96 protein-coding genes and 2 pseudogenes (1 of these 98 running past the window's edge) are annotated in these 114,542 nt (G+C 65.8%); 67 read left to right on the top strand and 31 right to left on the bottom strand.

Going from position 1 to position 114,542, the window contains the following annotated elements; translation table 11 throughout:
* The 8 genes in view from trbE to ACODRX_RS04215 are tightly spaced (at most 12 nt apart) and all read left to right on the top strand, a layout consistent with a single transcriptional unit that may run on beyond the window.
* Window positions 1–976, top strand: partial view of a conjugal transfer protein TrbE gene (gene trbE, locus ACODRX_RS04250; protein WP_033955072.1) — the 3' end only. 1,496 nt of this gene lie to the left of the window's left edge; only the last 976 of its 2,472 coding nucleotides appear in the window; the start codon falls outside the window, past its left edge; it ends in the stop codon at window positions 974–976.
* Window positions 973–1,698 carry a P-type conjugative transfer protein TrbJ gene (gene trbJ / locus ACODRX_RS04245; RefSeq protein ID WP_123787508.1) on the top strand — a complete coding sequence of 242 codons (726 nt, stop codon included), beginning with the start codon at window positions 973–975 and terminating at the stop codon, window positions 1,696–1,698. The genes trbE and trbJ overlap by 4 nt, the downstream gene beginning before the upstream one ends.
* Window positions 1,699–1,710: 12 nt before the next feature.
* Window positions 1,711–2,043 (top strand): hypothetical protein, encoded by a 333-nt coding sequence (locus ACODRX_RS04240; protein WP_123787509.1) that lies wholly within the window; start codon window positions 1,711–1,713, stop codon window positions 2,041–2,043.
* Window positions 2,040–3,425, top strand: a complete 1,386-nt coding sequence (gene trbL, locus ACODRX_RS04235; protein WP_123787510.1) for a P-type conjugative transfer protein TrbL — start codon at window positions 2,040–2,042, stop codon at window positions 3,423–3,425. The genes ACODRX_RS04240 and trbL overlap by 4 nt, the downstream gene beginning before the upstream one ends.
* A gap of 12 nt (window positions 3,426–3,437) precedes the next feature.
* On the top strand, window positions 3,438–4,142 hold the full coding sequence (gene trbF / locus ACODRX_RS04230) for a conjugal transfer protein TrbF (protein WP_123787511.1): 705 nt from the start codon (window positions 3,438–3,440) through the stop codon (window positions 4,140–4,142).
* On the top strand, window positions 4,139–5,131 hold the full coding sequence (gene trbG / locus ACODRX_RS04225) for a P-type conjugative transfer protein TrbG (RefSeq protein ID WP_123787512.1): 993 nt from the start codon (window positions 4,139–4,141) through the stop codon (window positions 5,129–5,131). The genes trbF and trbG overlap by 4 nt, the downstream gene beginning before the upstream one ends.
* Before the next feature lie 2 nt (window positions 5,132–5,133).
* Window positions 5,134–6,420 carry a TraB/TrbI/VirB10 family type IV secretion system protein gene (locus ACODRX_RS04220; protein ID WP_123787513.1) on the top strand — a complete coding sequence of 429 codons (1,287 nt, stop codon included), beginning with the start codon at window positions 5,134–5,136 and terminating at the stop codon, window positions 6,418–6,420.
* Complete coding sequence (locus ACODRX_RS04215) at window positions 6,417–6,659, top strand: DUF2274 domain-containing protein (protein WP_123787514.1); 243 nt, start codon at window positions 6,417–6,419, stop codon at window positions 6,657–6,659. Before ACODRX_RS04220 ends, ACODRX_RS04215 begins: the two co-directional genes overlap by 4 nt.
* A 366-nt stretch (window positions 6,660–7,025) precedes the next feature.
* On the opposite strand, the gene ACODRX_RS04210 is transcribed toward ACODRX_RS04215, so the two are convergent.
* The 4 genes from ACODRX_RS04210 to ACODRX_RS04195 form a co-directional block, all read right to left on the bottom strand.
* The gene (locus ACODRX_RS04210) at window positions 7,026–8,123 is read right to left on the bottom strand and encodes a S1 family peptidase (protein ID WP_252978784.1); all 1,098 of its coding nucleotides are present in this window, start codon (window positions 8,121–8,123) and stop codon (window positions 7,026–7,028) included.
* Between the two features lie 14 nt (window positions 8,124–8,137).
* Complete coding sequence (gene cspE / locus ACODRX_RS04205) at window positions 8,138–8,350, bottom strand: transcription antiterminator/RNA stability regulator CspE (RefSeq protein ID WP_123787515.1); 213 nt, start codon at window positions 8,348–8,350, stop codon at window positions 8,138–8,140.
* A gap of 196 nt (window positions 8,351–8,546) precedes the next feature.
* Window positions 8,547–9,896 carry a Na+/H+ antiporter NhaA gene (gene nhaA / locus ACODRX_RS04200; protein ID WP_123787516.1) on the bottom strand — a complete coding sequence of 450 codons (1,350 nt, stop codon included), beginning with the start codon at window positions 9,894–9,896 and terminating at the stop codon, window positions 8,547–8,549.
* Window positions 9,897–9,930: 34 nt separating this feature from the next.
* Window positions 9,931–18,501, bottom strand: coding sequence for a glycoside hydrolase family 94 protein (locus ACODRX_RS04195; RefSeq protein WP_343499475.1), 8,571 nt, complete (start codon window positions 18,499–18,501; stop codon window positions 9,931–9,933).
* A 1,686-nt stretch (window positions 18,502–20,187) separates the two neighbouring features.
* Between ACODRX_RS04195 and ACODRX_RS04190 the strand changes: the two genes are divergently transcribed.
* Together ACODRX_RS04190 and ACODRX_RS04185 are read left to right on the top strand one after the other, a co-directional pair.
* Window positions 20,188–20,442, top strand: a complete 255-nt coding sequence (locus ACODRX_RS04190; RefSeq protein WP_488869786.1) for a FitA-like ribbon-helix-helix domain-containing protein — start codon at window positions 20,188–20,190, stop codon at window positions 20,440–20,442.
* Window positions 20,443–20,862, top strand: coding sequence for a type II toxin-antitoxin system VapC family toxin (locus ACODRX_RS04185; RefSeq protein WP_488869785.1), 420 nt, complete (start codon window positions 20,443–20,445; stop codon window positions 20,860–20,862).
* Between the two features lie 233 nt (window positions 20,863–21,095).
* On the opposite strand, the gene ACODRX_RS04180 is transcribed toward ACODRX_RS04185, so the two are convergent.
* Window positions 21,096–21,488, bottom strand: a complete 393-nt coding sequence (locus tag ACODRX_RS04180) for a YybH family protein (protein WP_488869784.1) — start codon at window positions 21,486–21,488, stop codon at window positions 21,096–21,098.
* Between the two features lie 115 nt (window positions 21,489–21,603).
* Here ACODRX_RS04180 and ACODRX_RS04175 point away from each other — a divergent pair, with 115 nt between their 5' ends.
* On the top strand, window positions 21,604–21,921 hold the full coding sequence (locus ACODRX_RS04175) for a winged helix-turn-helix transcriptional regulator (protein WP_488869783.1): 318 nt from the start codon (window positions 21,604–21,606) through the stop codon (window positions 21,919–21,921).
* 40 nt (window positions 21,922–21,961) lie between these two features.
* Here ACODRX_RS04175 and ACODRX_RS04170 read toward each other — a convergent pair whose 3' ends face one another.
* Window positions 21,962–23,140, bottom strand: a complete 1,179-nt coding sequence (locus ACODRX_RS04170; RefSeq protein WP_488869782.1) for an MFS transporter — start codon at window positions 23,138–23,140, stop codon at window positions 21,962–21,964.
* Between the two features lie 102 nt (window positions 23,141–23,242).
* Entirely contained in the window at window positions 23,243–24,034 is a 792-nt protein-coding gene (locus ACODRX_RS04165; protein ID WP_488869781.1) for a helix-turn-helix transcriptional regulator, read from the bottom strand.
* A 289-nt stretch (window positions 24,035–24,323) separates the two neighbouring features.
* On the opposite strand from ACODRX_RS04165, the gene ACODRX_RS04160 reads away from it, so the two are divergent.
* The 24 genes and pseudogenes from ACODRX_RS04160 to ACODRX_RS04045 all read left to right on the top strand — a co-directional run bounded on the left by ACODRX_RS04160 (window position 24,324) and on the right by ACODRX_RS04045 (window position 51,563).
* Window positions 24,324–24,755, top strand: coding sequence for a MarR family winged helix-turn-helix transcriptional regulator (locus ACODRX_RS04160; RefSeq protein ID WP_488869780.1), 432 nt, complete (start codon window positions 24,324–24,326; stop codon window positions 24,753–24,755).
* Between the two features lie 52 nt (window positions 24,756–24,807).
* Complete coding sequence (locus ACODRX_RS04155; protein WP_488869779.1) at window positions 24,808–26,565, top strand: cytochrome c biogenesis protein DipZ; 1,758 nt, start codon at window positions 24,808–24,810, stop codon at window positions 26,563–26,565.
* 427 nt (window positions 26,566–26,992) lie between these two features.
* Window positions 26,993–27,787 carry an IclR family transcriptional regulator gene (locus tag ACODRX_RS04150; protein WP_488869778.1) on the top strand — a complete coding sequence of 265 codons (795 nt, stop codon included), beginning with the start codon at window positions 26,993–26,995 and terminating at the stop codon, window positions 27,785–27,787.
* A gap of 152 nt (window positions 27,788–27,939) precedes the next feature.
* Window positions 27,940–29,064, top strand: a complete 1,125-nt coding sequence (locus tag ACODRX_RS04145; protein WP_488869777.1) for an ABC transporter substrate-binding protein — start codon at window positions 27,940–27,942, stop codon at window positions 29,062–29,064.
* Window positions 29,065–29,070: 6 nt separating this feature from the next.
* A pseudogene (locus tag ACODRX_RS04140) lies at window positions 29,071–30,051 on the top strand (branched-chain amino acid ABC transporter permease); the annotation flags it as partial.
* A 114-nt stretch (window positions 30,052–30,165) separates the two neighbouring features.
* Window positions 30,166–31,911: a branched-chain amino acid ABC transporter ATP-binding protein/permease gene (locus ACODRX_RS04135; protein WP_488869838.1), complete on the top strand. Its 1,746-nt coding sequence runs from the start codon at window positions 30,166–30,168 to the stop codon at window positions 31,909–31,911.
* Window positions 31,908–32,630 (top strand): ABC transporter ATP-binding protein, encoded by a 723-nt coding sequence (locus tag ACODRX_RS04130; RefSeq protein ID WP_488869776.1) that lies wholly within the window; start codon window positions 31,908–31,910, stop codon window positions 32,628–32,630. The genes ACODRX_RS04135 and ACODRX_RS04130 overlap by 4 nt, the downstream gene beginning before the upstream one ends.
* Window positions 32,631–33,695 (top strand): aromatic ring-hydroxylating dioxygenase subunit alpha, encoded by a 1,065-nt coding sequence (locus ACODRX_RS04125; RefSeq protein WP_488869775.1) that lies wholly within the window; start codon window positions 32,631–32,633, stop codon window positions 33,693–33,695. It begins immediately after the preceding gene.
* Window positions 33,696–33,712: 17 nt separating this feature from the next.
* Window positions 33,713–34,801: an aromatic ring-hydroxylating dioxygenase subunit alpha gene (locus tag ACODRX_RS04120; RefSeq protein WP_488869774.1), complete on the top strand. Its 1,089-nt coding sequence runs from the start codon at window positions 33,713–33,715 to the stop codon at window positions 34,799–34,801.
* A complete protein-coding gene (locus ACODRX_RS04115; protein ID WP_488869773.1) occupies window positions 34,794–35,774 on the top strand; it encodes a PDR/VanB family oxidoreductase in 981 nt (326 codons plus the stop codon). The genes ACODRX_RS04120 and ACODRX_RS04115 overlap by 8 nt, the downstream gene beginning before the upstream one ends.
* Window positions 35,775–35,892: 118 nt before the next feature.
* On the top strand, window positions 35,893–36,468 hold the full coding sequence (gene gfa, locus ACODRX_RS04110) for an S-(hydroxymethyl)glutathione synthase (RefSeq protein WP_488869772.1): 576 nt from the start codon (window positions 35,893–35,895) through the stop codon (window positions 36,466–36,468).
* A 559-nt stretch (window positions 36,469–37,027) separates the two neighbouring features.
* A complete protein-coding gene (locus tag ACODRX_RS04105) occupies window positions 37,028–39,268 on the top strand; it encodes a TonB-dependent receptor (RefSeq protein WP_488869771.1) in 2,241 nt (746 codons plus the stop codon).
* 140 nt (window positions 39,269–39,408) lie between these two features.
* Complete coding sequence (locus ACODRX_RS04100) at window positions 39,409–39,885, top strand: sigma-70 family RNA polymerase sigma factor (RefSeq protein ID WP_488869770.1); 477 nt, start codon at window positions 39,409–39,411, stop codon at window positions 39,883–39,885.
* Window positions 39,885–40,907, top strand: coding sequence for a FecR domain-containing protein (locus ACODRX_RS04095; RefSeq protein WP_488869769.1), 1,023 nt, complete (start codon window positions 39,885–39,887; stop codon window positions 40,905–40,907). The genes ACODRX_RS04100 and ACODRX_RS04095 overlap by 1 nt, the downstream gene beginning before the upstream one ends.
* A 245-nt stretch (window positions 40,908–41,152) precedes the next feature.
* Entirely contained in the window at window positions 41,153–43,555 is a 2,403-nt protein-coding gene (locus ACODRX_RS04090) for a TonB-dependent siderophore receptor (protein ID WP_488869768.1), read from the top strand.
* 11 nt (window positions 43,556–43,566) lie between these two features.
* Window positions 43,567–43,842: a hypothetical protein gene (locus ACODRX_RS04085; RefSeq protein WP_488869767.1), complete on the top strand. Its 276-nt coding sequence runs from the start codon at window positions 43,567–43,569 to the stop codon at window positions 43,840–43,842.
* A 169-nt stretch (window positions 43,843–44,011) separates the two neighbouring features.
* Window positions 44,012–44,299: a hypothetical protein gene (locus ACODRX_RS04080; protein ID WP_488869766.1), complete on the top strand. Its 288-nt coding sequence runs from the start codon at window positions 44,012–44,014 to the stop codon at window positions 44,297–44,299.
* A 12-nt stretch (window positions 44,300–44,311) separates the two neighbouring features.
* Window positions 44,312–45,907 (top strand): PepSY-associated TM helix domain-containing protein, encoded by a 1,596-nt coding sequence (locus tag ACODRX_RS04075; protein ID WP_488869765.1) that lies wholly within the window; start codon window positions 44,312–44,314, stop codon window positions 45,905–45,907.
* A gap of 131 nt (window positions 45,908–46,038) precedes the next feature.
* Window positions 46,039–46,812 carry an SDR family oxidoreductase gene (locus ACODRX_RS04070; RefSeq protein WP_488869764.1) on the top strand — a complete coding sequence of 258 codons (774 nt, stop codon included), beginning with the start codon at window positions 46,039–46,041 and terminating at the stop codon, window positions 46,810–46,812.
* 31 nt (window positions 46,813–46,843) lie between these two features.
* Complete coding sequence (locus ACODRX_RS04065; protein WP_488869763.1) at window positions 46,844–47,599, top strand: type 1 glutamine amidotransferase domain-containing protein; 756 nt, start codon at window positions 46,844–46,846, stop codon at window positions 47,597–47,599.
* A 43-nt stretch (window positions 47,600–47,642) separates the two neighbouring features.
* Window positions 47,643–49,019: an aldehyde dehydrogenase family protein gene (locus ACODRX_RS04060; protein WP_488869762.1), complete on the top strand. Its 1,377-nt coding sequence runs from the start codon at window positions 47,643–47,645 to the stop codon at window positions 49,017–49,019.
* A 43-nt stretch (window positions 49,020–49,062) separates the two neighbouring features.
* Window positions 49,063–49,329 (top strand): hypothetical protein, encoded by a 267-nt coding sequence (locus tag ACODRX_RS04055; protein ID WP_488869761.1) that lies wholly within the window; start codon window positions 49,063–49,065, stop codon window positions 49,327–49,329.
* A gap of 8 nt (window positions 49,330–49,337) precedes the next feature.
* Window positions 49,338–50,531, top strand: coding sequence for a low temperature requirement protein A (locus ACODRX_RS04050; RefSeq protein WP_488869760.1), 1,194 nt, complete (start codon window positions 49,338–49,340; stop codon window positions 50,529–50,531).
* Between the two features lie 123 nt (window positions 50,532–50,654).
* Window positions 50,655–51,563, top strand: coding sequence for a LysR family transcriptional regulator (locus tag ACODRX_RS04045; protein ID WP_488869759.1), 909 nt, complete (start codon window positions 50,655–50,657; stop codon window positions 51,561–51,563).
* A gap of 6 nt (window positions 51,564–51,569) precedes the next feature.
* On the opposite strand, the gene ACODRX_RS04040 is transcribed toward ACODRX_RS04045, so the two are convergent.
* Window positions 51,570–52,535 (bottom strand): helix-turn-helix transcriptional regulator, encoded by a 966-nt coding sequence (locus ACODRX_RS04040; RefSeq protein ID WP_488869758.1) that lies wholly within the window; start codon window positions 52,533–52,535, stop codon window positions 51,570–51,572.
* A 162-nt stretch (window positions 52,536–52,697) separates the two neighbouring features.
* Between ACODRX_RS04040 and ACODRX_RS04035 the strand changes: the two genes are divergently transcribed.
* Genes ACODRX_RS04035 through ACODRX_RS04020 form a run of 4 tightly spaced genes read left to right on the top strand, consistent with a single transcriptional unit; the run spans window position 52,698 to window position 57,481 of the window.
* Window positions 52,698–54,704, top strand: a complete 2,007-nt coding sequence (locus ACODRX_RS04035) for a TonB-dependent receptor (RefSeq protein WP_488869757.1) — start codon at window positions 52,698–52,700, stop codon at window positions 54,702–54,704.
* A gap of 21 nt (window positions 54,705–54,725) precedes the next feature.
* A complete protein-coding gene (locus tag ACODRX_RS04030) occupies window positions 54,726–55,760 on the top strand; it encodes a class I SAM-dependent methyltransferase (protein WP_488869756.1) in 1,035 nt (344 codons plus the stop codon).
* Window positions 55,757–57,052: an MFS transporter gene (locus tag ACODRX_RS04025; protein WP_488869755.1), complete on the top strand. Its 1,296-nt coding sequence runs from the start codon at window positions 55,757–55,759 to the stop codon at window positions 57,050–57,052. Before ACODRX_RS04030 ends, ACODRX_RS04025 begins: the two co-directional genes overlap by 4 nt.
* Before the next feature lie 12 nt (window positions 57,053–57,064).
* Window positions 57,065–57,481 carry a Fur family transcriptional regulator gene (locus ACODRX_RS04020; RefSeq protein WP_488869754.1) on the top strand — a complete coding sequence of 139 codons (417 nt, stop codon included), beginning with the start codon at window positions 57,065–57,067 and terminating at the stop codon, window positions 57,479–57,481.
* Between the two features lie 5 nt (window positions 57,482–57,486).
* Here ACODRX_RS04020 and ACODRX_RS04015 read toward each other — a convergent pair whose 3' ends face one another.
* Complete coding sequence (locus ACODRX_RS04015; RefSeq protein ID WP_488869753.1) at window positions 57,487–59,754, bottom strand: TonB-dependent hemoglobin/transferrin/lactoferrin family receptor; 2,268 nt, start codon at window positions 59,752–59,754, stop codon at window positions 57,487–57,489.
* Between the two features lie 138 nt (window positions 59,755–59,892).
* Between ACODRX_RS04015 and ACODRX_RS04010 the strand changes: the two genes are divergently transcribed.
* The 5 genes from ACODRX_RS04010 to ACODRX_RS03990 all read left to right on the top strand — a co-directional run bounded on the left by ACODRX_RS04010 (window position 59,893) and on the right by ACODRX_RS03990 (window position 66,923).
* Window positions 59,893–64,605 (top strand): cobaltochelatase subunit CobN, encoded by a 4,713-nt coding sequence (locus ACODRX_RS04010; RefSeq protein WP_488869752.1) that lies wholly within the window; start codon window positions 59,893–59,895, stop codon window positions 64,603–64,605.
* A complete protein-coding gene (locus ACODRX_RS04005) occupies window positions 64,602–65,267 on the top strand; it encodes a hypothetical protein (protein WP_488869751.1) in 666 nt (221 codons plus the stop codon). Before ACODRX_RS04010 ends, ACODRX_RS04005 begins: the two co-directional genes overlap by 4 nt.
* Window positions 65,268–65,286: 19 nt before the next feature.
* Window positions 65,287–65,880 (top strand): MotA/TolQ/ExbB proton channel family protein, encoded by a 594-nt coding sequence (locus tag ACODRX_RS04000; RefSeq protein ID WP_488869750.1) that lies wholly within the window; start codon window positions 65,287–65,289, stop codon window positions 65,878–65,880.
* A complete protein-coding gene (locus ACODRX_RS03995; protein WP_488869749.1) occupies window positions 65,877–66,236 on the top strand; it encodes a DUF2149 domain-containing protein in 360 nt (119 codons plus the stop codon). The genes ACODRX_RS04000 and ACODRX_RS03995 overlap by 4 nt, the downstream gene beginning before the upstream one ends.
* A 279-nt stretch (window positions 66,237–66,515) precedes the next feature.
* On the top strand, window positions 66,516–66,923 hold the full coding sequence (locus tag ACODRX_RS03990; protein WP_488869748.1) for a transcriptional repressor: 408 nt from the start codon (window positions 66,516–66,518) through the stop codon (window positions 66,921–66,923).
* Here ACODRX_RS03990 and ACODRX_RS03985 read toward each other — a convergent pair.
* Window positions 66,892–67,827 (bottom strand): helix-turn-helix transcriptional regulator, encoded by a 936-nt coding sequence (locus ACODRX_RS03985; protein ID WP_488869747.1) that lies wholly within the window; start codon window positions 67,825–67,827, stop codon window positions 66,892–66,894. The genes ACODRX_RS03990 and ACODRX_RS03985 overlap by 32 nt on opposite strands.
* A gap of 99 nt (window positions 67,828–67,926) precedes the next feature.
* On the opposite strand from ACODRX_RS03985, the gene ACODRX_RS03980 reads away from it, so the two are divergent.
* From ACODRX_RS03980 to ACODRX_RS03965, 4 genes are read left to right on the top strand one after another with little or no spacing between them, the layout of a single operon-like run.
* Window positions 67,927–69,975 (top strand): TonB-dependent receptor, encoded by a 2,049-nt coding sequence (locus ACODRX_RS03980; RefSeq protein ID WP_488869746.1) that lies wholly within the window; start codon window positions 67,927–67,929, stop codon window positions 69,973–69,975.
* A complete protein-coding gene (locus ACODRX_RS03975) occupies window positions 69,975–71,189 on the top strand; it encodes an MFS transporter (protein ID WP_488869745.1) in 1,215 nt (404 codons plus the stop codon). The genes ACODRX_RS03980 and ACODRX_RS03975 overlap by 1 nt, the downstream gene beginning before the upstream one ends.
* Before the next feature lie 19 nt (window positions 71,190–71,208).
* The gene (locus ACODRX_RS03970; protein ID WP_488869744.1) at window positions 71,209–72,990 is read left to right on the top strand and encodes an ABC transporter ATP-binding protein; all 1,782 of its coding nucleotides are present in this window, start codon (window positions 71,209–71,211) and stop codon (window positions 72,988–72,990) included.
* On the top strand, window positions 72,987–74,756 hold the full coding sequence (locus tag ACODRX_RS03965; RefSeq protein ID WP_488869743.1) for an ABC transporter ATP-binding protein: 1,770 nt from the start codon (window positions 72,987–72,989) through the stop codon (window positions 74,754–74,756). Before ACODRX_RS03970 ends, ACODRX_RS03965 begins: the two co-directional genes overlap by 4 nt.
* A 3-nt stretch (window positions 74,757–74,759) precedes the next feature.
* Here the strand turns inward: ACODRX_RS03965 and bfr are convergent, their stop codons facing one another.
* Complete coding sequence (bfr, locus tag ACODRX_RS03960) at window positions 74,760–75,224, bottom strand: bacterioferritin (RefSeq protein WP_488869742.1); 465 nt, start codon at window positions 75,222–75,224, stop codon at window positions 74,760–74,762.
* Window positions 75,225–75,485: 261 nt separating this feature from the next.
* On the opposite strand from bfr, the gene ACODRX_RS03955 reads away from it, so the two are divergent.
* From ACODRX_RS03955 to ACODRX_RS03935, 5 genes are all read left to right on the top strand, one after another.
* Window positions 75,486–75,989 (top strand): sigma-70 family RNA polymerase sigma factor, encoded by a 504-nt coding sequence (locus ACODRX_RS03955; RefSeq protein WP_488869741.1) that lies wholly within the window; start codon window positions 75,486–75,488, stop codon window positions 75,987–75,989.
* Window positions 75,986–76,954 carry a FecR domain-containing protein gene (locus ACODRX_RS03950; RefSeq protein ID WP_488869740.1) on the top strand — a complete coding sequence of 323 codons (969 nt, stop codon included), beginning with the start codon at window positions 75,986–75,988 and terminating at the stop codon, window positions 76,952–76,954. Before ACODRX_RS03955 ends, ACODRX_RS03950 begins: the two co-directional genes overlap by 4 nt.
* Before the next feature lie 130 nt (window positions 76,955–77,084).
* Window positions 77,085–79,505, top strand: a complete 2,421-nt coding sequence (locus ACODRX_RS03945) for a TonB-dependent siderophore receptor (protein ID WP_488869739.1) — start codon at window positions 77,085–77,087, stop codon at window positions 79,503–79,505.
* A 17-nt stretch (window positions 79,506–79,522) separates the two neighbouring features.
* Window positions 79,523–80,665 (top strand): PepSY-associated TM helix domain-containing protein, encoded by a 1,143-nt coding sequence (locus ACODRX_RS03940; RefSeq protein WP_488869738.1) that lies wholly within the window; start codon window positions 79,523–79,525, stop codon window positions 80,663–80,665.
* Window positions 80,655–80,891: a hypothetical protein gene (locus ACODRX_RS03935; RefSeq protein WP_488869737.1), complete on the top strand. Its 237-nt coding sequence runs from the start codon at window positions 80,655–80,657 to the stop codon at window positions 80,889–80,891. The genes ACODRX_RS03940 and ACODRX_RS03935 overlap by 11 nt, the downstream gene beginning before the upstream one ends.
* A 282-nt stretch (window positions 80,892–81,173) precedes the next feature.
* Here the strand turns inward: ACODRX_RS03935 and ACODRX_RS03930 are convergent, their stop codons facing one another.
* Window positions 81,174–82,427 (bottom strand): arsenic transporter, encoded by a 1,254-nt coding sequence (locus ACODRX_RS03930; protein ID WP_488869736.1) that lies wholly within the window; start codon window positions 82,425–82,427, stop codon window positions 81,174–81,176.
* A 721-nt stretch (window positions 82,428–83,148) separates the two neighbouring features.
* Between ACODRX_RS03930 and ACODRX_RS03925 the strand changes: the two genes are divergently transcribed.
* Entirely contained in the window at window positions 83,149–84,039 is an 891-nt protein-coding gene (locus ACODRX_RS03925; RefSeq protein ID WP_488869735.1) for a helix-turn-helix domain-containing protein, read from the top strand.
* An 86-nt stretch (window positions 84,040–84,125) separates the two neighbouring features.
* Here the strand turns inward: ACODRX_RS03925 and ACODRX_RS03920 are convergent, their stop codons facing one another.
* The 10 genes from ACODRX_RS03920 to ACODRX_RS03875 form a co-directional block, all read right to left on the bottom strand.
* Window positions 84,126–85,775, bottom strand: a complete 1,650-nt coding sequence (locus tag ACODRX_RS03920; RefSeq protein ID WP_488869734.1) for a filamentous hemagglutinin N-terminal domain-containing protein — start codon at window positions 85,773–85,775, stop codon at window positions 84,126–84,128.
* Between the two features lie 76 nt (window positions 85,776–85,851).
* The gene (locus ACODRX_RS03915) at window positions 85,852–87,540 is read right to left on the bottom strand and encodes a ShlB/FhaC/HecB family hemolysin secretion/activation protein (RefSeq protein ID WP_488869733.1); all 1,689 of its coding nucleotides are present in this window, start codon (window positions 87,538–87,540) and stop codon (window positions 85,852–85,854) included.
* Between the two features lie 14 nt (window positions 87,541–87,554).
* On the bottom strand, window positions 87,555–88,223 hold the full coding sequence (locus ACODRX_RS03910; protein ID WP_488869732.1) for a hypothetical protein: 669 nt from the start codon (window positions 88,221–88,223) through the stop codon (window positions 87,555–87,557).
* Entirely contained in the window at window positions 88,220–88,768 is a 549-nt protein-coding gene (locus ACODRX_RS03905; protein WP_488869731.1) for a CS1 type fimbrial major subunit, read from the bottom strand. The genes ACODRX_RS03910 and ACODRX_RS03905 overlap by 4 nt, the downstream gene beginning before the upstream one ends.
* A 29-nt stretch (window positions 88,769–88,797) precedes the next feature.
* Window positions 88,798–89,271 (bottom strand): hypothetical protein, encoded by a 474-nt coding sequence (locus ACODRX_RS03900; protein ID WP_488869730.1) that lies wholly within the window; start codon window positions 89,269–89,271, stop codon window positions 88,798–88,800.
* Between the two features lie 39 nt (window positions 89,272–89,310).
* Window positions 89,311–90,345, bottom strand: a complete 1,035-nt coding sequence (locus ACODRX_RS03895) for a hypothetical protein (protein WP_488869729.1) — start codon at window positions 90,343–90,345, stop codon at window positions 89,311–89,313.
* A gap of 43 nt (window positions 90,346–90,388) precedes the next feature.
* Window positions 90,389–91,435, bottom strand: coding sequence for a hypothetical protein (locus ACODRX_RS03890; protein ID WP_488869728.1), 1,047 nt, complete (start codon window positions 91,433–91,435; stop codon window positions 90,389–90,391).
* Window positions 91,436–91,486: 51 nt separating this feature from the next.
* On the bottom strand, window positions 91,487–92,167 hold the full coding sequence (locus tag ACODRX_RS03885; RefSeq protein ID WP_488869727.1) for a pilus assembly protein: 681 nt from the start codon (window positions 92,165–92,167) through the stop codon (window positions 91,487–91,489).
* Between the two features lie 51 nt (window positions 92,168–92,218).
* A complete protein-coding gene (locus ACODRX_RS03880) occupies window positions 92,219–94,354 on the bottom strand; it encodes a TcfC E-set like domain-containing protein (protein WP_488869726.1) in 2,136 nt (711 codons plus the stop codon).
* A 229-nt stretch (window positions 94,355–94,583) separates the two neighbouring features.
* Complete coding sequence (locus ACODRX_RS03875) at window positions 94,584–95,150, bottom strand: CS1 type fimbrial major subunit (RefSeq protein ID WP_488869725.1); 567 nt, start codon at window positions 95,148–95,150, stop codon at window positions 94,584–94,586.
* 527 nt (window positions 95,151–95,677) lie between these two features.
* On the opposite strand from ACODRX_RS03875, the gene ACODRX_RS03870 reads away from it, so the two are divergent.
* From ACODRX_RS03870 to ACODRX_RS03860, 3 genes are all read left to right on the top strand, one after another.
* Window positions 95,678–96,349, top strand: coding sequence for a hypothetical protein (locus ACODRX_RS03870; protein WP_488869724.1), 672 nt, complete (start codon window positions 95,678–95,680; stop codon window positions 96,347–96,349).
* Window positions 96,342–97,043 (top strand): RES family NAD+ phosphorylase, encoded by a 702-nt coding sequence (locus ACODRX_RS03865; protein WP_488869723.1) that lies wholly within the window; start codon window positions 96,342–96,344, stop codon window positions 97,041–97,043. Before ACODRX_RS03870 ends, ACODRX_RS03865 begins: the two co-directional genes overlap by 8 nt.
* Window positions 97,044–97,219: 176 nt before the next feature.
* Complete coding sequence (locus tag ACODRX_RS03860; protein ID WP_488869722.1) at window positions 97,220–97,549, top strand: hypothetical protein; 330 nt, start codon at window positions 97,220–97,222, stop codon at window positions 97,547–97,549.
* A 90-nt stretch (window positions 97,550–97,639) separates the two neighbouring features.
* On the opposite strand, the gene ACODRX_RS03855 is transcribed toward ACODRX_RS03860, so the two are convergent.
* The 6 genes from ACODRX_RS03855 to ACODRX_RS03830 are packed head-to-tail and all read right to left on the bottom strand — an operon-like array spanning window position 97,640 to window position 102,222.
* Window positions 97,640–98,812 (bottom strand): DUF1501 domain-containing protein, encoded by a 1,173-nt coding sequence (locus ACODRX_RS03855; RefSeq protein ID WP_488869721.1) that lies wholly within the window; start codon window positions 98,810–98,812, stop codon window positions 97,640–97,642.
* A gap of 5 nt (window positions 98,813–98,817) precedes the next feature.
* On the bottom strand, window positions 98,818–100,197 hold the full coding sequence (locus ACODRX_RS03850) for a DUF1800 domain-containing protein (RefSeq protein ID WP_488869720.1): 1,380 nt from the start codon (window positions 100,195–100,197) through the stop codon (window positions 98,818–98,820).
* Window positions 100,198–100,229: 32 nt separating this feature from the next.
* A complete protein-coding gene (locus tag ACODRX_RS03845; RefSeq protein ID WP_488869719.1) occupies window positions 100,230–100,811 on the bottom strand; it encodes a periplasmic heavy metal sensor in 582 nt (193 codons plus the stop codon).
* On the bottom strand, window positions 100,808–101,314 hold the full coding sequence (locus ACODRX_RS03840) for a hypothetical protein (RefSeq protein WP_488869718.1): 507 nt from the start codon (window positions 101,312–101,314) through the stop codon (window positions 100,808–100,810). The genes ACODRX_RS03845 and ACODRX_RS03840 overlap by 4 nt, the downstream gene beginning before the upstream one ends.
* Window positions 101,311–101,910, bottom strand: coding sequence for an RNA polymerase sigma factor (locus ACODRX_RS03835; RefSeq protein ID WP_488869717.1), 600 nt, complete (start codon window positions 101,908–101,910; stop codon window positions 101,311–101,313). Before ACODRX_RS03835 ends, ACODRX_RS03840 begins: the two co-directional genes overlap by 4 nt.
* Window positions 101,911–101,955: 45 nt before the next feature.
* Window positions 101,956–102,222: a hypothetical protein gene (locus ACODRX_RS03830; protein WP_488869716.1), complete on the bottom strand. Its 267-nt coding sequence runs from the start codon at window positions 102,220–102,222 to the stop codon at window positions 101,956–101,958.
* A 298-nt stretch (window positions 102,223–102,520) separates the two neighbouring features.
* On the opposite strand from ACODRX_RS03830, the gene ACODRX_RS03825 reads away from it, so the two are divergent.
* From ACODRX_RS03825 to ACODRX_RS03800, 6 genes are all read left to right on the top strand, one after another.
* On the top strand, window positions 102,521–103,417 hold the full coding sequence (locus ACODRX_RS03825) for a MurR/RpiR family transcriptional regulator (protein WP_488869715.1): 897 nt from the start codon (window positions 102,521–102,523) through the stop codon (window positions 103,415–103,417).
* 30 nt (window positions 103,418–103,447) lie between these two features.
* Window positions 103,448–104,680, top strand: a complete 1,233-nt coding sequence (locus ACODRX_RS03820) for a diaminopropionate ammonia-lyase (protein ID WP_488869714.1) — start codon at window positions 103,448–103,450, stop codon at window positions 104,678–104,680.
* Window positions 104,677–105,909: a Zn-dependent hydrolase gene (locus tag ACODRX_RS03815; protein ID WP_488869713.1), complete on the top strand. Its 1,233-nt coding sequence runs from the start codon at window positions 104,677–104,679 to the stop codon at window positions 105,907–105,909. The genes ACODRX_RS03820 and ACODRX_RS03815 overlap by 4 nt, the downstream gene beginning before the upstream one ends.
* A gap of 54 nt (window positions 105,910–105,963) precedes the next feature.
* Window positions 105,964–106,902, top strand: a complete 939-nt coding sequence (locus ACODRX_RS03810) for an N-carbamoyl-D-amino-acid hydrolase (protein ID WP_488869712.1) — start codon at window positions 105,964–105,966, stop codon at window positions 106,900–106,902.
* 181 nt (window positions 106,903–107,083) lie between these two features.
* Complete coding sequence (locus tag ACODRX_RS03805; protein ID WP_488869837.1) at window positions 107,084–108,385, top strand: MFS transporter; 1,302 nt, start codon at window positions 107,084–107,086, stop codon at window positions 108,383–108,385.
* A gap of 54 nt (window positions 108,386–108,439) precedes the next feature.
* Window positions 108,440–109,588, top strand: a complete 1,149-nt coding sequence (locus ACODRX_RS03800; RefSeq protein WP_488869711.1) for a YgeY family selenium metabolism-linked hydrolase — start codon at window positions 108,440–108,442, stop codon at window positions 109,586–109,588.
* Between the two features lie 118 nt (window positions 109,589–109,706).
* On the opposite strand, the pseudogene ACODRX_RS03795 reads toward ACODRX_RS03800, so the two are convergent.
* Both ACODRX_RS03795 and ACODRX_RS03790 read right to left on the bottom strand, forming a co-directional pair.
* A pseudogene (locus ACODRX_RS03795) lies at window positions 109,707–109,985 on the bottom strand (helix-turn-helix domain-containing protein); the annotation flags it as partial.
* Between the two features lie 71 nt (window positions 109,986–110,056).
* On the bottom strand, window positions 110,057–110,260 hold the full coding sequence (locus tag ACODRX_RS03790) for a hypothetical protein (RefSeq protein WP_488869710.1): 204 nt from the start codon (window positions 110,258–110,260) through the stop codon (window positions 110,057–110,059).
* Window positions 110,261–110,720: 460 nt separating this feature from the next.
* Between ACODRX_RS03790 and ACODRX_RS03785 the strand changes: the two genes are divergently transcribed.
* The 4 genes from ACODRX_RS03785 to ACODRX_RS03770 are packed head-to-tail and all read left to right on the top strand — an operon-like array spanning window position 110,721 to window position 113,077.
* Window positions 110,721–111,194: a hypothetical protein gene (locus tag ACODRX_RS03785; RefSeq protein WP_488869709.1), complete on the top strand. Its 474-nt coding sequence runs from the start codon at window positions 110,721–110,723 to the stop codon at window positions 111,192–111,194.
* Window positions 111,191–111,760, top strand: coding sequence for a 2OG-Fe(II) oxygenase (locus tag ACODRX_RS03780; protein WP_488869708.1), 570 nt, complete (start codon window positions 111,191–111,193; stop codon window positions 111,758–111,760). The genes ACODRX_RS03785 and ACODRX_RS03780 overlap by 4 nt, the downstream gene beginning before the upstream one ends.
* Window positions 111,757–112,569, top strand: coding sequence for a hypothetical protein (locus ACODRX_RS03775; protein WP_488869707.1), 813 nt, complete (start codon window positions 111,757–111,759; stop codon window positions 112,567–112,569). Before ACODRX_RS03780 ends, ACODRX_RS03775 begins: the two co-directional genes overlap by 4 nt.
* Window positions 112,538–113,077, top strand: coding sequence for a hypothetical protein (locus tag ACODRX_RS03770; protein WP_488869706.1), 540 nt, complete (start codon window positions 112,538–112,540; stop codon window positions 113,075–113,077). Before ACODRX_RS03775 ends, ACODRX_RS03770 begins: the two co-directional genes overlap by 32 nt.
* A gap of 175 nt (window positions 113,078–113,252) precedes the next feature.
* Here the strand turns inward: ACODRX_RS03770 and ACODRX_RS03765 are convergent, their stop codons facing one another.
* Complete coding sequence (locus ACODRX_RS03765; RefSeq protein ID WP_488869705.1) at window positions 113,253–114,056, bottom strand: DUF2971 domain-containing protein; 804 nt, start codon at window positions 114,054–114,056, stop codon at window positions 113,253–113,255.
* Window positions 114,057–114,542 lie beyond the last annotated feature (486 nt).

The raw sequence follows: 114,542 nt of genomic DNA, 5'->3' as shown, positions 1-114,542 counted from the left end.
TGGCGAAATCGCCTTCCAGCCGCTCGCCCGCATCGACCGCGAGGGCTACCGCACCTGGGCCGCCGAATGGATCGAAGGCCGCTTGCTGCATGAGGGCGTGGCGGTCGGCCCGGACGAGAAGGCCGCCATATGGTCGGCACTCGGCAGCCTCGCCGGTGCGCCGTTGGAGCAGCGCACGATGACGGGCTTGTCGGTACTGCTGCAATCGAACGCGCTGCGTCAGGCGCTCGCGCCCTATGTGCTCGGCGGCGCGCACGGCAAGCTGCTGGACGCCGACCACGACCGGCTGGGCAACGCCGACGTGCAGGGCTTCGAGATGGAGGAGCTGATGCACAGCAAGGCCGCCGTCATGGCCGTGCTGCATTACCTCTTTGCGCGCTTCGATGAACGCTTCGACGGCGCGCCCACGCTGCTGATCCTCGATGAAGCGTGGCTGTTTCTGGATGACCCGGTGTTCGCGGCCCGCATCCGGCAATGGCTCAAGACGCTGCGCAAGAAGAATGTCTCGGTCATCTTCGCCACCCAGAGCCTGGCCGACATCAAGGATTCGAGCATCGCGCCCGCGATCATCGAAAGCTGCGCCAGCCGCATCTTCCTGCCGAACCCGCAGGCGACCGAGCCGCAGATTCGCACGATCTACGAGGGCTTCGGCCTCAACCGGCGGCAGATCGAAATCGTCGCCACCGCGCAGCCCAAGCGCGACTACTACTACCAATCCCGCCTCGGCAACCGTCTGTTCGACCTCTACCTGGGGCCGGCGACGCTGGCCTTCGCGGGCGCTTCCACGCCGCAAGACCAGCGCGCCATTGATGACGTTCTTGGCCGCGTGCCGCCGGACGCCGGCGCACCCGGCTTCGCGGGCGCCTGGCTGCGCCATCGCGGCCTCGATTGGGCGGCCGACCTGCTGCCCTCGTTTCCCGGCCTTGTGCCGGGTTCCCTCCGTACTACCGACCACCCACAGGAGAGCCTGTCATGAAGAAGCGCCTGATCGCCGCCGCCGTCGCGGCCATGCTTTGCACCGCCACCGCCCATGCGCAATGGGTCGTGATCGACCCCACCAACCTCGTGCAGAACACGCTGACCGCGATCCGCACGCTGGAGCAGATCAACAACCAGATCCAGCAGCTCCAGAACGAAGCGCAGATGCTGATGAACCAGGCGCGCAATCTCGCCAGCCTGCCGTCCAGCGTGGTGGGCCAGTTGCGCGCCAATCTGGCGACGACCGAGCGGCTGATCGCCCAGGCTCGCGGCTTGGCCTACGACATGACGAACCTCGATCGGGAGTTCGCGCGCCTATATCCCGAGCAGTACGCCGCCACCGTCAGCGGTGACCAGATGTACCGCGACACGCAGGAGCGTTGGAAGAACACGCTCAACGGCTTGCAAACCACCATGCAGATGCAGGCGCAGGTGTCGCAGAACCTGGGCGAAGACGAAAGCGTGCTGGCCGACCTCGTGGGCAAGAGCCAGTCGGCCGAAGGCGCGCTGCAAGCCATGCAGGCCATGAACCAGTTGCTGGCCTTACAGGCCAAGCAGTCCATCCAGTCGCAGCGGCTCCAGATCACGCAAGACCGGGCGACTGCGCTGGAACTGGCACGGCAGGCGGCAGCCACGGAGCGCGCCCGCGAGGTGCGGCGGCGTTTCCTGGGCGACGGCACGCCGTACACGCCGCAGTCCGTGAACTTCTACGGCAACTGACGGGAGGCCGCCATGCGATGCGTCCTCGCCCTGTCGGTTTCGCTGCTTGTGGCGCTGCTGGCCGCGTGCAGCGAGCAGCCGGCCGACAACCTTGCCGATGCCCTGGCCGCCGATCCCGTGCGGCTCAAGGCATTGCGCGCGCAATGCGCAGCCGACCGGCAAGCCACGGGCGAGGACGCTTGCCGCGCCGCCGCCGAAGCCTTCCGGCGGCGCTTCTTTTCCGGCGAGGCTGGGCCGGATGAATACCGGACGCTGGCCGATCTGCCGCCGATCCCGCCGAGTTTCGATGAGCCGGCCGATGGCGTGGCGCCAGCAATGCCGACCGAACCGGAGGGCACGCCATGAATGACGTGACCATCATCGACCAGTTCCTCAACACCTTCTCCGCCTACATCGACTCGGGTTTCGGGCTGCTGCGGGGCGAAGTGGCGTTCCTCACGGCCACGCTGATCGTCATCGACATGACGGTCGCCGGCCTGTATTGGGCCATGAGCCATGCCACCGGCCAAGGCGAGGACGTGATCGCCAAGCTGCTGCGCAAGGTGCTCTACGTCGGCGCCTTCGCGTACATCCTCAACAACTTCAACTGGCTAGCCAGCATCGTGTTCCGCTCGTTCGCGGGGCTGGGCATCACCGCCACCGGCTCGGCCATCACGATGGAGAACTTCTTGCAGCCGGGCCGGCTGGCGAAAACCGGCATCGACGCCGGAGCGCCGATCTTGAAGCAGATCGGCGACATGGCCGGGTTCCCCGAAGTGTTTGCCAGTCTCGATCCCATCGTCGTGCTGTTCCTCGCGTGGCTGGTCGTGGTGCTGTGCTTCTTCGTGCTGGCGATCCAGCTTTTCATCACGCTGATCGAGTTCAAGCTGACCACGCTCGCCGGCTTCGTGCTGGTGCCGTTCGCGCTGTGGAACAAGACCAGCTTCCTCGCCGAGAAGGTGCTGGGCAATGTCGTGGCCGCCGGCATCAAGGTGCTGGTGCTGGCCGTGATCGTCGGCATCGGCTCGGGTTTGTTCTCGCAGTTCCAAGTCCATCCCGCCGAACCAAACATCGACCACGCGCTGGTCATCATGCTGGCCTCGCTCACCTTGCTGGCGCTCGGGATCTTCGGCCCCGGCATCGCTACGGGCCTAGTGTCCGGCGCGCCGCAGCTCGGCGCGGGCGCGATGGCCGGTGCCGCCGTCGGCGCAGCCGGAACGGCAGTGGCTGTCGGTGCTGCCGCGACGGGCGTTGGCGGTGCGGTCGCCGCTGGTGCCCGCATGGCCCCGGCCGCCGCCAAGTTGGCCGGCGCTGGCGCGCGTGCGGCCACGTCGGCGGCTGGCAGTGCGAAATCGGCGTTCCAGGCCGGCTCCGCCGCCGCAGGCGGTGGTGCGAAAGGCGCAATGGCGGGCCTGGGCAACGCCGCCAAGACCGGCGCGCAGGCAGCCGGGCGAGGCGCTGCATCCCGCGCCTCCACTGCCGGGCAGCGCATGGCCGCTCCCTTCCGCGCTGGCTGGAACGGCGCTGCTGCCGATGGCGGCGCGGGGGCGGCATCCGGTCAGGGTGCCGCAGGCGAGGCCGCATCTGGCGCCGCTACGGCGCAGACACAGGAACAGCCCGCTTGGGCCAAGCGCCTGCATCGCCGCCAGCAACTCACTCACGCCGCGACCACCACCGCCCACGCGCTGCGCGGGGGCGATGGCGGCGGCTCCGGCCAGGGGCCGAGCCTGCGCGATTCCGATTCATAAGGAGAACTGACCATGCGATTCAAGAAACCGCAGGTGCGCTACGCCGACACGCCGCAGCCTGCCACGCCGTACCAAGCTGCCGGCCAGGTGTGGGACGAGCGCATCGGCTCGCCGCGCGTCCAGGCGAAGAACTGGCGCCTGATGGCCTTCGGCTGCCTGACGCTTGCGCTGCTGATGGCCGGCGGCTTGGTGTGGCGCTCGGCGCAATCCATCGTGACGCCCTACGTCGTGGAGGTGGACAACGCGGGCCAGGTACGCGCCGTGGGCGAAGCCGCCACGCCATACCGGCCCAACGATGCGCAGACCGCGCACCACATCGCGCGCTTCGTGACGCTGGTGCGCTCGCTGTCCATCGACCCCATCGTCGTCCGCCAGAACTGGCTCGACGCCTACGACTACACGACCGACAAGGGCGCGGCCGTGCTCAACGACTACGCGCGGGTCAACGACCCGTTCGCGCGCATCGGCAAGGAGTCGGTGACGGCGCAGATCACCAGCGTCGTGCGCGCCAGCGACACGTCTTTCAACGTGCGCTGGACGGAACGCCGCTACGTCAACGGCGCCGCGGCGGGCTTGGAGCGGTGGACGGCCGTGGTGTCCATCGTGCTCCAGCCGCCGCGCACCGAAGAACGCCTGCGCCAGAACCCCCTGGGCATCTACGTCAACGGCCTGTCATGGAGCCGCGAACTGGACTCTTCCGAAGGAGCCAAGCCATGAATGATCTTTTCCGTAAATCCGCCTTGCCGGTGATCTTGCTTGCCCTGGCGGGCTGCGCCACGCAGGGCAAGCCACCGCCGACCATCTCGCTCGATGAGCCGGTACAGGCCCGGCCGCTACCCGAGCCACCCGCGCCGGTGGAGGTGGTGGCGGTGCCCGAGGTACTGCCGATGCCGGCGCAGTTGAAGCCATTGCCCGAAGCCGAGGACGCCAAGCCCACGCCGGAGCCAGCCGACGAGAAGGTGCGCGTCTCACGGGCCAATGCCGAGGCGCGCGTCGCACCCACGCGCGAGGGATACGTCAACGCGATTCAGGTGTGGCCGTTCACCGATGGCGCGCTCTACCAAGTCTATGCAGCCGTGGGCCGCGTGACCGTGGTTTCGCTACAGCCGGGCGAGGAGCTGGTGACGGTGGCCGCTGGTGATACCGTGCGCTGGATCGTTGGCGATACGTCGAGCGGCAGCGGTGCTGACCTGCGCGTCAATGTGCTGGTCAAGCCGATCCGCTCGGGCCTCAAGACCAATCTCGTCATCACCACCAACCGCAGGACGTACCTGCTGGAGTTGGCTTCGACGGAAAAGACGTGGATGGCGTCGGCTTCTTGGGAGTATCCGCGTGACCGGATGCTGGCCTTGCAGCGCCAGGCGCAGGCGGCCAGCGCCGCCGCGCCGGTGGACTCCGGCTTGTCGCTGGAAAACCTGCGCTTCCGCTACGCGGTCAGCGGTAGCAACCCGCCGTGGAAGCCGCTGCGCGCCTTCGACGACGGGCAGAAGGTCTATATCCAGTTCCCCGCCGGCATCGCGCAAGGCGAGCTGCCGCCGCTGTTCGTAATCGGGCCGGAAGGCGACGGGCAACTGGTCAACTACCGCTTCCGCTCGCCGTACTACATCGTGGATCGGCTGTTCGGTGCCGCCGAACTGCGCCTGGGCGGCGACAAGGGCGACGTGGTGCGAATTGAGCGCACGGACGGCGTTGCGCGGAGGAACTGACCATGAGCCAGGACGACACCCCCGACCTCGCCACGCCGCAGGCAGGCAAGGTCGCGCCGGAAGCGGTGGCGCTGCGCGCCCAGCCGCGCCCGGTCACTCGCTTGAACCGGCGCACGCTGGCCATCCTCGTCGGCGGCCTGTCGGTCGCCGTCCTTGGGGCCACGATCTGGTCGCTGCAACCGCAGCGGCGCGGTACGGGCGAGCAAACCGAGCTTTACAACGTGGATCGCGTCTCGAAGTCCGAAGGGCTGGATGCGCTACCGACGGACTACTCGAAGCTGCCGCCAGCCTTGCCGCCCGATGTGCCCGAGCTGGGGCCGCCGTTGCCCGGCGACCTTGGCCCGGCCATCGTCGCTTCGCAGCAGCCGGTGACGCCGGGCTATTCGCCGCCAGGCCATGATCCCGAAGATGCCTTGCGCAAGGAGGCGGACGCGGCGGCGGCCTCGTCGGTGTTCTTCCGCTCGGGCGGCCAGAGCCAAGCCGCCGCCACGGTCGCGCAAGCTGCGCCGGGTGCGCCTGGTGTTGCAAACACACTTGCGGCCTTCGATCCTCTCGCTGCCGGGCCTGCCTCGACGGCGGCCCAGCCCGCCGACCCGACGACCGTGCAGAACCGGCAAGACCAGAAAGAGGCGTTCCTGAAAGCCGGTTCTACGGAAACCCGCAATTCCGGCAATCTGGCGCTGCCCGCGTCGCCTTATCAGGTGATGGCCGGAACGGTGATCGCCGGCGCGCTGGTGACAGGCATCAAGTCGGACTTGCCGGGCGACGTGATCGGCACTGTGACGGAGCCGGTCTATGACACGGCCACCGGCAAGTTCCTGCTGATCCCGCAGGGGTCGCGCATCCTAGGGCGCTACAACAGCCAGGTCAGCTACGGGCAGAGCCGCGTGCAAGTGGTATGGAACCGGATCATCCTGCCCGACACGTCCTCGCTGACGCTCGACAACCTAGTGGGCACCGACCCGGCCGGCTACGCGGGCTTGGAGGACGACGTGGACTGGCACTGGAACCGCATCTTTGCCGGTGCGGTGCTGACGACGCTGCTGGGTGTCGGCGCCGAGCTGGCCGCGCCGGAGAACCGCCAGGACGGCAACCGCATCGTCATCGCCGGGCGTGACAGCGCCCAGGACAGCATCAATCAGGTTGGCCAAGAGATCACCCGGCGCAATATGAACATCCAGCCGACGCTGACCACGCGGCCCGGCCTGCCGGTGCGGATCATCGTCAACCGGGATCTGGTGCTGCGGCCCTACCAGCCCCTGTTCTTCAATCGGGGAGCTTCGCAATGAACGCGACCAAGAAACTGCGGCTTGGGCCGCTGCCCAAGACCGAGAACGTCAAGCTTACCTTCGCGTGCCCGGCCGGCCTGAAAGCCGACCTCGACCGCTACGCCGCGCTGCACGCGCAGGTGTATGGCGAGGCGGTCGATGCAGAGAAGTTGATCCCGCACATGCTGGAGGCGTTCATGGCGGGGGATCGTGGTTTCAAGAGGGGAGGGCAGGCAACGCCGAAGCCACCGGCGAAGTGAGGCTTGGAGGAAGACCGCTGTGCTTGTCTGCGCTATCCTAGAGGGTGATTGACGATGGAGTTGCCAGAGTCGTCGCCCCTCAAATCCCTCCATCTTCCGCACCAGACAAAGCTCTTGTCGGATGACGGTAAAAGCGACGGTAATGGCCCATGTCGATCATCGCAAATCCCTTTAACCACGCGGGCTTGCGTGGCCTGTTGATGATCGAGTGGGCCCGGAGGGCTACAGAGTAGCAGGGCGAGCTTTGTCGTGGTTTAGCTAGGCATTCCAGTTCGCTCGCGCATAGCCCCAACTGCTGTTCAGCAGAAGCTGAACGCACAGTGCGCGTGCGTGATGGCCTGGGCCCTCATTTCAGGTGACGAATCGCTACTTGGTTTGGGTCAGCACCATCAGAACATCTGCGTACCAAGCGCAATTGAGTCCAAGCGACTCATCTTTGATCAGGTCGCGGGTGAGCATGTCCATGCGCGTGGAATGCACGCCGAGCAACTGCCAAGTCGGCAGAGAGGACCTGCGTCCTTGGTTTGTGCTCCTGCGTCGAACGACAGGCGCACCGCTGCTGCCACGGTGTGTGCGGGCATCGGTCAGGAAGTAGCCCTGTTGCTGGAAGCGCACGCCGTACGCCGAGGCGATTGATGCGCTGCGGGCCACTGCGAGGTGATGGACCGTGTCGTGAAATCCCAGCGGAAAGCCAACGACCATCAGATTGTCTCCAATGGCCACGTCCTCGTCTTGAGGGTCAAGGTGCGACTTGTCGAAGGCATGCAGCACCGCGCCTTCTGGTAAGCGACTGGTCTGAATCTCGATGGTGGCGATATCCACAGCGCCACCCGTGTCGGCGGCCTGTCGCCACAGCGCGAGGCCGTTCTCATAGAGCGGTATGGAGAAGGTCGCGTACTGGGTCAGGTTGCTTGCATCGGTATGCAACTCGATTTCGACGCGGTCGGGAAAGTGCTCGCTTGGTTCATCGGACAAGACATGCCGGTTCGTCACAAGGAACAGTCGATCATCACGGCGGAAGAAAAAACCGCTTGCACCCGTTAACAGTCGCGCTCCGACGTAGGTGCGGATGTGTGTGGTGGTCAGCAGAATGGCCTCGACGGCCTGCCGTGGATGGATGTTTTCCTGGGGTGTCTCGGTCCCAGCAAGCACCGCGCGCGTTCTGGCAATGTCCCGTTCAAAAGCGGCCAGTACATGGTCTGAAATGGGGGTGTTCAGAATGACCGTTCGAGCTGCTTCGGCATGTGCTTCAAACGAACGCACCAGGATGTCGTGGGTAGTGGGCGGCAGTGCTTCTAGCAGAGAAGGAAGCAGTGCGTCCAATGCGATCAGGCTTCCTTTGAGTTCGCAGATGCGCTCGGTGGCCTCCTGCAGATTCTTCATGGCAACGATGCCTTCCAGAAATGACAAAACGCGGATGAACCGCGCTTGGGAGGAGTGTGTGGAGAAGTCTGGCTGGGCCATTACGCCCAATGCCTTCAGCTCACGGCACGAATGTTGGAGGCTTGGGGGCCCTTGGCGCCCTGGGTGACTTCGAACTGCACGTGCTGGTTCTCAGTCAGGGTCTTGAAGCCGCCGGCCTGGATTTCACGGAAGTGAGCAAAAAGGTCCTTGCTTCCGTTGTCGGGGGCGATGAAGCCAAAGCCCTTGTCTTCGTTGAACCATTTCACGGTTCCGGTTTGTGTCATCATATCGAATTCCTTTCGAGGTTGCCGGGACGCAAAAACGCATCCGGCGAAGAGACGCCAAGAAAATCATCAAGGGAGATTCGACACAGCCGCGGGAGAAGCCCGGGAGAGGCGGAAAAAGACCGATGCAATGATGGCCTTGCACATCTCAACGAACCCATAGTACGCGCATTGCGTCCTGCGTGCCGGTTTTCCTGACTTATATTTTCCTTGGCTCGTCAAGCGCCTGTGCTCGTGACATCCACATCAGCAGCGCCAAGCCCACGGCCGCCGAGAACAGCGAGGCCAGGAAGATGCCGATCTTCGCGCTTTCCATCACCGGGCCGACCAAGGCCAGATTGGCAATGAATAGCGCCATCGTGAAACCGATACCGGCCAGGAAGCTGCCGCCCGCGATGCTGCCCCAGTTCAGATCCGGAGGGCGGATCGCAAGGCCGAAGCGCAGAGCCAGCCAACTGAAAAGAAGAATGCCTGCTGGCTTGCCGACAGCGAAGCCCAGGAACACCGCCGCTGCAACCGGCTGGGTGGCACTGGCCCACGAGAGTGCCAAGCCTGCATTGGCGAGGGCGAAGATCGGCATGATGCAGAAGCTGACCCACGGGTGCAGCGCCATCTCCAGGCGCTCGACCGGCGAGAGCGACTCGCGCGCGGCAATCTCCGCCACCTGCAGCGTTCTTCGATCACTTGTGTGGGCGCTGCCCTGATTGCCTGCAGGATGGGCGATGACTTGCCCCAGGATCGCGTAGAGCCGGCTGTCGCTTACCCAACGCCTCGCAGGTGTCATCAGCCCAAGGATCACACCGGTGACCGTGGCGTGGAGTCCGGACGCGTCGATGGCCAGCCAGGTGGCGCTGCCCACGAGGACATAGATGGGGATGCTCCGTATGCCGGCGGCAGCCAGTGCGCGCAGGATGCCGATGCACAACCCGGCCAGGGCGAGCATGCGCCAGTCCATGTGGTGGCTGTATCCGACAGCGACCACCAAGATGGCGCCGATGTCATCGACGATCGCCAGGAACAGCATGAACACCCGCAGGCTGTGCGGAATGCGCTTGCCGAGCAATGCCAGGCAGGCAATGACGAATGCGGTGTCGGTGGCCATCACAATCCCCCAGCCATGCTGGCCGGGTTGCGCCCACTGCAGTGCTAGGTAGACGGCGGCGGGCGCGACCATGCCGCCCAATGCCGCAGCGATGGACAAGGCTGCCATGCGCGGGTTGCGCATTTCACCCAGGACGGCTTCGCGCTTGAGTTCGAGCGCTACTAGGAAGAAAAACAGTGTCATTAGCCCGTCGTTGATCCAGCCTTTGAGCGAACGACCGAATTCGAATTCTCCGAGCCGCAGTTCGACCCGCGTTTCCCAGATGCCGAAGAAAGCATCTGCCCATGGAGAATTGGACAGGAGGAGGGCGGCGATGGTGAACACCAGCAGGACGGCACCACCTGCCGCCTCGATGTGCAGAAATCGGACAAAGGGCGGGGCGATCCGGTCGATTAAGGCCCGAGGGAGCTGGACGGGTGCGGTGGAGTCGGGTCGTGGGTCATTCATGGTTTTGCCGCATGGCATTGGGGTGAGCTTGCCTTCACAACGTGACCACCAGCCGATGCTCGCCCGGTGTGAGCGGCACGCGCAAGGCACCGCCGTCGCTGGTCAGCGTCATGCCGTCCAGGACCGCCGACGAGATCCCGGCGCAGCGCATCCCGGGCGATTCGATCTGGATGGCGTAGCGCGCCGCGCCGAGGATGATCTCGGCCTCGAATCCGGGCCATTCGGCAGGGATGCATGGATCAATGACGAGTACCTCGCCTTCGCGGCGAATGCCCAGGATCCCTTCCACACCTGCGCGGTGCATCCACCCGGCGGCGCCGGTGTACCAGGTCCAGCCGCCCCGGCCTTCGTGCGGCGGCACCGAATACACGTCGGCCGCCACCACGTAGGGCTCCACTCGGTAGCGCGCGGCCTCCTGTGGGGTGCGCGCATGGTTGATGGGGTTGACCAGCGCGAACAGCGCATGGGCGTGCGCGCCCGCCTGCGGGTCGGTGCGCAACTGCGTGAGCGCCAGGATGGCCCACATGGCCGCGTGGCTGTACTGGCCGCCGTTTTCGCGCAGGCCCGGCGGGTAGCCCTTGATGTAGCCGGGGTCGCGCGGGGTGTGTGCGAAGGGCGGGGCGAAGAGCAGCGCCAGCCTGGGTTCTGGCATCAGCAAGTGCGTGCGCAGAGAATCCATCGCTGCATGCGCGCGGCCCGGGTCGGCGGCGCCGGACAGCACGGCCCAGGATTGGGCGATCGAATCGATGCGGCATTCCTCGTTGTCACGGGTACCCAGCCAAGTGCCGTCGTCGAAGGTGGCGCGCCGGTACCAGGCGCCGTCCCAGGCCTCGCGCTCCAGCGCGGCGGTCACAGACTGGGCATGGGCGCGCCAGCGCGCGGCCCGGGCTGGGTCGCGCGTTTCGGCCAGCGGGCCGAAGAGGGCCAGCGTGCGCACCAGCAACCAGCCCAGCCACACGCTCTGGCCCCGGCCTTCCTGGCCCATGCGGTTCATGCCGTCGTTCCAGTCTCCGGTTCCCATCAGCGGCAGGCCGAGTTCGCCGGTGAGCGCGATGCTCTGGTCCAGCGCGCGTGCGCAGTGCTCGAACAGGGTCGCCGAGGTGCCGGCGGGCATCGGCTGGAAGAATGCGTCATGTTCGCCCGCCTGCAGGGCGGGCCCTTCCAGGAAGGCGATGGGTTCGTCGAGCATCGCCGCATCGCCCGAGACGGCCACGTAGCTGGCCGCGGCGAAGGCCAACCAGACGCGGTCGTCCGAGATGCGTGTGCGCACGCCCTGGCCCGAGTGCGGCAGCCACCAGTGCTGCACGTCGCCCTCGACGAACTGGCGGCCCGCGGCGCGCAGCAGGTGTCGGCGCGTCTCTTCGGGCCGCGCGAATGTGAGCGCCATGCCGTCCTGCAACTGGTCGCGAAAGCCGTAGGCGCCGCTGGCCTGGTAGAAGGCCGAGCGGGCCCAGATGCGGCAGGCCAGCGTCTGGTAGAGCAGCCAGCCGTTGAGCAGGATGTCCATTGCGCGGTCGGGCGTGCGCACTTGTACGGCGCCGAGCAGGTCGTCCCAATGATCCTGCACCCGCTGCAGTTCGATGTCCAGGTCAGCCTCGCGCCAGCGCCCGGCCAGTGCCAGACTCTCCTGTGCGCTGCCGCACTGCCCGAGCAGGGCAACCATGTCCACCGACTCGCCGGGGCGCAGAACCAGGCTGCATTGCTGCGCGGCGCAAGGGTCCAGGCCCGCGCCCACCGCGCCGGACAAGAGCGTCCGGCTTCGCAATGCAGCGGGCGCGGCCAAGCTGCCGTGGCGGCCGAGGAACTCCGTGCGGTCGGCGGTCCAGGCGCTCTGCCGGCCCGCGAGGTCGGCGAAGGCGACGCGGCCCGGGAATGCGGTGCTCCAGGGGTTGCGCGCCAACAGAACGCCGCTGGCTGCGTCGACTTCGGTCAGGACGAAGGGCGCGCAGGCGGCACGCGAGGTGCCCAGAACCCATTCCGAATAGGCCGTGACCGACAGGCGCCGAGTCTGCGTGCTGCGGTTGCGCACAGTGAGGCGCGACACCTTGACCGGGTCATCCAGCGGCACGAACTGCAGCAGTTCCAGCGCGATGCCGTGCGCCTCGTGCGTGAAGCGGCTGTAGCCATGGCCGTGGCGCGCTACGTAGGTGCCGCCGTCGCGGATCGGCTGCGCGGTGGGGCTCCAGAGCTGTCCGCTCGCCTCGTCGCGTACGAAGAAGGCTTCGCCGGTCGGATCGGTCACCGGATCGTTGGACCATGGGGTGAGTTGGTTCTCACGGCTGTTGCCGGCCCAGGTGCTGGCGCTGCCATCAACCGAGACCTGGAAGCCGAAGCCCGGGTTGGCGATGACGTTGATCCAGGGTGCGGGTGTGGTCTGGCCATCGGCGAGGACGGTCACGTATTCGCGGCCTCCCTGGTCGAAACCGCCGAGTCCGTTGAAGAACTCCAGCCGCGCCGTGTCCATGCCCTGCGCCCGCCTGGGCAGCGCGGAGGAGGGCGGCTGCGCGGCCGCCTCGAGTGCAGGGCTTGCGGTGAGTGCTGCCTGGGGCAGGCGCGCGATTTGTCGAGCGATGTCGCCCCGACGCGCCAGCAGCACCACGCGGGCCGCTGACTGCAGCAGGGCGCGGGCCGACGTGTCCATCAAGTCTGCACGCAGCGTATGGACCACACCCCGGGCCATCGCTTCGCCGTCCAGTCGGGGGCGCGACTGGCTGCGGCGCACGGCGGTCTCGATGGCGGTCTGCAGATCCTGCACATAGGACGAGGCACGCTCGTTGACGATCACCAGGTCGACGCTCAGTCCCTTCATGCGCCAGTACTCGTGCGCGCGCAGCAGTTGGCGCACCTGGGCGATGTCTTCGATGTCGTCGATGCGCAGCAGCACGATCGGCAAGTCGCCCGAGACCGCGTGCCGCCACAGGCCCGACTGCGGGCCGGCGCCTCGTGTGATCGCTTCGGCCGGCGTGCGAAAGCGTGCGTCGGCATAGAGGATGGGCGCGGCCAGTCGCTGAAAATCCGCGGCTTCGTCGGCCTCGATGCCGATGTGCCGCAACTGCACCTGGGCCTGGGTCCAGGCCAGCGTGCGTGCGCGCTCGAAGGCACTGCGGTCGTGATGCTGGTCGACCAGGTCGAGCAGCGCCTCGCGCGTGGGAGCCACCAGCGTCCAGAAGGCCAGGCGCGCCATCCGGCCGGGGGCGATGCGCACGCGGTGCCGCACCGAAAAGACCGGGTCCAGCACCGTGCCGGCCGTGCCGGACAGCGCGGCGCCGTCCGCCATGGCCTGCGCCGTGGCGGCCGTGCGGCCCCGGCCCAGGAAGCGCGCCCGGTCGGATTCGTACTGCGCCGGGCCTATGGCGATGCCTTCGACGACCGCGAAATGCGCGGCCCAAACCGGTGGCTCGTCCGGCGTGCACGGGCGGCGGGTGGCGATCAGGGCGCCGAACTCGGGCAGGTATTCGGTCTGCACGAACAGCTTGGCGAAGGCCGGATGGGCATCGTCGGCTGCGGCCGGCGCGAGCACCACCTCGGCGTAGGAGGTGAGCTCGACCTCGCGCGCCTTGCGGCCGGTATTGACGACCGTCACGCGTCGCACCTCGCCGTCGGCTTCGGCCGACACCAACACCTCCATCGTGGTCGTCAAGCTGCCGTCGTGCCGCGTGAAGGTGGCGTGGTCCTCGGCGAAGACCACCTCGTGGCTGTCGGCCGTCACGCCCAGGGGCTGCGCCGCGGCGGACCAGACTCGGCCGCTGTCCGTGTCGCGTAGATAGACGTAGGCGCCCCAGTCGTCGCGGGTCGCATCCTCGCGCCAGCGGGTCACGGCCAGGTCGCGCCAGCGGCTGTAGCCGGTGCCCGCCGCGGTCAGCATGACAGCGTAGCGCCCGTTGGATAGCAGGTGCGTGGAAGGTGCCGCCGTAGCCGACGGGTCCATGCGCCGCACCGCGTGCAAGCCGCCATGCGGATCGGCTGCGCCCGAGGGTACCTCCTCGGCGCGTGCGTGCGCTACGGGGACGAGGCGCGGCGTGCGCTCCTGCAGCAGCAGTTCGCAGGCCTGGATCATCGGTTCGCGATGGAAGCGTTCGCGCATGCGCGCACCCTGCAGCGTGTTGGCAATGGCGACGAGGGTCATGCCCTGGTGGTGCGCCATGTAGTTGCGCAGGATGGCAACCTGCGACCCGTCGGGCAGGCGGGCACGCGTGAAGTCCAGCGCTTCGTAGAAACCGTGGTGCCCGAGCGCGCCGAGTTGTCGCAGGCGCTCGAAGTTGAGCTGCGCGAGCCCCGCATCGACCATGGTGGCCAGACCGGTAGCGTAGGGCGCGATCACCAGGTCCTCGGCCAGGCCGCGCTTGAGGCCCAGGCCTGGCACGCCAAAGTTGGAGTACTGGTATGTGAACTCCAGATCGCGGGCGTTGTAGGCCGATTCGGAGATACCCCATGGCACGCCCATCAGCCGGCCGTAGGCCACCTGGTGCTGCACGATCAGGCGGTTGGTCTGCTCCAGCAGGCTGCCGGCTGGCGCGCGCATCACCAGCGAGGGCATCAGGTACTCGAACATCGACCCGGACCAGGACACCAGGGCCGATCCGTGGCCCACGGGGATGGCGCTACGGCCCAGGCGAAACCAGTGGCGCGTGGGCACGTCGCCCTTGGCGATCGCGAACAGGCTGGCCAGCCGCGCTTCGGACGCCAGCAAGTCGTAGCAGTTGGCGTCGAGCACGTTCTCCACCGCAGCATAGCCGATGGACAGCAGCTTGCGCTCGGGGTCCAGCAGGAAGGCGAAGTCCATCCCAAGTGCCAGCGCGCGCGCCTGCCGCGCCAGTGCCTGCCAGCGGGCATCGAGAGGATGCGTCGCGGCGGCGAACGCGGTGGCGTCGCGTGTTTGCTGTTCGACCCGTTGGCGCAGCGTCTCGGTCCAGAACAGCAGATCGTCGCTTTCGGCCTGCGCCGTCGGGGTCAGCGCCCGCGCTTCTTCCACCGCCTTGTCGGTCAGGCGCTGGAGCACCGGGAGGAACAGGTCGGCAGGGCCCTGGAGCCCGGCGTCGATGTCGTCGAGGAGGGTCTGCAGCCGCTGGCCCTGCAGCCCTTGAGCCGCGGGTTTGGCGGATGCGGACTCGCGGGCCAGCGCGAGTGCATCGCTGGCGCCCTCCGTCCAGTCGGCCGGCAGCGGCGCACCCATCCATTCCTCGCAGGCGTTGGCCAGCGCGATCAGGTGGCCTGCCAGGTTGCCGCTGTCCACCGACGACACGTAGGCCGGTGCCAGCACCCGGGTCGTGCGCGTGTCGTACCAGTTGTAGAAATGGCCTCGGAACCGCTCCAGCGTCTGCAGGGTGGCGAAAGTCGCTTCCAGGCGTTCGCAGGTCTGCAGTGCTCCAGCCCAACCGAAGTCGCGGGCCGCCACCGCCGACAGCAGGTACAGGCCGACGTTGGTGGGGGAGGTACGGTGCGCGACCACCGGCTTCGGGTCTTCCTGGAAGTTGTCCGGCGGCAGCATGTGCTCGGCCGGCGTCACGAAGGTTTCGAAGAAGCGCCAGGTGCGCCGTGCCGTGCGCCGCAGGGCCAAGGCATCGGCGAGTTGGGGTGCGCCGGATGGCACGAGCGGCGGGCGGCGGCTGGCGCGCCAAGCCAGGGCTGGCGCCGCGAGCCAGAGCGCCAGCAGGAACAACGCCATGGGCCATGCCGCGGGCGAGAACACGCCAACGCTCACGGCCAGTGCCACGGCCAGCAGCACGCCGCCGGCCATCTGCGCATAGAAGCCCGCTACGCCGGGTCGCGGGCGAGCGGCGGACTGGGCCGCGGTCGTCCATTCCAGCAGGTGCCGATGGGTCGCGTACAGCCTGGTGAGCGTGCGCGTGATGGCGTCCAGCGCGCGCCAGGCCTGGTCCGGCAGCAGGGTCAGCGCCCAAGCCGCCTGCAGCGCGGCCATCCGAAGATCGCTGGCCAGCAGGCGCAGGTGGCTGCCCAGCCCGATGCCTGCGCGCGGCGGCCCCAGCCCCGCTAGGCTGGGCAAGAAGGCTGGCACGGCCAGCGCCAGCACCAGCAGCCCCATGGCCTGCAGTGACTGCGGCCAGGGCAGCCAGGCGCACAGCGCGAGGGCCAGCAGGCTCGTGGGCGCCAGCAGGGACCGCCGCAGGTTGTCGATCATCTTCCAGCGGCCCACCGGCGGCACGGCTGCGCCCGAGTGGCGCCGTCCTAGCACCCAGGGCAGGAGCTGCCAGTCGCCGCGCGTCCAGCGGTGTTGGCGCCGCGCGGCGACGTCGTAGCGGGCCGGGAATTCCTCGACCACCTCGACGTCCGACGCGAGCCCTGCGCGCGCGAACACGCCCTCGAACAGGTCGTGACTGAGCATTGTGTTCTCGGGGATGCGCCCGGCGAGCGCGGCCTCGAAGGCATCGACGTCGTAGATGCCCTTGCCGGTGTAGGAGCCTTCGCCGAACAGGTCCTGGTAGACGTCGGAGACGGCGGCCGCATAAAGGTCCATGCCGCCCGGGCCGGACGACAGGCGCTGGTAGAGCGAGCCTTCGCGGCCCAGCGGCAGCGCGGGCGTCACGCGCGGCTGCAGGATGGCGTAGCCGCCCGTCACGCGCTGTTCGACATCGCTCCAGCGCGCGCGGTTCAGGGGGTGGGCCATCTTGCCGATCAGTCTCAGCGCCGCGTCGCGCGGCAGCCGGGTGTCGGCGTCCAGCGTGATGACGTAGCGCACGCCGGCCAGGATGTCGGGTTGCTGGGCGTTGTCGGCAGCGCCGCCATCCAGCGGCATGAAGCTGGTGTCGGTGGCGCCACGCAGCAGCCGGTTGAGTTCATGGAGCTTGCCACGCTTGCGCTCCCAGCCCATCCAGCGGTTCTCGCTGGCGTTGAACCGGCGTCGCCGGTGCAGCAGGTAGAAGCGCTTGCCGCCCGGGGCCGGGCCATGCCGTTGGTTCAGTGCGGCGATGGTCTCCTGCGCGATGCCGATCAGGTGGGCGTCGCCGTCAAGCACTTCCGTGTCCGCGTCCAGACCGTCCGACAGTAGGGCAAAGGACAGGTCGCCACCTGCGCCGGCCAGATGGTGGACTTCAAGGCTCTCGATGTGGCTGAGCAGTTCTGCCTCGCTCGACAGCAGCGTGGGTACGACGACCAGTGTGCGCAGATTGGCAGGGACCCCATCGGCCAGCGCCAGGGCAGGGAGGCTCGTGGCGCCAGAGCGCGAGGCAACTGCGCGCTGGACCAGGGCCGTGGCCACCTCGGTGGCGGGCAGGAATGCGGCCAGCGCGAGCGCGGCCAGCAGCCCGCTGGGAACTGCTGCCGAGGCACCCGTGGCAAAGACGGCCCAGAACGCCAGGCCCAGCAACATCGCTGCCAGCACGAGGATGGCGGCCATGTAGCCGCCAAGCCCGAGGCGGACGTTGAAACGGTCGATGCGCACGGCCAGTGGCGGCCGGAATCCGATGGCCTGCTCCAATTTGCCACGCCCTTCGGCGATCAGGTAGTGGCCAGGATCCACGACCGTATCGGCGGTGCCGGCGTCCTGGACGCGAAGCGCCGGGCGTGCTTTCGCGGCCGCCAGCGCCAAGGCCTGCTCGACGATCGCGAGTTCGGACAGGAGCGAACCCCGGGCCAGTTGCTCAATGGCGGTGCGATAGCGGTTGCGCGTCGGAAAATCCATCTCCGCGAAAGCGCTGGCGGCCCGCAGTCGTGCATCCACCAAGCTGGTGCTCTCGAACAGGTCGGCCCAGTCGATGTCCGACATCAGCCGCATGCTGGTGATGACGTTGCGTACCGAGACGTTGGAGGCGCCCTGGCGCTGCTGTGCATGCAGGATGGCCTGGTCCGCATCCGTGCCCTGGCTGCGCAGCCGCTCGTCCAGCCATTGCAGGGCCGGCGTGGTGCGGGGATCTTGGTCGCGCAGGCGCTTGGCGAGCTGTGCGGCGAACAGTTCGGACACCGGGCCGCTCGCGCGCGTGGAAATGTCCTGGTCCAGTGCGGCATACGCGCCACCTGGCTCCAGCAGGTGGTCGGCGAGCCGTTGCGCGTCGGCGCGCGCGGCACGTCCGGCCGTGATCTGGTCGGCCAGCCGGCGCAGGTTCTCCACCAGCACAATGCGCAGGGTGATCGCCACGGCCCAGAGTTCGCTGATGTCCAGGGGCTGGACCTCCTGGTAGGCCGCAATGAAGCGGCGCAGGACGGCGGGGTCGAAGTGGCTGTCGGTATGGGCGACGAAGGCCCAGGCGAGCCCGAAGACACGTGGATAGCCCGCCAGTGGACCGTCGGCCAGCTTTGGCAACTGACGGTAGTAGCCGGGTGGCAGGTCGGTGCGGATCTCGCGTACCTGCGCCTCGACCACGTGGTAGTTGTCCAGCAGCCATTCGGCGGCCGGGACCACTCGGCGGCCCGCAGCGACTTCCGCAGCACCCGCACGGTAGGCCCGCAGCAGTTCGGTGGCGTTCCCGCGCAGCCGGCTATGCAGCGAAGGCACCCGGGGCGGGTTGGCGCTGACCTGCTGTGCCGCGGCGAGGCTGCGCGCGTGTTGCTCCAGGCGCTCGATGCCGAACAGTTCCTCGCGCACGGGTGCGGTGTCAGACCACGGCCCTTGGGCAGAGCGCTGAAAGGCGAAATGAAGAACGGAATGCATGGGCGCCTTTCAGGGCGCCACGGGCATGCGAGGCACCGCGATCAACCCGCCGAGAAGAAGATGGGCAAGATGGCCCTTGTGGAAGCGGCTGGGCGATGTGGCCCAGCACGCCTGTCAAGACTTCTTGGGAGTCCGCACCGGTGCCGCTACGGTCCTGGCCAGGACCGTGGGTGCCGGGACTGCCGGCACCGGTTTCTTCTTGGGCTTTTTCAGTTCCCGGTTACCGCGCTTTTGCTCTTTTGCCGCCATGAAGTGCTCCTGCTCTTGAGATTTCAGCCCGCTATTGCAAGCGAAGGGTGCGCAGCCGTTCGACAAGAAGCGACTGGCGAGTGCGTCAGGAAAGGAAGGGGATCTGCAAGACGCTGGCGTCAATCAGCGGGAAGCGGAGGGGCCCGCCCATTCGGTAACAACTACATATGGTGGCATGCGGCTGCATTTCAAGGCTCATTCCTCGCTTGAGCCTCCCTCCACGCTTTGCCCATCCCTCGGCCCTGAGCTGCGTGGATTGCCTCCGGGCTGGGGAGGTTGTACCGGTCTTGCTGCGTCCATCGGATGTGCCATACGCAGGCCGGAATAGCTTGCACTGCATTGAGTGCCGGCGGCTGGCCGGCAAAGCTGAGCAGTGCGCTTGCAGGTCGTAGGTACACAGGCTGAACTCTACGTACGTGCCACTACGAAAAAGCCCGCATGAAGCGGGCTTTAAGAATTTGGCCGTGGACTCTTACGCGACCCACGTTTACGGCAATTCACATGCAGGACTGATCTTCTACTTTTTTCGTCGCGAACAATCGTGCGACGCGCCGGTTGGATGCGGCTTGCTTGGCCAGGCACCAGCGAGTTGTATGCCTGCTGGGTTAATTCATAGTAGCACATTGCTGCCGAAAGGTGTTTTGGGATTGAGCGCGCGCTCCTGCACCCGCTATCTCTTCCAGTATCTGCCATGTCATCGACATGGCCTCTTCTGGCATTGCCGAGCCAACTGGGATCGATGCGGCAGGCTGCGCACAAGGCGCAGCGGCTAACCCAGTCGGCGCTGGCCGGCCGACTAGGCCTGCGCTAGGCGTGGCTTCTTGCTCGTACCAGCGGCCATTGCCGAATTGCCACAGGACTTCTCACCGCGTGTCCGCGATGCCATCCTGGGCGGGCTTGAGCAGGCGGCCAGAACACTCGGTGGGATGCCGCCGTAGGCAGGCGAAGAGCAGGGCGTTCCAGGGCAAGTTCGAGCGCGCTAAGATGCAACCTGATCGACGATAAGGCCGAAAGTGTCGACGCCGCGCAAATCGCTCCATAACCCGCGCCAGCCTTAAGCGAGCTTTTTTGACGGTAAATGCCGACGGTAAAACTTACGACGATCATCGAAAATCCCTTTAACCACGCGGGCTTGCGAGACCTGTTGATGATGGAGTGGGAGTGAATTTAGGCCCTTCAAGGACTATCGCTAGCTATCGATAAATCTGTCGTAACGTATTGATTTATAAAAAAGTGCGTCGCGGCAGCTATCGGTGGCCAGGGGCCAGAAGTCGGCACCGTCCGAGCTGGTGCAGCGCGAGGCTCGGATACGGGCGCGGATGGAAGCGATGAGGGCGAGACGCCAGGGCAGAAAGGGGCGCGGAGCTTGATGCTTGTACAATTGACTGCACTCATCTATGATTGCAGTCATAGACAGCAAGTAAGAGGTTTTGAATCATGGCAATCTTGACTGTAAGAAATGTGCCTGATGACGTGCATCGCGCGTTGCGCGTGCGAGCGGCCCAACATGGCCGCAGCACGGAAGCGGAGGTGCGCGAGATTCTTGCGGCCGTGGTCAAACCGGAGAAGCGCGTGCGTGTAGGTGATGCCCTGGCTGCCATCGGTCGCAAGATCGGGCTGACCAATGAGGATTTCGCCGTCTTCGAGAGTGTGCGCGACAAGGCGCCGGCCAAGCCGTTGAGCTTCGACTGAATGATTGTCTTGGATGCCAACGTCGTTTCCGAGGCGATGAAGCCGGAGCCAGACGCGGCCGTAAGGGCCTGGCTGAACGACCAAGCGGCGGAAACCTTGTACCTGTCGAGCGTCACGCTGGCCGAGTTGCTGTTTGGCATCCGGGCGCTGCCGGCGGGCAAGCGCAAGAACATGCTCGACCGCGCTCTAGCCGAACTGCTGGAGCTGTTCAAGGATCGGGTCTTGCCGTTCGATACGGATGCAGCGCGCCACTACGCCGACCTGGCCGTGACGGCCAAGAACGGTGGGCGCGGCTTTCCGACGCCAGACGGCTACATCGCGGCCGTTGCAGCTTCGCGGGGCTTCATCGTGGCATCGCGCGACACATCGCCCTATGAAGCGGCTGGTCTGACTGCCATCAACCCTTGGGCGGGTGTATAGCGCCAGGGGCGCCTGTAATAACCTGTTCAAAGGACCGAGAACAGAATCATCGAAGTCCGGGCCTCATGGCTTGCCCCCGTATGCCCGATCTCACCCTATTCGCGATAAAGCGCCTGGTCGACTCCTGCGGCCTGCTGCCGCCTGTATTCGCGCAGAAAGTTGGCTATGTCGTGATCAACGATAGGGCCGATAGTGCCGGCGCCGCGCAAATCGCTCCATAGTCCGTGCCAGCATTAGACGAGCTTTCGCGGCAATCCGCTCCCCACCGCATGGTCGATGGCATAAAGCCACCGGCCATCGGCCTGCTTTCTCACCAACTCCGCCGAGCTGCCCGAGGCGGCGATGCTGCCGTTGTCCAGAGCCAGCTCCCAGTCTGCGCGCAGCAGCGCGAGGTCGCCATGGACGATGCAGAAGCGATTGCGTGAACGCATCCGGCCTGGTGCCAGCAAAAGCTCCGCCAGCGCCTGCTCGATGGCGGCTGTACCTTTCAGGGCAGTGCCGCTTTCATCGCTGCACAACACCGCATCGGGTTCGTACAGTTGCAGCAGGTTGGCCAGCTGGCGGCTGTTGAAGGCGTCAGCGAAGGCGGTGTTCATGTGATCCGGTGATTTGACGTCAAATGCCATGATGCCGTTTCCTTTCGTATGGACAGGGGCATGATGGATGAGGCGGCATGAACTCACCAAACGGGAAGAACTGCACGGAGCATGCGAATTGGCTGAATACCTCTTGGAATTACCTGTGCCACGGCACGCCTGCGAGTGCCCGGTGGAGGGCTGGCTGGCTTTTCTCGGGCACCGCTGGAACGCCTTGATACTCTGGCACCTGCAGGGCGGCAGGAGGCGCCATGGCGAACTCGCCGCCGCGCTGGCCGGCGTGTCGCCCAAGGTATTGTCCGAACGCCTGCAGGGCTTGGAGGCCCGTGGACTGCTGGAGCGATGGGCCGTGCCGGTTTTTCCAAGAGAGGTGGCCTATGGCTTGACTCCCGCGGGCCAGGATCTGCTTCGCGTTCTGAATGCGCTGGAGGTCTGGTCTTCCCGGTTTGGGCAGCGCGGCTAGCCTTTTCTGGGCCGCGCATCGCGGTGCCTATTGGGGCCGTCTATTCGGGCTGAAACATGGCGCGTCGTCTCAGGAGCAATACCCCGCTGCCCAGCAGCACGCAAATGGCGCCGGCCCAGCAAAGTACGGCAAAGCCATGGGCCTGCAACAGCATTCCTCCAGTCGCTGCACCGATTGCCACGGCAAGGTAGGTGGTGCAGCTCATGCAGGCGGCGGCAAACCCTCTGGCACTTGCACCGGCTTGCGTGACCAAGGTAGCCATGGCGGTTTGGGCCAATCCCTGCAGGCCGCCCCAGATCAGCATGCAGGCTGCCAGCATTGCCGGGCTGTCGACCGCTGGGGGCAGTGCGATGAAGACCAGCACCAGCATGGCCAAGGTGGATGTGGCCATCCGCTGCTTGCCCCACCGGTCGAGCAGCCGGGCATTCATGGTTCCGGCCAGCAAGCCTAGCCCGTAGCACAGCACAAATATGCCGAATACGGCACTGCCGATTCCCAGGCTCTTGCGCACCGCCAATCCTAAAAAGGTGTACACGCCATAGAAGCTTGCCATGTCGAGAAAATTGGCCAGCAGCAGGCGCGGCACTCCACTGCGCAACACGGTAGCTGCATCTTTGGCAACTGAATGGCCGCCATCCTTGGAGGGCCCCGCATTCGGCAGGCGCATGACCATGCAAGCGGCCATTGCCGCTAGCAGGCTGACGCCGGCAAAGCTTGCACGCCAGCCTAAGAATTCGCCCGCCACACTGCCGAGCGGAACGCCAAGAATGAGTGCGATGGACCATCCGGCCATCACCCGCCCCATCGCCTGTCCACGTTTGTCATAGGGCATGCAGTCCCCAACATAGGCATAGCACGATGGCAGAAAGGCGCCGGCGGCAGCACCACACAGGGCCCGTGCAATCAGCAGCATGGTGAAATTGACCGCGGCGGCGCAAAGCAGGCCAGAGGCTACGAAAACGACGAGGCCTGCGCTCATCACCAGCTTGCGAGAGAGTCTTGCGCCCCACAGGCCTATAGGCGGAGCAATGCAGGCCAGGGCGATGCCATAGATGGCTACCACCCACGACGCATGCTTGGTATTCGCCCCGAATTCTCGTGATATATCGCCTAGCAGCGGCGAAACCAGCAAGCCCTCTATTCCTACGGCAACGATGCCAAGGATCAGGCCTGCAATGGCGGGCTGCTGTTGGTTGACATTGGTGTTGAGGATTGTCATGGGGGCCGTCGTGGGGGGGATTCTCCCAGGCGGGTTCAGTCGAATCTTGAATTTTTTTGCAGGCTGCTGCTGTCGTGGCACCCTTGGTACGGAATGGCCTGCCTAGGTGTGCGGCACCGAGATTTCTATCTTGTGAAACTTGGATAAGTAGCCCCCAGGGCTAACCCCTCGAAACTTCTTCAATTCTCTGCTGAGGTGTGCCTGATCGGCATACCCCCAATGCGTGGCAACCTGTAATGCGGGATGTCCGTCCAGCAACTGTTCTTCGGCAAGCAGCAGTCGCATTTGGTTGCGTACGAACACGGCGCGCATCCCCACATGTTTCAGAAACAAGCGGCTGAAGGTGGCAGGAGTATGGCCCAGCTGATGTGCAATCGCTGCCACAGGCAATTGGAGCTGTGCGGCAGCGGCCATGCTGTTCAACAGCTGATGTGCAGTGCTGTCAACCGTAGGGGCTAGCGACACGATGCCGCTGTGCCGGCACATGATCGCGGCGACAGCATTCCTCAGATCCCGCCAGTTGAATTTTTCCATGGCGGCAGCCAGCCGTTGCGCGTGGGGGCCGCCGTTGACAACAGATACGTTCGCCTGCCATGAATCGTTTGCATGCTCCTTTTCCGGCAGCATTTCGACGAATGCCTGCTCTTCGAGATACAGCGCGCGATAGCGCGTGTGGTTGTCGCAGAACGCCATGTGCTCAACAAAGGCTGGAATCACCACCACATCTCCCGGCCGGGCCTGATAGGAGCAGCCGAGTGATTGAAAATGGCATACCCCATCGAGGATCACGCCCAAGAAAAGCAGATCGTGAAAATGCGGCTCGAAGCTGTGCCAGGTGTCGTGCCAAACAAGTTGCCTGGCAGTCCCTGTGGAAGTAATGAACGCCTTTCTCATCTGACCCCTCCCCATCTGTTGTAGCGGACTAGCCGCATCCGAAGCAGTGATCAGCGAAGCTTGCCACTAGCGATGCAGCCTCGACATGTTGCTCTGAAAGTTAGCGGATTGCCGGTAGTCCTCGTCATCAACATGGGCGTTCACTTTGGGCGCTCCCGTGCCGGTTGACCGAGATCGCTTTTTGCGATAAAAACCGCACAAATACTTTGTGCGTAAAGTATTTGTGCGGAGCAACTGCCCCAATGGGCAGGGCCGTGCATCCATTCCAGTTCACAAGAGGGCAAAGCACATGAGCGATTCCACATTCGATTTCGAGCAGATGGTCTGCTTCGCGCTGTACTCCACCGCGAATGCGATGGTGCGCCACTATGCCAAGCCGCTCGCGCACCTTGGCGTCACCTATCCGCAGCTGCTGGTGCTGGCGGCGCTGTGGGAGCAGGACGATGTGTCCGCGAGCACCCTCAGCGAGAAGACGCTGTACGACCTGGGGGCGCTCACGCCCATCGTCAAGCGGCTGGAGGCCGCCGGCCTGGTGAGGGTCTACCTCGACCCTAGCGATCGCCGGCGCCGCAATGTGCAGCTGACCGCGCAGGGCCGCAAGCTCAAGCCGGCGGCTGCCGAGGTATTCAACAACACCAGCTGCCAGATCGACCTCACGCCACAAGAGATTGCCCAGGTGTTGAGCATCTGTCGAAAAGTGAAGCGGCAATTGGGCGCTTGAGCCGGCGCCGCTGCCGCAACTGCGCCATTCATTTCCAGAAAGGGAGGCGGTCATGTTGTTCATTGCATTCCTTGGCGGTCTTTTGACCATATTGAGCCCTTGCATCCTGCCGGTGGTGCCCTTTGTGCTGGCCTGGTCCGACCGGTCGCGCCGCGACACCGTGCTGCTGCTGGCCGGCATGGTGGCCAGCTTCGCGCTGGTGGGCACGCTGGCGGTGGCCAGCAGCGAGTGGATCATCCAGGCCAACCAGGCCGGCCGCTGGATCGCGCTGGGCCTGATGACCGTCTTCGCCGTCTCGCTGCTGTCGCCGAGGGTGGCGGCGCTCGCCATGCGGCCCTTCACCCGCGCGGGCAGCGGGCTCGACGCGATGGCCCGAAAGGGCCATGGCCACTGGGCATCGCTGCTGCTGGGGGGTGCCACCGGCCTGCTGTGGGCGCCGTGCGCCGGCCCGATCCTCGGGCTGGTGCTGACGAGCGCCATCTTGCAGGGCGCCAGTGCCAGCACCAGCGCCTTGCTGCTGGCCTATGCCTGCGGCGCGGCCGTCTCGCTGGCCGTGGTGTCGCTGCTGAGCCGCCGCCTGTTCGATGCGCTCAAGCGCCGCCTCGGCCTGGGCGAAGGGCTGCGGCGCGGCCTGGGCGGGCTGATGCTGGCATCGGTGGTGGTCATCGCCATGGGCTGGGACACCAGCTTGCTCGCGCGCCTGTCCGCTGGCAGCACCAACGCCATCGAGCAGGCCTTGCTCGACCGGTTGCCTGCCGACAGCGGCAATGGAGCTGCCGGCAAGGGCGTCATCGGCACGGCCCATGCGGGCACCAGAGCGGAGCGCCCCCGGCTGAACCTTCCGGTCAAGGGCGAGTTTCCCGGCCTGGCCGGCGCCACCGCCTGGCTGAACGGGCCCGAGCTCAGCCGCGAAGCGCTGCGCGGCAAGGTGGTGCTGGTCGATTTCTGGACCTACTCGTGCATCAACTGCCTGCGCACCATGCCCTACGTCAAGGCCTGGGCCGAGAAGTACCAGAGCAGCGGCCTGGTCGTGGTGGGCGTGCACACGCCCGAATTCGCCTTCGAGAAGATTGCGGCGAACGTGCAGCGCGCGGTGAAGGACCTGGGCATCGTCCACCCGGTGGCCGTCGACAACAGCTATGCCATCTGGCGCGCCTTCAACAACCGCTACTGGCCGGCGCACTACTTCATCGACGCGCAGGGCAAGATCCGCCACACCCACTTTGGCGAAGGCGACTATGCGCGTTCGGAGCAGGTGATCCAGCAATTGCTGGAAGAAGCCGGGCAAGCCGGGTTCGAGCTGGCGCCGGTGGTGGGCAAGGGCAGTGGAGTCAGCGCGGCCAGCGATGCGCGCGGCATCGGCTCCTTCGAGAGCTACCTTGGGCATGCGCGTGCCAGTGGCCGCTTTAGCTCGTTGCCAAGCATCAACCGCGACCAGGACCAGGCCTATGCCGCCCCGAGCGCCCTGCAACTGAATGGCTGGGCGCTGGATGGGTTGTGGCGGGTGGGGGCCGAACAGGCCAACCTTCGGCAGGCCCAGGGCCGGATCGTCTACCGTTTCCGGGCGCGCGATGTGCACCTGGTGCTGGGGCCGGGCGAGTCGGGCCAGCCGGTGCGCTTCAAGGTGCGGGTGGATGGGCGCGAGCCGGGCGCCGACCGCGGCACGGACGTGGCGGCCGATGGCTTCGGCGTGGTGGATGCGCACCGGCTGTACCAGCTGGTGCGGCGCGCCGACGGTGCGGGCACGGCCACTTTCGAGATCGAATTCCTCGATCCGGACGTGAATGCCTATGCGTTCACTTTTGGGTGATGCCGAACAGGGGGCAAGCCTATTTGCTGCGCCTGACCATCGCGAGGATGGTCTCCCGCAGTTCATCCCGCGCCTGCTCTGCGCCGATGTCTCCGGCGACGGCCGCCTGTGACAGTGCATCGGCTGCGCCAAGCATGGCCCACCAGCTGGCCAGGGCAATTCCGTGTGCTCCTGCTGCTGCTCACGACGGCCGAGGCCGGCGTCTTCGCGTTCGTGGCATCGACGGTGGTGGCGGATATAAGGGTACGGGCTATCCAAGGATGCATTCCTCTCGGGGATGCTCCTGGCCGTTGGTGTCGGTGGGCTGATAGTGCTATGTACCAAGGACTTCCTGCGGCCTGCGTGCTGCAAGGTGGATTTGGGAATGCGGGCCATACAATGGAGGAGATACTCGGAGTGCCCAACTCCTCACAAGACTCGGTCGAAGGTGAGCACAATCGATTCAAAAAATCCTCAACGCGGCGTATCGGCAGTGGAGACTGCGGTTGTCATTCTGGAGGCTCTCCATGCGTCTCGCGAACCGCTGAGTCTTGCTGCTATTGCCGGCGCTACGGGACTGCCGAAGCCGCAGATCCACCACTATCTGGTTAGCTTGTGCCGATCGGCTCTGGTTCGGCGCTTCGAGGGGCCGGCTCGCTACGCGTTGGGTGATCTTGCAGTACGGTTGGGCCTTACCGCTGTTGACCGGCTTGAAGTCCAACACTACAGCGCGCCGTTCCTGGCAAGGCTTAGCGAAGAGAGCGGCCATGCGTCGTTCTTTTGCATATGGCAGCCCACAGGGCCGGTCATCGTTCGCTGGCAGCAGGGCTTTCGCCCGCTCACCGTCTTCGCTCGGCTCGGCACCAGGATGTCTCTTCTGCATTCCGTCACCGGTATTGTGTTTTCGGGGTGGCTTCCGTCTCAGCAGACGGCTGCGATGAGAGAGTTGGAGCTGCGTGCAGCAGAGCCGGGTATGCGCGGCAGTCTTGAGGAGGCACTTCGCCTGCGGATCAATGACGCAAAGAAGTGGGGGATTGCCGCAGGCTCGGGCATCATGCTGCCGGACGTCGCCGCGATCTCGGCGCCGGTGTTCAGCAGCGGCGGTGCCGTCGCTGGCGCACTTACGTTGCTTGGCCTGACTCGTTCATTCGATTGCCAGCCTGACGGGGCCAATGCCATTGTAATTCGCAAGGTGGCGGCGGAATTTTCGGCGAAACTGGGCTACGAGCAGTCGGATGCTTGATTTACGATAGGTAAACGCCGGTCGCATCTCTATCTCTTTTTTTCTAGACTCAAGTGGTAGGTCTGAGTGCTGCAATTGCGCTGGATCAACACCTTCCACGATAAATTTCTAGGACGACAAAGATGCGAAAGACTCACTTGCTCGGGGCATTCATGGCCGCCATGCTGACAACGGCCATGGCCTATGCGCAGATCAAAATTGGTGTGACACTTTCTGCGACTGGTCCGGCTGCCTCGCTTGGCATCGTCCAGAAGAACGTCTTCGAACTGCTGCCGTCCGATATCAAGGGCACGCCTGTCCAACTCATCGTTTTGGATGATGCATCAGATGCCACCAGAGCCGTTCAAAATGTCCGCAAACTCACCCAGGTGGAAAAGGTCGATGTACTGATTGGATCTACGACCACGCCCGCCTCGCTTGCCATCTCCGAGGTCGCGGCTGAAAGCGAGACCCCTCTGTTGTCCATGGCTGCGGGGGCCGCCATCGTTGAGCCTGTCGACAACGTCCGGCGGTGGGTCTTCAAGCCAGTGCACAACGATGCGATGATGGTTGAGGCTATCGTTGCGCATATGGTCAGGACGGGCATCAAGTCGGTGGCCTTTATAGGCTTTGCAGACGCGACCGGCGAAGGCTATCTGAAAGTGCTGCGGCCGCTCGCCGAGAAGGCGGATATCAAAATCGTGGGTGTCGAGCGCTTTGAGCGCACTGACAATTCGGTGACGGCACAGGTGCTGAAGTTGATGGCAGCAAAGCCCGACGCCATCTTGGTTGCAGCCTTTGGAACACCCGCAGCCCTTCCCCAGGTGACTCTGGTCGAACGCCGCTATCAGGGGCGCATTTATCAAACCCATGGCGTTGCAAATAACGATTTTCTGCGCGTCGCAGGCAAGAGTGCCGAGGGTACCTTTCTTCCGGTTGGCCCTTTGCTTGTGAGCGATCAGCTCCCACCATCGCACCCTGCTCGTGCCAAGTCGGTCGATATGGTTGCGCGCTACGAGCAGAGATTCGGGGCCGGAAGCCGCAACACGTTCATCTCCAATGCCTACGATGCCTACCTTCTCGCGGCCAATGCCATTCCCGTCGCTGCAAGCAAGGCTGCGCCTGGGACGAAGGAATTCAGGATCGCGCTCAGGAATGCCCTGGAGCAGACCAGGGAGTTTGCGGGTACGCAGGGGGTCTACAACATGACTTCGAGTGACCACGTAGGGCTCGACCATCGCTCCCGGAGCATCGTACGCATCCAAGGCGGGACCTGGAAGATCGTAGGCGACCAGTAAGGAGCTATGGCGATGAGCTTCGATATTGGTGTCTTGCTGATGCAGGACGGGATTTCTGTCGGCGCAATCTACGCACTTCTGGCAATTGCGGTGGTGTTGGTCTTCGCGGTCACCAGAATCCTCTTTCTGCCTCAAGGCGATTTCATCTGCTTTGGCGCGCTTACGCTTGCTGCGCTGGAGCGGGGCCAGGTTCCTTCTCTGGCGTGGCTTGTGATTGCCATGGCTAGCATTGCGTGCGTGATGCAAGTCGCTGCCGCACTGCGGCAAGGTAGTCTTCAAGAGACTTTGAAGTCCGCTGTCGTGACGCTCATGGTGCCTGTTGTGATCGCGTTTGCGGTCATCTGGGCTGCGCCGTTGAAGCTTTCCATGCCCATATTGATTGGGATGACTGTTGCGCTTGTGGCTCCTTTGGGACCGCTGGTCTACAAGCTTGCATTTCGCCGGCTGGCCGATGCTCCGATGCTCGTCTTGCTCATCGTGGCTGTCGCTGTGCACTTCGTCTTGCAAGGGGCCGGCCTGATCATGTTCGGAGCGGAAGGTTCGCGCACTACGCCGATGACGGAATGGGATTGGCAGTCCGACGTGGTCGCCATTTCGGGGCAAAGTCTCATCGTCGTGATTGCGTCGGCGTTGACCGCTGTTGGCCTCTTCCTGTACTTTGCATTCACACGCAATGGCCGTGCGCTCCGCGCGACTGCGGTCAATCGACGTGGTGCACGCCTGGTGGGTATCAGCCCGGAACGCTGCGGACAGGCGGCCTTTTTGCTCGCCGCAATCTTGGGCGCGGTGTCTGGCATTCTGATCTCTCCGACAACTACTATCTACTATGACAGTGGCTTTGGCATCGGCCTGAAAGGGTTTGTGGGTGCAGTCATTGGCGCGATTGCTTCCTATCCGGTTGCTGCACTCGGAGCTCTGGGGTTGGGCATTCTGGAGTCATTTGCCTCGTTCTGGGCGAGTTCGCTCAAGGAGATCATCGTCTTCACGGTGCTGATTCCGGCGCTGATGTGGCTTTCGCTCAAGCATGGCAGCCACCACGATGCCGGAGACTTCGACGTGGTGGCTGATGCGCCCGGGCAGCGGCCCGTGCATGCCTGGTTGATGTGGGGCATTGCAGGCATGGTACTGGTGTCTGCGCCATGGGTGTTCTCTGACTTTCACGTCACCATGCTCAACTATGTGGCCCTTGCCGCACTGGTGGCTCTGGGTTGCGTACTGCTGACCGGCATCGGTGGCATGACATCGTTCGGCCAGGCTGCGTTTGTGGGAATAGGTGCCTATGCGACGGGATACCTGAGCACCAAAGCAGGCATGTCGCCTTGGATGACTCTGGTCGTGGCCTTGGCGATCACCGCGATCTCCGCCATCTTGATTGGCTTGCTGACCCTGCGCCTTTCTGGCCATTTCTTGCCGTTGGGCACGATGGCATGGGGTCTTGCGCTCTATCACCTGTTTGGCAATATCGATGCACTTGGTGGCCACACGGGGTTGACCGGCATTCCCCCCATCAGCTTGGCCGGTCATGCAATCACGGATCCAAGCGAGTACTACTACCTGTGCTGGGGGGCGCTGGGGCTGGCATTCATCGCGTTGAGGCGGTTGCTGGATTCGCGGCCGGGTCGGTCGATACGGATGCTGAATGCAGCGCCCATGGCGGCCGCAGCCTTCGGGGTGCAACTCACCACATATCGCATTGCAATCTTCGTTGTCTCTGCATTCCTCGCCGCAGTTTCCGGCTGGTTGTTTGCGCACATGGTGCGATTCGTCAATCCGTCGCCGTTTTCGCTGAATGCGAGCATCGAGTACCTATTTATGGCGGTGGTTGGCGGTGCCAGTGCCCTCGTCGGGGCGGTGTTCGGCGCAGGCGTTTTGACGGCCCTGGAGATTTGGTTGCAGGATGTGCTGCCGCAGCTATTGTCCGTGGGCGCCAGCGCGCAGCCCATTGCCTTCGGCGTGATCGTGATCGTGTTGCTGCAGGTGAGCACTAAAGGCATTGCAGGATGGTTCGCCAGGCTGCTTCCGATGGGGCGCAGGGCAGCGCTCCCGGATGGCGCTGGGAAGCTGCCATTGAGAGCCGCGCCCCCGTGTTGCGGAGCGCTTTTGCAGGTGCAGCGTGTACGTAAGGTCTTTGGCGGCCTGGTTGCTGTCAAAGATGTCTCGTTCGATGTTCGTTCGCGTGAGATCGTGGGGCTTCTCGGGCCGAACGGGGCGGGAAAAAGCACTTTGTTCAATCTGGTCAGCGGCGTTCTTCCGCTCACGGCAGGCAAGGTAACGTACGCAGGCAAGGAGATCCAGCACCTGGCACCTGCGCGGATTGCTGCTCTGGGAATCGCCAGGACCTTCCAGCATGTTCAATTGAATCTCGGAATGAGCGTGCTTGAGAATGTTGCACTGGGCGCTCACTTGAGAAGCAATAGCGGGATGCTAGCCGCAATGCTCCGGCTGGACAGGCAGAGCGAAGCTTCGCTGTTGACCGAAGCCAAACGCCAGCTGGACCGTGTCGGCCTGGGAGAGGAGGCTATGCGGCCAGCCGGAGTGCTGGCCCTTGGCCAGCAGCGACTGGTCGAGGTTGCTCGGGCGTTGGCGAGCGATCCGCATTTGCTCATGCTCGATGAGCCGGCCGCGGGCCTGCGCAAGCATGAGAAGGATGCATTGGCAAGAGTCCTCAGCCAATTGCGGGCTGAAGGAATGTCGGTCCTGATCGTGGAGCACGATATGGACTTCGTCATGAGGCTGGCGGACAGGTTGGTTGTTATCAACTTCGGCGAGCCCATCGCTGTGGGCGAGCCGCGCGAAGTGCAGTCCAATAGGTTGGTGCAGGAAGCCTATCTGGGAGTGGCGGCATGAGCACAAGCCTTCGGATAGAGAACTTCGAGGTTTCTTATGGGAACGTTGCTGCCGTACGCGGCATCAGCTTGCAGATGCGCCCTGGAGGTATCACGAGCATCATTGGAGCCAATGGCGCTGGCAAGAGTTCGCTGCTTAACGGGGTCATGGGCCTCATCCCAGCAAAGGGGCGCGTTGTGCTCGGCGGCACGCGCGTCGATGGCCTGACGACCGAAGCCCGGGTCAGGGCTGGCATGTGCCTGGTTCCGGAGGCCAGGGATTTGTTCGGGACCATGTCCGTGCACGACAACTTGCGGCTTGGTGCCTATGCCAGGCCCATTTCCGACAAGCAAATCGAGCAGGAGATCCATGCGATTTGCCTGCGATTTCCTCGTCTAGGCGAGCGGCTCTCGCAAACGGCAGACACTCTCTCCGGCGGCGAGCGGCAGATGCTGGCCTTGGGACGGGCACTACTGGGAAAGCCCGAGGTGCTATTGCTCGACGAGCCAAGCCTGGGACTGGCCCCTCTGATCGTGCGTGACGTTTTGCGAACCCTGCAGGAGCTGAGCGCCACTGGGCTTTCCATCTTGCTGGTGGAGCAGAACGCCCGCGCTGCACTTGCAATTTCAGAGTACGCCTATGTAATGGAACTGGGAGCTGTCGTGCTGGAGGGGGCTGCGGATCGGTTGATGCACGACAAGCGTCTTGAAGAAAAGTACCTTGGCACTGGAGACCACTAAATGCTGAATATGTTCGTTAGGAATTGCTGGTATGTTGCGGCCTGGTCGCATGAGATCGGTGACAAGCCATTTGGCCGCACTATCCTTGGCGAGCCCATTTGCTTCTTTCGCAGCGCAGGGGGGAAAGTGGTGGCTCTTGCTGATCGCTGTAGTCACCGGGCAGCCCCACTGTCCTTGGGCAGAGTCGAGGATGGGCAGCTGCGCTGCATGTACCACGGTGTGAAGTTCGATGCTGACGGCAGTTGTGTGGAGATCCCGGGGCAGGACCGTATTCCGCCCAGTATGTGCGTGCGCAGCTACCGTGTGGTTGAGCGCAATCGCTGGATCTGGATTTGGATGGGGGCGCCGGATGAGGCCGTGATCGATACCATTCCAGACACGTGGTCGCTGGAGAGTCCTGAATGGACATACAAGCCCGGCTACTACCACTACCATGCGCCGCATCTCTTGATTTGCGATAACTTGCTTGATTTTTCGCACATTGCCTATGTTCATCCGACCACACTTGGCGGAACCGAGAACATCGCCAGAAGCAAGCCCGTCGTGAAGCCGCAATCCGACGGGGTGCGGGTCGAGCGCTGGCTGCTGGATGATGTACCTGCGCCTTTCCATGCCCGGGTTGCCAGCTTTGCCGGCCGGGTCGACCGTTGGCACTTCTACGATTTTCTGGTCCCCGGCGTGCTCATCATGCATTCCGGCGTTCAAGCAACGGGAACTGGCGCACCTGAGGGGCGCTACCAAGACGCTTTGGAGTTTCGCAGTTGCCAGGCGGTTACTCCCGAAAGTGCCACCAGTTCACATTACTTCTATGCGGTGCCGCGCAACTTTGCGCTCGACGATCAGGAAATCACCGAGAAGATCTTCGAAGATGTCGTAGCTGCATTCGAAGAGGACAGGGTGATGATCGAAGCACAAGCGAAGCGCCTTGGGGAAGGGGAGCCTGGTGCGATGGTAGCGATTGCCGCCGACGTGGGACTCATCCAGTTTCGCAGGTTGCTGTCCATCCGGCTGCAAGCCGAGTCGCAGCATGGGCAGGCGGGTCGGCAAGCGCACGTTGTCTCATGATGAAAGGGGAGTTTTCAATGAGTAGCTTCATCACCAATGCCTGGTACGTTGCCATGTGGGCCGAGTCTCTTGAGCAGGGCAAGATCGAGCAGCGAGAGATTGCAGGTCGCAGCGTGGTTCTCTATCGGAAACCGGATGGCACGCTGGTGGCTCTGGATGATCGTTGTCCGCACAAGTCGGCGCCCCTGCATAGGGGGCTGGTGTGTCCCAATGGAAATCTTCAATGCGGCTACCACGGCCTGCAGTTCGATGCGACAGGCGCTTGTGTACTCAATCCGCATGGCAAAGGTGTCATTCCTCCTGCTCTGCGAGTGCGTTCCTATCCAGTGGTGGAGCGCCATAGCTTGATTTGGATGTGGCCTGGCGACCTGCCCGCGGACCCGGACTTGATCCCCGACCTGTCTGTCATTGATCGTGCTGATCCCAGGGACGTCACCTACCGCGATGTGCTGGACATGGATGCCAACTACCAGTTAGTTATCGACAATCTGCTTGATCTGTCGCATGTTGCATTTCTTCATGGTGGCGTGTTGGGCAACGATAGCACTGTTGCCGCCGATATCTCGGTCACGCAAGAGGGCGAGCTCGTGACTGTGTCGCGCTGGATGCCCAATGTGAGGCCTCCAGGCCTTTTCGACATGATGTTTCGCCGGAATGGAAGTCCGGTGGACCACTGGGCCTCCATTACGTGGATGGCTCCCTCCTGCTTGCTCAACAACTCCGGTGTCACTGACGTTGGGGCTCCACGAAATGCCGGTACGGGAATTTTTGGGCTGCATCTCTTGACGCCTGTGAATGAGCGCAAGACGGTGTACCACTTTGCTGCCGTTCGGCAGAATCCGATGCCGTTCCCCGACGATGTGCACCTGAAAATCATGGAGGACCTCAAAGTCCTTCGCAGAAAGGCATTCACGACTGAGGACGAGCCCATGATCGTGGCTCAGCAACGCATATTGGATAGAGCCAGCGAAGATCAGGTTCGACCGGTCCTACTGGCCGTGGATGGGGGCATAGTCCGATACCGTCGGGTGCTGGATGAGATTCGTACCCGGCAGGCGAGTACGACGATGCTGCGCGATGCGTTGCCCGAAGTGCAGCATGGATGATCATATGAGCCAGGTAACTGAGAGTCTGCGCGTTCAGGTTGTGCGCAAGGAAAAAGTCGGGCTCGGCATCGCCTCCTTCGAGCTTGTCAGCGTCGACGGGCGGCCACTTCCGGCCTTCGACGCGGGGGCCCATGTGGATGTAGCGATTCCGGGCGGAATCACCCGCCAGTATTCGCTGTGCAACGATCCGAGCGAGTCCCATCGCTATCAGATTGCGGTGCTGGACGTGGAGGGGGGGCGAGGTGGCTCGCGTGCGATGCATGAAAAGGTCAACGTAGGCGACCAGCTATCCATCAGCAAGCCCAAGAACCATTTTCCCTTGGCAAATGCACGTGGGCACAGCCTGCTCTTCGCGGGGGGGATAGGGATTACGCCTATGCTGTGCATGGCGGAAAGACTGTCGCAGATGGCGCGGCCCTTTACGCTGCATTACTTCGCTCGCTCCGCAGAGCGGGCTGCATTCTGTGACCGTATCAGAGCCTCCAGGTTTTCCGGCCAGGTCCAGTTCCACTTTGATGGACCATCTTCTGCCAGGTCCGGACTAGGTGCGCTTTTGGCTGCGGTCGGTACTGACGATCATTTATATGCATGCGGCCCTCATGGCTTCATGGATGCGGTGCTGGCCAGCGCCAGAAAGAATGGCTGGCCGGAAGTCCAACTGCATCAAGAGTACTTCAGTGCTGCGCCGCTCCAAGAGGGGGAGGGTGGAGCGTTCGAGGTGCAATTGGCAAGTTCGGGCCGAGTCATTCGTGTGGGCTCAGACCAAACGGTGTTGGCTGCTTTGGCTGTACAAGGTGTGCATATCGAATCGTCATGTGAACAAGGGGTCTGCGGTACATGCCTCACACGTGTACTGGATGGTGAGCCAGACCATCGAGATGTATTCCTGACGGCCGCGGAGCAGGCGGCCAATGACCGGTTCCTGCCTTGTTGCTCCAGAGCGAAATCGGCTAGGCTTGTTTTGGATATCTAGGCGCTCGGTACCCTTGGGGCGAGCATTGGCGCATCAACCCTCAGCAGGCCTTGGAGCCACTGTCCGAAGGCCAATTCATCTACATACTGATTCAACCCACCCAACCAAGGAGACGAACATGGGTACTCTCATTCATCCCACAGTCGATGCAGGCATCAACAAGGGGGCCAAAGGCTTCGGCGGCGGTACTCTGCGCTGCCTCTGCGACGTTGACCCGGTCGAGCTGAAGGTGGAGGCACAGGTCGGCTTCAACCACGCCTGCGGCTGCACCAAGTGCTGGAAGCCAACTGGAGCGTTGTTCTCGGTGGTCGGCGTGGTCCCCCACGACAAACTTTCGGTGAAGGCCCATGGCGAGAAGCTGAGGGTGGTGGACGAAAAGGCCCCCATCCAGCGCCACGCCTGTGTCGCTTGTGGTGCGCACCTGTATGGCCGGATCGAGAATAAGGACCATGCCTTCTACGGCCTGGACTTCATCCACACTGAGTTATCCAAGGACGCTGGCTGGGATGGTCCGGGCTTTGCTGCCTTTGTCTCGTCCATCATCGAGAGCGGCACGCCTCTCTCCCGTATGGACGAAGTGCGCCAGACGCTGCGTAGCAAAGGCCTGGTGCCCTATGACTGCCTGAGTCCGGCACTGATGGATCTGCTCGCCGTCCATTCAGCCAAGGCGAAGGGCACCTACCGCGACGCTTGATTGAGCAGTACACGGATTGAGTTGGGTTGCTGTACTTGACTGTGTTTCAGCCGGCCAGCGCCTGCAACTTCGGAGATATCCATCGCATCCTTTTGACTTGAAGCTGGCTGCAGCATCTACCATGCCTTTCGCATTTGGCGAGTCCGTTGCAAAGGCATGGAGGCTGCGTTGCCGTCGCCGCCGGGTACGAGCGCTACATGGGAACCTGGAGCCAGCTTGCGGGTGAGGTGTTCCTCGATTGGCTGTGATCCGGCAGTGGCTGACGTGGGTTGCGGCAATGGCGCTTTCACGGAGATGGTGGCGGGGCGCTGCGCACCGGCTTGCCTGCATGGCGTTGGCCCGTCGCTGGAGCAGCTTGCCTATGCGCGCTCCCGGCCGGCATTGCAATCCGCGGTGCTTCGCACCGCGGATGCTCTGGCTGCCGATGGACGCCGCAGGCCATATCACCTGCAGCGCCCGTGCAAATGCGGTGAAGGCCCGGGTCCCGAAGTAGCTGCGTTCAAGGACGGTGATCTTTTTTCATATAAATTAACGGGAACAATTCTTATTCCTATTTTTAATGAACTCCCATCACCACTTCCTGACGCCTATCGCTGGTGCGCTGGCCTGCCTTTTCAGCCTCTTGTCCGCCGGCGCCGCCTGGGCCCAGGCCGATCCGTCCTCCGAGCCGGCCGCCCCCGAACTGGGAACCGTCACCGTCAGGGCCAGCGCCGATGCGTCGGCCGAAGGCCTGTCCAAGCCCTACGCGGGCGGGCAGGTGGCGCGCGGCGGGCGCGCCGGCATCCTGGGCACGCGCGACAACATGGAGACGCCGTTTTCCATCACCAGCTATACCAACGAGCTGATCCAGGACCGCCAGGCCAAGAGCGTGGGCGATGTGCTGCAGAATGACCCTTCGGTGCGGGTGGCGCGGGGCTTCGGCAATTTCCAGGAGGCGTATTTCGTGCGCGGCTTTGTCCTGGGTTCCGACGATGTGGCCTACAACGGCCTGTACAGCCTGTTGCCGCGCCAGTACATCGCTACCGAGCTGTTCGAGCGCGTCGAGCTGCTGCGCGGCGCCTCGGCGTTCCTGATGGGCGCCAGCCCCAATGGCGGAGGCCTGGGCGGCAACATCAACCTGCTGCCCAAGCGCGCCGGCAACGAACCGCTGACGCGTGTGACGACGGGTATCGCCAGCGGCGGCCAGGCCTTCGTGGCCGCCGACGTGGCCCGGCGCTTCGGACCCGACCAGAGCACGGGCATACGCTTCAATGCCGCGCGCCGCGGCGGCGATACCGCCGTGGACCAGGAAAGCTCCAGGCTGGACCTGTTGTCCCTGGGGCTGGACTGGCGCAGCCGCGATGTACGCCTGTCCGGCGATATCGGCTGGCAGGACAACCGCCTCAAGCGCACGCGCACCAATGTCACGCCCAACACCAGCATGGCCGCGATTCCCGCGGCGCCCGATGCCGCTGCCAACTGGGCCCAGCCCTGGACCTATTCCGACGAGCGTGACCTGTTCGGCACGCTGCGCGGCGAGTGGGACATCAACAGCAACGTGACCGCCTGGGCCGCCTATGGCATGCGCCACAGCAGCGAGAACAATTCGCTGGCCAACATCACGCTGACAGCGGCCGGCAACGGCGCGGCCACCACCAGCCGCTTCGACAACGCACGCAAGGACCGCGTGAGCACCGGCGAGCTGGGCGTGCGCGCGCGCCTCAACACCGGCGGCGTGGGCCATGAGATCGTGGCCAGCTATTCGGTCTTCGACCTCAAGGTCTACAACGCCTACGGCATGAGTCTGGGCAATACGCTGACCACCAATCTCTACAACCCGAGCTACTACGCGATCACTCCGCTCTCCTATCTGGGCAACGACCTGTCCAACCCGGCCTACAACCGTGGCACCCGGCTGCGCAGCTTCGCGCTCGGCGATACCCTGTCGCTGCTGGATGGCCGCATGCTGGTGACTGCGGGCGTGCGCCGCCAGACCATAGAGACCGATTCGCTGACCTACCGCGTCGTGAACAATGGCGTACTCACCAGCCCGGGCGGTGTGCGCACGGCCTATGACCAAAGCCGCACCAGTCCGTTGCTGGGCGCGGTGTTCAAGCTCAGCCCCCAAGTGTCGGTGTACGGCAACTACATCGAGGGCCTGGCGCAGGGCGACACGGCGCCGGCCAAGTCCGGCAACATCGTCATCGCCAATGCGGGCGAGCAGCTGGCACCCTATGTGACCAAGCAAAAGGAAGTGGGTGTCAAGTACGACGGCGGCAAGCTGGGCGGCGGCCTGGCCTTCTTCTCCACCAGCAAGCCGCGTTCGCTGATCGACGGCGACCGCTTCACCTCGGCGGGCAGGGATCGCCACCAGGGCCTGGAGTTGAATGTGTTTGGCGAGCCGCAGCGCGGCCTGCGCCTGCTGGGCGGTGCTACCTGGCTGGACGCCAAGCAGCAGAGCACCGGCAGCGACGCCACCAGCGGCAAGCGCGTGATCGGCGTGCCGCGCTTTCAGGCCACTGTGGGCGCGGAATGGGACGTGCCGGGCATCCAGGGCTTGGCGCTGGACGGCCGCCTGGTGCACACCGGTGCCCGCTACGCCAACGACACCAACAGCCTGCGCGTGGCCGGCTGGAATCGAGTGGATCTGGGCGTGCGCTACCTGACCGAGGTGCAGGGCAGGCTGCTGACACTGCGCCTGCGCGTGGACAACGTGGCAAACCGCAACTACTGGGCGTCGGTGGGGGGCTATCCGGGCTCGGGCTACCTGACGGTGGGGGGGCCGCGTGCCTTCGCGCTGAGCGCGAGCATGGATTTCTGAGCGAAAGGATGAAAGCCGGCCAGCATGGCCATCGCAAACAGGATGTTGGATACAATGCGAATAATTCTCAGTTGTGTGTTTGCGCAATGAAATAGCAGGTGGGGCCCATGGCAGCAGTAGAAACAACGGCAGGACTCGACATGCATGAGCTGTACTCTTGCCACCATGGGTGGCTGCTCGGTTTGCTGCGCCGCAAGCTCGGCGATACCGACAATGCCGCCGATCTGGCGCAGGACACCTTCGCCCGCATCCTCACCGCCAAAGACCGCGCCGTTCTGCGCGAGCCGCGCGCCTATCTCACGACCGTCGCCAGCCGCCTGGCGGCCCAGTATTTCCGCCGCCTTGCCTTGGAGCGCGCCTATCTGGACGCGCTGGCACATCTGCCGCAAGACACCGCGCCTTCGCCGGAAACCCGCCTGCTGGTGCTTGAGGCGCTGGCGGCGGTAAGCCGTGTGCTGGAGGAGCTTCCCGAGCGCACGCGCGAGATCTTCCTGCTCTCGCAGCTCGACGGCAAGACCTATCCCGCGATTGCCGCCGAGCTTGGCATCACCGTCAATGTGGTGCAGAAGTCCATGGTCAAGGCATTTCAGCACTGCTACGCCGTGGTTTATGCCTGATGCCTCCTGATCCCTGTGCCATGGCTGCCGGCCCGTTTACGCCGCGCGACGACGGGCGCGCCATCGACGCGAGCATCGTGGAGCAGGCCGCCATCTGGAGCGCCAACCTGCAATCGGGCCTGGCTAGCCAGGCCGACGAAGCGGCCTGCCTTTTCTGGCGCCAGGCCCATCCCGACAACGAGTGTGCCTGGCAGCGCATGCAGGGCTTGGTGCAGGATGTCCGCGCCGGCACGGAGGGCGTTTCCGCGCCTCTGGTGCGGGCCGCCTTGCGTGGAGTAAGCAAGCCTAGGCGATTCGTGCTGAAGTCTGCCGCGGGCATGCTGGTCACGGGATTGGGGGTCTGGGCCGCCCGCGAGCAGGCGCCCTGGCGCAACTGGGTGGCGGACCAGAGCACGGGCGTCGGAGAGCTGCGCAGCGTGGTGCTGGCCGACGGCACCGAGCTTGTGCTGGGCACCAGCACGGCCGTCGATGTGCGCTTCACTGCCGAGCAGCGGCAGATCCTGCTGCGCGCCGGCGACATCATGGTCGCGACGGCACGCGATGCCATGGCGCGGCCGTTCAGCGTCGTCACCGTTAGCGGCAGCATTGCGCCCGTCGGCACCCGGTTCACCGTGCGCCATGAGCCCCAGGGTGCCATGCCTGACATGACCCGTGTCGCAGTCATCGAGGGCGCGGTGGACATTCGCACACGCCTGGGCGGCGGCGAGCTGCGCCTGCCGGCGGGCAGGCAGGCCAGTTTCAGCAGCCACTCCATCGAGCCGGCCGCGAGTCTCGCTCCCGCCGATACCGCGTGGACCCAAGGCATGCTGGTGGCGGAGCGCATGCGGCTCGCCGACTTCGTGGCGGAGCTCGACCGCTACCGCAGGGGCCGGCTGCGTTGCGATCCGGCGGTGGCCGGGCTGCGCGTCTCCGGCGCTTTTCCCCTGCGCGATCCCGAGGCAGTGCTGAGCCTGCTGCAGGAGACGCTGCCGGTACGTGTCCGCCATCTCGCGGGCTACTGGGCGACCGTGGGCCCCCGGTAAGCGCCGGCACGCGGAGCTATCAACCAAAAAAATTCGCGGCGGGCCGGCAGGTTTTCCGATCTCGTGCATCAAGGGCAATAGAGGCACTGCGCACCGCTGCGCGGCGCCAGCCTGTTCCCGTGAATGCAGAAAGGTCCCCGTCGATCATGGCTTCTCCACACCGCGCAAAGGTGCAACCGTATCCATCCACTCTGCCGCACCGGCGTTTTCGCCCGGCGCCCATCGCCTGGGCCATTCAGGCCGCCGTGCTCGGAGCCGCCCTGTGCACCGTGGGCATGCCTCAGGCCCAGGCCCAGGTCGCGGCCGCCGAGGGAAGGCGGCACTACGATATTCCGGCAGGCTCTCTCGACGGGGTGCTGGGGCGCCTGGGGCAGTCTGCCGGCGTGATGATCTCGATCGATCCGGCGCTCACCGCCGGCTTGCAAAGCAGCGGCCTGCATGGGGCCTACTCCGTGCCCGATGCACTTGCGGCGCTGCTCGATGCCCATGGGCTGGAGGCCGTGGCTGGCTCGGGCGGTGGATACCGGCTGCGCCGAAAGCCGGGCAGGGCGCCTGCGCAGAGCGCCCCGGCGGCCACGCTGCCCGCGGTGACGGTGACCGCCCCGGGTAGCGCTTCGCCCAGCGAACTCCCGCCGGCCTATGCCGGCGGACAGGTGGCCAGGGGCGCGCGCCTGGGCCTGATGGGCAATGCGGACGTGATGGATGTTCCGTTCACGGTCACCAGCTACACGGCCGACACCATCGAAAACCAGGGCGCGCGAACCATCGCCGAAGTGCTTCGCAACGACGCAAGCGTGCGCTTTGCCACCTCGGACGGCCACCCGTTCGAGAACTTCCGTGTGCGCAATTTCACGGTCAACCAGAACGAGATGACCATCGACGGCATGTATGGCCTCACGCCCTACAGCCATACGCCGGTAGAGATGTTCGAGCGCGTAGAGCTGCTGCGCGGCCCCGGCGCGCTGTTCACCGGCATGGCGCCCGCGGGCGCGCTGGGCGGCACGATCAACCTGGTGCCCAAGCGCGCAGGCGAGGAGCCGCTGTCCCGTGTGAGCCTGGAATACCTCTCGGACAGCCAGTTCGGCACCAAATTCGACCTGGCCCGGCGCTTCGGCCCGGACAATTCGGTGGGCCTGCGCCTGAACGGTTCGTTCTCCGATGGCGATACATCGCTGGATGGCCAGTCCAAGCAGCGCCAGTTCCTGTCCGCCGCCCTGGACTATCGAAACGGCGGCTTCAAGGCTTCGCTCGACACCTACTACAGCAAGGAAAAGTTCGATGGCGGCACGCCCGCGGGCGTGCTCTTTCGCAATGTCGCCCTTGGCGTGCTGCCGGCGCCCGACGGCAGCGTGAGCATTTTCCCGGCGGCCTACGGGGAGGCGGAAAGCAAGGCCCTGATCGCGAGGGCCGAGTACCGCTTCAACGACATCGCGACCGCCTACGCGGGCGTCGGCGTGCGCCACGGCAAGGTCAAAGGCTTTTACACCGGCTCCTGGATCACTCCCATGGCCGCAACCGGCACTGGTACCGTGTCCTTGTCCGGCCAGCGCATGTATGAGGACAACCTCAATACCGAGGCTGGCCTGCGCTTGAACTTCCAAACCGGTGGCATCGGCCACGAGATGACGCTGCAGGCCTCGCGCCTGAAGATGGATTATGGCTACGCCGCCACCTCGAACAGCGGCGCCGCCAGCATGTACGATGCCGTGTTTGTCGCCATGCCCGACCTTCCCGACGCGGCGCTCAAGTGGTCCGACAAGACCTTCGACAGCCTGGCCGTGGTGGACACCCTGTCGATGCTGGACGACAAGCTGCGCCTCACGCTGGGCCTGCGCCATCAGAGCTACAAGGTGGTGCCTACGGCCGATGGCATCACCACGGGAGGCGAAGTCGCCTACGACAAGAGCATCACCACGCCCGCCTTGGGCGTGGTCGTCAAGCCTTGGGGCTCCGCTCTCTCGCTGTACGGCAGCTACGTACAGGGGCTGAGCCAGGGCGGCAGCATCTCCACCACCAGCGGCTATGTGCGCAACTACACCTTTGCGCCCTTCAAGACCGAGCAAGCCGAGGTGGGCGCCAAGTGGAATGCGGGCAGCTTCACGAACACCGTTGCGCTCTACCAGATCACCCAGCCTACGCTGCTGTCCTTCACCGACAGCAGCGGCGGGCTGGATGCCACCGACGGCGGCGAAAAGCGCGTGCGCGGGCTGGAGTGGAACAGCTTCGGCGAAATTGCCCGCGGCTTGCGATTGCTGGGTGGCGTGGTCTATGCGCAAAGCATCCAGACCAAGACCCAGGGCGGCACGCTTGACGGCTACAGCACGGCGGGCGCCCCAAAGTGGCAGACCAACCTGGGCGTGGAATGGGATGTACCCGCCGTGCCGGGGTTGACGCTGACCGGCCGCGTACAGAGCAGCTCCAGCCAATGGCTGAACAGTGCGCACACGCTCAAGCTGCCCGGCTGGGGCGTGGTCGACCTCGGTGCGCGCTATGCCACCAGGCTGTATGGCAAACCCGCCATGTTGCGGCTGAATGTGGCCAACGTGGCGGATCGCGCCTACTACTCGGGTGTGTTCCGCGAAGGAACGCCGATTGGCACGCTGGGCGCCCCGCGCATGGTATCGGCCTCGCTCACGGTTGACTTCTGATCGCGATCCCCATGCTGGCATCGATCACCGCACTCGCCCTGGCCGTGGCTGCCGCGGCCTGCCTGTATCTGGGCACGACCCATCAACGCTGGCTCCACCAGCCGTGGCCAGCGGCCGCGGCTCTGGCTGGGTCGATCTTGGCATTGCTCGCGGCTGGCGTCGCCTGGTCCATGCGCCTGCATCCCGCCACGGCGGCATGTGCGGTTCTCAGCGTCTTCATGGCGGCGCTCATCGTGCTGCCATTTCTGACGGCATTGCTGCACGGGCCTGCGGAACAGGTGCGGTAGTGAAAAATGGCTCCCCACGCTCCCCACTGCGTTGGGTCGCTGCCCCTCCAAGAGGGGCGCTTTTCATCTTGGGCGGCCCGGCGATGAAAAATAACCCCCAAGCTTGCTCACTGCGTGTAGCCGCTGCCCCTCCAAAAGGGATGCTTTTCCATCTTGGGGCAGCCCGGCGATGAAAAAGCAGGCAATCCGCCGCGACTGGATCAGCAAGACGCTGGCCGGGGTGGTGCTCGGCCTGGGGCTGGGCATTGCCTTGTCCGGGGTGTTCGCCTTTCTCACACCGGGCGGTCCGTCGGCGCCCAACAAGTTCCAGGTCACCATGTGGCTGGTGGCGCCGGTATGGATGGCGGTGCTGAGCCTGTGCTTTCTCTTTCGCACTGGCGCGCGCGCCTGGTGCTGGCTGGCAGGCGCCAATGTGCTGGCATTTGCCTTGCTCCATGCCTGCCACAGGCTTGCCTGAAGTGATGTTCCCATGGCTTTTCCCAATTCCGATGTCATCCGGCTGTACAAGAGCGTCCATACCTGGACGGGCATCGTCGCCGGCCTACTGCTGTTCATCGCCTTTTATGCGGGCGCCCTCACGATGTTCAAGGAGCCGCTGGCGCGCTGGAGCGCAGCGCTGCAGCCCCAGGTTGCGCCGGGCGTTCCCCTGGCAAAGGCTCAGCAGCTGATCGCCAAGACCATGCAGTCGCGGCCCGATGCCGCCCGGCAATTCACGCTGGAGCTGGCCGGTGGCGATCCGGGCGAGGTGCGTTTATTCTGGGGCCAGACCCGCGCCGATCCCGCGCGCTCCTACGCCACGCTGGGGCCCGGCGGTGGCTTGGTCACGGGCCGCGAGCCGCCGGGTTTGACGGCGCAGATCATCGATGAAATTCATCGCACCGGAGGGCTTCCCGCAGGCCGGGAGCTGGGCGGCATGGTGATGGGTGTCGTGAGCGGGTTGTACTTTCTGGCCCTGGCTTCCGGCATCGTCATCCTGTTGCCAACTCTGGTCAAGGACTTCCTGGCGCTGCGCCTGGGCAGGAATCTCAAGCGCATGTGGCTCGATGCCCACAATGTGGTGGGCATCGTCAGTCTGCCTTTTCATCTGGTGATGGCGCTCTCGGGCGTGGTGTTCGGCCTTCACGACGAGTTCTACGATGCCCAGAATGCCGTGGTCTACGACGGCCAGATCATGCGGCTGATTCGGGGGCACAGCCCCTATGTGCCGCCTGAGGCGACAGGGCGGCCGGCCGAGATGCTGGCGCCGCAGCAGCTGCTGCGGATCATTCATGAGAGGTCTGCGCATTTCCAGCCCGTCGCGATGAGCTACTTCCATGCGGGCGACAGCGCCGCCAGCGTGCTGGTGCGGGGCGAAGACCCGGGCCTGCTGCTGCGCAGCGAAGGCTTGGTGCTGATGAGCGCGGTATCGGGTGAGATACTCAACAACTACTATTTCCCGGGTGAGCGCAATGGCTGGACCGCCGCGGTGAACAGTTTCTTTTCGCTGCACTTCGGCAGCTATGGCGGGGCGCCGGTGCGGTGGAGCTATTGCTTCCTGGGCCTGGCCGGCGCCTTCCTGTTCTATTCGGGCAATCTGCTGTGGATCGAATCACGCCGGAGATTGCAGCGCGGCGCTGGCGCCGCCGTCCAAAGCCGGTCCACCCGCTGCATGGCGGCGGCCACCGTCGGCGTATGCCTGGGCTGCATCTGCGGCGCATCGGCACTCATCGCGGCTAGCCGATGGCTGAACCTGCTGGCGCCAGGTGTATTGGCATGGCAGGTGGGGGCTTACTACGCAGTCTTTGCGGCATGCGTAGCCTGGGCCTTCGCGCGCGGCGGTGCCAGGGCCGCCGTGGATCTGCTGTGGCTGGCCATGGGATTGGCGCTGGCCATTCCAGCCTCCACCGCGCTTGCCTGGGGCCTGTCGATGATGGGCCAGGGCCCGCATGCGCATGGGGCTGCCCTGGGCATAGAGCTTGTGGCCGCCGTGGCTGCCCTGTGTTTCGGCTGCATGGCGCGCGCCACACACAAGCGCCTTGAAAAGGGGCCGGCAGACAGCGTCTGGGGCTGCAAGCAAAGCAACTGATCGAAGCTTGCTGCTATGCAAGTGTGCTATTGGTGCGGTTTTCTGGATAGTCTATCCAGTGATCGGCGGTTTATGCCCGGGCGCGAGAAATCTAACATGCAGGCTTTCAACGTTTCTTGAAGGAAGGCTTCATGGCAGATCACTCCATCAAAGGCAAGGTCGTACTGATCGCTGGCGGCGCCAAGAACCTGGGCGGCCTCATTGCCCGCGACCTGGCACAGCAGGGCGCCAAGGCCGTGGCCATCCACTACAACAGCGCGGCCAGCAAGGCCGAGGCCGACGAGACGGTGGCCGCCGTCAAGGCCGCGGGCGCGCAGGCGGTGGCGCTCCAGGCGGATCTCACCACGGCCGGCGCGGTCGAAAAGCTGTTCGCCGATGCCATTGCCGCAGTCGGCAGGCCGGACATCGCCATCAACACCGTGGGCAAGGTGCTCAAGAAGCCATTTTCCGAGATCAGCGAGGCCGAGTATGACGAGATGACCGCGGTGAACTCCAAATCGGCATTCTTCTTTCTCAAGGAAGCCGGCAAGCACGTCAACGACAACGGCAAGATCGTCACGCTGGTGACGTCCTTGCTGGGCGCATTCACGCCGTTCTATGCGGCCTATGCGGGCACCAAGGCGCCGGTGGAGCATTTCACCCGCGCGGCCGCCAAGGAGTTCGGTGCGCGCGGCATCTCGGTGACCGCGGTCGGCCCCGGCCCGATGGATACGCCATTCTTCTACCCGGCCGAAGGCGCCGATGCGGTGGCCTACCACAAGACTGCGGCCGCGCTGTCGCCATATACCAAGACCGGCTTGACTGACATTGGCGACGTGGTGCCCTTCATCCGCCATCTGGTCAGCGATGGCTGGTGGATCACCGGCCAGACGATTCTGATCAACGGCGGCTATACGACAAAGTAACCGAGTCGAGATGCGAAAGGAGCACGCAAGGATGGCGGCATCAGACCTGCGAATCGAGACCAGATCGGGAGCGAAGCATGAGCCGCGCCGCATTCTCTCCATCGTCTCGAATACTGCCAATCTCAAGGGCTTTCCGGTCGGGTTCTTCGCGGAGGAGATGACGCGGGCATTCCTTGCGTTCACCGAGGCCGGGCATCGTGTGGATCTCGCCTCGCCCAAAGGTGGTGAAGTCATGTATGACACCCATAGCGATCCTCGTACACCCGACGGAGCCTATGCGGACGACCTCATCAGCCTTGGGTTCGTGCACCATGCGCGGTTCGCTCCGATGCTGCAGGACACGCTGGCGATCGATGCCGTGGATGTGAACGATTACGACGCGGTATGGGTTGCCGGAGGCGGCGGACCGCTGTTGACGTTCAAGGATGACTTGGCTCTGCACAAGCTCGTTGCTGATTTCTACGAGAAGGGCAAGGTCGTCGCGTTGATCTGCCACGGAGCTTCGCTCTTGCTCTGGACTCGTTTGTCCAATGGCCGATTGCTGGCGGAAGGCAAGAAATGGACGGGATTCACGGATGAAGAAGAGGCCGCGGTCAACCAAGCCTTCGGCATGGAATTGAACGACTACACCATCCAGAGCGAGGCTGCGGCTATTGCCTGTACCCAGTTCATCTGCAGGGATGCCAACATGCCGTTCGCGGTGCGCGATGGCCGCCTGATAACCGGGCAGCAGCAGTACAGCAGTGGGTTGACGGCACAACTGGTGCTTGAGGCCCTCGACGAGTAACCCTCATGCCGGGATGCTCCTGGCCCTTCAGCAGAGGCGCTTCATGACCAACCGGTACCAGTCCCTATTCGATGCCCAGCGGGCAAGATTCCACAGCGATGCCACCAAGTCGTACGAATGGCGCATCGAGCAACTGGACCGCATGGAGCGGATGCTGCGCGAGCATCAGGACGAGTTCTGCGCAGCGCTGCACCAGGACTTCGGCAAGCCTCCTTTCGAGCAGCTGTTCGAGATTACCGTGCCGCTGGGCGTGATCCGCTATTACCGGGAGAACCTGCAGGCGTTGATGGCGCCGCAGCCGGTGCCGATCCCGAGCGGGCTCGAGGCCACGGGCAACCGTGGCGTGATCCTCAAAGAGCCCTATGGCGTGACACTGGTCGTAGGGCCGTTCAATGCGCCTATCCTGCTGCTGCTGGATCCGGCCATCGCCGCGCTGGCCGCGGGCAATACGGTGATCCTGAAGCCGGCCAACACGACACCGGCGACCGCGGCGCTGCTGCAACGCTATCTGTCGCAGTACTTCGAGCCGGAGAATGTCGCCGTGGTGACCGGTGGTCGCGAGGAGATCGCTGCCTTGCTGGAATTGCCGTTCGATTTCATTTTCTTCACCGGCAGCTCGACGGTCGGCAAGGTGGTGATGCGCGCGGCGGCCGAGAATCTGACCCCGGTCATCCTGGAGCTGGGCGGGCAGAACCCGACCATCGTCGATGCCAGCGCGAATCTGGATATCGCGGTGGATCGCATCGCCTGGGGGCACAACGCCATCGCGGGGCAGTGGTGCATCGCGCCAGGGTATGTCTGCGTGCAGCGCTCGATTGCCGACGAGTTCATCGCGCGGCTCAAGCATTCGCTGACCGCGATGTACGGCGAAGACCCGTCGCTCAGTCCGGATTTCGCGCGGATGATCAGCGAACACGACACCCAGCGGGTGGCTTCGTACATCGTCCCGGAAAAAACGGTGCATGGCGGACGCTTCGATGTTCCCGGCCGCTACGTCGAGCCGACGGTTCTCTATCCTTCTGCGTGGGATGACTCGGCCATGCGGCAGGAGGTGTTCGGCCCGGTGCTGCCCGTGCTGCCCTACGACGATCTGCGCGAGGTGGTGGATGCCATCAAGCGCAGGCCCCGGCCGCTGGCTGCCTATATCTTCAGCAAGGACCAGGCGGCCATCGACTATTTCCTGGGCAGCGTGTCATTCGGCGGCGGCTGTGTGAACCAGACCAACCTGCATTGCTGGATCGACAGCCTGCCGTTCGGCGGCGTTGGCTACAGCGGCATGGGCAAGTACTATGGCAAGGCCGGCTTCGATGCGCTGAGCAATACCAAGGCACTGCTGATCGGCAACCCGGATCGGGTGCTCGACGTGTTTCCGCCCTATGCCGACAAGGACATTGCGGCCAGCCTGGCTTTGTTTTCGTAGTGGTTGGCCTTTTGGCGTTTCGGTCATTCACAAGGAGAGAATCGTGCACGTGTTGTTGGTGATCATTGGTGGGCTGGTGCTGCAGGGCGTGTTTGCCCTGTTCGGCTGGCTCTGGGGCGGCAATGCCGCGGGTGTTGCCCTGGCCGCCAAGGCCTTCGTGCCGGTCTGGCTGCTGGTGGCGATCGCCAACCTGTGGGTCGGCGTGAGCCACGCCGGCTACAGCGTGCGCGAAGAGCTGCCGATTCTGCTGTTCGTCTTCCTGGTGCCGGCGCTCGCTGCGCTGGCGGTCTGGCGCCTGCTGCATACCTGAGCGAAGCGATGAATTCAACTGCCCTTAATGACCATCGCCATCCGCTGCTGCGCCACCGCGATGGCCACCATGCCAAGGTGAGCTATGAAGAGCTGTTCTTCGACCTGGTCTACGTGTTCGCGGTCACCCAGCTGAGCCACCAGCTGCTGCACCACCTGAACCTGGCCGGGGTCGTGCAGACCCTGGTGCTGTGGTTCGCGGTATGGCTGGGCTGGCAATACACCTGCTGGGTCACCAACTGGTTCGATCCGGAAACACCGCGCATCCGCGGCCTGCTGTTCGCCACCATGCTGCTGGGCCTGGTGATGGCGGCAAGCATCCCGCAGGCCTTCGGCGAGCGCGGGCTGATGTTCGCCGGCAGCTACGCGGCGATGCAAGTGGGCAGAACCGCCTTCATCGTGCTGCAGCTGCCGGCCACGCATCCGTTGGCGCCGAACTACCGGCGCATGCTCGGCTGGGTGTGCATTGCCGCGGTGCTCTGGATCGCCGGGGGGCTGGCCGGGCATGGCCTGCGGATCGCGCTGTGGTTCATCGCGGTGCTGTGCGAATACCTGTCGCCGATGTTCGGTTTCGCGCTGCCGGGCATGGGCCGTTCGCAGACGCGCGACTGGACCATCGAGGGCGGGCACCTGGCCGAGCGCTGCCAGCTGTTCGTGATCGTCGCGCTCGGTGAAACCCTGCTTGCCAGCGGCGCGGTGCTGGCCGACACCGCCGTCTGGGACGGCGCGCTGCTGCAGGTGTTGCTGGCCACCTTCATGGGCACGCTGGCGCTGTGGTGGCTGTACTTTGGCACGTCCAGCAAGGATGCCACCGATGCGATCGTCCACTCCAGCGATCCGGGCCGCATGGGGGCCTACCTGCACTACATCCATGCCATCTTGCTGGCCGGCATCATTGCGTCGGCGGTCGGCAACGACCTGGTCATGGCGCACCCGCATGGGCATGCGGATGCTGCGCAGGCCGCGATGCTGATCGCCGGCCCGGCCATCTACTTGCTCGGCAGCGCGGTGTACAAGAAGGTGGTCTACGGCAGGGTGCCGCTGTCGCACATTGCCGGCGCGGCCGCGCTGCTGGCGCTGGTGCCGATCGCGCGCTCGGTCAGCCTGCTGGCCATGGGCTGGCTGACGCTGGCGGTCATCCTGGCGGTGGCGGCGTGGGATCTGCGCGCGGGCCGCCGCGGCCAAGGCCAGGGGCGTGCCTGATCGCCGGCGGCGGCCTCCAGGCCTTGCCGGGCCGCGAAACATCGCCTGGGGCGCAGGCGTTTCTGGATAATGTCGGCTTCGCGGGTTGAGGCAGTGGGGCAAGCCTGGCGCAGAGCGAGGAACATGGACAGATTCGACCAGTACCGGGTCTTCGTGCAGGTGGCGGAGATGGGCAGTTTCATCAAGGCGGCGCATGCACTCGAGGTGCCGCGCGCCTCGGTCTCGGCCGCCATCCAGCAGCTGGAGGCCCAGCTTGGCGTGCGGCTGCTGCACCGCACTACCCGCCAGGTGCGGCCGACGGCCGACGGCACGCAGTTGCTCGAACGCCTGCGTCCACTGCTCAGCGACCTGGAGGAGATCGATCTGCTGTTCCAGGCCAGCGAGCGCCAGGCGTCGGGCCAACTGCAGGTCGACGTACCCAGCCGCATCGCGCGCAGGCTGGTTGCGCCGGCGCTGCCGGGTTTGCTGCGCCGCCATCCGCGGCTGCGCCTGGTGCTGGGCTCGAGCGACCGGGCCGTCGATCTGGTGCAGGAAGGGGTGGACTGCGCGGTGCGTGTCGGCACCTTGCAAGACAGCAGCCTGGTGGTGCGCCCGCTGGGCACGATCGCACTGATCAACTGCGCCAGCCCCGGCTACTTGCAAGAGCGGGGCGTGCCCGGGCGGCCCGGCGATCTGGCGTCGGGGCATTGCATGGTGGGCTACGCCTCGCCCACGACCGGGCGCGAGCTGCCCTGGGTCTATCTGTCTGGCGACGGAGCCGAACATGCCGTGGAGATCCCCAGCCAGGTGGTGACGAACAATGCCGAGGGCTATATCGCCTGCTGCCGCGCCGGCCTGGGCCTGATCCAGATTCCCAGGTTCGATGTGCAGCACCTGCTGGATGCGGGGGAGCTGGTGGAAGTCATGCCCGCCTACCGTGCGGCCTCGATGCCGGTTTCGCTGCTGTACCCGCACCGCCGCCAGCGTTCGCGGCGGCTGGCAGTGTTCCTGGACTGGTTCGAGGAGCTGATGCAGGCGCACCTGGAGCGGTAGCGGTGCTCAGCTGCTTGCCATGCCGTGTCTGCGCGCGCCCGCCACCGATTTGGGGGCCATGCCGTAGTAGCGCTCGAAGGCGGCGCTGAAGCTGGAGAGGTGCTGGTAGCCCACGCGGTATGCCACGGTGGAGACATGAAGGCCGGTTTCCAGCAATTCCCAGGCCTTGGCCATGCGGATGTCGGTCAGCAAGCGGTGCGGACTGGTGCCGAACAGTTCGCGAAATCCTTGCTTGAGCTTGAATTCGTTGGTGCCGACGGCAGTGCACAGGTAGGCGATGGTCAGCGGCCGCTCGAATTGGTTCACCAAGAGTTCCCGGGCCCTCAGTATCCGCTCCTGGTCTGCCGGCCGGATGCGTCCCACAGGCCTTGGCAGCGAGGCAAGCGGCCGGGTCTGCTCTGACAGCAGGCCCAGCGCGGCGATCTGCAGGTCGAGCAGTCCGCCGCCATGGCCGTGCAGGTGCACCAGCGAAGCCGCCAGCCTGCGCGTTGCCCCACCGTATTTGCCAAAGAACAGCTGGCGGGCGGGTTGGCTTTTGCTTTTGCCTCCGTTGCCTTCGAGCAGGCTTGCCAGGCCGTACCGGTGCAGCAGCGGCTCGTCGGCGATCAAGCGCAGCTGCCGGGCCGGCTGCCCGGCGGGAAAGCGGCGCTCGCTATGCACGCAGGTAAAGGCTGTGATGGTGCTGTGCCCGGAAACAAAGTCGAAACGCTGGCCACCGGTGGCCAGGGTGCTCGATTGTCCTTCGAGCGCAATCGTCAGGGTCAGGCATGGGGTGTCGCGCTCCACCTCACTGGCTTCCAGCAGATCGCGGCTGGGTGTGTAGTGGGTGTAGACCAGCGTCAGGCCGTCGGCGAGCGCCAGCGAGTCGTTGGTGCAGCGGCCGAAAGCCTCGGCAAGCCGCGCGCGCCGCCAGGGCGCAGCACCGGCCTGGAGGGATGCGGGCAGATCCGCAGCCCTGAATGGGTTGTTCATCGAGCCTCCTTTGAGCACGTTCTTATGCCGGGATTGCACCAAAAGCGCTGCAGCGCTCCGGAATGCCAAAGAAAGAATCCTGTCTGGCTAAATATCAAATGATATTCATTCTCACTTGAATTCTACAGTGATGGCCAGTGATCTTTTGTCTTGGAACATCGCATGAAACATGAACACGGAGCGCTGCGGCGCATCCTCTTGCTTGCCTTGCCAGTGTCGGCGCTGTCGTCACTCCCAAGCTCGGCCCATGCCGAAGACGGGCCCGAGTTGCCCCCCGTGACCGTCAGCGCCGACAAGGTGGAGCGGCCACTCGAAAAGGTGCCGGCCAGCGTGGCGGTGGTGGGCGGCCTGGATGTGGAGCAATCCGGCATCACCCGCATGGAGCAACTCGAAGGCCGGGTGCCCGGCCTGTCGTTCCAGCCGTTCGGGCAGGCGGGCATGAACTCTCCGGTCATGCGCGGCTTGACGGCCAACTTCAACAGCTTCTCCACCTCCACGCTGCTGCTGGTCGATGGCGTGCCGACCTTGACGGCCCAGGGTTTCGAGCAGGGCATGCTGGATATCGACCGCATCGAGGTGCTGCGCGGGCCCCAGTCCACGCTGTATGGGCGCAATGCCGAGGCGGGCGTCATCTCCATCCACAGCCTGCCGATGGATGGCGAGCCGCGCGCCAGCCTGGCTGTCGAGGCCGGCAGCCGCGACAAGCGTGCGCTGCAGTTCGCGCTCAGCCGGCCCATTGCCGAAGAGCGGCTCTATGCCAGCATCGCCGGCAGCTGGATGGAGCAGGGCGGTTTCATCGACAACACGCATACCGGCCGCAAGGAAGACGGCCGCGAGCGCGGCGATCTCCGCCTCGGCCTGCGCTGGACGCCCAGCGCCGCGACCGATCTGGTGCTGCGCTATGCGCGCTCGCAATACGGCGATGGCGCCGCGCTGTGGGGCGCTCCAGCGGCACGCCGGGCGCAAGTGGCCTCCGGCACGGCGAGCTGGAATCGTTCCCGGGGCCAGACCTTGTCGCTCAAGGCCCGGCATGAGCTGGCCTCGGGCCTGAAGCTGCATGCGGTCACTGCGCTGAATGATTTCCGCGACCGCGTGCAGCAGGACACGGACTTCATGCCTGCGGACATGCTTCATATAGGCCGCAACAACCATTTGCGCACGCTGTCGCAGGAGCTGCGGCTGGAAGGGCGGGCGGGTGCCGCCGACTGGCTGGCAGGCTTGTATGCCGACCGCAGCGACAACGTCTTGCAGAGCATCAGCCAGACCGCGATGGGACTGGCCGACATGCGCGCCACGCAGAAAAGCGGCACGGCGGCGATTTTCGCGCACGGCAGCCTGCCGCTGTCGGAGCGCTGGACACTGTCTGCCGGCGCCCGCGCCGAGCGCCTGGAGGTTGAGCTCCTGCCCCTGGGGACGGCGCGGCGCAAGCAGGCGTGGACGAGCCTGTCGCCCAAGCTGGCGCTGCAATACCAGATCGGCCCGCAGCACCAGTGGTACGCCAGCATCAGCCGCGGCGTGCGTACCGGTGGCTTCAACGTGATGTCGCCGGCCATGAACTATCCCGCCTACGGGCCGGAGAAGGCCTGGTCGTACGAGAGCGGCATCAAGGGTGCGCTCATGGGCCGGCGCCTGCGCTACTCGCTGGCCGCCTATGTGATGGATATCGGCGACATGCAGGTGATGCAGATGCCGGTCCCCGGCACGATGTACATCACCAGCGCGGCTTCCGCGAGCTCCAAGGGACTTGAGCTGGACCTGGACTACCTGCTGGGCAAGGGCTGGCAGGTCCAGGGCGGGCTCGCCTGGAACCGCACGCGCTTCGACCGTTTCGTCGATGGCGCGGCCGACTATGGCGGCCGGCGCAACCCCTTTGCCCCCGACCTGAGCGGCCACATCGGCGTCCGCTACCAGGCAGCGCAGGGCTGGTATGCCCAGGCCAGCCTGCGGGGCAGCGGCAAGGTCTATCTGGATGCGGCCAACCGCTACCGGCGCAACGGCTACGGCCTGCTCGACCTGGTAGCCGGATACCGGCATGGGCGCTGGGAACTCTCCGCCTATGTGCACAACGCCGCCAATCGCCGCTACGACGCGGTGGGCTACCAGAACGGCTTCGTCACCGTCTACAGCCCGCCGCGCGAAGCAGGGGTGCGGCTGGCCTGGCGCATGTAAACACGTTTGAAGGATATGAGCATGGATTTTCACACCTCGCACCCGCTGCAGCCGTTCTGGGGCATCGCGGCAGCGCCCCTGCAGGCCCAGGCGCTGCAGCAGGCGCTCGAACATGGGCTGTTCCAGCGCCTGCTGCGGCCGGCGACCGCGGCGGCGGCCGCTCAGCAGCTGGGTTTGAACCTGGCGGCCACCAGGGTCTGGCTGGACCTGCTGTGGAGCATGGAGCTGCTGCGGCGGCAGCTGCCAGAACCTGCAGCCGAGCCGGAATACGCCACCTCAGCGATGGCCGCCCGCTTTTTTGCCGACGACGCCCCCGACAACTGCGCCCAGGCCTGGCTGTACCGCGCCCGATTGCTGGGCGGGCTTGCCGCGCAATGGGGCGCGCTGCTGCGCGAAGGGGCCAATCCCCTCAGCCCGGACGGCGCGGCCGCGCCCAAGGGCAGCTGGGCGCAGGCGGCGCGCGAGCAGATCGGCCAGGAGCAGCGCGCGATCACCGTGCCGGCGGTGCAGCGGCTGCTCGATTCGCTGCCGCCCCTGCCGCAGCACGGGCGCTTGCTGGACCTGGGCGGCGGGCCGGGCCATGTGGCGATTGCGCTGGCCAGGCGCCTTCCCGGCTGGACGGGCACGGTCTGCGACCAGCCGGAAACCGCCGAAGTCGCACGCGACAACATCGCTGCGGCCGGCTTGTCGCAGCGCCTGGAGGCCGTGGGCTGCGATCTGAACCACGACGCCATCGGCGCCGGCCATGACCTGATCTGGAGTTCTTCGGTACTGCATTTTCTGCACGATCCGCAGGCGGCGGTGCGCAAGATGCTGCAGGCGCTCAGGCCCGGCGGCCTCTTGCTGCTGGCCCATGCCGAACTGGTGGATGATGCCGCGCTCGCGGCCCGGGTGCTGCCGTTCTACGGCGCGCTCCTGCTGCGCGGCAACTTCCTGCCGCGGCAGGGCGATATGCCGCGGATGATGCTGGAGGCGGGCTGCGTGGATGTCCGGGCGCTGGGCCGCGTAGACTTCCCGATGGCCCCGGTGTGGGTGTATGCGGGGCGGCGGCCATGAAGCTGGCGCGCCGGCAGGCGCTGCGCTCATGGTGGCCGCAGCAATTGCTGCTGGGCTGGGTCCATCTGGTGCTGACCGCGCCGGTGATCTACCTGTATGTGGGCCTGCCGCTCGTCATGCGCCAGCAGGGCTGGAGCGGCACCGACATCGGCCTGCTGCAACTGTCTGGCCTGCCCGCGGTGCTCAAGTTCGTGCTGGCGACCCCGGTCGACCGCTGGCGCTGGGGACGGCGCAGCTACCGCAACTGGGCCATCGTGCTCGGTCTGGCCTATGCGGTGGCGTTGCTGGTGCTGGGCGCGCACGATCTGCGCGGCACGCCGTATGCCTTGCTGTTCCTGCTGGCCATGCTGGTCAGCCTGCTCGGAGCCTGGGCCGACGTGCCGGTCAATGCCCTGGCCATCCAGGTGCTGCCCGCATCCGAGCGCATGCGCGCCGGCGCCGTCCGCTCGGCGGCCACGTCGATCGGCGCCATCGTGGGCGGTGGCCTGATGCTGATGCTGCATGCCCGCCTGGGCTGGGCCTGGCCGCTGCAGGTGCTGGCGCTGGGCTTGCTGTCGGCAGTAGTGCTGCTGCTGTTGGCGGTGCCGGCAGGGCAGGGCACGGAGCCTGGCATGGAACAGGCCGAGCGGCCGCGGGCCGGTGCGCGCGAATGGCGGGCCTGGTTCGGCACCGCCGAGCACCGTGCCTGGACACTGCTGCTGGTGCTGTATTGCCCGCTGATCGGCGCGGTCTGGGTCTATCTCAAGCCCTTGATGCTCGACCAGGGCTTTGCGCCGGAGCAGATCGCGCTGATCGTCGGCGTCGCGGGCGGGCTCGCCGCCGCCGTGGCCAGCATGGCTGGCGGCCGCATGTCCCGCCGGCATGGCGCGCGCTGGGCGTTGCCGCTGTTTGCGGCATGCAACCTGCTGGCGCTGGGCGTGCTGGCGGCCGCGGTGATGCTGCGCCTGGGGCCGGGTGCGCTGATTGCCGCCTGCATGGGCGTGGCGCTGGCGATGGGCGCTTCGGCCGGCCTGGTATTCGGGCTGATGATGTACCACGCGCGGCCAGGCCTGTCGGCGCTGGACTATGGCATCCAGTCCAGCCTGTTCATTGCCGGCCGCACTGCCGCGCCCATGCTGGCCGGCTTGTTGCTGGATTGGGGCGGGTATCCTGGAATGCTGTTGGGCCTGATGGCTGGATTGGCGCTGGTGGTGCTGCTAGCCTGGCGCGCGCGTGAGCGCATCTTCACCCAGGCCCGCCGGCCCGGGCAGGGCGGTGGTGGAGGCGCTACACTGCCGGGTGTTACGACATAACACCCGCATGCCATGCTGCCATCCGCCAAGCCGCACTCCCATGAGCTGACCAAGCACCAATCGCTGGTGCTCGATGCGCTCGCGCGCGAAGAGAGTCCGGCCAGCGCCTACACGCTGCTCGACCACCTGCGCGGCGAGGGCCTGCGTGCGCCACAGCAGGTGTACCGTGCGCTGGACAAGCTGATCGAATACGGCCTGGTGCACCGGGTCGAGACCCTGAACTCCTTCGTGGTGTGCGCGCACCCGCACGAGCACCGCCATGGCCTGGTCGTCTTCGCCATCTGCGACCAGTGCGGCCATGTGGACGAGTTTCCGGACCAGGCGGTCGAGCGCCGCCTCAAGGGCTGGTCCAAGGACCATGCCTTCCGCATGAACACCGCCACCGTCGAGATGCACGGCACCTGCGGCCGCTGCGATGTGCAGGGATAGCGGCTTCAGAAATCCATCTTCAGGCTGACCGAGGCGGTGCGCCCCGGTGCGGTGTAGGCCGCCAGCCGGCTGTCGTTGCCCGTCAGTCCGCTGACCGTGGACCAGTCGAAATACCGGCGGTCGAACAGGTTGTAGACGGCCAGGTTCAGCGTGGTCTGCTTGCCAAGGCGCCAATAGGCGCTCATGTCCAGGGTGGCATAGCCGGCGGTCTTGAGCGGCACCGGGGCGGTCGGGCCGGTCTGCGCCAGCACTTCATTGACGCGCCGCTTGCCCGCAACGAAATTGCCGCTGAGCTGCGCGCCGAAGCGTCCGCCGCGCTGGTCCCAGCGCAGCCCGGCCACCAGCCGCGCGGGCTGGATGCTGTTGAGTGGCTGGCCGGCGCTCTTGTCGTTGCCCATCGACCACTGCAGCGCGCCGATCAGGCGCCAGCGCTGCGCGATCGGCATCTGGCCCTTGGCCTCGATGCCGTAGATCTCCACCTCGCCGATATTGCGCGACTGAAAGCGTCGGATGGCACGCGGGCCGCCGCTTTGTCCCGCCGGGATATAGGCGATCATCTGCGTGTCGATGAAATCGGTGTAGCGGTTATAGAAGGCCGACAGCTCGTATGAGCCGATCCCGCTCTCGCCGCGCAGGCCCAGCTCCACGCCCCGGCTGCGCTCGGGCCTGAGACTGGGGTTGGGGATGAAGTCGTGGATGAAGGTGGACACCGGCACCTGGCCGATGCGGTTCAACTGGTCGTAGGTGGGCATGCGAAAGCCGGTCACATAGTTGGCGTAGGCCACCTGGCGCGGACGCCATTCGTAGCTCAGGCCCAGGCGCGGTGTCCAGACGCTCTTGCTCAGGCCCACCGGAGCGCTGCCGGCAACGTTGGCGTTGGCGAACAGGGCATCGGGCTGGGGCGAGAGCCGGTAGGTGTCATAGCGCAGGCTGGGGGTCAGGCGCAGCCTGCCGTCGCCGAAGGCCATTTCGTCCTGCACGAAGATGCCGATGTTGCGCACGTCGGTATCGGGCGCAGTCTTGCGGGGGTAGACGTCGCCGTCGATCACATGCGTCGCGCCGGTGCCGGCAGCCGTGCGCTGCAGCGCATCGCTGTAGACGCTGACCGATTTGGACACCATGTCCACGCCCGCCACCCAGCGATGCGCGATGCCGGCGCGCTCCAGCTGGCCATCCAGCTGCAGGTTGCCCGACCACTGTGGCTCGCGGTAGGCCAGCGTGCCGTCGCGCTGCAGGCCGGGCGAGCTGCCGGGCGGCTGGCGCATGTCGTGGGTGCGCTCGGTGCTGCTGCTGCGCTGCCAGTCGAGCTGCGCCGAGAAGTGGTCGAACCAGGTGCCGCTGGGCGCATGGCGGTAGGTCAGTCCCAGGCGGTCGCGCCGGCTGCTGTCGTCGGCCTGGCTGCCGGTGATGCGTGTGCCGCCGGCAATCGGGCCGATCAGCGATTGCTGCCCGGTGCGGATGGATTGTTCGTAGTGTTCGCCGCTGAAGGTCAGTGACTGCGTGGAGTCGATGTCGAGCACCGACTTGAGCAGCAGGCTGCGCTGCTGGCTGTCCTGCGGGTCGGGGTGCAGGGCGCCGTCCGGGTGGTTCTTGAGCTGGTGGCCATCGCGCGCCGTGAAGGACAGCAGGTTCTGCGTCGGGCCGGCGCGAAATGCCAGGTCGGCATGGCCCCAGCGGCTGTTGTCGCGGCCGTCGAAGCCGGTGGAGGCAGAGCCGGCGAAGCTCCTGGAGCTGTCCAGGAAATCCTGCGGCGACAGCGTGCGAAACAGCACCACGCCGGCCAGCGCATCGCTGCCGTACAGGCTGGACGCAGGGCCCTTCAGCACTTCCGTGCGGCTGAGCGACAGCGGGTCGAGCTTCAGCTGGCCCAGGTTGGCGCCAGCGGCGACATAGCCGCTGGGCAGAGGCACGCCGTCCACGAACATGCCCAGGCGCTGGCCGCCAATGCCCCGCACCTCGATGCCGGCCTCGCCACCGCGGCCGCGCGGCTCGCGCTTGACGGCGATGCCGGGCTCGTAGCGGAACATCTCGCTGAAGTCCGTTGCCAGGCTGTCCTGCAGCTGCGCCTCATCGATCACCGTCACGGTGGCCGGCGTGGTCAGCGCCGCGGTGGGCTGGCGCGTCGCGGTGATGACGACTGCCGGCAGCGATGCTGCTTTGCCGCCATCCAGCCCGGCCGGCGCATTTGCCGGCAACTCCTGCCCCCACACGGTGCCGCCAGCGGCGGCCCATATACCCCACATGGCTGCGTACAGCCGTGTCACACGAAACATGCTATCTCCACTTTTTCCGATTCGACAAACTTTGAATGTTATAACATCACAAAACTATGGTTGCGCATATTTGAGGACAGGCAGGAAAAAATGGAGTGGGCTCGTGGTTCAATAAAAACAATCCGGGGCGGGCGCCGCATGCTGATCGCCGGCCTGCTGATCCTGCTGGCCGCCGCCGCGCTGTGGCTGGCATGGCACAGCTGGCTTGCGCCGACGCGGGTCGCGCTGGTGCATTACCCGGACTTCCAGGCCGCGCGGCTGATCAAGGCGAGTCCTGGCATCTTCACCCGTGCCGAGGTGCTGCCGCTGGATCGCCTCGCCCAGGCGCGGCGCCACGACCTGGTGCTGGTCTTTGGCCGCGGCCTCAAGCTCGACGACGCGCAGGCGCAGCAGCTGCGCGCCGCCGTCCAGGCAGGCACGGCCATCTACGTCGACGGCGCCACCAACCCCGAGCACGGCACGCTCACCAGCTTGAAGGGGGCGGATCTGGACGCCGTCGCGGCCTATCTGCGCGCCGGCGGCCCGGTGAACTACGCGCGGCTGCAGACCTATGCCCGCCGGGTGCTGGACGGCAAGCGCTGGTTCGCGGGCGCGGTGGAGCCGCCGCTGCCCGTGCCGCAGGACGTGCTCTTCCATCTGGCCGACGACGCGGTGTTCGCCGATTTCGCCAGCTTCGAGCAGTACCTGCAAAAACAGCCGGGCTGGAGGCCGGGCCGCCCGCGCCTGGCCTTGCTGACCAGCGTGCCCGGCCCCTTCAATGCCAACCGCGACCATGTGGATGCGAGCATCCGCGCCTTCGAGGCGCGTGGCTTCGAGGTGGTGCCCATTGCCGCCGTGCGCCAGCGGCTGGCCTTTCTCCGCCAGGCCGATCCGGCGGCGGTGGTGTACATGCCGCACGGCAGGCTCACCGTGGGGCAGGCCGACGAGGCGCAGCAATGGCTGCGGGCGCGCAATATCCCGCTGTTCGCGCCGGTCAGCGTGTTCAGCGAAGCCGGCGAATGGCAGGCCGAGCAGCGCGGCGTCGATGGCGGGCTGCTGACCATGTCGGTCACGCTGCCCGAGATCGATGGCGCCACCACGCCGATGGCGATTGCCGCACAGTTTCGCGACCAGGACGGGCTGCGCGTGTTCCGGGCGCTGCCGCAGCGGCTGGAGCGATTTGCCGACCTGGTGCAGCGCACCGTGGCCCTCAAGGCCAAGTCCAATGCCGACAAGAAGCTCGCCATCTACTACTACAAAGGTCCGGGCCAGAGCGCGCTGACGGCGGGCGACCTGGAGGTGGTGCCTTCACTCTACGCCTTGCTCAGGCACCTGCAGGCCGACGGCTACCGTGTGGACGGGCTGCCCGCCACCCAAGCCGGCTTCGCCAGCTTGCTACAGCAGCACGGCCCCAATATCGGGCCCTATGCCAAGGGCGATTTCGCCCGGTTCCTGCGCGACGCGGAGCCGGCGTGGGTGTCTGCCGCGCAGCTGGGCGGATGGTGCGGCAAGGCCATCGCCCGGGCCCTGTGCGAACAGGTGGCCGGGCAATTCGGCCCGGCGCCTGGCGCGTACCTGAGCCAGCCGGGCCGCATCGCCGTCGCGCGCGTGCCGCTGGGCAACGTGGTGCTGCTGCCGCAGCCGCTGCCCGGAGTGGGTGGCGACAGCTTCAAGCTGGTGCATGGCACCAAGCAGGCCCCGCCCTGGCCCTATCTGGCTTCCTACCTATGGACGCGCGAAGTCTTTGGCGCCGACGTGGTGATGCATTTCGGCACGCACGGCAGCCTGGAATTCACGCCCTACAAGCAGGTGGCGCTGTCGGACAACGATTGGCCCGACGCCCTGATTGGCGGCCTGCCGCACCTGTACCTGTACACCATGGGCAATGTCGGCGAGGCCATGATCGCCAAGCGCCGCGGCTATGCCACCATCGTCTCGCACCTGACGCCGCCGCTGCGCGAGGGCGGCGTGCAGGCCGGCTACAAGCAGCTGGCCGATCGCCTGCAGGCCTGGGCGGCCGCAGGCAGCCCGGCGATCAGGCAGCAGTATGCGCAGGACATCCAGCGCCAGGCGGCCGCGCTGGGCTTGCACCGCGACCTGGGGCTCGATGCGCAAAAGCCCTGGAGCGAGGCGCAGCTGGAGCAACTCGCCGACCACATGGAAACCGTGGCGGGCGCGCGCATCACCGCCGGCCTGTACACGCTGGGCACCGCCTATGCGCCGCCCGCGCTGGCTGCCACCGCGCGGCTGATGGGGCTGGATGCGGTGGTCCAGGCCCTGGCCGAGCTGGATGTGGCGCGCGGCAGCGTGCGGCGCGAACAGCTCGACCGCGCGGCCTGGCTGGCCCATGCCTACCGGCCGCGTGCCGAGGCCTTGATCGCCCGGGCCGAGCGTGGTGCTGCCCCGGAGCTGCTGCTGGCGCAGCTGCTGCAGCCTGGCGAGCTGCAGCGCGCGCAGGACTGGGAGCGGGCCCAGAGCCGCCCCGGCGACGACGAGCTGGTGCGCGGGCTGATCGCCATGGGCGAGTCGCGTGCGCGCCGCCCTTCGGCCACCGTGTCTGGTGGCAGAGCCGGCGATGCCGCGTTGCGCCGGCATCTGTCGCGCGCGCTGGCCGACCCGGCAAAGCGCGAATTCCTGGAGGGGCTGCGCTCCGACCAGAAGCTCAAGCAGGCGCTGCGCACGCTGGATCCGCAGGCGCTGCAGACCGCACGCGCCGTGGCCCAGGCCATTCCTGCCATGGCCCGGGCGCTGGAGATCGCCACCGACGCAGACGTGCAGCCCCTGCTGGCTGCGATGCAGGCCGAGCCGGTGCGCCAGAAAATCCTGGGTTGGCTGGCCGACCCGGCATTGCAGCAAGAGGTGAGGCTGCAGGCGCAGGATCTCCGCCAGGGCTTGCTGGTCCAGGCTCGCGAGCACCAGGGGGCGCTGGAGGCGGCCGAGGCTGTGGGCGATGCATCGGCGGCACGGCAACGGGCGAGCGCAATGCCTGCACCGGCGCAAGCGCTGCTGCTGGCGAGCCTGCGCTTTTGGCAGCAAGCGGGGCCGCTGCCGGATGAATGGCAGCAGCGCCGCGAGCGGGCCGCAGGCGGCATCGCGCACCTGGCACGTGCCCTGGAGCGCAGCGCCGCCGAAAGTGCCGAGGGCGAGAGGCGCTTTGCCCAGGCCGTACTCACGCTGCGCGAGCGCTTGCAGGCGATTCCCCACTACCGGGCCCAGTTGGCGCAAAGCCCGGCACGCGAGCTGGCCGCGCTTGGCAATGCGCTGGCCGGCGGCTATACGCCGCCCTCGCCGGGCGGCGACCCGCTCGTCAATCCGGCCGCGCTGCCCACCGGGCGCAACCTGTTTGCCATCGACGCGGAGAAAACCCCGTCCGAGCAGGCCTGGACCGTGGGCCGGCAAATGGCTGAGCAGATGCTGGCCCAGCACCGTGCCGCGCACGATGGGCAGTGGCCGGGCAAGGTCGCCTTCACGCTATGGGCCGGCGACTTCATCCATACCGAGGGCGCCGGCATCGCGCAGATCCTCTATCTGCTGGGCGTGGCGCCGGTGCGCGACCCGTTCGGGCGCGTGTCGGGCCTGCGCCTGATCCCGCGCGAGGAGCTGGGCCGCCCGCGCATCGACGTGGTGGTGCAAACATCCGGCCAGTTGCGCGATCTGGCGGCGTCGCGCCTGTATCTCATCAACCAGGCCGTGGCGATGGCCGCGCAGGCGCGCGAGCAGGACAACGCGGTCGCCCAGGGCGTGCAGGCGGTGGAGCGGGCGCTCAAGGAGCGAGGCGCCGCACCGGCCGATGCGCGCCGCTTTGCCGCGGTGCGCGTGTTCGGAGGCGTGAACGGCAACTACGGCAGCGGCATCATGGGCATGGTCGAGGCCGGCGACCGCTGGCAGGAGCGCGCCGAGGTCGCCGGCACCTATCTGGCCAACATGGGTGCCGCCTTTGGCGAGGGCGAGCTGTGGGGCGCTTTCCAGGCGGGGGCGTTCGAGGCGGCGCTGGCCGGCACGCAGGTGGTGGTGCAGCCGCTCGAATCCAATACCTGGGGCCCCATCTCGCTGGACCACGTCTATGAATTCATGGGCGGCCTGAACCTGGCGGTGCGCGAGGTCACCGGGCAAGATCCGGCGGCGTACTTCAGTGACTACCGCAACCCCTCGCGGCCTGCCATGCGCGAGGCCAAGGTGGCCATCGCGGCAGAGGCACGCGCCACGGTATTGAACCCGGCCTACATCGAGGCCCTGGCCAAGGGCGGTGCATCGTCCGCCGAGGTGTTCGCCGAGACCCTGCGCAACCTCTATGGCTGGAATGTGATGAAGCCCGACGCCATCCCGCACGAGCTATGGGATGCCTTGCACGATACCTATGTGCGCGATGCACGCGGCCTGGGCGTGCACCAGTTTTTCGAGCGCGCCAATCCCTATGCACTGCAGGAGATGACGGCAGTGATGCTGGAAACCGCGCGCAAGGGCTACTGGCAGCCGGGGGCGGCGCGCCTGGGCGAGGTCGCCCGCCTGCATGCCGAGCTGGTGGCCCGCTTTGGCGCCAGCGGCACCGGCTTTGTCAATGACAACCGGGCGTTGCGCGGCTTCATCGCCGAGCAGCTGGCAAGCGACAGCCGCAAGGCCTACGACGCGGCGCTGCAGTCCTCGAACCAGGGCGTGGCCATCGCCACCGACAAGGCCACCGTGCTGCGCAAGGCCGACGGTGCGCCGGCGGCGCGCCCATCCGAGCCGCCGCTCGCCTCCGGCGCGGTCAGCGCGAAGCCGGCCATGGCGCTGCGCCCGGGGGCATCCGCCATGGCGGTGTTGGCTGGCGCGCTGGCGTTGCTGGCGGCCTTGGTGTGGTGGCTGCGCCGCCGCCATGGAGCACGGGCATGAGCTGGGACGGGGGCATTCTGGTGCTGCTGGCTGCCTGCTGCATCGCGCTTGCGGCCTTGCTGGCCAGTGACTGGCCCAGACCCTGGCAGGTGGCTATGGCCTTGGTCCTGGCCGCCGCGCTGCTGGCGTTGGGCGAGCTGGCCAGTCGCACCAGCATGGCCGAGATACTGCACTGGGCTGCGGCGCCTCAGCGCCGGCAGGACCTGGCGGCGCTGTTGCTGGCCGAGGCGCTGCTGTTCGGCAGCCAGGCCGTGCAAGCCGCGCAGACCGAGCAGGGGCAGGCGGCGCGCGGTTGGCGCTGGCTGGGCTGGCTGCTGCCGCCGTCGGCGCTGTTGTCGCTGTTCTTTGCTCAGGTGGCGGTGATGCTGCAGGTCGATGGCTGGGACTACGGCGCGCTGGCCGGGTTGTGCGCCCTGGGCTTTGCGCTGGCGCTGGTTGCCGCAGCGGTGCTGCTGCGCTGGGCCTTGCCCGATGCCGCCACGCGCTGCGCGCTGCGCGTGGGACTCCATGGCGCGCAGGCCCTGGCCGGGCTGTGGCTGGCGCGGCCCGGCTTTCAGGCTGCCATTGGCCCCGTACCGCTGTGGGGCGGGCGGCTGGCCATCATGGCTGCCGTAGTCGCCCTGCTGGCCGCGCTGGGCTGGCTGCTGCAGCGGCGGTGCTGAATTCCTCAAGAAAGCAAACATGGAATCACTGATACAAACCCTCTCCTGGATCTCGACCGCGCTGCAGGTGCCGGTGGTGGTCGCCATTCTCTACCTGCTGGTACGCGGCCTGCTGGCGCTGGGCGACTTCTACGGCCGCTGGAGCGACCGCCTGCATCGCATGCGCGGCACCGGTGCGCTGGCCTTGGTGCCGGCCGGTGAGCTGCTCGATACGCTGGAGCGCACCACGGTGCGCAAGGCGGATGCGCTGCGCCAGGCCCTGGCCGCCTTGCGCCAGGCACCCGCCGACGCCGCCTGGCACGAGCGCGTGTTGGCCGGGTTCGAGTTGGCCGCGGACCGCCGGCTCGCGCTGTTTCGCACCATGACGCGCATAGGCCCGCTCCTGGGGCTGATGGGCACACTGATACCGCTGGGGCCCGCCCTGGTGGCGCTGGCCGCCGGCGACATCGCGGTGCTGGCGCGCAAAATGGAGGTGGCATTTGCCACCACCGTCGTCGGGCTGGCGATAGGGGCCATCGGCTTCATGCTGCACCAGGCGGCGCAGCGCTGGGCGCTGGACGACCTGTCGCTGCTGGAGTTCGTCAGCGCACGCCTGCGGGAGACCTCTGCATGAGGCGCCGCCGCTCCCTGCTGCGCGGCGCCGACGGCGACGACATGGACCCGATGGGCTTTTTGATCAACCTGTTCGATGTCGCCCTGGTCTTTGCGCTGGCGCTGATGATCGCGCTGGTGTCCAACCTGCGCATTGCCGACATGCTCACCGCCAAGGATTTCACCGTGGTCAAGAATCCAGGCCAGCCGAACATGGAAATCATCACGCGCGAAGGCGGCAAGGTCTCGCGCTACGTAGCCGGCGATGCCGGGGCCGACGGCGCGAGCGCCCGCCAGGGGCAGCGCGTGGGCACCGCCTACCGGCTGGAGAGCGGCGAGATCATCTATGTACCGGACGATGGCGCCACCGGCAAGTGAGCGGCGGCGGGCCCGGCATCGTTCGGACAGCCCGAATATCCATGCTTAATTCTCGTTTATAAATGAGAATCATTAATTTTTAGGCTATGATGCGGGCATTGCGAGAGAGGAAAGCAGCGCCGCTTCCCCTCCAGGGTTTCATCGTGGGGCGACCCGAGGTTGCATGCAGCCTCCAAGGTCGTTTTTGCTAGCCATCGGTTCGCCGGCCAGCCATGCTTTTTTCTCCATGGTCCCGATCAATAGCATCATCTCGCCGCCAACCGCGCGGCGCTTCAGCATATGGAACAACTAGACAGGCTCAAGGACACCGGGCTGAAGATGACCTTGCCGCGCATCAAGGTGCTGGAATTGTTCCAGTGCAGCGAGCGGCGGCATCTCACGGCCGAGGATGTCTATCGTCAGCTGGTCGAGCTCGGCTTCGACCTGGGCCTGGCCACCGTCTACCGCGTGCTGTCGCAGTTCGAGCAAGCCGGCATCCTCAAGAAGAACCAACTGGGCGCGGGCCGCGCGATCTATGAGCTGTGCGATGGCGAGCCGCACCACGGGCACCTGGTCTCGCTGGCCGACGGCCAGGTGCATGAATTCTTCGATCCGCAGATCGAGGCCCGCCTGGCGGCGATTGCGCAGGAACATGGGCTTGAGATGACGGACTACGTCATGACCGTTTTCGGGCGCCCGCGTTCGTAGCCCAGGCCACGCGGCGCCTGAGCTCGCTGGGCAGCAGCCCGAATTGCTTCTTGAACGCAATGCCGAAATGGCTCAGGTTGGCATAGCCAACGTGTTCACCGGCTTCGGTCACATTCATCTCGCTGCTTTCGATCAGGCGCCAGGCCAGGCGCATGCGTTCGTACTGGTGCAGGGCATGCATCGTGGTGCCGAACAGCTGCTTGAAGCCCTGCTTGAGGCTGAAGCTGTTCATGCCGCAGGCGCGCGCCAGCGCGTCGATGGTCGGTGCCTGGGCCGGGTTGGCCAGCAGCAGCTCGCGCGCATGCTGCAGGCGGCGGCGTGCCGCCGCGGGCACCGCCGCGCCCGCATCGCCGTGGCACTGCATGATGCGCGCCAGCACTTCCAGGCTCTTGGCCTCGCGCAGCAGGGCGCCGCCCGGCGCCTCGCCCAGCAGCAGCGCGGCCAGCTCGTTGGTGGCCTGCAGCGTGGCCGGGTCGGCCGCATGCAGCGCGAATGCGCCCCGCGCCATCAGGCGGCTGTGGAATTCCTGCCCTTGCTCGCCCGCGAGTTGCTCCAGTGCCTGCGGCGCGATCAGCAGGCCGACCTCGCGGATCTCGCCTTGCAGCTGCATGGTCCAGGGTACGCCGGGCAACTGGGCCAGCATCGCCTGGTGCGGCTCGAAGCGCAGCCTGCGCCCATCGCCCTGGGCGTCGAGGCTGCCCTGCAGCAGTACCGAGATATGCAGGCGCGGCTCGGTATCGCAGCCGGCGATGCGCACCGGCTCGGAAAAGCCCAGGTGCATTGCATAGGCATCGAGCCCGCTGTTGCTGCACGAGCCGCTGGCGATCCACTGCAACCCGGGGTAGGCGTGGACCACCTCGGTGGGTATCTGGCCGGTCATGTCGATGGGCGCCGCAGCTTGCATGAAAAACTCCCTCCGCGGATAGCGTGGCAGCGCCACGGGTTAGTCATTTGTTAATGAGAAGCATTATCGTTCAATGTCTTTGTTACAGGAAGTCAGGACATGATGATTTCTCGCCAGGGCCCGTGCCGGCGGGCGCCTTGCTCGCACCGTCTCCAGCTTGCCCCGTTGATGCTGGCGCTGGCCGCCGGCCTGCTGCCCGCGGCCGCCCGGAGTGCGGATGCATCGCTGCCCGCGGTGACGGTGAAGGAGCGCTCGCCCGCCGCCGTGCCGCTCGGGCTGGCCGCCAGCGCCGATGCGATGGAGGGACAGGCGGTGGAGCAGGGGCGCATCGAACACCTGGGCGATGTGGCGCAGCAGGCCCCCAACGTCTTCCTGGCCGATATGGCACGCGCCGCGCCGCACCTGAGCATTCGCGGCCTGGGCTTTTCAGATGACGAATCCGACGGCGTGAGCAACAGCGTCCACATCGACGGCGTGCAGGTCTATAGCCATGCGCTGGGCCAGTTGTTCGACCTCGACCGCATCGATATCCAGCGCGGTGCCCAGCTCACCGGCCCCGGCAGCATCGGCGGCACGGTGGACATGCGCACGCGCGACCCCGGCTTTGCCTTCGGCGGCAACGCGCAGCTGGACTACGGCAGCGGCAACCGCCGGCGCGCCACCGTGGGGCTGGACTTGCCGCTGGCCGAGCGCACCGCGCTGCGCGTCGCCGCAGGCGTGGACAAGGCCGATGGCTATGTGAAGAACATCTTTCTCGGGCGCGACGATACCGGGGGCTGGGACAGCCGCTTCGCGCGCCTGAAACTGCTGCACCGCGATGGCCAGGGAGGCGAGTGGCGCTTGGGATTGCACCATCTGGAGAGCACCGGGGGCAACGACTTCTTCGTTCCCCATGCGCTGGGCCGCAAGCATGAATCGAACAATACCGAGGCCGGCCGAAGCGATACCGGCTACACGCTGGCGAGCGCCGAGTACCAGGGCCGGCTGGCCGGTGGCAGGCAGCTGCTGGTGCGCCTGGGCGCGCAGCGCTCGCACTGGAACTTCTGGATGCCGTGGTCGGCCTACCAGGCCTTCTCCGGCCAGGACATCAAGAACCAATCGTGGAGCGCGGAAACGCAACTGTCGGGCGCGGCTGGCGCCATCGACTGGATGGCGGGCATGTACCTGGGGCGCGAGAAGCGCGACGCGCCCTACCTGTACGACATGAGCCCTTACTTCAAAAGCCAGACCACGGCGGACATCACCGGCACCAATGCGGCCTTGTTTGGCGAGGCCGGCTGGCGCTTTGCCCGCGACTGGCGCCTGGCCGGGGGCCTGCGCTACGAGCGCAACCGCCGCAGCATGGACTGGAGCGCCAGTTATCTGGAGGGCTTTGATACGGCCAGTGCCAGGCTGTCGAATGGGGCATGGCTGCCGCGGCTGTCGCTGCAATGGCAGCCGGCGGCCGGCCTGATGGAGCGCTTCGGCTGGATGACCGTGGGGCGCGGCTACAAGCGGCCCGGTTTCAACCACTATTCCAGCAGCGGCGATGCGGCGCGCACCCCGTATCGCGCCGAGTACAACAACTTCATTGAAATAGGCCAGCGCTGGCGCGATGCCCAGGGCCGCTGGGAGCTGGGCGCGACCGTCTTCCAGAACTGGCTGCACGATCAGCAGGTGGTGGAGCTGCGCGACGGCGGCGGCAGCACCACGGTCAATGCGCGGCGCTCGCACAGCCGCGGGCTGGAGCTGAGCGGCCTGTGGCGGCCCGGCGCCGCCTGGCAGCTGCGCGGCTTTGCCGGCCTGCTCGATGCCCGGTATGACGAGTTCGTCCACCCGGGCGTGGGTGTGGACTACGCGGGTGTGCGCCTGGTCAACTCGCCGCGCCACTCCTTCGGGCTTGCCGCCACCTGGCGGCCCGATGCGCATTGGGAGCTCGCGCTGTCGCTCACCCGCCAGGGGCAGTCGATCTTCAGCAAATCCAATGCGCTCGCCAATCCCGCCCATACGCTGGTGGACGCGCAGATCAGCTACCGGCAAGGGGCGTGGACAGTGGGCGTCTATGGCAAGAACCTGGCCGATGCGACCTACTACTCCGCCGCCTTCGGCGATCTGGTCGTGGCCGCGGCGCCGCGTACCGTGGGCGTGCGGCTGGCGGTGGACTTCTGATGGCCCCGCAGCTTTTGCGCGCCAGCCAGTACCGGGCGCTGGCGCTGATGTACCTGAGCCAGGCACTGCCCACCGGGCTTGCATTCGCCGCCCTGGGGGCTCTGATCCGCGATGCCGGGCACGACGTGGCCGCCGTCGGCTGGACCGGGCTGGCCTTCATTCCCTGGGCGCTGCGCTTTCTCTGGGCCAGTGCCACCGACAACGCCTGCGCGCGCCGCGGCCATGGCAGGGTTGCCCTGCTGCTGCAAGCCCTGATGGTGGCGCTCAGCCTGCTGCTGGCCATTCTGGCGCCCGCCGGCAACCTGGGCCTGGCGCTGGCGGCGGTGGTGGCCCTCAATGCCGTGGCTGCCACGCAAGGCATAGTCACCAACGGCTATGCGGTGGCCCACCTGCAGGACGCCACCGCACCCGTCAACGCCATCCAGGTAGCTGGCTATGGCCTGGGCATGATGCTGGGCGGCGGTGGCTATCTCATGGTGCACGACGCGCTGGGCTGGGCCGGCGCGGCGCTGGGCATGGCGGCACTGCTGGTATTGGCGGGAGCCGCGCTGTGGCTGGATGCCCGCTGGCGCAGGCTGCGCACGGATCGCACCGGGCCGGCCGTGCGCCTGCGCGATCTGTTCGAGCACCGTGACCTGGGCCTGGCCTTGCTGGTGGCGCTGGGCTTCAAGGTGGCGAGCCACGCGGTGGCCACCCTGGTGCAGCCCTGGCTGGTGGATCGCGGCTGGGACATCGCCGCCATCGGCCGCTTCCAGGTTGTGGTGATCGGCGCCGTCTGCCTGGGCGGCGTGGTCATCGGCGTGCCGCTGGCGCGCTGGCTCGGCCATCGTGGCGCGGTGCTGGCCAGCAGTGCGGCCGTGGCCCTGTGCATGGGCGTGGGCTGGGCGCTGCACAGCTTCGATATCCGTGCGCCCTGGCTGCACTATGCGGCATTCGGTGGGCTGGGCCTGTTTGAGGGCGCATTGTTCGTTGCCGCCTGGGCCTTGCTGATGCGCTGGGCCTCGCCCGAGCATCCCGGCACCGACTACGCCACGCTGCAATGTGCCGAAAGCCTGATGGGCATGGCCGTCGCGGGCGGCATAGGCGCGCTGGCGCAGCACCTGGGCTACGCCTGGGTGTTCGGCCTGGCCTGGCTGGCGGCCGGTGTTTCGGTGCTGCTGCTGGCGCTCTGCCTGCCGCGCCTGCAACTGCAGGGCGAGGGCGGCGCTGGGTAGCAATGCCATGAAAGAGGACATGATGAAAGCACAAGCACTTGCCCGAACGCCGGGCTTTGCCGGGCTGCTGCGCCTGGCACCCTGGACCCTGGCGCTGGCGGTTGCTTGTGCCATCGCCTCGGCGGCCCTGAGCATCGCGCCGCTCTGGTTCATCTACCGCATCGTGGTGGAACTGTTCCCGGCCGCCCCGGCAGCCACGCCCGACATGCCCGCCATCTGGCGGCTGGCCTGGTGGGCGCTGGGCCTGCTGGCGCTGCGCTGGGCGCTGATGGCCGCCAGCCACGCACTGGCGCACATGGGCGCCTTCGCCATCCAGCACCGGCTGCGCCTGGCGATGGCGCGGCGCCTGGGCGAGGTGCCGCTGTCCTTCTTCGCCGGGCGCGGCTCGGGCAGCCTGCGCCGCACGCTGAGCGACGACGTGAACAGCCTGGAAGGCTTCTTCGCCCACATGCTGCCCGATGCGGTGGCCGCGGCCACCGTGCCGCTGGCGGCGCTGGCGCTGCTGTTCGCGGCCGACTGGCGATTGGCACTGGCGGCGCTGGCCCCGCTGCCGCCGGCCTTGCTGGCGCAGTGGTGGTTCATGCGCCACGGCGCCGAGCGCATGCGCGCCTGGAGCGCGCTGCAAAAACGCATCGCCAACCAGGTGGGCGAATACGTTCGCGGCGTGCACGTGGTCAAGAGCTTCGGGCTGGATGCGCGCTCCTTCGGCGAGCTGGCGGCCGCGGTGCGCGGCGCGGTGGACTGGGTGGCCGGCTATGCGCGCGACGGCGTGGCCGGCTGGGCGCTGTTCGTGGGCCTGCTCACGGCCAACCTGGTGGTGGTCGCGCCGCTGGGGGCATGGCTGCATGCGCGCGGCAGCCTGGATGTGCCGACATGGCTGCTGTTCCTGCTGGTGGCCCCGGCGGTGCTGGCGCCGCTGCTGCGGCTGACCTTCGCGCTGGGCGAGCAGATGCAGCGCGCCGAGGCGCTGGCGCGCATCGACGAGGTGCTGGCCGCGCCGGTGCTGGCCGAATCCAGCGCGGCGCGGATTCCCGATGGCCCGCTGGACATCGAGTTCAAGCACCTGCGCCACCGCTACGGCGAGCGGCTGGCGCTGGACGGCGTGGGCTTCACCGCCCGCGCCGGGCAGGTGACCGCGCTGGTCGGCCCCAGCGGCTCGGGCAAGAGCACGCTGCTGCGCCTGGTGGCGCGGCTGTATGAATTTGAATCCGGCAGCCTGCGCGTGGGCGGGGTCAAGGTGTGCGAATGGCCGCTGGATGCGCTGCTGGCCCGCGTGGGCATTGTGTTCCAGGAGGTGGTGCTGTTCAACGCCAGCGTGCGCGACAATCTGCGCCTGGCGCGACCCGAGGCCAGCGATGCCGATATCGAGGCCGCCGCCCGCGCGGCGCAGGCGCACGGTTTCATCGCCGCGCTGCCGCAGGGCTACGACACGCCGCTGGGCGAGCGCGGCGCGCGCCTGTCCGGCGGCGAGCGCCAGCGCCTGTCCATCGCCCGCGCGCTGCTCAAGGATGCGCCCATCTTGCTGCTGGACGAGGCCACCGCCAGCATCGACGCCGAGAACGAGGCGCTGATCCAGCAGGCGCTGAATACCCTCAGCCGGGGCCGCACGGTGCTGGTGGTGGGCCACCGGCTGCGCACCACGCGGCATGCCGACCACATCGTGGTGATGGACGGCGGGCAGGTGGCGGGGCAGGGCCGCCACGAGGAGCTGCTGCGCAGCTGCGACACCTATCGCCGGCTGTGGCGCGACCACGAGCAGGCGCGGGAATGGTCACTGGAGGCAGGGGAGGAGCAGGCATGATCCGCGAACTGGTACAGGCGGGCTTCCGCCTCTCGGGCGAGCGCGACCCGCGGCTGCTGCAGGGGCTGGCCTGGTCGCTGGCCGAAGGGCTGTTCGCTGCGGCTCCGTATCCGCTGCTGTATCTGCTGCTGCGCGCCGTGTTCGGCGGCAGCGCCACGGCGGGCATGGCGCTGGCCGTCGGCCTGGGGCTGGCGGCCTGCGTGGCGCTGCGCATCGCGGCGGCAAGCGTGGGCATGCCGCTGGTGTTCGGTGGTGCCTACGCGATGATGGGCCAGGCGCGGCTGCGCGTGGCCGACCACCTGCGGCGGCTGCCCATGGGCTGGTTCGGGCGCCAGCGCGGCGGCGAATTGGGCGCGCGCCTGACTTCCGACCTCGACCTGGTCGAGAACCTGTGGTCGCACTTTCTCGGCATCTTCGTGTCGGGGCTGGCGATGCCGGCTTTCCTGGCGTTGTTCCTGCTGTGGCTGGACTGGCGGCTCGCGCTGGTGATGCTGGCCGGCATTCCGCTGGCGCTGCTGGCACTGGCCTGGACCCAGCACGCCGCCGCCCGCCCGGGCCAGCGCCTGATCGCGGCCGGCGCCGCGGCCCAGTCCGCGCTGCTGGAGTACGTGCAGGGCATTGGCGTGATCCGCGGCTTCGGCCGCTTCGGCCCGGCCTTCAGGCGCCTGGAGGCGGTGCTGGACGAGCACCATGCCGCGATGCTGGCGATCGAGCTCAAGCCCACCCCCTGGCTGGTGGCCTATGGCTTCCTGCTGGAGGCAGGCTATGTCAGCCTGGTGCTGGCCGGCAGCTGGTGGCTGGCGGCGGGCAGGCTTGCGCCCGAGGTGCTGGCGGCCTTTCTGGTATTGGCCTTGCCGCTTTACCGGCAGTTGTTCGAGGTGGGCCTGTCCACCGTGCTGCTGCGCTTTGCGCGGCGCTCGCTGGCGCGCATCGAGCAGATGCTGCTCGAGCCCGTGCAGCCCGAGCCTGCCGATCCGCGCCTGCCGCAGGGCCATGGCATCGTGTTCGAGAACGTACGCTTTGCCTATGGCGCTGCGCCCGTGCTCGACGGCGTGAGCTGCGCCATCCCCGCCCATGGCCTGACGGCCGTGGTCGGCCCCAGCGGCGCGGGCAAGAGCACGCTGGTGCATTTGATCGCGCGGCTGTGGGATGTGCAGGGCGGCAGCATCCGCCTGGGCGGTGTCGACCTGCGCGATATCGGCACCGATGCCCTGCACCGGCAGGTGGCCATGGTGTTCCAGGATGTGCTGCTGTTCTCCGGCACGGTGCTCGACAATCTGCGCATCGGCCGCCCGGGCGCCAGCCGCGAGGAGGCCATCGAGGCTGCCCGGCGTGCGCAAGCGCATGGCTTCATCATGGCGCTGCCCCAGGGCTACGACACCGTGCTCGACGAAGGCGGCGCATCACTGTCGGGCGGCGAGCGCCAGCGCATCTCCATCGCGCGGGCGCTGCTCAAGAATGCGCCGGTGCTGCTGCTGGACGAGGCCACCGCCAGCGTCGATCCATCCGCCGAGGCCGAGATCCAGCAGGCCGTCGGCGAGCTGGCCAGGGGCCGCACCGTGGTGGCCATCGCCCACCGGCTGGCGAGCATCCGCCATGCCGAGCGCATCCTGGTGCTGGACCGGGGCCGGCTGGTGGAGCAGGGGCGGCATGCCGATCTGCTGCAGCGCGGCGGGCTGTATGCGCGCCTGTGGGCGGCGCAGCAGCAGGCGCGCGACTGGCAGCTGCCGGCCTCGGGCGCGGCGCCTGCGGTCAATCCTGGCTGAGGCTCAGCACTGGCTTTGCAGGTAGTTCTGCAGCCCGACCTTGTCGATCAGGCCGAGCTGCTTTTCCAGCCAGTAGGCATGGTCTTCCTCGGTGTCGCGCAACTGTGCGAGCAAGATGTCCCGGCTCACATAGTCGCCGTGCTGCTCGCACAGCTCCATGCCCTGGCGCAGCCCGGCGCGCACCTCGTACTCGGTGGCCAGATCCTTGCGCAGCATCTCGGGCACGGTCTCGCCGGGCGTGAACTCGGTGGGGCGCATGTCGGGGCGGCCGCCGAGCATCAGGATGCGCCGCAGCAGCGCGTCCGCGTGCTGGGTTTCCTCCTGCATCTCGTGGTTCAGCCGCTCGTAGAGCTGGGTGAAACCTTGGTCCTCGTAGGTGCGCGAATGCACGAAGTACTGGTCGCGCGCGGCGAGCTCTCCCCTCAGGAGTTCTACCAGGTAGCTGATGACTGCAGGATGGCCTTGCATATTGTTGTTCTCGGTGGAGGTTGCGAAGACTGAAGTATCGGCCAATCGGCGCGGCGCACCCGCCCGGGCGCGAAATACCCGCCCATCGGGGCTCTGGATGCAATCCGTAGGTAGAAGCATTCTCATTGCTCGCGCTGCATCGAGCCGCTGGATGCTGCCGCCCTGGCCCGGCGGGAAATTCCGGGCCAGGGCCATGGGCGATAGAATACAAATGGAAATTATTATCATTTCATTGGCTACCTGATGTCCGGAGATTGCCCTGTGCCTGCCGCCCCGTTTGCCGTGCATTCCGAGATGCATGCCCTTTACCGCGACCACCGAGGCTGGCTGCAGGGCTGGCTGCGCAAGCGCCTGGGCAATGCCTGCGATGCGGCGGACCTGACGCAGGACACCTTCGTGCGCGTGCTCATGCGCGAGCCCAGCCAGGAGCTGCGCAATCCACGCGCCTTCCTTGGCACCATTGCCCATGGGCTCATGGTGAACCTGCTGCGCCGCCGCGATCTGGAGGCCGCCTATCTCGATGCGCTGGCCAGCCAGGGGCTTGCGCACGCGCCTTCGCCGGAGGCGCGCGCGCTCGCGCTGGAGGCGCTGATGGAGATCGATGCCATGCTGGATGGGCTGCCGCCCAAGGTGCGCCAGGCGTTCTTGCTGGTGCAGCTCGAAGGGCTGGAGCATGCCGAGGTGGCCCGGCGGCTGGGCGTTTCCGTCAGCTCGGTGCGCCAGTACCTGGCGCGGGCCATGCAGAACTGCCTGATGCTGGCATGAGCGAACTGCGCGGCCCTTCCCCCGACCCACTCGATCCCCATATTGCCCGGGCGGCAAGCGAGTGGTTCGCGCTGCTCAGCTCGGAGTCGTGCACTGAGGCCGAGCGCCAGGCCTGGCGGCAGTGGCGCGGCGCCCACCCGCAGCACGAGCGCGCCTGGCAGCGCGTGGAGCAGGTGGCGCGGCGCCTGGGCATGCTGGAGCCGGCGGCCGCGCTGGCGGTGCTGGCCACCCCGGGGCAGGCGACTGTGCGGCGGCGGCAGCTGCTGGGGTCCCTGGCCATGGCGGGGATTGCCGTTGGCAGCGGCTGGCTGGGCTACCGGCACCTGCCATGGCGCGCATGGGCGGCGGACTACCAGACCGCCACGGGCGAGCGGCGCGAAGTCGTGTTGAGCGACGGCACCCGCCTGATGCTGAATACCGCCACGGCGGTGAACGTGGCCTACGGCCCCCGCTTGCGCCGCATCGAACTGGTGCGGGGCGAGCTGCATATCGCAACCGCTCCCGACCCCCTGGCGCGCCGCTTCGTGGTGGCGACCAGGTTTGCCGAACTGACGCCCGTGGGCACGCGGTTTTCGGTGCGGTTGCAGGAGGCCGGGTTGCGTCTCACGGTGCACGAAGGAGCGGTGCAGGTGCAGGGGCCGCAGCTGGCGCGCCTGGTGCGCGCCGGGTCGGCCGTGTTTGTCGATGCCCAGGGGCCGGGCGAGGCCGAGCCGGCGCCGCAGAGCGCCGATGCCTGGACCCGCGGCATGCTGCTGGCCGATGACATGCGCCTGGCCGACCTGGTGGCCGAGCTGGCACGCTACCGCGCAGGGCGCCTGGTCTGCGATCCGGCCGTCGCGGGGCTGCGGGTGTCGGGCACTTTCCCGCTGCAGGATAGCGACCAGGCGCTGGCCGCCGTGGCGCGTGCCTTGCCGGTGCGGGTGGTGGCGCTGACGCGGCTGTGGGTGAGGGTTGAGGCAAGGTAAAAATGATAGCTAATAGCCATTGACTGCCAATGGTCTCGATCATTTTTCTTGTTTTTTTGCATTTCCAGCTGTCACTTTGCCGTTCTCGATTGGCTATGGAGGTGAAACCATCACCATCGAGGAGCGTTGCATGAAATTCCATCCCCTGGCCTGTGCGGTCTTGCTGGCGGCCGCACCCGCCGCCCACGCGGTTCAGGCCGAGATCCCCGCGGGGCCGCTGGGGCGGGCGCTGTCCCTGTACGCATCGCGCGCCGGCGTGGTGCTGTCCTTCCCCTCGGGCCTGACCGAGGGGCTGCGCACCCAGGGTATCAAGGGCGAGTACTCGGTCAAGGCCGGCTTCGATGCGCTGCTGACGGGCAGCGGGCTGGAGGCCGTGGCCACGCCCGAGGGGGGCTATACGCTGCGCCGCACCGCAGACCGGGCGCAGCCGCAGGCCCCCGCGGCCGTGCCCGCGCCAGCCGCTGCCGCCGGCGAGGCCGCGCTGCCCACCGTGACGGTGACGGCCGCGGCGGCCCTCGGCGCAGGCGGCGGCACCACGGGCTATGTGGCGACGCGCAGCAGCAGCGGCACCAAGGCGGATACGCCGCTGATCGAAGTGCCGCAGTCCATCAGCGTGGTCACGCGCGCGCAGCTCGACGACCAGGGCGCCACCACCGTGCGCGAAGCGCTGCGCTATACGCCGGGGCTGGTGTCCGAATACCGCGGCGCGGGCGGCACGCGCTACGACACCATCCTCTACCGGGGCTTTGGCGGCGGCATCAACTACGACTACTCGTTTCTCGACGGCATGCGCCTGCTGGGCGGCAACTACGCCGTTCCGCAGGTCGACCCCTACCAGCTGGAGCGCATCGACGTGCTGCGCGGCCCGGCCTCGGTACTGTATGGGCAGGGCACGCCGGGCGGCATGATCAACCTGGTGAGCAAGCTGCCCACGGCAGAGCCTTTGCACGAAGTGCAGCTGCAGGTGGGCAACCGGGGCTGGAAGCAGCTCGGGTTCGACCTTGGCGGGCCCCTGAATGGCGATGGCACGCTGTCGTACCGCCTCACCGGCGTGGGGCACAGCGGCGATTCGCAGGTGCAATACCAGAAGGACGAGCGCGCGGCGCTGTCTGGCGGCATCACCTGGCAGCCCGATGCCGACACCCGTTTGACCCTGCTGATGCGCTACCAGCACGACCCCGAAGGCGGCTACTTCGGTTTTCTGCCCGCGCTCGGCACGGTGAAGCCCTTGCCCGACGGCTCGTACATCTCGCGCGGCTTCTTCGACGGCTCGCCGCAGTACGACGAGTTCAACCGCACGCAAAGCTCCATCGGCTACCAGTTCGAGCGGCGCATCGACGAGCGCTGGAGCCTGCAGTCCAGCCTGCGCCTGATGCACGTCGGGCTCGACTACAAAAGTGTCTTCACCTCGGGGCTGGACGTATCCGTGCCCGGCAACCCCAGGCTCCTGCGCAGGGCCATCTTCAACAATGCCAGCTATAACGCGATTACCGCGGACAACCGCGCGCAGTACAGCTTTCGCTCGGGCGGGCTGGAGCACAAGCTGCTGGTCGGGCTGGACTACCAGCGCCTGAACTACAACGAGGCGCAGGGCATGGGCAGCGCACCGTCGCTCTCCATCGCGAACCCCGACTATGGCGCCGCCATCACCGCGCCCGCGATGTCCACGCGCTCGCGCCAGGTGCTCGACCAGGTCGGCATCTACCTGCAGGACCAGATGAAGTGGGACCGCTGGACCTGGCTGGTGGGCCTGCGCCAGGACTGGGCGGGCAACAATCGCGCGGAGCGGGTCAGCGGCAGCGCCGTCGACCAGTCCGACCACGCCTTCACCGGCCGCACGGGCCTGGTCTACCAGTTCGACAACGGCGTGGCGCCGTATGCGAGCTACTCGCGCTCGTTCCAGCCGGTTGCCGACGCCGATGCCCAGGGCAGGCTGTTCAAGCCCACCACGGGCGAGCAGGTCGAGGCCGGGGTGAAGTACCAGCCGCCGGGCTCCAAGGCCTTCGTCACCGCGGCGGTGTACCAGCTCACCCAGAACAATGTGCTGACCACCGACCCGAGCAACACCGCCTACAGCATCCAGACCGGGCAGGTGCGCACGCGCGGCCTGGAGCTCGAGGCCCATGCCAGCGTCACGCGCAACCTGGACCTGATCGCGTCCTATACCCGCACCGACAATGTCAATACGCGCAGCACCACGGCGCAGGACCTGCATCCGACCTACGTGCCCGACCAGTCTGCGGGCCTGTGGGGCAGCTACCGCATACGGGAAGGCGCGCTGGCCGGCCTGGACCTGTCTGCGGGCGTGCGCTACACCGGGCGCAGCTGGGCCGATGCGGGCAACACCATCCGGGTGCCGGCCTACACGCTGCTGGACGCGGCCCTGCGCTACGACCTGGGCATGGCCAATCCGGCGCTGCGCGGCACCACGCTGGCGCTCAACCTGAGCAACCTGTCCAACAAGACCTTCGTCTCGGCCTGCGCCACCGCCACCAAGTGCTTCTACGGCGCGGGCCGCACGGTGCGGGCGACGATGACTTACCGGTGGTGAGGCGTGGCGTGTCCGTGATGTCGGCGCGGGCCCTGGCCCGCTGGCGCTGGGTGCATGAATGGTCCAGCCTCGTCTGCACCGTGTTTCTGCTGATGCTGTGCCTGACGGGGCTGCCGCTGATCTTCCATGACGAGATCGACGGCTGGCTGCAGCCGGACGCCCCTGAGGCCGCCGCCGGTATGCAGCACTCCGCCGCTTCGGCGCCGGACATGGACGCGGTGATCGAGCTCGTGCGCCAGGCCTATCCCGGGCGCAGCGTGCAATTCGTGGTCTGGCTCGATGAGCCGGGCCGCTTTCGCGTCGGATTGAGCCGCAATGCGCAGCAGCAGGGGCAAAAGCCCTTTGCCCTGGTCGACGGCGTGAACCGCCGCATCGTGGGGGAGGCCTGGAGTGAAAAGGACTGGCGCAACGGCGGCGCCATGTCGGTGCTGCTGATGCTGCACACCAATTTGCTCATGGGGCAGGGGGCCCAGCTCTTCCTGGGGGCTATGGGGGTGCTGTTCGTGGTTTCGCTCGTGTCGGGCACGGTGATCTACGCCCCCTTCATGCGCCGCCTGGCGTTCGGTACGGTGCGCACCGGCCAGTCCCGGCGCCTGGCCTGGCTGGACCTGCACAACCTGCTGGGCATTGCCGGCTTGCTGTGGATGCTGGTCGTCGGGCTGAGCGGGGCCATCAACACGCTGGACGCGACGATCTTCGGCGCCTGGCAGAAAAGCGTGGCGCAGCAGCTCAAGCTGGAGTTCGCCGCTGCCAGGCCCGTGCCCCGGCCGCAGGGCCTGCACAAGGCGGTGGACGAGGCGCTGGCGCTGCTGCCGCACAGGCAGGTGAGCTTCGTCGCCTTTCCGGGCTCCATGTTCGCCACCCCGCGCCACTATGCCGTGTACCTGAAGGGGGATTCGACGCTGACCTCGCGCCTGCTGCATCCGGTGCTGGTCGATAGCGAAAGCGGGGCGCTGGTGGACGTGGGCGACCCCCCGTGGTTTCTGTGGGCGCTGGAGGTGTCGCGGCCGCTGCATTTCGGCGACTACGGCGGACTGCCGCTCAAGATCCTGTGGGCCGGCTTCGATCTGCTCGCCATTGCGGTCCTGGGCAGCGGCGTGTATCTATGGGTTGCGCGCCGGCGCCGCCCGCCTGCAAGGGCCTGCGGCCATGCGAAATGAGCTCTTCTCCCGCCGCAAGGAACTGCCCGGCGGCTTCTGGTTCATCTGGCGCATGCCGCTGGCATTGGCGCTGGCCACCGTGCTGGGCCTATTCGCGGCGCTGCTCGATGCCGGGCCGTGGCGTGCCCTTGCCTGGGCGGCCCTGGCGCTGCCGCTGGCGGTGGTGGTGCACTGCGCCGTGCGCGCGCTGTGCGGCGAAAGACCGTTGCCGCCGCCGGGTGCTTGAGCGCTTTGGGGCGCGCCGCCGTCGCAGGCCGCACGGCGGTGGCCGGCCTAAAATATTTTGACTATTTTTGTAAAGTGAATGAGATACATTCTCATTTCTGTGTACAATGCGTCCATTGCCGGGGAATCGCATTGCGCAGCTTCCCCGGTCAAGGTTTCATCGTGGGGCGACCAAGGGTCTTCAGCAGATCTCAGTCGCATTTGCTAGCCATCGGTTTTACCGACCAGCCATGCTTCTTTTTCCCGCGATCATGAGCCCTCGGCACCGCCGCGGGCAACCCGCTCACGGCCCCAGCAGCAGCCGTGCAGCCACCGCCAATACCAGCGCGGGCAGCATCACCGCCGCGCCGATCCGCAAGAACTCCGCAAAGCCCACGTCCTCGCCTTCGCGCCGAATGCACGACAGCCAGAGAATCGTCGCGAGCGAGCCCGTGATCGACAGGTTCGGGCCCAGGTCCACGCCGATCAGCAGGGCGTCTATCACCTGCTCGGGGCTGTGCGCCAGCGATACGGTGGCGCTGGCAATCAGCCCGGCCGGCAGGTTGTTGATCGCATTGCTGCCCAGCGCGACGACGAGCGCCGAGCCGGCGGCCGCCGCCAGCGCGCCGTGCAGCGTGGCCTGTGCCAGCGCGTGCGCCAGCCGGGCGATGACGCCGGTGTAGGCCAGCACTTCCACCAGCACGAACAGGCCGGCGACCAGCGGCAGGATGCTCCAGGAGATAGCGCGCACCAGCGCCAGCGGCGAGCGGCGCTCCTTCACCAGCACGGCCAGCGCGGTCAGCAGGCCCAGCACCGCCGTGGGCAGGCCCAGCTGCCTGTCGAAGGCCGAGACCGCGAGCAGGGCGGCCGCGGTCAGGCCCATGCCCGCCAGCGTCAGCTTGCCGCTGGCGCCGAGGGCGGGCACTGGCAGGCCGGTGGCGCAGCTCCCCTTGAGATCTTCTGCCTGCGTCCAGCGCAGCACGAAGAAAGTCGCCGCTATCGACAGCAGCGAGGGCAGGGCAAAGCGCGCCACCCAGGGGCCGAGCGCCGGCGTATGGTTGGCGTACAGCACCAGGTTCGCCGGGTTGGAGATGGGCAGCACGAAGCTTGCCGCATTGGCGATGAAGGCGCACACATACAGCAGCGGCAGCGGCTTGGTGCCGGCCTTCTTCGCGGCCGCGAACACCGCGGGCGTGAGCACCACGGCGGCGGCATCGTTCGAGAGAAAGGCGGTCACCGCGATGCCGACCAGGTACACCAGCAGAAACAGCCGGCGCGGCGATCCGTTCGCATGGTTGACGGCCAGCGCCGCGATCCAATCGAACAGCCCCTCGCGCCGGCCCAGCTCGGACAGCAGCATCATGCCGCTGAGAAAGAGGTAGACATCCATGCCCTTGCCGACCGCGCCCAGCGCCAGCCCGATGGGCAGCAGCCCGCACAGCACCAGCAGCAGCGCGCCGGCAACGGCCCAGACCGCTTCGGGCCAGCGGAACGGGCGCAGGATCACGCCCGCCGTCGAGGCCAGGGCGATGCCCCAGGAGAGAAAGGTTGGATTCATATCGTCACAGTTGCCTGCCCGGCCGGATCGTGCCGAATGCCGCAGGCGCTGGCAAGTGCCGCGCGTCCCCCAAGCCACACCGCCGCGATCAGCAGGCCGCACAAGCCTGCGACAAGCAGCCAAAGCGCCAGCAGCTGGGTGGAAAACGACGGTCTCGGCATGGGCAGCCAGTGTAAGAAAGACGAGCGGGCATACAGGCGGAAAACCACCCCGGCCCGGATATTGTTTTACCTCTCCAGGCGCTGCCGCACCCGGGCAGTTTAGCAAAGCCGCCCGGGCTTGCCGGCGCGGCGCTGGCCGTTTGGCGCTGCGGCCTTGGACATTGCGCTCGGATATTGCGCTTGGATATCACCCTCTCACAGTGTTCTCGCATATTGCTCTCAAATATGGTCGACTCCATGTAATACATTCAATTTTCTGGCAATAGCTTCTAAAGACTCTTGAATATTCTCGAAAGATTTTAAAAAAATCGAAGGATTTTCATATACACCGAGCTTTGGCCTCTTCAGAATCCGTTTCCGAAAAAACTCGGCCCGCCGTAACTTGCTACGGCGGGCTTTTTTGAATTTTCCTGCCTGAGCCAAGCCGCAGCCCGTTGCCGGCTGCATTGGCGCTATTTGGCGGGTAGTGGGAGCCTGGGCGGTGCTGTGCTGGTGGATAAATACATGCGGCCGCATCGGCAATGGTTGGGAGGATATTGCATGGAATCTTTTTTAAGACGGTGAAAAAACCCGAGTTTCGGCTGAGCGATACGGTATATACCAACGACGGCATCGAGGTGCTCAAGTCGAGCGAGGGCATGGGCTGGTCAAATATCTATGCCCAGATATCCCAGGAAGACTCGCTGGAAGCCATCTGCCCGGGCTCCAGCAATATCTGGCTGACGCTGGCGCTGCAACCTCTCAAGATCTGGCGGCGCGCTGGCGAGTACGAAGACGAAGGCAAGCTGCCGGCGGACAGCATTTTCATTGCCGGCAATGGGGAGTCCATCCATACCGCGATCAAGGGGCGGGCGCGGGGCCTGCACCTATTCGTGAAGCCGCAGGTATTCGACGAAGTGGCCCATGAGATGTTCGGCATATCCGCCAGTGGGAGGCCGCTGGTTGATTCCGCCTTCGGTTTGCGGGATCGCGCGTTGAGCCTGCTCATGCGCAGCGTCAAGCTGGCCATGGATGACCTGCACGACGTGTCAGGCCTCAAGGCGGATCTGCTCGCGCATGCCATCGCGGCACACGTCGTGGGCCGCAAGCCTTCGGGCTCGCTACGGGCGAGCGGCTATAAATATGGACTTGGCAACCATCGCCTGAAAATCATCATGGAATATATGCATGACAATCTGGGCTCCAGCATGCGCCTGCCTGAGCTGGCGCATACCGTCGGCCTGGGCAACACGGCTTTCATCGCCCAGTTCAAGGAAAGCGTGGGGCAGACGCCGCACCAATATGTGATGAAGGCGCGTATTGAAAAAGCCTGCGATTTGCTCAGCAAGACCAATATTCCCTTGAGTGAAATTGCCTATGCTTGCGGTTTTTCCGATCAGGCGCATATGAGTACGGCACTCAAGCGTGCCATGGGGGTTACGCCATTGAACTATCGCAGCGATTTCAGGTAATGCAGCCGTATTTTCAAGGCGATATCACCCTCGCGGGATAGCGCAAGGGTTTTTATCTGCCTGCCTTTATCCGCCTTTATCCGTGTTTACCAGCGCGGCGCATAGGCCGGCCATGCCGCAAGCTGCGCAAACACCGGCGCCGCGCCAAAGCCCCAGCCGCCCAGGCCCGCGTTACCCCAGCTGAAGACCGGAGCCGCCGCCGCGGAAGGGCGCATGCCCGGGTTGGCGCCGTTTTGCGTCTGCTGCACCGTGGCATGGCTGGTGCCGGGCGGCACATTGGCGCCGCTCTGAAGCTGGTTCACCACCATGCCATTGGCCCCGGCGGGCAGGTTCGCACCGCTCTGTGTCTGGTTGACCACGACATTGCTGGCACCGGACGGAACATTGGCGCCGCTCTGGACCTGGTTCACCGTGATACTGGCCGTGCCTGGCCGCTGCGTTTGCCCCTGGCCGGGAACGTGCGTCGATTGCACAGGCGCCATGGGCTTTGCCGCCGCCTGGTAGCCCGCGATCAGGCCGTGGTTCATCGTATAGCCCGTGGCCCGGGTGAGGCGGCCCGCGCTGGTGATGGACGCGCCCTGCGCGTTGAGCAGGCTGCCCGCGCTCAGCGTCACCCGGCTGTCGCCGCGGATGCTGCCGTGGTTGGACACCTGCCCGCCCGCGATGCTGAGCGCGCCGCCGCTGTGGATCTCGCCACGATTGGCCACCGAGCCCGCCTGGCTCAAGGCGCCGGCGGCGCGGATCGCGCCCGCGTTGTCGAGGCCGCCGGCCACCGAGATGCTGCCGGCGCGCACCAGGCCGTCGTTCGACAGCCCGCCCGCCACCGACAGGCGGCGGCCCGCCACGATCTCGCCGGCATCGGCCACGCGCAGCCTGCCGGTGCTGGAAACCGAGATGTCGCCGGCCACCGCCTGCAGCTTGCCCGCCACGTTGACCCCGACCCCGGCGGACTGGCCCACCAGCCGGATGCTATTGGCATGCATGCTGCCCAGCTGCGCCACGTCGATGGCAATGGCGGGGGCCTCGCCACCGCTGCGCGAGCGGCTGGAGGTGAGATTGGCATCGGTCTCGCCGCGCAGCGCATAGGCGTTGAGCGTGGCCGCCTGCACCGCGGCGTTGATGCGCAGGCTGCGCGCCACCAGGTCGAGCGTGCCGGCGTTGGCGGCGTCGAGGCCCCGGCCAGCGATATCGATGCGGCCCTGCTCGGTGGCGAATTGCGCCAGGCGGCCCTGTTCGTCCAGCAGGGTGCGGCCGGCCACCAGCGATACGCGGCTGGCATGGATGAAGCGGGCGCCGTCCGCGCTGATGCCGTTAGGGTTGGCGATGATCACGCGCGCCCGCTGGCCGGCCACCTCCAGCGCGCCCTCGATGCGGCTGGCCGCGCGGCCGCTGACTTCGTTGAGGATCACCGTGGCGGCCTGGCCGTTGAAGTGGGGGTTGGCCTGCACCGTGCCGCCCAGCGCGGTGCCCGCGGGCTGGGCGGCGTTGTTCAGGATCAGCCCGGCCGGGCCCACGTTGAAATCGGTGTAGCGGTTGTGCGACAGCCCGTGGCGGTCGGGCGCGGCGATGTTGACCACGGGCGTGCCATTGGTGCTCGCCAGCGTGGGCTGGCGCGCTGCGCCGGGGTCGGCGCTGACGGCCGGCTGCGCATGCAGCGCCGCCGCCGGCGCGGCCAGCAGCAGTGCCGCGGCGAGCCGGCTGCGGCGGGCGGGCAAGGAGAAATACGAATGCTTCATGGATGGGTCCCTCTCGGTTGAACAAGCAGCCGCGGCAAGTGCCGCGGATGCGGATGTGCCGTGCGCCGCGCCTTGGTCAAAAGCGCGTGCTCAGCGAAAAATCGATACTGGCGCTGCGTTGCGGGAAATGCTCCGGCTGCACCAGCGGCAGGCCCAGGGCCAGGTCGTAGCCCAGCGTGCGTGCCCGGCCCGGGATCTGCCCGCGCAGCCCCAGTGCGGTGCCGGCAAGCCAGCGCTTGGCGCCGCGCCCGCCGGGCGCCGGCGCGGCCTGCCCGGCGTCCAGCGCCACATAGGGCTCGGCATGCGCGGCCCAGGGCAGCGAGATCTCGTTGCGCCAGATCCAGCCGCCGGGGCCCGCCAGCGTGGCGTTGCCGTCGAAGCCGCGCACCGTGTAGCGCCCGCCGATCTGCAGGTATTCGGTGGGCGGCACCGGCACGGGCGCGTGCTGGCGCAGCAGCGTGCCCTGGTAGCGCAGGCGCAGCCCCGCGAGGCGGCCCTCGGCATCGGCCGACAGGCGCGCATTGAATAGCTGGTAGCGACCATTCCATGCCTCTTGCCCGTACAGCGTGCCAGGGTGGGCGCTCAGCCCGGGAAGGCCGCCGCGCAGGCTCAGCGATGCGCTCCACAAGGCGCTGCCGCGCCTTTGCCTGAATGCCGCGCCGAGCTCGTAGCTGCCAAGGTCGCGCTTCCACTGCTGCAGCTCGCTGCCGCCCACCCAGCTGCGGTCCTGGCGGCGCGCCAGGCGCGCGAACACCGAGGCCTTGCGCCAGCCGTCGCGGTGGAGCACATAGTCCAGGCCCGCGTCGATGCGGCGGGTGCGGCCATGCAGCGGCAGCGGCGCGCCGCCAAGGCCGTGCAGCAGGGGCTGGGCATGGCTCCATTCGCTGGCGCCGAGCGAGAAGCGGGCATAGCCCGCCGCCACGTTCCAGCTGGCGCTGGCCGCGCGCGAAGCCCGGCCGTGGTCGCGGCGCGCGGCCTCGCTGGAGTAGCTGAGGATGAGCTGGTCGTACAGGCCCAGCGGCGAATCCACCGCCAGCACCGCGCCCAGCTGGTTGCGGCCGGTGGCGTGCTGGCCGGCGTTGTCCAGGCTCAGCAGCCCCGTCGCTCGGCGCGCCGCCGCTGGCGGGCGCAGCTGCACGTCGGTCTCGCCCAGCGCATCGCCCGGCAGCAGGTCGAAAGCCGCGCTCGCCTGGCCGGGCAGGCGGCGCAGGTTTTCCAGCGCCTGGTCGAGGTCGCGCAGGTTCAAGAGCGCCCCCCGGCCCTGCGGGAACAGCGGGCGTGTCCAGCCCAGGGCCGGGGCACCGCTGCGGATCTCGCCCAGCCGGCCCGCGATCACCTCGACCCGCAGCCGGCCGCTGGCCAGGTCCTGCTCTGGCAGCGCCACCTGGCTGGTGACATGGCCACGCGCCACCAGCCGCCGCGTGAGCCAGCGCCGGTACAGCGCCAACCCCTGGGCACCGACGCAAGCGCCGGCGAGCGGAGCCGGGCGGGCAAGCCAGGGCAGCTCCTCGATACCGTGCCAGTCGATGCGATGGATGGGAAAGCAGGGCGATTCATCGGGCAGCTGCGGCGGCGCATCCGCCCCGGCCGGCGAGGGCGAAAGCACGTCGGGCTGCGCCAGTGCACGGGCCTGGTAGGCGCCCAGCTGCTGGCCCTGGTGGCGCCCGGCCTCCAGCGCCTGGGCGGGCGGCCCGCTGGCGCGGGAGCTGGCGGCGGCGCACAGCAGCAGCGCCGGCAGATACACCGTGGCGGCGTTTCTCTTCATGGCGCTACCGGCGCTCAGCCATGCGCACCCGGCAGGCAGGGCGGCTGATCCGGAATGCTGATCTGGCTGCCTTGCAACAGCTTGGGCACGCCGGGGTAGACATTGAAGGATTCCACTGCGCGCTTGTCGACGGTTGCACCCTTGACCTGGACGCGCGTGTTGCCGCTCGCGCTCAGCCGGGCGCCCTGGGCCTCGCAGGCGAGCGACAATTGCGCGCTTTCCTTGGCCGGCAATTGCCGCACCAGGGCACTGAATGCCAGGCTCACCACCACGCTGCCGGCCACACCTTGGCGGCGCGGGTCTTGCGGGCTGATGACCGGCCGCAGCTCAAGGCGGTAGACCTGCTCTTGCTCGACCGCCTTGAGCGGCTTGAGGAAGACGGTCTTGCTTTGCCCCGGCGCCAGCGCCAGCCGGAAGGGGTGGGCATACAGCGGCGGATCCGGCGTATCGGTGATCGGCTCCAGCCGCTCCTCGGCGAGTTCGGCACCCGGGTTCAGCAGCCGCGACAGCGAGATCGAGACGTACTCCGGCCGGTCGCCTTCGTTGAAGACTTCTATGGTGGCTGGTGCGCCGCGCACCACGGCCACTTTCGGCTGGATGTCGATGGCCGCGGATACCGGGAGCGCGGGGAGCGCCGCCGCAAGGCCGCACGCCACGAGCACAGCGCTGCGCGCAGCCCTCATGGCGCGACCGCCACCGGCTCGAAGGTCAACGACAGCACGCCGCTGTAGGTGCCGGCGGTGCTCTTGAAATCGCCTTCCGGTGGGCGGGCCGAGACCGCCAGCGCGTAGTAGCCGATGGAGTCCGTATCTTCGCTGGCCGCCGCGGGGTTCTGGAACTGCGTGTCCGCGCCCACCGAGAGCACCTTCGGCGCAGCGCCATCCGCGCCGAGCGTCACCTTGGGCTCGCGAAAGACCTGCGCGGCATTGCCAGCGCGGCGTATCTGCAGCGGCTCGTCCATGCGAACCTGGAAGACCCCGCTCGACGAGACGATCTTCAGCCGTGCCTCGACTTCGTACGGCGCATCCCAGCCGCCGAGCTGCTGCATTGCCAGCCCCTGGTCGAACCAGTTGCCATTGGCATCGGTGACGAACAGGTTGTCCGGGTTCTTCACGAAGGCGGTGATGGCGCTTTTGTTGTCGCCCTTCATGATGATGTCGGCCGCATGGGCCGGCGCGGATGCCGCGCCGGCCAGAACCAGCAGGCCCATGGCTATCTTTCTGTACATGTCGCAGTCCTTTCGAGTTGGGGGTGGGGTTAGTTCGCCGGGGCGAGCTGGTAGACCAGCGCGCCGTATCCAATGCTCACGACCAGGGGCGCGGATGCCGCAGGCGCTCCGGAGGCTTCGACGGACACCTGTTCGCGGGGCCGGAAGGTCACCCGCCATACGCGGTGGCTGCTTGGAACGCCCAAGGCCTTCAGGCTCATGCGGTACCGCTGGCCCGGCGCCAGCACCAGGCGATGGGGCGTCACCAGCAAGGTGGGCTGGGCCACTTCCCGCATGGGCAGCAGTTGCTCGGGGGATTGCCCGGGGTTGAGCAGCAGCTTTTGCTCCACGTCGAGGAAGAGTGGCGTGTCGCCCTGGTTCTCTGCATAGAGCTCAGCGGCTGGCGAGCCCGCCTCAATCCGCACTTCGGTGTGGGACAGATGCAGCAGGCCCGCCGCCAGGCCCTGCGCGGGCAGCAGCAAGCCACCCAGGCATGACAGCAAGGCGGCACCGAGGGCCAGCATCCGCCAGTGTTCATGGCTACGATGGAACATGCGCCGACCTCAGGGCTGTGCCACCACGGTAAAGGTCAGCACATCGCTGTAGTTGCCGCCTTTTTGCTTGTGCGCGGCGTCGGTATGGAAAGTGGGGGCAAAGCAGGTGCGCCCCTGCTTGTTCAGGTTGAAGTAGGTCTTGCCCGCATTGGGAAGCGAGACTGTCCCCGGACCAGTGCCTTCTTCCAGCAGCAAGCGATAAGGGATGGTGTCGGCGGGGGAGCTGGCATGCTTGAGCAGATAGGACTTGCCATCCATCGTTTTGCCATTTTCGCTTTCGGCTTCAAGAATGTATTTCTGGTAGATGACGTATTGGCTGCCGTTGTAGTCAAAGCAAAGCTGGTCTTTGCTTTCGGCCAGCTTTATCTCAGTTGTTTCGCCGCGCTTCAATTCGCCCAGATCCCAATCCGGTGCTTTCATTGTGATTTCCACATCCTCGGGAGGGGGTGGCAGCTCCGGGTCCTTTATCATTTTGCAGCTCCCGTTTTTGTTGCCGGGTGCGATATAGGCAAGGCCCTTGATTTCTCCCATGTCGTCTCCGGTGGTGTAGTTTCCGGCTCGCAATCCAATGGCTGGCCATTGCCGGATTTGGGAGTTTTTGATCCGCGCAACAATCTTGCCTGTTATTGGTCTGTATTGGGCCCAGCTTTGCAATTGGTCTACTTCGCCGCTATAAATCACATATCCACGTCCTCTGTAATGATGCGCAGATGGCACGCCATTGAGTGTGACCGATTCGGCAATGGATTCGCTCGGTCTGAGCATTCCATTGGCGTCGTAGGTGTAGAGCAGAACGCCGCGTGACTTGAAAGTCGTTCCTTGAGGAATGTTTTGGTACCACCAGCCAATAGTCACTTCGACTGTGCTTGTGCCGTCGCCGTTGTCGGTGTATTGGCAGTCGCTATACCCGCTGCTTACATTTCCGTATTGAAGCTTGGTGGTGATGGCTTGGCCAGAGACATTGGCCGTGCCAAAGGCGAGGCACGCGATCAATATGCAGCCGATTCCTTTGACTTTTGTTTGTCTTGCGCAAATCTTGGACATTATTAATCCTGCGTGGAGTTCAATGATTGAAGCCGAAATGCGATCAAGGCTGTGCCGTAACAGTGAAGGTCAATACATCGCCATAGCTGCCGCCCTTTTGCTTTGCCGCTGCATTGGCATGAAACGTGGGCGAGAAGCAGGTCCGCCCCTGGCTGCGCAGGCTGAAGTAGGTGTTGCTTGCACTGGGAAGCGAGACGCTGGTGGCGGCGCCGCTGCCTTCATCCAGCCGCAAGCGATAGGGGATGGTGTCGCCGGGTGATTCGCTGTGCTTCAACAGGTAGGACTTGCCATCGCTGGTATGGCCGGTTTCGCTCTGGGCTTTCAGGGCATACCGTTGGTGGGCCACAAGTCCGCTGTTGTAGGTGAAACAAAGCTGGTCTTTGTTTTCGTTGAGCTGTATTTCGGTTTCTTCGCCGCGCTTCAGTTCCCCCAGGTTCCAGTCTGGTGCATTCATGTTGATGACCAGGTTTACGGGTGGGGGTGGCGTTTCGGGATTTATTATCCTATGGCATTGGCCATTTGTACTGGTTGTCGATAAATAGGCCAATCCCGTGATCTCTGCCATGTCGTCGCCAGTTGTAAAGTTCCCGGCGCGCACGCCGATGGCGGGCCAATGCTGCAAGTGGTAGTTGTAGAATGTTGCCGCGACCCTGGCGGTAATATCTCCTGTCTTTATCCATGTGCCTGTAAGCGCACCGTACATGGTGTACTTTGAATGCGTTTCATCTTTGTATACCCGGGTGTACCGCTGCCCATCAAGAGTCACCGATGTGGGAACCGAGTAACTTGTATCGAGTGAGCCATTGGCGCCATAGGTGTAAAAAAGCACTCCGCGAGATGCGAATAGCTTGCCTGGTGGTACATGGTTAAGCGCTGGCTTCCATGCGATAGTCACTTCGATGGTGCTGGTGCCATTGCCATTGTCTTTGTAGTAGCAGTCGCTATAGCCATAACTCAGATCGCTGTATTGCAGCTTGATCTGGGCCGACACATTTTTTGCGCCAAGCATCAATGCCAGCAATGACAGAAGAGCGAGAGAGTGCCTCACGCGGTACTTCGGATTTTTGGAAACCATGGGGATAAGATTCATGACTTGCGTTTGATAATGGCCTGAGGCCATAGATCTGCCACTATTGCCATTTCAACGGCACTCCATGTTCTGCGGCTTGCCGTCGATCGAGAACGAAAGCCGCTTGCCTGCAAATACCTGCGGATGGCCGGCGAACACGGCCACCTGGTTTTTCTGCGCACCGGCTTCGGTGCTGACATCGGACAGGACCAGGCGGACGTTGCCGGTGTTCTCCAGCTGCACGCCTTCGGGCGTGCAGCGGTGGGTCCACCCGGAACGCTGCTTGGAGGGGGCCGGCATGTGCCGCACCAGCACGCCGTAGCCGACCGAGACGGACATGGGGGTGTCGATCTTGTCTTGTGCAACTTCTTTCACCTGCAGCGAGCGCACTGGAACGATGTAGAGCCGGTACAGCTCTTCGCTATCGGGGGTGTACAGCGAGCGCAGGGCGATGTTGCGGCTTTGCCCCGGGCCGAGCGTGACCTTGTCGGGGTTTGCCAGCATGCCGGGCCGATCCACTTCGCCCAGGGGCACCCGGGTTTCGGGCTCCAGGCCGGGGTTGGTGACCTTCTGCACCGAGATCGAGAGGTAGAGCGGCGCATCGCCCATGTTCCTCACCAGTACGGTGTGCTCGTGCTTGTTGTAGACCTTGACCACTGCTGGCATCACCAGCAACTCGCCCTCGGCATGCGCGGGGGCGGCGATTGCGCCCAGCGCGCAAGCCATGGCAAGAAGAGCCGTACGAAACTTCATTGATTCATTCCTGTTGTTGGGTTCGTCATTTGCGCCGGTTATTCGCAGCGCTTATTCGCATCGGTAGGAGCTTTCGCTGACCGTGTTCTTCAGGTCGCAGCGGTAGCTTTTGCCCGGCTGCTCGACCGTGATGCTGGGCAGCACCGTCTTGCTCACGATCGAGAACAATCCGTTGGGATGCGCGGTATCGCCGGTTTCGGCGATCCGGCCGCTCACCGGCTTGCCGTTGCCGTCGATGAGGACGCCGCTGTACACCATGTTGATGTCCACCTTGGCCTGGGCTGAGTACACCTGGCCCGGGTGGGCGCGCACGATGTTGGCCGGCACTTCGATGTTCATGTCCATGTCTTCGCTGCTGTTCGACACCCGGGCAAAGGGCAGGTCGCGGTAGCCCCTGAGCGGGACCGCATAGGTGCTGCCGCCAGCCACCGGGTGGCCTTCGACGTTGAAGCCGTAGCTCGTGCCGGCCAGGCCCGGGGTGCTCAGCAGCAAGGCGCTGCCGCTGGAGCTGTAGCGGCCCAGCGCAATGCCTTGCCCGTTGGCCGCCACCATGCCGCGGTAGTTGAAGTTGAGGTTGGTGATGTCGGAGCTGTGGCCCAGGTTCAGCGAGGCGTCGCCGCGCGTGCCGGAGCGGCTGGCGTAGGCGTTGATGGAGCTGTGCCGGTCCAGGCGGCTGGCGGTCACGCCTGCAGTGGTGGTGCCGTAGCTGTCTTCGAAGTCCTTGCGGTAGTCGCCGCTGAGCTGGGTTTGCCCGCCGTAGCGCGCGGCGCGCAAGCTCGCCTGGTTGCGGTCCAGCGTCCAGGTGGTGTTGAAGTACAGCGCGTAGCTGCCGCGCTCGCGCAGGTAGCCGCCCTTCTGTATGCCCAGCGAGAAGGCGGACCACAGGCCGTTGGGGCGGTAGTTCCAGCGCAGCTCGGCCTGCTGGGTATCGCCGCGCTGGTGCTTCTGGTAGTTGTAGGCGAACACCGTTCCCGCGAAGGCGCGGCTGTACGAGAGGCTGGTGCTGGGCGCGCCCCAGTACAGGCGCGAGACCTTGTCGGTGTTCTGGTAGCGGCTCAGCGACAGGCTGCCGAGCAGCTCGTCGTTCATGCTCAGGTTGAAGTACCCGCCGGTGCCGCGCTCGCCGCTCAGCAGGCCCACGGTCGGGTAGAAGTCGGTTGCGCCGAGGCGCATGGGGCGGCTGGCGTTGGCCTCGGCCGCCCAGCGCGAATGGTCGCCCCAGACGAGCGAGGTATTGAGGTAGAACTGGCTCAGGTTGCGGCTGGCCGAGGCCTGGAACAGGTTGCCGCCATGGTGCATGTCCTCGCCGGCGGTCAGGTGCCACGAGTTGCCGCCGCCGCGCGAGAAGTTCAGGTTGTTGATGTCGCGCGTTTCGCGGCTAAGGATGTTGCCGTTGCGGTCCACCAGCCGGATCTCGAGCGGGTAGTAGCCGCCGGGCAGGTCGTGGTAGCTGTATTCGTTGCGCCCGAGCACGGCCGGGCGCCGCAGGATCAGCCGGCCGTTGCGGTAGAACTCATAGCTGCCCTCGCCGGTGGAGTACAGCACCAGCGAGCCGACGTCGCGGTCCGAGCGCAGATGCTCCTGGCTGCCGATGGTGACGAAGTGGTCGAAGCTGGGCGCCAGCAGGGTGCTGACCGATCCCGATCCATAGTCGAGGCTGTTTTGCTTGCCGGCGCGCAGGTAGGTGTTCGCGAAGTTCTTCTGCAGGAAGTACGAGGAAATGCCCTGGTCGCCGTAGCTGTTGCCGCGCACCTCGGTGTGGTTGGCATACCAGTTCATGAGGCCAAAGCTGCGAAACGGCAGGCCCAGCCAGGTGTTGCCGCTGGCATTGACCGAGCGGTAGTTGTCGGAGGAAGCGCGCAGGTCCAGCGACTGGTTGTTGACCAGCCCCCAGGTGGTGTTGGGCGCCAGGTAGTCATCCCGCGAATTGCGGATGTTCAGCGTGCGGCGCTGCTTGTCGATGCTGACGTAGTAGCCCTCGACCTTGAGGTCGCAGCCGCGGCCGCAGAGCTTGTAGTCGATGCCCGACAGGACTTTCCGTATGGTTTCCTGCTCTTCTTGCGCGATGCCGTTCTCGGTATACCGGGCCGAATCGAATGCGAGCTTTTTGTGTTCTTGTGAATAGCTGATCAGATCGGGGAGGGTTTTTCCATTGAATGTCGCAACATAGCGTGCGCCATTGTCCATTTCGGCGGCGCTGAATCCCTCTGGGACGCCATAGGAGATTTTCACTTCTGCTATGGCTGGAGCATTTATCAAGGCTAAAGCCCATACCCAGGTTTTTCCGGGGCGAAATAATGACTGGTAAAAGTGCATTCCCGCGCTTTCTTGGGCGAAGAAGATAAAAAAAACCCCGGGCCGGCGCAGCCAGGCCGGGGTTAAACTGGAGTGGAATTAGAGATTGCTGACTGGGAAATTAACCGCCGATGCTGCCGCTTTCGCCGCCGCTTTCACCGCCGCCCGAACCGCTGCCGCCGCCGGCTGCCGCGACCGGCTCGAAGACCAGGACGAGGTCGCCGCTGTAGGTGCCGTTGTCGTTGGTTCCGCCGGGGGCGTCGGCGGTGATCTTCAGATCATGGATTTCGTCCATGCCGCCATCGCCGGGCTGCACCTGGGTGACCTTCAGCGGGGTGGCGCCGAACTCGACCGCACCTTCGCCGCCCGAGTGGGCCAGCGAAACCGCGACGTTCTTCATTTCCTTGCCGCCACCGGTCAGGCGCAGCTTGTGGCCGAGCGAGACATTGAACTCGGTGCCCTTGGTCCACACGCGAACCGGCAGGGTCTTGGTGAAGTGCGTCTGGCGGAAGTCGTCGGCCACCAGGCTTTCGGTGCCGTACCAGGTGGAGCCGTCGGGCTTGGAGACGAAGATGGCGTCGTTGATCTCGGCCGTCAGCGTGATCGTCTTGTTGACCGGTGCGGCATGCGCCATGCCGATGAGAGCGCTGGTCAGCCCCAAGGCGATCAAGGTGTTCGACAATTTCATATTGGATTTTCCAAAAGTACAGTTGATTAAAGGCGACGCAAAAAAATGCGAAGCCAACTCGTTGTGTGGATAGATTTCGTATCCACCCGTTGAGTATCTGTATCGGAAAGCCCCGGATATTGAAGAAAAAATCGAAATTGGAGATTATTGCGCGATGGAATTTACAAGACGAATGGGTGGTAATTCGGCGAACGCGAATTTGCGGGCAAGCGCCTGTCTTGATGGTTGAATATGGGGTTCATGGATTTGCCGAAGCCCTGGCCAGGCATACAAGGCGGTTCCGGACAGTAGCGGCTGGCAGACCGCCTGCGCTTGCGAATGCCTTGCCGCAGATGACTTTGTTGGCCGCAAAGCTGCAGGGCCTGGCGCATGAGAAGTGAGCCGCCCATGCCACCACCTTCGGGCGGATTGCGCGGGAAGTGCTGCCCGGCTGGCCCTGCCTGGCGCAGCCATGCATTTAAATGGTTATTATGGATATGGTAATTTATGATAACCTATATATCTATCCAGCCCGCAGGAGAGCATCCATGAATGCCGTACATGACCATCCTGGGGTCTCCACCCTTGTGGGAACCCCGAAGGAAATCCAAGACCGGCTTGGGCAGTCGCATGCCGACCAGGTGCTGGTGCTCGCCTTTGAACACAGCAATGCCGCCATGCTGAAGACGCTGGTCGACAACATGTCAAACGTCGCCTCGTCGATGCTGGAAGTGTTTTTGACGCAGGATAGAGAAGTGGTGGAGCACTTGGCCGATGTGCTTGTGCCCCGGGCGCCTGCATCGCCGCGTTTGCTGAAGGAAGCGATGATGCTGGCCCAGGCGCGCAAGGCGGTGCTGGACAGCGGTGACTGGCTGACCGCTGCCGATGTAGCGCAGCTGGCCGGCTTGAGTGCCACCAATCCGAGCGCGCAACCGAACAAGTGGAAGAAGCAGGGCCAGATTTTCGCCATACATCACAACGGGGTTGATTATTTCCCTGACTACGGCTTGGACCGGGATGCGAACTTCCGGCCCCTGAAAGCCATGGCCCGGGTGATCGAGGCGCTCGGCGAGCACAAGAATGCCTGGGGTATGGCCTACTGGTTTCTTTCTGCCAATAGTTTTCTCGGCGGCAAACGCCCACAGGACTTGATCGCCGTTGCGCCCGAGGATGTGATTGAGGCAGCGAGGGATGAGGTCGCTGGGGTAGCTCATGGCTGAGCGCCATGGCGCCTCCTTGAGCTCTTTCTCATCGGAGGCCGCTGATGGCGTTGTTACGCCAGTGCCATCCGATGCATTGAACGTCACATGGATCTCGCTGAAGGCCGGGCTGATGTTGCATCGGGTGCACCTGGATCAATACAAAGCGGATCAGTTCAATCCAGGCATCCGAGGCAACGCGCGGTTCAGCCCGATACGGGACTTGGCGGGAAACGCTATTCCTACCCTGTACGTCGGTGTGACCATGGATTGCTCCTTGATGGAAACCATTTTCCATGATGTGCCCCATGCGCCAGGCTTCAAGACGTTGGACAGCGCGAAATTGCTGGAGCAAGTCCACTCCGTGGTGGAGGTCACCGAGGATATGCAATTGGTGGATCTTGCCAACGTGCCTTTGCGAAAGCTGGGAGTGAGCCGCAGGCAGCTTATCGATACGGAGAAGGACCAGTATCCGGCCACACGCCAATGGGCGGAAGCCTTGCACCGCCAATGTCCAAAGGCGCAGGGCCTTTCATGGGTTTCGCGTCAGGACGATACCGCGCGTGCCATGGTTCTCTTCGGCGACCGTGTGCATCGCGGTGCGCTACGCTCTCATGGCGACTCGCATAGTCTGTTGAACGACGGCAGCGCCTATGAGGCCGTGCTTGATCTGGCGAGCCGCTTGGGCGTGCTGATCGTGTCGGGCAAGGACTGACCGCCGGCGCGGCCGCGCCACTATTGCATACCGCAGGACGCCGTGCCCACACCTGCGAATGCCCCGCCGCCGCCCGCGACGGATTCGCGGCGGCTGTGCGTTGAATGGATGCGGCAGGCCGAAAAGCGGCCTTGCTGCGAGAAACGCCAGCCCACCGCCTTCAAGGAGAAAGCACCATGTCCCCGCGCAAAGCCCTCGTGCTCGTCATCGCCACCGCCTCGCTCGCCGGCTTCGGCAGCGCCGCATCGGCCGCCACCTGGAGCCAGACCCATCCGCGCCGCGCCGAGGTCAATGGCCGCCTGGCCAACCAGGACCGGCGCATCCACAACGAGGTGCGCAATGGCGAGATCAGCCATGGCCAGGCCGTGGCGCTGCACCGGCAGGACCACCAGATCCGCCAGGAAGAGCGCTCGATGGCCAGCCAGAACGGCGGCCATATCACGCTCGGCGAGCAGCGCGTGCTCAACCAGCAAGAGAATCAGGTGAGCCGCGAGATCGGCCACTGAGCTGCATTCCTGCGTGCAAAAAAGCTAAGGGCCTCCTGTGCACCGCCGAGGGCTTCACGCTCAACGCAAAACGCTCAACGCAAAACGTATTCAGGCCCGCAGCAATTGCGGCAGTGGCCGCGCAGCGGCGCCGCCGGGCAGGGCATCGCCTTGCGGAAACAGGCTGCGTGCCAGTTTTTGCGGATCGATGCCGAAGCACTCGCCGGCCGCAGCGGCGATCAGCGCGTCGACACTGGTGGTGGGCTTCAGGTCGCGGTTCTCGAACAGCTGGCCCGGCTGCAGGCCGGGCCAGTCGGCCAGCACGCGGCCGCCTTGCACCGCGCCGCCGAACAGCATCGCGACGGCGCCGGTGCCGTGGTCGGTGCCGCCGGTGCCGTTGGCGGCCGCGGTGCGGCCGAACTCGGTGGCCACCAGCACCACGGTCTGCGCCCAGGCAGCGCCCAGGCCATCGCGCAGCGCGGCGATCAGCGCGTCGAGGTTCTTCAGCTGCGTGGCCAGGCGGTTGTTCTGGGCGCTGTGCGTGTCCCAGCCGCCGGTCTCGACCATGGCGATGCGCGGGCCATCGGGGCGCGCCAGAAAGCTGGCCGCCAGCTTGCCCAGGCCGGCGCCGTCCAGGCGCGGCTTGGCGCCGCCGCCGTCCATCGCGATGCCGCGGGTATCCATGGCCGAAGTCCACAGCGCATGCAGCTGCGCATCGCCCTGGTAGAGCCTGGCCACGCGCAGCATCAGGTCGTCGCTGGCCTGGGGCAGCGACGAGGGCGCGTACGAGGCCACTTCCACCGGCCCGCGCAGCGCCATCGGCACGGTGGGGGCGAAGGCGATCGCCTCTTCGCGGCGCGGCAGCTGCGCCACCAGGCGGTTGAGCCAGCCGTCCTTGACCTGGTAGGGCGCGCTGCCGCCGGTTTCCAGCACGTTCTGGCCGTCGAAGTGCGAGCGGTCGCGGTAGGGCGACGCGGCCGCGTGCACGAACAGGGCCTGGCCCTGCGTGTAGAGCCTGCCGGCCTCGGCCAGCGAGGGGTGCAGCGCGAAGCTTCCGTCCAGCCGGGTGGCGCTGGCCGCATCCAGCGCGATGGCGCCGCGCAGCCGCGCGTAGCCGGGGTCGGCATAGGGGATGAGCGTCTCCAGCCCGTCGGCCGCGCCGCGCTGGATGATGAACACGAAGCGGCGTTCGGTGGCCGCGCGCGCCAGCGCCAGGTGCGGCGCCGCCAGCGCCAGCCCGGCTCCGGCGGCCAGCAGGCCGAGGAAATGTCGGCGATCGGTCATGGTGTTTACCTCCGCAAGAAATCGGGCGAGACCAGCAGCAGCGCGAGCGCGCCGCTGCCGCTTTCTGAACGGGCAAGCTCCTCGGCGGTGGCCGGGGTGAGCGCATCGCCGGGCAGCAGGCGGGGCGCGAGCGCGCGCACGTCGACGCTGTTGCCGGCCTGCGCCGCCAGCCGCTGCGCCAGCTCAACCCGGCGCACCAGCGCATCGGGCGCGGCCCAGCTGGCGGCGATGTCGTCGTAGCCGGCGGGCGAGCCGGGGCGCCACACCGGCTGGCCCAGCTGGCTGAGCAGGCCGGCGGCCTGCGCCCCTTTCAGTTGGTGGCGGCCCAGGGCGCGCATCGAGGAGACGGCCCACTCCCATGGCGTCTTGAACTTGGGCGCGGACGCGGCCCAGGGCTCGGGCGAATCGATCAGCGCGCGGTACACCGTGGGCAGATCGCCGCCGCTGCGCTGGTAGGCGGCGGCCAGGCGCTGCACCAGCGCGGGCGGGGGATCGTCCGCGGCGAAGTGCCGCGCCAGCTTGGTGGCGATGTGGTTCGCGGTGGCCGGCGATGCGGCCAGATCGCGGAGGATGGCCAGGGCCTGCTCCTGCCCGCCCGCGGCGTAGCTGCGGCCGAGCACGCTGCGCGGGCCGGGCTCGTGCAGCGCCGGCCGGTACTCGAAGCCACCGGCTGCCGTGCCTGCCCCCGCGCCGGCCGCATCGTTGGCCAGGCTCCAGCCGGTGAGCGCGCGGGCGAACTCGGTCACGTCCTGCTGGGTGTAGCCGCTGCGCACGCCCAGGGTGTGCAGTTCCATGATCTCGCGCGCCAGGTTTTCGTTGAGGCCGCGAGCCTTGCCGGGATCGCGCCTGGCGGCGCGGCGCGCGGCCTGGCTGCCGGGGCCGACCGACTGGGCCTGGTCGAGGTAGACCAGCATGGCCGGATGGCGCACGGCGGCGAGCAGCAGGTCTTCGAAGCGGCCCAGCACGTGCGGGCGGATGGCCTCGGCCTCGTAGGCGCCGGCCAGATCGAGCACCACGGGTTTTTCCACCGAGACGGCGAAGTGGTTCGACCAGAAATGCACCAGCCGCTCGACGAAGGGCGTGGGCGTGTCGAGCGCGCTGGCCAGCCGGGCGTTGACCGCATCGAGATAGCCGGCGCGGGCATCGCGGCGCAGCTGCTGGCGCGCGGCGGCGCGCTGGTCTTCGGGCAGGGTGCGCAGCTCGCGCTGCTGGGCCTGGTAGCCGGCGAGCAGCGCATCGGTGCCGGTGCGGCCGGCCCAGGCTGGGGGCTGCGGCTGGTAGCGCGCGAACTGGCCGAGCAGCCAGCCGTGCGGATCGGCGGGCGGCGCCTCGTCGGGGCGGGCGCCGAGGCCGAAGCGGTTGAGGGCGATGGCGGTGGGGTTCATGGGGTCACCTCGACAACGTGGGGCCTGCGTTTTCAGCGCTTGGCCGGCTGCGGCTGCACATGGAAGGGGCCTTGCTGGGCCGCCAGGCCGTGCACCAGCGTCAGCCGCTCGGCGGGCGTGAGCTGGGCTGCGAAATCGAGCACATGCCCCTCGACCCGCTCGCGCACCGCGAAGTCGGCGGCGCGGGTGCGGGCCAGCGCCGCCTCGACGGCGGCGCGGTCGAACTGCGGCGCGGCCAGCAGGCGCACGATCTCGGTGCGGCCTTCGCGGCTGCCCTGGGTGAGCGCGGCGGCCTCGCGCCGTACCTCGCGCAGGCCGGCGCGAAAGGCCTGGCGCCGCTCGGGCGGCAGGCCGTCGGCGGCGAAGCGCAGGCCGCGCGGCGCGGGTGCGCCACTGCCGGCCGGCGCGGCGGCGGCCATGGGCGTGGCCTCGGCCTGGTGGGTCCACCAGCGCCAGGTGCCGCCGGCGATGCCGCCAAGCAGGAAAAGATTCAGCAGCGCCGAGACCCACAGCCAGCGGCGCAGGCGCGGCGCGCGGGTGGGGGCGGGGGCGCCGGGCGGGTTGGCGGCCGGGGGCGCCGCGGCATGGTCGGGGCCGGGGGTGTGCATCGTCATTCCTCGCTTCCTTGGGCGAATGCGCCGCTGGCATCGAAGGCGGTGGCGGGCCACCAGCCCGCCTCGGGCATGGTTGGCTGCGCCCTGGGCAGCGCGGCGCCGATCAGCAGGGCCACGGCCAAGGCGCCTGCGGCCGCGCCCGCCAGGCCCACGCCGGCAATGCCGGCGCCCGGCAGCCACCAGTGCCACGACCAGCGGCCACGGGTGCTGCCATGGATACTGTCGCTACTGCGGCCAGCGCCGTCGCGCCGCGCCGGCCGGTATGCCGGGAGTTTGCCCGCGCCGGCCAGCACCGCGCCTGCGAGCGCGGCATCGGGCGGGGCGACCGCGTAGGCGTCGAGCAGCGCATCCAGCTCGGCCGCACGCGAGAGCGCTGCCCGGGCCGCGGCCGCCGAGGACGGGTGCGCCAGCAGTGCGCGCGCCGCCGCCTGCTCGTGCGCCGGCCAGCGCCGCAGCTCGGCGCCCCAGGCTTCGGCCAGTTGTTCAAAGCGTTCGGGCGTCATGGTTGGAAATCTCCAGGGTCTGCCGGCGGGCCTGCGCCCCCGTCCAGCAGGCGGGCGCGCAGGCCGCGCCGGGCGCGGGCAAGCAGGCTTTCCAGGGCATCGACCGAGATACCCATGAGCGCCGCCGCCTCGGCCTGCGGCAGCGCCTGGTGGTAATGCAGCACCAGCGCCTCGCGCTGGCGCGGCGGCAGCGCGTCGAGGGCGGCGGCCACTTGGGCGCTGCGCTGCGCGTGCTCGAGCCGCTGCTCGGGCGTGGGGCCGGGGTCGGCAATGGCGGCGGCTTCGGCATGCTCGTCCAGCGCCTCTTCGCGGCGCACCGCGCGGCGGCGCAGCCGGTCGCGGCACAGGTTGAGCGCGACTTCGTGCAGCCAGGTGTCGAAGCGGGCCTGGCCGGGCCGCCAGCGGCCCAGCTGCTGCCAGGCGCGCATGAAGCTCTCCTGCGCGACCTCTTCGGCCTCGGCCCGGCCGCCCAGCAGGCGCTGGGCCAGCCCGAGCAGGCGTGGCAGCTTGCGCGCGACCAGCTCACGGGCGGCCTGCGGCTCGCCGCGGGCCAGTCGTGCCAGCAGTTCGGCATCCGGATCATCCAATTCAGCCAAAGGGCATGGGGAGAGTGGAGGGGGTAGCCGGTGGTGTCGCGCGGCCTACCGCCAGCCGCGATGCCAGCCGTAGACCGGATGGTGCCAGCCCCAGCCATAGCGAGGGTGGTATTGCCACACGAAGCCCACGCCCGGCATCGGGTAAGTGGGCGCCACGTAGGCCACGCCGGCGGGCGCGGCATAGGGGGCGGGCGCGACCGGCGCGACCACGCAGCCGGCCAGCGCGGCCAGGCTGCCGGCGGCGAGCGCCAGCGCGAGTGGGCGCGCAAGCCGGTGCGCCAGGCGGTGAACAGGCAAACGGTATGAGGACATGTGCAACTCCTGCGGCGGCCGCATCGGGCGGCCTCGTTCTGTTCAACGCGCGGGCGGCGCGAATCCGTCGCGGGTGGACGAAAAATTATTGGCGCCCGATCCGGGCTCCGGTGCAACGGCTATTTCCGCGCCCCGCTTTTGCATGAGACGATTGTTTCATGCCGCAGGAAAATGCGGCCTGCGCTTCACTTCTGCGAAGCCCCGGCACCCGCCTGCGGCTCCTTAGGGGCTACGGGTAAACACTTATCTGCCAATCGAAAAATTTTCTTTGACACAACGGTATCAGGAATCTATAGTTATGAAACACAAGTTTCAAGGCGGCGTCAATTCATCGCCCCAACCCAAGGACGGCAGCATGCAAGAGCGAATTCTGGAGTTGCAGCACGACTTCACCGAAAGCGAGCAAAGGCTCGCCGAGGTGGCGCTTGCGCACATCTCCACGCTGGCTGCCTATTCGGCCACCGAGCTGGCCCGGATGGCGGGCGTGTCCAAGGCGACGGCGGGGCGCTTTTTCCGGCGGCTGGGGTATGAGTCGTTCAACGACGCGCGGTCGCAGCAGCGCGATGCCGGCGACCGGGGCTCGCCGCTGTTCGGGCTGGCGGGAATAGCGCCGGGGCAGGCGGTTGCGGAGGATTCGCTGCGGGCCCATCTCTCGAACGACCTGCAGAACCTGGCCGCCACATTCGAGCGCCTGGACGCGGCCGAGCTGCAGACGGCGATCCAATCCCTGCAGCATGGGCGGCGCGTTTTCATTGCCGGGTTTCGCAATGGCCGCGTGCTGGCCCAGTATGCATGGGCCTTGCTGACCCAGCTGCGCGACGGCGTGCAGCTGGTGCCCGGCGCGGGCCTGAACCTGGCGGAAGACCTGGCCGACCTGGGCAAGGACGATGTCTTGCTGGTCATGGATTTCCGCCGCCGCGTGGCCTTGCTGCGCCCCATGGTGGAGCATGCCAACCAGGTGGGCGCGCAGGTGATCGTGCTGACCGATCCCAGCGCCACCGAGCTTCCGGCGCAGGCGGATGTGATTCTGCGCTGCGTCAACAAGGGCGCGGGCATCTTCGATTCGTATATCGCCGCGATGTCCGTCATCAACCATCTTTGCACCAGCCTCGGGCTTGCATTGGGCCCCGCCGCACGGCAGCGCCTGGAGCAAATCGAGGCCTTGCACGACCTCTACGGCGATTTGCATCGCTGAGTTTGTTTTTTCCCTTCCTGGAGAGTACCCGTGAGCCACCCGTTACCCGACCTTCGCCTGCAAAGCACCTTGAACGCAGCCGCACAGCCGCATGCCGAATATGGCGTGAAGGAGCGCGCCATCCTGGGGGGCGAGGCCTACGCGCTCGCGGCCTCGGAAATCAAGCAGTGGCCGGGCTACGCGGCGACGCCGCTGGCGCCGCTCAAGGGCCTGGCCAAGGCGGTCAACCTGGGCGCCATTCACTACAAGGACGAAGGCGGGCGCTTTGGCCTGGGCAGCTTCAAGGCGCTGGGCGGCGCCTATGCCGTGAGCCGCCTGCTGATCCGCGAGATCAAGGCCCGCACCGGCGCCAGCCAGGTCGGCGTGGAAGACCTGCTCAGCGGCAGGCATGCCGACATTGCCAGGGGCATCACCGTGACCTGCGCCACCGATGGCAACCATGGCCGCTCCGTGGCCTGGGGGGCCCAGCGCTTTGGCTGCCAGTGCGTGATCTATGTGCATGCCACCGTGAGCCAGGGCCGCGTGGATGCGATTGCGCGCTATGGCGCGAAGGTGGTGCGCACCGCGGGCAACTACGACGATGCCGTGCGCCAGGCCGCGGAGGATGCGGCGCGCGAGGGGCGCTTCGTGGTCTCCGACACTTCCTACGAGGGCTATATGGATGTGCCCAAGGATGTGATGCAAGGCTACGCGGTGATGGCCGACGAGGCGATTTCGCAATGGCCGGAGCAAGCGCTGCCGACCCATGTGTTCCTGCAGGGCGGCGTGGGCGGCCTGGCCGCGGCGGTATGCGCGCACCTGTGGGAAAAGCTGGGCAGCCGGCGCCCGCGTTTCATCATCGTCGAGCCCGACAAGGCGGCCTGCCTGTTCGAAAGCGCCAGGGCCGGCAAGCCGGTGGCGGTGCATGGCGAGCTGGACACGGTGATGGCTGGGCTGGCCTGCGGCGAGGTGTCTTTGCTGGCCTGGGAAATCCTGCGCCCCGGCGCGGCCGCGTTCATGACCATCGACGACGAAGCGGCGCTCGAAACCATGCGCATCCTGGCCGAGGGCCGCTTTGGCGACCCGCGCATCGTGGCCGGCGAATCCGCCGTTGCCGGCCTGGTGGGCTGCCTGGGCGCCGCGGCCGACGGCGCGGTGCGCCAGGCGCTGGGGCTGGACGAAAACAGCCGCGTGCTGGTGTTCGGCAGCGAAGGCGCGACCGATCCCGCGCTGTATCAGCGCATCGTCGGCAAGCCCGCCGCCGCGGTTGCGGAGGCGGCATGAGCCGGCTGCGGGTCAAGCTGCCGCGCCTGCTCGCGCGCATTGCGGCATTGGGCGAGGTGGGCGCCATCGAGGGCGGCGGCGTCTGCCGCCTGGCGCTGAGCGATGCCGACCGCGATGGCCGCGATCTGGTGGTGGGCTGGATGCGGGAGCTCGGCCTTGCCGTGTCGGTGGACGGCATTGGCAATGTAGTGGGCGTGCGCGCCGGCCGTGCGGATCTGGCGCCGGTGATGACCGGCTCGCATATCGACACGGTTCGTACCGGCGGCCGCTATGACGGCAACCTGGGCGTGCTGGCCGGGCTGGAGGTGATGGCCTGCCTGAACGATGCCGGCATCGTCACCCACAGGCCGCTGGCCGTGGCCTTTTTCACCAACGAAGAGGGCGCCAGGTTTGCGCCCGACATGATGGGCAGCCTGGTCTTCCAGGGCGATCTGGCGCTGCAGCAGGCGCTGGACACCGTGGGCATCGACGGCACCAGCGTGCGCGAGAACCTCCAGCGCATCGGCTACGCGGGCGATGCGCCGGTGGGCCGCAGCCAGGTGCACGCCTTCGTGGAGCTGCATGTGGAGCAGGGGCCGGTGCTGGAGCACGAGGGCATCACCATTGGTGCGGTCACCGGCGTGCAGGGCATCCACTGGACCGAGTTCACCGTGGAAGGCGTCTCCAACCACGCGGGCACCACGCCCATGGCCTTGCGCCACGACGCCGGGCTGGTGGCCATGCGCATCGCGGCATTTGCCCGCGAGGTGGCGGCCGAGATGGGGCAGGGGCAGCTGGCCACCGTGGGGCAGCTCAAGCTCACGCCCGACCTGATCAATGTGATTCCCAACCGGGCGGTGTTCACGCTCGACTTGCGCAACACCGATGCGCAGGCATTGCAGCAGGCGGTGCAGCGGGTTTTCGCCTTTGCCGCGCAGGCGGCCGAGGAGGAGGGCGTGAAGCTGTCGCAGCGCTCGCTCGCGGACTTCGAGCCGGTGGCATTCGACGAGCGCATCGTGGCCCGCGTGGAGTCGCTGGCCCGCGAGCACGGGCATTCCGTGCGGCGCATGCCCAGCGGCGCCGGGCACGACGCGCAGATGCTGGCGCGCATGTGCCCGGCGGGAATGATCTTTGTGCCCAGCGTCGCGGGGCTTTCCCACAACGTGAAGGAATTCACGCACGACGCGGACATCGGCGCGGGCGCAGACCTGCTGCTCTCGCTGATGACCGAACTGGCCGCGCAGCCCTGAGCGCCACCCATTCACCCAGCCATTGCTTACCGAAGAACGAAAGAGACCGAACCCATGACCCGCATCGTCAACGTGGCCGCAGCGCAGCTCGGCCCCATCCAGCGCAGTGACTCCCGAGCCCAGGTGATCGAGCGCCTGCTCGCGCATCTGCACCATGCCGCCGCAATGGGCTGCCACCTGGTGGTGTTTCCCGAGCTGGCGCTGACCACCTTCTTCCCGCGCTGGTATCTGGAAGACCCCGCCGAGATGGACATGTTCTACGAAAGCCAGATGCCGGGCCCCGAGACGCGCAAGCTGTTCGATGCGGCCAGGCAGCTGGGCATCGGCTTCTACCTTGGCTATGCCGAGCTCGCCGTTGAAGACGGCGTGGTGCATCGCTACAACACCTCGATCCTGGTGGGGCGCGATGGCGCGATCATCGGCAAATACCGCAAGGTGCATCTGCCGGGCCATGCGCAGAACGAGCCCTGGCGCGCCTTCCAGCACCTGGAGAAATACTACTTCGAGCCCGGCCCGTCGTTTGACGTATGGCGCGCCTTTGGCGGCGTGATGGGCATGGCGCTGTGCAATGACCGCCGCTGGCCCGAGACCTACCGGGTGATGGGCCTGCAGGGGGTGGAGATGATCATGCTGGGCTACAACACCCCGGTGCACAACCCGCCGGCGCCGGAGCACGACGACCTCTCCATGTTCCACAACCAGCTGGTGATGCAGGCCGGCGCCTACCAGAACGGCACCTGGGTGGTGGGGGTGGCCAAGGCGGGCAAGGAAGAGGGCTGCGAGATGATTGGCGGCACCTGCATCATCGCGCCTTCGGGCGAGGTGGTGGCGGCATGCTCCACCAAGGGCGACGAGCTGGCCATTGCCCGCTGCGACCTCGACCTGTGCAACTCCTACAAGAACACCACGTTCAATTTTGAGCGCCACCGCCGCCCCGAGGCGTATGGGCTGATCACCGAGCGGCGCGGCGCAATCCCGCCGGCGGCCGTGTAGCAGCCAGCCACGGCAGCGCCGCTGCCGTTTCCCGTTCGATTTCAACCAAGGTTTCATGCAGGCGCCGCGCAGCCCGCAGGGGATGCCCTTGCCTGCGGAAAAATACCAGGAGACAAAGATGAGAGATGTGAATCAGGCAATCGCCAGCCCCGGCCCGAAGGTGGGCCCGGCAACTGGCCAGATGGGAGGCGCCGCCGCCAGCGCCGCCAGCGAAGACCGGGATGCGGACCTGTATCGCCGCGTTGCGTGGCGCTTGGTGCCGTTTTTGATGGTGTGCTACATCGCCGCCTACCTCGACCGGGTGAACGTGGGCTTCGCCAAGCTGCAAATGCTGGACGCGCTGCAATTCAGCGAAGCCGTGTATGGCCTGGGCGCGGGCATTTTCTTCATCGGCTACTTTCTGTTCGAGGTGCCCAGCAACGTGCTCATGCACCGCATCGGCGCCCGCAAGACGCTGGCCCGCATCATGATTCTGTGGGGGATCATCTCTGCGGCCATGGCGCTCACCCGGACGCCGACGCAGTTCTATATCCTGCGCTTCCTGCTCGGGGCAGCGGAAGCGGGGTTCTATCCCGGCATCATCCTGTACCTGACCTACTGGTTCCCCGCGCAGCGGCGGGGCCAGATCGTGGCCGTGTTCATGACCGCCGTGCCGTTTGCCAGCATTCTGGGCGGGCCGCTGTCGGGCTGGATCATGGAGGCCTTCCACGTCAAGGGCGGCATGGATGGCTGGCAGTGGCTGTTCATCATCGAGGCCGTTCCGTCGGTGATCCTGGGCCTGGCCGTGCTCAAGTACCTGGACGACCGCGTGAGCGATGCGCGCTGGCTGTCGGCGCAGGACAAAGAGCGCCTGGAGCAGAACCTGCAAGCCGAAAGAGCGCAGAAGGTGGAGCATGTGTCCATGCTGTCGCTGCTCAAGGACCGCCGCGTGCTCCATATGGCGCTGATCTGCTACTGCACGGTGTCGAGCCTGTCCGGCCTGGCGTTCTGGACGCCTTCGGTGATCAAGTCCACCGGCGTGGTGTCGCTGCTGCATGTGGGCTTGCTGACCGCGATCCCCAATGCCTGCGCGGTGGTCTCGATGATTCTGGTCTGCCGCCATTCCGACAAGACCGGCGAGCGCCGCTGGCACATGATCATTCCGTTCATCGTCGGCGGCACGGGCCTGATCCTGTCCACGCTGTTCAGCAAGAACCCGGCGCTGGCGGTGGCCATGCTGTCGGTTGCCGCCGCCGGCTGCATGGTGTGCTCGCCGCTGTTCTGGAGCCTGCCCACGGCGTTTCTGGACGGCAAGAGCGCGGCGGCAGGCATTGCGGGCATCAACGCCTTTGCCGGCCTGGCCGCGTTTGCCAGCCCCTATGCCATCGGCTGGATCAAGGACGCGACCGGCTCGACCGACCATGGCATGTTCTTTCTTGCCGCGTTTGCCTTCATTGGCGCCGTTCTGGTCTTTCTGGTACCCAGGAAACTGGTCAATCGATAGATGGTCAATCAGCCGGTGCGCCGCATTGCGGCGCGCGGCAGGAGCCTGCCTGAAATGCAATGCAGTGATGTGGTCGCGCTCACGCGCGAAATGGTACGTACGCCCAGCCTGTCGGGCGACGAAGGCGGCGTGGCCACCCTCGTGGCCCAGGCGATGCGCGCCCTGGGGTTTGAGGTGGCGGTGGACGCCAATGGCTCGGTGCTCGGGGTGATCGGCCCCAAGGACGCCGAGCTTGCGCTGATGTTCGACGGCCACCTCGACGTGGTTCCGGTGGCCGGTGAATGGGCGCGCGAGCCCTTTGGCGGCGAAATCATCGACGGCAGGCTCTACGGCCGCGGCAGCACCGACATGAAAGGCGGCCTCGCCGCCGCCATCTGCGCCGTGGCCGCGGTCGCCAGGGAGGGCGGGCTCAAGCGCCGGGTGGCGGTATCGGCCAGCGTGCTGGAGGAAGTGATCGAGGGGCATGCGCTGGCCTCGGTCCTCGACCAATGCAAGCCCGCCGCGGTGGTGATCTGCGAGCCATCGAAGCTGCAGATCAAGGCCGGGCAGAAGGGGCGCATGGAGATACTGCTGACACTGCACGGCAAGCCCGCGCATGCAGCCTCGCCCGAGTGCGGCGTCAACCCCTTGCATGCGGCAGCGCGCGCCCTGCTTGCGCTCGACGCCATGGCCCTGGGCAAGAGCGACGACCTGGGCGACGCGCTGCTGGTGCCCACCGACATCGTCTCCAGCCCCTATCCGTCGATATCGATGATCCCGATTGCCACCACCATTCGCTTTGACCGCCGCACCCTGCCTGGCGAGACCGCGGAGCAGGTGATCGCGGAGATCGAGCAATGCCTGCGCACTGCACGGCTGCATGACTTCAGCGTGCGCATCAGCGGCGACGCGGTGCGGGCCTACACCGGCGCATGCGCCAACCCATCGCGCTGGCTGCCGGCATGGCGGCTCGATAGCGAGCACGAACTGGTGCAAAAGGCCGTGGTGGCCGTGCAGGGCGCGGGGCTTCAAGCGAGTGTCGGCGGGTGGCGGTTTTGCACCAACGGCTCGGAATCGGCCGGGCGCCGCCATATCCCGACCATTGGCCTGGGCCCCGGGCGCGAGGAAGACGCGCACACCATCGACGAATCCATTGAGATTGCCCAGCTGGAAGCGGCCAGGGAGATATACAAAAACCTGGCCAGGGCGCTGGCGGGTGAATAGTGGGTGGCGGGTGTGCTTGGGCGGGCTTGGAGATGTCTGAATGGGAGCAGCCGCTAGCGCGAACTGCGTTCGCGCGAAGATGTGCTATGCAGCTATCGCAAGCCTGCGCAACCGCAAGCTACCCCGTGGCCCGCAGCTGCCGCGCTTGCCGGGAGCGCGAGAGCGAGCCTGGCGTCAGCCCATAGGCCGAGACAAACCGGCGTGTCAGGTGGCTTTGATCGGCAAAGCCCGCCAGGTGGGCCGCATCGGCAATCGCATGGCCGGCCATGATCAGCCGGCGAGCCATCTGCAATTGGCGCTGCAGGCGATAGGCGTAGGGCGGCAGCTGGGTGGCGGCCTTGAATGCCCGAAGAAAATGAAAGCGGCTCAGCCCGGCCTCGGCCGCAAGGAGGGCCAGGCGGCAGTGGCAAAGTGATAGATGGCTGAGAAATGGAGTGGTATCTCTCGGCGGGCTCGCATAGGCCCCTTTCATGGTCGCGACAAGGCAACCGCCGCCGCGCCGGCGGCAGGCTTCTCCCAGCCGCCGCCCAAGGACTTGTAGATGGCAGCGACACCGTGGTAGAGATCCACCTCGGCCTGGGCCTGGGCATCCTGTGCGGCAAGCCTTTCGCGCTCGGCATCGAGCCACACCAGGTGGTCGGCCGCACCCTCGCGGTAGTGGGATTCCGCCATTTCGGGCTGGAGGCGGGCGGGCGTATGAGTAGAGCCCAGCCAGGTCGGCTCCAGTAGGTCTGCGTACACCGCGAGGCAGATGCCCATGCCAATGCAGGTGGGACAGTCATCTCGGCATGGCTGGCAGGCTTGAAATTGGTTGAAGGGGCGGAGCAGCCAACTGCCCGGCATCCGATTGAGCAACTGAGAAAGCAGGTCTTTGGGCACCACGTTCGCATGCAGGAGCAGGGGCAGCAGCCTGGACGGCAGCGTCAGCGAATTTTGCCTCTTGATCTCGCCAGGGCGTGCAGGCGATCGCAGCCTCTGGCTCGCGAGTCTGGTGCGCGCATTGCGCGAACACCTTGAAGGGACCCTGAGCAGATAAAACCAACCAATGTCAAGGGGCTTTTGTCAAATTTTGTGAAATTGAATGAGAATGATTTGCATTAGATGAATTGAAGAAATTTTGAGGGAGGACCATATGAAGAGAAGAGACCTATCGGGTCTGGCTGTGTCGTTTCTTTTGCTTGGCAGCAAGGGAGTACAGGCACATGGGTTCGGTGACGCCCAAGCTGGCAGGGGCAACCTGCCTTCGGTTGCGAGAAAGAAGATCAAAAACAGAATCAGATTCAAGAAAGACATGTTTGTCGACCAGATAGAGCCAGGTGTTTGGTCTATTTCTGTTGGCTTGCAGGCCCTGGGGCGACACCACCTGAACGACATCACTGTTGAAGCCCAACTGGCTTCGGACCCATATTTCTCGCAAGACTTGATAACCAATCATGTCGTTGTCAATGCAGAAACCGGGTACCGCGCTAAAAGCGTTATTGTTGACGATGAGCCTGATGTGCCTTTGTATATCAGGTTCTATACAACCCAGGTGAAAAATCACAAAACAACCGGAGAGTTGTTGAAGACCGAGATCTATAGCGAGGTGATGGAGATCCCTCGGTGAAGATAGAAGTCATTGATGATTTTCTAAAAAACTCAGAGCAGGAAATAATATTACAAGAATGTTCCAAGCCGATATGGCGATACGGCTGGACAAAAAAAGGAAACATGTTCGAGAAACCATGCCTGCACGCATTCATTGCAGGAATGGGGCGGGATGAGTTGCTGGATTGCCAGGAAGAACTCAGGGGGTCGCCTCAGTGGGGTGTGCTATCTGGTGTTTGGGAGAGGATAAAGGAACTGTCTAATCCTGATTGCAGGTTGATTGGTGTCTATGCCAACGGCATGACCCATGGGATGGAAACGCATATACATAGAGACAACAAGAAAGAGAATCCATCCCAGACTGCCGTGCTATTTGCCCATGGGTATTGGCCTACTTTATGGGGTGGCGAGCTTGTCTTTTTCAATCATTCAAGAGACGAAATTGTCAAGGCAGTGCGCCCTGCGCCGAAGAGACTGGTGATTTTTGATGGAAGAATTCCGCATGGAGTAAAAATGCCGGCCGCAATTTGTGATCGGATGAGATTATCCATAGCTTTCAAAACTTATATGAACAGGGAGGAATGATGGCACATAGAGTAAGTATTTTCGCGGGGCTGGTGGTTCGGGCAGAAACCCCCACCGCTGCAGCGGCCAGTGCCGCTGGTCTGGTCGATGCCTTCAATGCCAATCCAAGTGGATTTGTACTCGTCAACCAGCACGCGCAGACCGCGGCCGTCGTTGCTAATGTTGCAGCTGTTGCCGTACAGGCATCGCCCGTGGCGTTTATCAATGTGGCTACTAATACCTTTGCCGGTGCCACTGTTTTCTTGAAGATCGTTGCTGATGTCAAGAATGGAAGGGAAATTAAGACAGGTGATGTGATTAGCCTTGTCTCCAATGTCGCCGCAGTTGCAATTACACTGACTGTAATGGCAACGGGGGTAGGGGGGATTACCTTGGCAGCAGTTGCAGTGGCTGCATCGGTGGGGTCGTTTTTTTCTTCTCGCGTGGTGCAGGATTCATATAATAATATGATAGATACTTTATGGAGAAGATATTATGAAAATCAGCCATCTGCAAACTATTCAGAAAATATGGTTGTGTCGCCGCAGCTGACGTATGCATCTCAGCAGGAGTATATAAACAACCATGGTGGGGCAAGATTAGTGTGCAAATGGGATCCGGTTACGGAAGAAAGTTGGTGCGATGCAATATCTGTAAGAATTTCTCCAGGGGATGGTGGAGGCTGGAATGACTGGAATTACTGGAACTACTGGAATGACTATGGAGGATGGGGTGGGGGCGGAGGGTGGGACCCTTGGATTCCCGGTGGAGAGGTGATCGTGTGGCCATTGCAACCAGATGATGAATACCAAAACGACGAATACCTATAAGCCGCAAGACCTGATATTTTGCTTTTACACTCTGGCAGCAATTTTCCTTGCTTGGGCTGTCCTGATGGGTTGGCAGCAACCAATGCTTGAAAAACCACCGCGTGACGAGGTAGAGGTTGTGGGTATTAAAGCCTTGTCAACCCCTGTTTTAGTGGATGGTGGTTCTCGTATAGAGATCAATGTTGAAGATGCTGATGGGAATAAGGTTTGGTGGTATTTTTCCAATGTCGCCACCTTGGTTGTGAACCTAAAACCAACAGAGAGTTACCGTATATGGTTATCTCTGAGTGATAGGCCGGAACACGGAGGGAGGGGTTTTATATGGCAAGTAGAAAAGGCGGATAGCGGGGAGGTTATATTGGGGCCGGCCCAAGTGATCGATTATCGAAATTATTCGAACGGATTTGCTCTTTTTAAAAGAATCCTGTTGGTGCTTTTCTCATTAGGCATGGTTGCTGCGGGGAGGTTCATTCATCGGATTGATCCGCATAAGCTATCGAGGTTGTGATGCTTGCGTTGGCGTTGGCGATGGGGTTGGAGGGTGGGGTGATGTAACGGGTGGATGAAGGATGGATGTATTTCGGCTTTGCAGCGGTTGCGGCCGTCCGCAGATTGAAGGTCAACGACGGAGAAGGTCGAATTGCAGCCATTCGGTGAGCACGACTCAAGTTTTCGAACCAGCCTCAACCCCCGAGTTTCTTGATTTCCAAGGAGTAGTCTGAATTGCTCAATGAAGCCTGGTAGATATCCAGCGGATGCGACCTTGCCTTGGCCCACTGCCTAACCATCCCCACGGTGTCCTCTGAAGCAAGCGCGCCAAGGACGATGCCCGTCAGGTTCTCAGGTCTGAACTTAACTATTCCCGGCCCTTTTTCGAAGTTGATCAAGCGCCACTCTTCCTCGTATGCCCACTGCAGAGACTTGGTGAGCAGCGCTTTCGTCATCGACGTCTCATTGTCGTCGTAGTACGTCATGATGGGTTCCCGCTTCTGGGAGTACTGCACCTTTTGCGCATGCGCCATCTGACGGGCCTCGCCGTCGAACTCCAGACAGATACCCTTGTGATAGTCTGCATAGTGTGACCACATCAGGATGTCATCGCGCTTGGCGGATACGCAGTACACGCCAACTTCCTCTGTAATCATGCGTGCATGCTCGGCCTGAATGACCTTTTCCGTCGTCTTGATGTTCTTCCGGCCCAGCGAGTTCTTGACCGCGTCTTTGGCCTGGGCGCGCCGTTGCTCGCGATTTAGACCTGGCTCGAACTTCTTTGACAACCGCTCGAAGTCCTTCACCTGCTGAGCCTTTGGTGCCGTCAGTGAGAAGACCGGACGCAAGTCGAACGGATCGTTGAAGGTCTTGGCCGCAGCGAAGTACAGCTCGTTGTGCAAGACGGTGCGCTCGACCCACCCGATGACGTCGGGGTCGGCCATGGACCGGTACTTGTAGAACTTGGTTGGGGCTTCGTCTTGCTCGCTGTTGCTCATGGTGACCTTCTCGTCGTAGATCCTCGGCCGATTTTGCCGATCCGTGGCCGTGACGGTTCTATATGTGGGGCGGAATCAGCTAACGAGCTTACACCGCAACTTTTTTGCAGCGACCGACGGTCACCACCGAGCCTTTGGGTACCGCCAGTAGTTGAACGAGGTGCGTGCAGTCCTGCGAACCACCCCTAATCGCTCCGTTCTGAGTCGCCCAAGTCTTTCTAGACGGCTATGAGTTGTGACTGCCAAGCCAAAGCTGGCCACGGTTAGACGCCATCAAGTATCCGGTCTAGGTCGTCCGCCCTGAACAATGTGCAAGCCGTTGCTCTGACTCATAGTTCTTGAACTTGATGGGTGGGGCATTTGCAAGGTATGGTTTTGCCTGTACCTGTTTTCTTGCAAATTCCTCCGAGGAGTCCGATGGGTCCGAAGCCTGTATTGACCCACTAAAAACCTGCACAGGTCCTAAACTTGAAGAAAGGACCTGAA

This window comes from Comamonas sp. FG99, from assembly GCF_057808605.1.
Note: the sequence above shows the minus strand (reverse complement) of the source record. Positions and strands in the feature narration are given on the sequence as shown.

Bases quoted from the DNA above. Each gene is read 5' to 3' on its own strand.
- trbL (WP_123787510.1), top strand. From the start codon at position 2,040: ATGAATGACGTGACCATCATCGACCAGTTCCTCAACACCTTCTCCGCC.
- ACODRX_RS04040 (WP_488869758.1), bottom strand. From the start codon at position 52,535: ATGAACAACCCATTCAGGGCTGCGGATCTGCCCGCATCCCTCCAGGCC.
- ACODRX_RS04065 (WP_488869763.1), top strand. From the start codon at position 46,844: ATGGCGGCATCAGACCTGCGAATCGAGACCAGATCGGGAGCGAAGCAT.
- ACODRX_RS03875 (WP_488869725.1), bottom strand. From the start codon at position 95,150: ATGAAATTGTCGAACACCTTGATCGCCTTGGGGCTGACCAGCGCTCTC.
- bfr (WP_488869742.1), bottom strand. From the start codon at position 75,224: ATGCAAGGCCATCCTGCAGTCATCAGCTACCTGGTAGAACTCCTGAGG.
- ACODRX_RS04160 (WP_488869780.1), top strand. From the start codon at position 24,324: ATGAGCGATTCCACATTCGATTTCGAGCAGATGGTCTGCTTCGCGCTG.
- ACODRX_RS03910 (WP_488869732.1), bottom strand. From the start codon at position 88,223: ATGAGGGCTGCGCGCAGCGCTGTGCTCGTGGCGTGCGGCCTTGCGGCG.
- ACODRX_RS03990 (WP_488869748.1), top strand. From the start codon at position 66,516: ATGGAACAACTAGACAGGCTCAAGGACACCGGGCTGAAGATGACCTTG.
- ACODRX_RS04130 (WP_488869776.1), top strand. From the start codon at position 31,908: ATGAGCACAAGCCTTCGGATAGAGAACTTCGAGGTTTCTTATGGGAAC.
- ACODRX_RS03995 (WP_488869749.1), top strand. From the start codon at position 65,877: ATGAGGCGCCGCCGCTCCCTGCTGCGCGGCGCCGACGGCGACGACATG.
- ACODRX_RS04190 (WP_488869786.1), top strand. From the start codon at position 20,188: ATGGCAATCTTGACTGTAAGAAATGTGCCTGATGACGTGCATCGCGCG.
- ACODRX_RS04050 (WP_488869760.1), top strand. From the start codon at position 49,338: ATGAATTCAACTGCCCTTAATGACCATCGCCATCCGCTGCTGCGCCAC.
- ACODRX_RS04020 (WP_488869754.1), top strand. From the start codon at position 57,065: ATGCTGCCATCCGCCAAGCCGCACTCCCATGAGCTGACCAAGCACCAA.
- ACODRX_RS04220 (WP_123787513.1), top strand. From the start codon at position 5,134: ATGAGCCAGGACGACACCCCCGACCTCGCCACGCCGCAGGCAGGCAAG.
- ACODRX_RS03915 (WP_488869733.1), bottom strand. From the start codon at position 87,540: ATGAAGAGAAACGCCGCCACGGTGTATCTGCCGGCGCTGCTGCTGTGC.
- ACODRX_RS03805 (WP_488869837.1), top strand. From the start codon at position 107,084: ATGGGAGGCGCCGCCGCCAGCGCCGCCAGCGAAGACCGGGATGCGGAC.
- trbJ (WP_123787508.1), top strand. From the start codon at position 973: ATGAAGAAGCGCCTGATCGCCGCCGCCGTCGCGGCCATGCTTTGCACC.
- ACODRX_RS03860 (WP_488869722.1), top strand. From the start codon at position 97,220: ATGTCCCCGCGCAAAGCCCTCGTGCTCGTCATCGCCACCGCCTCGCTC.
- ACODRX_RS04075 (WP_488869765.1), top strand. From the start codon at position 44,312: ATGGCTTTTCCCAATTCCGATGTCATCCGGCTGTACAAGAGCGTCCAT.
- ACODRX_RS04215 (WP_123787514.1), top strand. From the start codon at position 6,417: ATGAACGCGACCAAGAAACTGCGGCTTGGGCCGCTGCCCAAGACCGAG.
- ACODRX_RS03900 (WP_488869730.1), bottom strand. From the start codon at position 89,271: ATGCTGGCCCTCGGTGCCGCCTTGCTGTCATGCCTGGGTGGCTTGCTG.
- ACODRX_RS04165 (WP_488869781.1), bottom strand. From the start codon at position 24,034: ATGAGAAAGGCGTTCATTACTTCCACAGGGACTGCCAGGCAACTTGTT.
- ACODRX_RS04100 (WP_488869770.1), top strand. From the start codon at position 39,409: ATGCATGAGCTGTACTCTTGCCACCATGGGTGGCTGCTCGGTTTGCTG.
- ACODRX_RS03845 (WP_488869719.1), bottom strand. From the start codon at position 100,811: ATGACGATGCACACCCCCGGCCCCGACCATGCCGCGGCGCCCCCGGCC.
- ACODRX_RS04095 (WP_488869769.1), top strand. From the start codon at position 39,885: ATGCCTCCTGATCCCTGTGCCATGGCTGCCGGCCCGTTTACGCCGCGC.
- ACODRX_RS04210 (WP_252978784.1), bottom strand. From the start codon at position 8,123: ATGGCCCAGCCAGACTTCTCCACACACTCCTCCCAAGCGCGGTTCATC.
- ACODRX_RS03920 (WP_488869734.1), bottom strand. From the start codon at position 85,775: ATGAAGCATTCGTATTTCTCCTTGCCCGCCCGCCGCAGCCGGCTCGCC.
- ACODRX_RS04080 (WP_488869766.1), top strand. From the start codon at position 44,012: ATGAAAAAGCAGGCAATCCGCCGCGACTGGATCAGCAAGACGCTGGCC.
- nhaA (WP_123787516.1), bottom strand. From the start codon at position 9,896: ATGAATGACCCACGACCCGACTCCACCGCACCCGTCCAGCTCCCTCGG.
- ACODRX_RS03855 (WP_488869721.1), bottom strand. From the start codon at position 98,812: ATGACCGATCGCCGACATTTCCTCGGCCTGCTGGCCGCCGGAGCCGGG.
- ACODRX_RS03850 (WP_488869720.1), bottom strand. From the start codon at position 100,197: ATGAACCCCACCGCCATCGCCCTCAACCGCTTCGGCCTCGGCGCCCGC.
- ACODRX_RS04045 (WP_488869759.1), top strand. From the start codon at position 50,655: ATGGACAGATTCGACCAGTACCGGGTCTTCGTGCAGGTGGCGGAGATG.
- ACODRX_RS03790 (WP_488869710.1), bottom strand. From the start codon at position 110,260: ATGGCGGAATCCCACTACCGCGAGGGTGCGGCCGACCACCTGGTGTGG.
- ACODRX_RS04180 (WP_488869784.1), bottom strand. From the start codon at position 21,488: ATGGCATTTGACGTCAAATCACCGGATCACATGAACACCGCCTTCGCT.
- ACODRX_RS03825 (WP_488869715.1), top strand. From the start codon at position 102,521: ATGAAACACAAGTTTCAAGGCGGCGTCAATTCATCGCCCCAACCCAAG.
- ACODRX_RS03800 (WP_488869711.1), top strand. From the start codon at position 108,440: ATGCAATGCAGTGATGTGGTCGCGCTCACGCGCGAAATGGTACGTACG.
- ACODRX_RS03940 (WP_488869738.1), top strand. From the start codon at position 79,523: ATGTCGGCGCGGGCCCTGGCCCGCTGGCGCTGGGTGCATGAATGGTCC.
- ACODRX_RS03985 (WP_488869747.1), bottom strand. From the start codon at position 67,827: ATGCAAGCTGCGGCGCCCATCGACATGACCGGCCAGATACCCACCGAG.
- ACODRX_RS04000 (WP_488869750.1), top strand. From the start codon at position 65,287: ATGGAATCACTGATACAAACCCTCTCCTGGATCTCGACCGCGCTGCAG.
- ACODRX_RS04060 (WP_488869762.1), top strand. From the start codon at position 47,643: ATGACCAACCGGTACCAGTCCCTATTCGATGCCCAGCGGGCAAGATTC.
- ACODRX_RS03905 (WP_488869731.1), bottom strand. From the start codon at position 88,768: ATGTACAGAAAGATAGCCATGGGCCTGCTGGTTCTGGCCGGCGCGGCA.
- ACODRX_RS03880 (WP_488869726.1), bottom strand. From the start codon at position 94,354: ATGGACAATGGCGCACGCTATGTTGCGACATTCAATGGAAAAACCCTC.
- ACODRX_RS03980 (WP_488869746.1), top strand. From the start codon at position 67,927: ATGATGATTTCTCGCCAGGGCCCGTGCCGGCGGGCGCCTTGCTCGCAC.
- ACODRX_RS03965 (WP_488869743.1), top strand. From the start codon at position 72,987: ATGATCCGCGAACTGGTACAGGCGGGCTTCCGCCTCTCGGGCGAGCGC.
- ACODRX_RS03970 (WP_488869744.1), top strand. From the start codon at position 71,209: ATGATGAAAGCACAAGCACTTGCCCGAACGCCGGGCTTTGCCGGGCTG.
- ACODRX_RS04005 (WP_488869751.1), top strand. From the start codon at position 64,602: ATGAGCTGGGACGGGGGCATTCTGGTGCTGCTGGCTGCCTGCTGCATC.
- ACODRX_RS04105 (WP_488869771.1), top strand. From the start codon at position 37,028: ATGAACTCCCATCACCACTTCCTGACGCCTATCGCTGGTGCGCTGGCC.
- ACODRX_RS04195 (WP_343499475.1), bottom strand. From the start codon at position 18,501: ATGCATTCCGTTCTTCATTTCGCCTTTCAGCGCTCTGCCCAAGGGCCG.
- ACODRX_RS03895 (WP_488869729.1), bottom strand. From the start codon at position 90,345: ATGTCCAAGATTTGCGCAAGACAAACAAAAGTCAAAGGAATCGGCTGC.
- gfa (WP_488869772.1), top strand. From the start codon at position 35,893: ATGGGTACTCTCATTCATCCCACAGTCGATGCAGGCATCAACAAGGGG.
- trbG (WP_123787512.1), top strand. From the start codon at position 4,139: ATGAATGATCTTTTCCGTAAATCCGCCTTGCCGGTGATCTTGCTTGCC.
- ACODRX_RS03765 (WP_488869705.1), bottom strand. From the start codon at position 114,056: ATGAGCAACAGCGAGCAAGACGAAGCCCCAACCAAGTTCTACAAGTAC.
- ACODRX_RS03830 (WP_488869716.1), bottom strand. From the start codon at position 102,222: ATGTCCTCATACCGTTTGCCTGTTCACCGCCTGGCGCACCGGCTTGCG.
- ACODRX_RS03930 (WP_488869736.1), bottom strand. From the start codon at position 82,427: ATGAATCCAACCTTTCTCTCCTGGGGCATCGCCCTGGCCTCGACGGCG.
- ACODRX_RS04125 (WP_488869775.1), top strand. From the start codon at position 32,631: ATGCTGAATATGTTCGTTAGGAATTGCTGGTATGTTGCGGCCTGGTCG.
- ACODRX_RS03865 (WP_488869723.1), top strand. From the start codon at position 96,342: ATGGCTGAGCGCCATGGCGCCTCCTTGAGCTCTTTCTCATCGGAGGCC.
- ACODRX_RS03885 (WP_488869727.1), bottom strand. From the start codon at position 92,167: ATGAAGTTTCGTACGGCTCTTCTTGCCATGGCTTGCGCGCTGGGCGCA.
- ACODRX_RS03935 (WP_488869737.1), top strand. From the start codon at position 80,655: ATGCGAAATGAGCTCTTCTCCCGCCGCAAGGAACTGCCCGGCGGCTTC.
- ACODRX_RS04240 (WP_123787509.1), top strand. From the start codon at position 1,711: ATGCGATGCGTCCTCGCCCTGTCGGTTTCGCTGCTTGTGGCGCTGCTG.
- ACODRX_RS04070 (WP_488869764.1), top strand. From the start codon at position 46,039: ATGGCAGATCACTCCATCAAAGGCAAGGTCGTACTGATCGCTGGCGGC.
- ACODRX_RS04025 (WP_488869755.1), top strand. From the start codon at position 55,757: ATGAAGCTGGCGCGCCGGCAGGCGCTGCGCTCATGGTGGCCGCAGCAA.
- ACODRX_RS04155 (WP_488869779.1), top strand. From the start codon at position 24,808: ATGTTGTTCATTGCATTCCTTGGCGGTCTTTTGACCATATTGAGCCCT.
- ACODRX_RS04030 (WP_488869756.1), top strand. From the start codon at position 54,726: ATGGATTTTCACACCTCGCACCCGCTGCAGCCGTTCTGGGGCATCGCG.
- ACODRX_RS03870 (WP_488869724.1), top strand. From the start codon at position 95,678: ATGAATGCCGTACATGACCATCCTGGGGTCTCCACCCTTGTGGGAACC.
- ACODRX_RS03975 (WP_488869745.1), top strand. From the start codon at position 69,975: ATGGCCCCGCAGCTTTTGCGCGCCAGCCAGTACCGGGCGCTGGCGCTG.
- ACODRX_RS03810 (WP_488869712.1), top strand. From the start codon at position 105,964: ATGACCCGCATCGTCAACGTGGCCGCAGCGCAGCTCGGCCCCATCCAG.
- ACODRX_RS04010 (WP_488869752.1), top strand. From the start codon at position 59,893: ATGCTGATCGCCGGCCTGCTGATCCTGCTGGCCGCCGCCGCGCTGTGG.
- ACODRX_RS03815 (WP_488869713.1), top strand. From the start codon at position 104,677: ATGAGCCGGCTGCGGGTCAAGCTGCCGCGCCTGCTCGCGCGCATTGCG.
- ACODRX_RS03945 (WP_488869739.1), top strand. From the start codon at position 77,085: ATGAAATTCCATCCCCTGGCCTGTGCGGTCTTGCTGGCGGCCGCACCC.
- ACODRX_RS04135 (WP_488869838.1), top strand. From the start codon at position 30,166: ATGTGGGGCATTGCAGGCATGGTACTGGTGTCTGCGCCATGGGTGTTC.
- ACODRX_RS03785 (WP_488869709.1), top strand. From the start codon at position 110,721: ATGAAGAGAAGAGACCTATCGGGTCTGGCTGTGTCGTTTCTTTTGCTT.
- ACODRX_RS04015 (WP_488869753.1), bottom strand. From the start codon at position 59,754: ATGTTTCGTGTGACACGGCTGTACGCAGCCATGTGGGGTATATGGGCC.
- trbF (WP_123787511.1), top strand. From the start codon at position 3,438: ATGCGATTCAAGAAACCGCAGGTGCGCTACGCCGACACGCCGCAGCCT.
- cspE (WP_123787515.1), bottom strand. From the start codon at position 8,350: ATGATGACACAAACCGGAACCGTGAAATGGTTCAACGAAGACAAGGGC.
- ACODRX_RS04085 (WP_488869767.1), top strand. From the start codon at position 43,567: ATGCTGGCATCGATCACCGCACTCGCCCTGGCCGTGGCTGCCGCGGCC.
- ACODRX_RS04035 (WP_488869757.1), top strand. From the start codon at position 52,698: ATGAAACATGAACACGGAGCGCTGCGGCGCATCCTCTTGCTTGCCTTG.
- ACODRX_RS03950 (WP_488869740.1), top strand. From the start codon at position 75,986: ATGAGCGAACTGCGCGGCCCTTCCCCCGACCCACTCGATCCCCATATT.
- ACODRX_RS03775 (WP_488869707.1), top strand. From the start codon at position 111,757: ATGATGGCACATAGAGTAAGTATTTTCGCGGGGCTGGTGGTTCGGGCA.
- ACODRX_RS03770 (WP_488869706.1), top strand. From the start codon at position 112,538: ATGATGAATACCAAAACGACGAATACCTATAAGCCGCAAGACCTGATA.
- ACODRX_RS04185 (WP_488869785.1), top strand. From the start codon at position 20,443: ATGATTGTCTTGGATGCCAACGTCGTTTCCGAGGCGATGAAGCCGGAG.
- ACODRX_RS04120 (WP_488869774.1), top strand. From the start codon at position 33,713: ATGAGTAGCTTCATCACCAATGCCTGGTACGTTGCCATGTGGGCCGAG.
- ACODRX_RS04145 (WP_488869777.1), top strand. From the start codon at position 27,940: ATGGCCGCCATGCTGACAACGGCCATGGCCTATGCGCAGATCAAAATT.
- ACODRX_RS03840 (WP_488869718.1), bottom strand. From the start codon at position 101,314: ATGACGCCCGAACGCTTTGAACAACTGGCCGAAGCCTGGGGCGCCGAG.
- ACODRX_RS03890 (WP_488869728.1), bottom strand. From the start codon at position 91,435: ATGAATCTTATCCCCATGGTTTCCAAAAATCCGAAGTACCGCGTGAGG.
- ACODRX_RS04170 (WP_488869782.1), bottom strand. From the start codon at position 23,140: ATGACAATCCTCAACACCAATGTCAACCAACAGCAGCCCGCCATTGCA.
- ACODRX_RS04115 (WP_488869773.1), top strand. From the start codon at position 34,794: ATGGATGATCATATGAGCCAGGTAACTGAGAGTCTGCGCGTTCAGGTT.